The sequence below is a fragment of the Kribbella sp. NPDC026611 genome, from assembly GCF_040638345.1.
Lineage (GTDB): Bacteria > Actinomycetota > Actinomycetes > Propionibacteriales > Kribbellaceae > Kribbella.
The window spans coordinates 55,359-168,551 of record NZ_JBEZYC010000003.1 but is presented as its reverse complement, the minus strand read 5'-3'; the positions used below and the strand labels follow the sequence as shown (position 1 = coordinate 168,551).

The 113,193-nt window shown below is 69.1% G+C and carries 108 protein-coding genes, 2 tRNA genes, 2 pseudogenes and 1 riboswitch (2 of these 113 running past the window's edge); of the genes and pseudogenes, 50 read left to right on the top strand and 62 right to left on the bottom strand.

Annotated features, from left to right (window positions below; all coding sequences use genetic code 11):
• Positions 1–195, top strand: partial view of a PPOX class F420-dependent oxidoreductase gene (locus AB0E69_RS12655; protein WP_360143351.1) — the 3' portion only. 222 nt of this gene lie to the left of the window's left edge; only the last 195 of its 417 coding nucleotides appear in the window; the start codon falls outside the window, past its left edge; its stop codon occupies positions 193–195.
• Here the strand turns inward: AB0E69_RS12655 and AB0E69_RS12650 are convergent.
• Positions 152–406: a hypothetical protein gene (locus AB0E69_RS12650; protein WP_360143349.1), complete on the bottom strand. Its 255-nt coding sequence runs from the start codon at positions 404–406 to the stop codon at positions 152–154. The two genes, AB0E69_RS12655 and AB0E69_RS12650, sit on opposite strands and share 44 nt — an antisense overlap.
• Before the next feature lie 155 nt (positions 407–561).
• On the opposite strand from AB0E69_RS12650, the gene AB0E69_RS12645 reads away from it, so the two are divergent.
• A complete protein-coding gene (locus tag AB0E69_RS12645) occupies positions 562–1,446 on the top strand; it encodes an LLM class flavin-dependent oxidoreductase (protein ID WP_360143347.1) in 885 nt (294 codons plus the stop codon).
• Between the two features lie 193 nt (positions 1,447–1,639).
• On the opposite strand, the gene AB0E69_RS12640 is transcribed toward AB0E69_RS12645, so the two are convergent.
• A tRNA-Ser gene (locus AB0E69_RS12640) sits at positions 1,640–1,729 on the bottom strand.
• 273 nt (positions 1,730–2,002) lie between these two features.
• Here AB0E69_RS12640 and AB0E69_RS12635 point away from each other — a divergent pair.
• The 4 genes from AB0E69_RS12635 (at position 2,003) to AB0E69_RS12620 (ending at position 6,085) form a co-directional block, all read left to right on the top strand.
• Positions 2,003–3,571 carry an LCP family protein gene (locus tag AB0E69_RS12635; protein WP_360143345.1) on the top strand — a complete coding sequence of 523 codons (1,569 nt, stop codon included), beginning with the start codon at positions 2,003–2,005 and terminating at the stop codon, positions 3,569–3,571.
• A gap of 145 nt (positions 3,572–3,716) precedes the next feature.
• The gene (locus tag AB0E69_RS12630) at positions 3,717–4,616 is read left to right on the top strand and encodes a hypothetical protein (RefSeq protein ID WP_360143343.1); all 900 of its coding nucleotides are present in this window, start codon (positions 3,717–3,719) and stop codon (positions 4,614–4,616) included.
• 20 nt (positions 4,617–4,636) lie between these two features.
• Entirely contained in the window at positions 4,637–5,095 is a 459-nt protein-coding gene (locus AB0E69_RS12625) for a hypothetical protein (protein WP_360143341.1), read from the top strand.
• A 30-nt stretch (positions 5,096–5,125) separates the two neighbouring features.
• Positions 5,126–6,085, top strand: a complete 960-nt coding sequence (locus tag AB0E69_RS12620; protein WP_360143339.1) for an alpha/beta fold hydrolase — start codon at positions 5,126–5,128, stop codon at positions 6,083–6,085.
• Between the two features lie 445 nt (positions 6,086–6,530).
• Here AB0E69_RS12620 and AB0E69_RS12615 read toward each other — a convergent pair whose 3' ends face one another.
• Positions 6,531–6,938 (bottom strand): GNAT family N-acetyltransferase, encoded by a 408-nt coding sequence (locus tag AB0E69_RS12615; RefSeq protein WP_360143337.1) that lies wholly within the window; start codon positions 6,936–6,938, stop codon positions 6,531–6,533.
• Between the two features lie 129 nt (positions 6,939–7,067).
• Positions 7,068–7,934 carry a hypothetical protein gene (locus AB0E69_RS12610; RefSeq protein ID WP_360143335.1) on the bottom strand — a complete coding sequence of 289 codons (867 nt, stop codon included), beginning with the start codon at positions 7,932–7,934 and terminating at the stop codon, positions 7,068–7,070.
• Positions 7,935–8,167: 233 nt separating this feature from the next.
• On the opposite strand from AB0E69_RS12610, the gene ilvA reads away from it, so the two are divergent.
• Positions 8,168–9,451 (top strand): threonine ammonia-lyase IlvA, encoded by a 1,284-nt coding sequence (ilvA, locus tag AB0E69_RS12605; RefSeq protein WP_360143333.1) that lies wholly within the window; start codon positions 8,168–8,170, stop codon positions 9,449–9,451.
• Between the two features lie 50 nt (positions 9,452–9,501).
• Here the strand turns inward: ilvA and AB0E69_RS12600 are convergent, their stop codons facing one another.
• The 11 genes from AB0E69_RS12600 to AB0E69_RS12550 all read right to left on the bottom strand — a co-directional run bounded on the left by AB0E69_RS12600 (position 9,502) and on the right by AB0E69_RS12550 (position 21,325).
• On the bottom strand, positions 9,502–10,017 hold the full coding sequence (locus AB0E69_RS12600) for a hypothetical protein (protein WP_360143331.1): 516 nt from the start codon (positions 10,015–10,017) through the stop codon (positions 9,502–9,504).
• 62 nt (positions 10,018–10,079) lie between these two features.
• The gene (locus AB0E69_RS12595) at positions 10,080–10,322 is read right to left on the bottom strand and encodes a LuxR C-terminal-related transcriptional regulator (protein WP_360143329.1); all 243 of its coding nucleotides are present in this window, start codon (positions 10,320–10,322) and stop codon (positions 10,080–10,082) included.
• 5 nt (positions 10,323–10,327) lie between these two features.
• A complete protein-coding gene (locus tag AB0E69_RS12590) occupies positions 10,328–11,743 on the bottom strand; it encodes a rhamnulokinase family protein (RefSeq protein WP_360143327.1) in 1,416 nt (471 codons plus the stop codon).
• Entirely contained in the window at positions 11,740–13,200 is a 1,461-nt protein-coding gene (locus AB0E69_RS12585; protein ID WP_360143325.1) for an L-fucose/L-arabinose isomerase family protein, read from the bottom strand. Before AB0E69_RS12585 ends, AB0E69_RS12590 begins: the two co-directional genes overlap by 4 nt.
• Positions 13,201–13,208: 8 nt before the next feature.
• Entirely contained in the window at positions 13,209–15,236 is a 2,028-nt protein-coding gene (locus tag AB0E69_RS12580; RefSeq protein WP_360143323.1) for a bifunctional aldolase/short-chain dehydrogenase, read from the bottom strand.
• A 6-nt stretch (positions 15,237–15,242) separates the two neighbouring features.
• Entirely contained in the window at positions 15,243–16,406 is a 1,164-nt protein-coding gene (rhaI, locus tag AB0E69_RS12575; RefSeq protein ID WP_360143321.1) for an L-rhamnose isomerase, read from the bottom strand.
• Between the two features lie 13 nt (positions 16,407–16,419).
• Entirely contained in the window at positions 16,420–16,752 is a 333-nt protein-coding gene (locus tag AB0E69_RS12570; protein ID WP_360143319.1) for an L-rhamnose mutarotase, read from the bottom strand.
• A gap of 9 nt (positions 16,753–16,761) precedes the next feature.
• Entirely contained in the window at positions 16,762–17,829 is a 1,068-nt protein-coding gene (gene rhaS, locus AB0E69_RS12565) for a rhamnose ABC transporter substrate-binding protein (protein ID WP_360143317.1), read from the bottom strand.
• 22 nt (positions 17,830–17,851) lie between these two features.
• Entirely contained in the window at positions 17,852–18,817 is a 966-nt protein-coding gene (locus AB0E69_RS12560) for an ABC transporter permease (RefSeq protein WP_360143315.1), read from the bottom strand.
• Positions 18,804–19,823, bottom strand: a complete 1,020-nt coding sequence (locus tag AB0E69_RS12555; RefSeq protein WP_360143313.1) for an ABC transporter permease — start codon at positions 19,821–19,823, stop codon at positions 18,804–18,806. The genes AB0E69_RS12560 and AB0E69_RS12555 overlap by 14 nt, the downstream gene beginning before the upstream one ends.
• Positions 19,820–21,325, bottom strand: a complete 1,506-nt coding sequence (locus AB0E69_RS12550; protein ID WP_360143311.1) for a sugar ABC transporter ATP-binding protein — start codon at positions 21,323–21,325, stop codon at positions 19,820–19,822. Before AB0E69_RS12550 ends, AB0E69_RS12555 begins: the two co-directional genes overlap by 4 nt.
• 206 nt (positions 21,326–21,531) lie before the next feature.
• Here AB0E69_RS12550 and AB0E69_RS12545 point away from each other — a divergent pair, with 206 nt between their 5' ends.
• Positions 21,532–22,602: a LacI family DNA-binding transcriptional regulator gene (locus AB0E69_RS12545; RefSeq protein ID WP_360143309.1), complete on the top strand. Its 1,071-nt coding sequence runs from the start codon at positions 21,532–21,534 to the stop codon at positions 22,600–22,602.
• On the opposite strand, the gene AB0E69_RS12540 is transcribed toward AB0E69_RS12545, so the two are convergent.
• Positions 22,582–23,271 (bottom strand): TetR/AcrR family transcriptional regulator, encoded by a 690-nt coding sequence (locus AB0E69_RS12540; protein WP_360143307.1) that lies wholly within the window; start codon positions 23,269–23,271, stop codon positions 22,582–22,584. The two genes, AB0E69_RS12545 and AB0E69_RS12540, sit on opposite strands and share 21 nt — an antisense overlap.
• A 97-nt stretch (positions 23,272–23,368) precedes the next feature.
• Here AB0E69_RS12540 and AB0E69_RS12535 point away from each other — a divergent pair, with 97 nt between their 5' ends.
• Both AB0E69_RS12535 and AB0E69_RS12530 read left to right on the top strand, forming a co-directional pair.
• Entirely contained in the window at positions 23,369–24,175 is an 807-nt protein-coding gene (locus tag AB0E69_RS12535) for an alpha/beta hydrolase (protein ID WP_360143305.1), read from the top strand.
• Positions 24,176–24,214: 39 nt separating this feature from the next.
• Positions 24,215–24,772: a DUF4240 domain-containing protein gene (locus AB0E69_RS12530; protein ID WP_360143303.1), complete on the top strand. Its 558-nt coding sequence runs from the start codon at positions 24,215–24,217 to the stop codon at positions 24,770–24,772.
• Here AB0E69_RS12530 and AB0E69_RS12525 read toward each other — a convergent pair.
• From AB0E69_RS12525 to AB0E69_RS12515, 3 genes are read right to left on the bottom strand one after another with little or no spacing between them, the layout of a single operon-like run.
• Positions 24,769–25,437: a hypothetical protein gene (locus AB0E69_RS12525; RefSeq protein ID WP_360143301.1), complete on the bottom strand. Its 669-nt coding sequence runs from the start codon at positions 25,435–25,437 to the stop codon at positions 24,769–24,771. The genes AB0E69_RS12530 and AB0E69_RS12525 overlap by 4 nt on opposite strands.
• A gap of 37 nt (positions 25,438–25,474) precedes the next feature.
• Positions 25,475–26,713: an RNA polymerase sigma factor gene (locus AB0E69_RS12520; protein WP_360143299.1), complete on the bottom strand. Its 1,239-nt coding sequence runs from the start codon at positions 26,711–26,713 to the stop codon at positions 25,475–25,477.
• Positions 26,710–27,078 (bottom strand): YciI family protein, encoded by a 369-nt coding sequence (locus tag AB0E69_RS12515; protein ID WP_360143297.1) that lies wholly within the window; start codon positions 27,076–27,078, stop codon positions 26,710–26,712. Before AB0E69_RS12515 ends, AB0E69_RS12520 begins: the two co-directional genes overlap by 4 nt.
• 161 nt (positions 27,079–27,239) lie before the next feature.
• On the opposite strand from AB0E69_RS12515, the gene AB0E69_RS12510 reads away from it, so the two are divergent.
• The 3 genes from AB0E69_RS12510 to AB0E69_RS12500 all read left to right on the top strand — a co-directional run bounded on the left by AB0E69_RS12510 (position 27,240) and on the right by AB0E69_RS12500 (position 29,272).
• On the top strand, positions 27,240–28,670 hold the full coding sequence (locus AB0E69_RS12510) for an MFS transporter (RefSeq protein ID WP_360143295.1): 1,431 nt from the start codon (positions 27,240–27,242) through the stop codon (positions 28,668–28,670).
• 10 nt (positions 28,671–28,680) lie between these two features.
• Entirely contained in the window at positions 28,681–28,836 is a 156-nt protein-coding gene (locus AB0E69_RS12505) for a DUF6131 family protein (RefSeq protein ID WP_360143293.1), read from the top strand.
• Between the two features lie 73 nt (positions 28,837–28,909).
• Positions 28,910–29,272 carry a YciI family protein gene (locus AB0E69_RS12500; RefSeq protein WP_360143291.1) on the top strand — a complete coding sequence of 121 codons (363 nt, stop codon included), beginning with the start codon at positions 28,910–28,912 and terminating at the stop codon, positions 29,270–29,272.
• Here AB0E69_RS12500 and AB0E69_RS12495 read toward each other — a convergent pair whose 3' ends face one another.
• The 3 genes and pseudogenes from AB0E69_RS12495 to AB0E69_RS12485 all read right to left on the bottom strand — a co-directional run.
• Entirely contained in the window at positions 29,273–29,479 is a 207-nt protein-coding gene (locus tag AB0E69_RS12495) for a hypothetical protein (protein ID WP_360143289.1), read from the bottom strand. It abuts the gene before it with no gap.
• On the bottom strand, positions 29,446–29,829 hold the full coding sequence (locus AB0E69_RS12490; RefSeq protein ID WP_360145901.1) for an enoyl-CoA hydratase/isomerase family protein: 384 nt from the start codon (positions 29,827–29,829) through the stop codon (positions 29,446–29,448). Before AB0E69_RS12490 ends, AB0E69_RS12495 begins: the two co-directional genes overlap by 34 nt.
• A gap of 306 nt (positions 29,830–30,135) precedes the next feature.
• A pseudogene (locus AB0E69_RS12485) lies at positions 30,136–30,483 on the bottom strand (ester cyclase); the annotation flags it as partial.
• Between the two features lie 8 nt (positions 30,484–30,491).
• Between AB0E69_RS12485 and AB0E69_RS12480 the strand changes: the two are divergent.
• Positions 30,492–30,692: a hypothetical protein gene (locus AB0E69_RS12480; RefSeq protein WP_360143287.1), complete on the top strand. Its 201-nt coding sequence runs from the start codon at positions 30,492–30,494 to the stop codon at positions 30,690–30,692.
• Between the two features lie 244 nt (positions 30,693–30,936).
• Entirely contained in the window at positions 30,937–31,845 is a 909-nt protein-coding gene (locus AB0E69_RS12475; RefSeq protein ID WP_360145898.1) for an SH3 domain-containing protein, read from the top strand.
• A 48-nt stretch (positions 31,846–31,893) separates the two neighbouring features.
• Here AB0E69_RS12475 and AB0E69_RS12470 read toward each other — a convergent pair whose 3' ends face one another.
• Both AB0E69_RS12470 and sigJ read right to left on the bottom strand, forming a co-directional pair.
• On the bottom strand, positions 31,894–33,159 hold the full coding sequence (locus AB0E69_RS12470; RefSeq protein WP_360143285.1) for an FAD-binding oxidoreductase: 1,266 nt from the start codon (positions 33,157–33,159) through the stop codon (positions 31,894–31,896).
• A 108-nt stretch (positions 33,160–33,267) separates the two neighbouring features.
• Positions 33,268–34,140, bottom strand: coding sequence for an RNA polymerase sigma factor SigJ (gene sigJ / locus AB0E69_RS12465; protein WP_360143283.1), 873 nt, complete (start codon positions 34,138–34,140; stop codon positions 33,268–33,270).
• A gap of 55 nt (positions 34,141–34,195) precedes the next feature.
• On the opposite strand from sigJ, the gene AB0E69_RS12460 reads away from it, so the two are divergent.
• From AB0E69_RS12460 to AB0E69_RS12450, 3 genes are all read left to right on the top strand, one after another.
• Complete coding sequence (locus AB0E69_RS12460; RefSeq protein ID WP_360143281.1) at positions 34,196–34,966, top strand: glycoside hydrolase family 16 protein; 771 nt, start codon at positions 34,196–34,198, stop codon at positions 34,964–34,966.
• A gap of 139 nt (positions 34,967–35,105) precedes the next feature.
• Complete coding sequence (gene trpD, locus AB0E69_RS12455) at positions 35,106–35,771, top strand: anthranilate phosphoribosyltransferase (protein WP_360143279.1); 666 nt, start codon at positions 35,106–35,108, stop codon at positions 35,769–35,771.
• Positions 35,765–36,151 (top strand): hypothetical protein, encoded by a 387-nt coding sequence (locus AB0E69_RS12450; protein WP_360145895.1) that lies wholly within the window; start codon positions 35,765–35,767, stop codon positions 36,149–36,151. The genes trpD and AB0E69_RS12450 overlap by 7 nt, the downstream gene beginning before the upstream one ends.
• Here AB0E69_RS12450 and AB0E69_RS12445 read toward each other — a convergent pair.
• The 4 genes from AB0E69_RS12445 to AB0E69_RS12430 all read right to left on the bottom strand — a co-directional run bounded on the left by AB0E69_RS12445 (position 36,126) and on the right by AB0E69_RS12430 (position 38,668).
• Positions 36,126–36,878, bottom strand: a complete 753-nt coding sequence (locus tag AB0E69_RS12445) for an alpha/beta hydrolase (RefSeq protein WP_360143277.1) — start codon at positions 36,876–36,878, stop codon at positions 36,126–36,128. The genes AB0E69_RS12450 and AB0E69_RS12445 overlap by 26 nt on opposite strands.
• 4 nt (positions 36,879–36,882) lie before the next feature.
• Positions 36,883–37,722 carry an acyltransferase domain-containing protein gene (locus tag AB0E69_RS12440; protein ID WP_360143275.1) on the bottom strand — a complete coding sequence of 280 codons (840 nt, stop codon included), beginning with the start codon at positions 37,720–37,722 and terminating at the stop codon, positions 36,883–36,885.
• A 56-nt stretch (positions 37,723–37,778) separates the two neighbouring features.
• Complete coding sequence (locus AB0E69_RS12435) at positions 37,779–38,462, bottom strand: hypothetical protein (protein ID WP_360143273.1); 684 nt, start codon at positions 38,460–38,462, stop codon at positions 37,779–37,781.
• A 117-nt stretch (positions 38,463–38,579) separates the two neighbouring features.
• Positions 38,580–38,668 (bottom strand) — tRNA-Ser (locus AB0E69_RS12430).
• Positions 38,669–38,781: 113 nt separating this feature from the next.
• Here AB0E69_RS12430 and AB0E69_RS12425 point away from each other — a divergent pair.
• Both AB0E69_RS12425 and AB0E69_RS12420 read left to right on the top strand, forming a co-directional pair.
• Complete coding sequence (locus tag AB0E69_RS12425; protein ID WP_360143271.1) at positions 38,782–40,020, top strand: MFS transporter; 1,239 nt, start codon at positions 38,782–38,784, stop codon at positions 40,018–40,020.
• Positions 40,021–40,092: 72 nt separating this feature from the next.
• On the top strand, positions 40,093–41,310 hold the full coding sequence (locus tag AB0E69_RS12420; protein ID WP_360143269.1) for an MFS transporter: 1,218 nt from the start codon (positions 40,093–40,095) through the stop codon (positions 41,308–41,310).
• Positions 41,311–41,368: 58 nt separating this feature from the next.
• On the opposite strand, the pseudogene AB0E69_RS12415 reads toward AB0E69_RS12420, so the two are convergent.
• Positions 41,369–42,636, bottom strand: a pseudogene (locus tag AB0E69_RS12415) (IS481 family transposase).
• A 401-nt stretch (positions 42,637–43,037) separates the two neighbouring features.
• Between AB0E69_RS12415 and AB0E69_RS12410 the strand changes: the two are divergent.
• Positions 43,038–43,631: a gamma carbonic anhydrase family protein gene (locus AB0E69_RS12410; protein ID WP_360143267.1), complete on the top strand. Its 594-nt coding sequence runs from the start codon at positions 43,038–43,040 to the stop codon at positions 43,629–43,631.
• Here the strand turns inward: AB0E69_RS12410 and AB0E69_RS12405 are convergent, their stop codons facing one another.
• Positions 43,632–44,729, bottom strand: coding sequence for a sucrase ferredoxin (locus AB0E69_RS12405; protein WP_360143265.1), 1,098 nt, complete (start codon positions 44,727–44,729; stop codon positions 43,632–43,634).
• Positions 44,730–44,839: 110 nt separating this feature from the next.
• On the opposite strand from AB0E69_RS12405, the gene AB0E69_RS12400 reads away from it, so the two are divergent.
• Complete coding sequence (locus AB0E69_RS12400) at positions 44,840–45,379, top strand: GNAT family N-acetyltransferase (protein ID WP_360143263.1); 540 nt, start codon at positions 44,840–44,842, stop codon at positions 45,377–45,379.
• Here the strand turns inward: AB0E69_RS12400 and AB0E69_RS12395 are convergent.
• From AB0E69_RS12395 to AB0E69_RS12380, 4 genes are all read right to left on the bottom strand, one after another.
• A complete protein-coding gene (locus AB0E69_RS12395) occupies positions 45,376–46,509 on the bottom strand; it encodes a cupin domain-containing protein (protein ID WP_360143261.1) in 1,134 nt (377 codons plus the stop codon). The genes AB0E69_RS12400 and AB0E69_RS12395 overlap by 4 nt on opposite strands.
• A gap of 791 nt (positions 46,510–47,300) precedes the next feature.
• Positions 47,301–48,041 (bottom strand): hypothetical protein, encoded by a 741-nt coding sequence (locus AB0E69_RS12390; RefSeq protein WP_360143259.1) that lies wholly within the window; start codon positions 48,039–48,041, stop codon positions 47,301–47,303.
• Between the two features lie 133 nt (positions 48,042–48,174).
• On the bottom strand, positions 48,175–49,203 hold the full coding sequence (gene cobC / locus AB0E69_RS12385) for an Rv2231c family pyridoxal phosphate-dependent protein CobC (RefSeq protein WP_360143257.1): 1,029 nt from the start codon (positions 49,201–49,203) through the stop codon (positions 48,175–48,177).
• A 554-nt stretch (positions 49,204–49,757) separates the two neighbouring features.
• Positions 49,758–50,543 carry a carbon-nitrogen hydrolase family protein gene (locus tag AB0E69_RS12380; protein ID WP_360143255.1) on the bottom strand — a complete coding sequence of 262 codons (786 nt, stop codon included), beginning with the start codon at positions 50,541–50,543 and terminating at the stop codon, positions 49,758–49,760.
• 178 nt (positions 50,544–50,721) lie between these two features.
• On the opposite strand from AB0E69_RS12380, the gene AB0E69_RS12375 reads away from it, so the two are divergent.
• The 3 genes from AB0E69_RS12375 to AB0E69_RS12365 are packed head-to-tail and all read left to right on the top strand — an operon-like array spanning position 50,722 to position 53,127.
• Positions 50,722–51,261, top strand: coding sequence for an NTP transferase domain-containing protein (locus AB0E69_RS12375; RefSeq protein WP_360143253.1), 540 nt, complete (start codon positions 50,722–50,724; stop codon positions 51,259–51,261).
• A 29-nt stretch (positions 51,262–51,290) separates the two neighbouring features.
• Positions 51,291–52,139 carry an aminoglycoside phosphotransferase family protein gene (locus AB0E69_RS12370; RefSeq protein ID WP_360143251.1) on the top strand — a complete coding sequence of 283 codons (849 nt, stop codon included), beginning with the start codon at positions 51,291–51,293 and terminating at the stop codon, positions 52,137–52,139.
• Positions 52,140–52,149: 10 nt separating this feature from the next.
• Complete coding sequence (locus AB0E69_RS12365; protein ID WP_360143249.1) at positions 52,150–53,127, top strand: NAD(P)H-quinone oxidoreductase; 978 nt, start codon at positions 52,150–52,152, stop codon at positions 53,125–53,127.
• Here the strand turns inward: AB0E69_RS12365 and AB0E69_RS12360 are convergent.
• The gene (locus AB0E69_RS12360) at positions 53,101–53,517 is read right to left on the bottom strand and encodes a VOC family protein (RefSeq protein ID WP_360143247.1); all 417 of its coding nucleotides are present in this window, start codon (positions 53,515–53,517) and stop codon (positions 53,101–53,103) included. The two genes, AB0E69_RS12365 and AB0E69_RS12360, sit on opposite strands and share 27 nt — an antisense overlap.
• A gap of 65 nt (positions 53,518–53,582) precedes the next feature.
• Between AB0E69_RS12360 and AB0E69_RS12355 the strand changes: the two genes are divergently transcribed.
• The 6 genes from AB0E69_RS12355 to AB0E69_RS12330 all read left to right on the top strand — a co-directional run bounded on the left by AB0E69_RS12355 (position 53,583) and on the right by AB0E69_RS12330 (position 59,458).
• Complete coding sequence (locus AB0E69_RS12355; protein WP_360143245.1) at positions 53,583–54,140, top strand: TetR family transcriptional regulator; 558 nt, start codon at positions 53,583–53,585, stop codon at positions 54,138–54,140.
• 33 nt (positions 54,141–54,173) lie between these two features.
• Positions 54,174–54,743 carry a PadR family transcriptional regulator gene (locus tag AB0E69_RS12350; RefSeq protein ID WP_360143243.1) on the top strand — a complete coding sequence of 190 codons (570 nt, stop codon included), beginning with the start codon at positions 54,174–54,176 and terminating at the stop codon, positions 54,741–54,743.
• Positions 54,740–55,462 (top strand): ABC transporter ATP-binding protein, encoded by a 723-nt coding sequence (locus AB0E69_RS12345; RefSeq protein ID WP_360143241.1) that lies wholly within the window; start codon positions 54,740–54,742, stop codon positions 55,460–55,462. Before AB0E69_RS12350 ends, AB0E69_RS12345 begins: the two co-directional genes overlap by 4 nt.
• Positions 55,462–58,101, top strand: coding sequence for an FtsX-like permease family protein (locus AB0E69_RS12340; RefSeq protein ID WP_360143239.1), 2,640 nt, complete (start codon positions 55,462–55,464; stop codon positions 58,099–58,101). Before AB0E69_RS12345 ends, AB0E69_RS12340 begins: the two co-directional genes overlap by 1 nt.
• 177 nt (positions 58,102–58,278) lie before the next feature.
• Complete coding sequence (locus AB0E69_RS12335) at positions 58,279–58,809, top strand: CGNR zinc finger domain-containing protein (RefSeq protein WP_360143237.1); 531 nt, start codon at positions 58,279–58,281, stop codon at positions 58,807–58,809.
• 40 nt (positions 58,810–58,849) lie between these two features.
• Entirely contained in the window at positions 58,850–59,458 is a 609-nt protein-coding gene (locus tag AB0E69_RS12330; protein ID WP_360143235.1) for a bacterial proteasome activator family protein, read from the top strand.
• A 35-nt stretch (positions 59,459–59,493) separates the two neighbouring features.
• Here the strand turns inward: AB0E69_RS12330 and AB0E69_RS12325 are convergent, their stop codons facing one another.
• A complete protein-coding gene (locus tag AB0E69_RS12325) occupies positions 59,494–60,297 on the bottom strand; it encodes an HAD family hydrolase (protein WP_360143233.1) in 804 nt (267 codons plus the stop codon).
• 480 nt (positions 60,298–60,777) lie between these two features.
• Between AB0E69_RS12325 and AB0E69_RS12320 the strand changes: the two genes are divergently transcribed.
• Positions 60,778–61,410 (top strand): WhiB family transcriptional regulator, encoded by a 633-nt coding sequence (locus AB0E69_RS12320; protein WP_360143231.1) that lies wholly within the window; start codon positions 60,778–60,780, stop codon positions 61,408–61,410.
• A 197-nt stretch (positions 61,411–61,607) separates the two neighbouring features.
• On the opposite strand, the gene AB0E69_RS12315 is transcribed toward AB0E69_RS12320, so the two are convergent.
• Both AB0E69_RS12315 and serS read right to left on the bottom strand, forming a co-directional pair.
• On the bottom strand, positions 61,608–62,411 hold the full coding sequence (locus AB0E69_RS12315) for an HAD family hydrolase (protein ID WP_360143229.1): 804 nt from the start codon (positions 62,409–62,411) through the stop codon (positions 61,608–61,610).
• Complete coding sequence (gene serS / locus AB0E69_RS12310) at positions 62,408–63,682, bottom strand: serine--tRNA ligase (protein ID WP_360143227.1); 1,275 nt, start codon at positions 63,680–63,682, stop codon at positions 62,408–62,410. Before serS ends, AB0E69_RS12315 begins: the two co-directional genes overlap by 4 nt.
• 257 nt (positions 63,683–63,939) lie before the next feature.
• On the opposite strand from serS, the gene AB0E69_RS12305 reads away from it, so the two are divergent.
• Complete coding sequence (locus AB0E69_RS12305; RefSeq protein ID WP_360143225.1) at positions 63,940–65,532, top strand: diacylglycerol kinase family protein; 1,593 nt, start codon at positions 63,940–63,942, stop codon at positions 65,530–65,532.
• 363 nt (positions 65,533–65,895) lie between these two features.
• Here the strand turns inward: AB0E69_RS12305 and AB0E69_RS12300 are convergent, their stop codons facing one another.
• Positions 65,896–66,378, bottom strand: a complete 483-nt coding sequence (locus AB0E69_RS12300) for a DUF4446 family protein (RefSeq protein WP_360143223.1) — start codon at positions 66,376–66,378, stop codon at positions 65,896–65,898.
• 112 nt (positions 66,379–66,490) lie between these two features.
• Between AB0E69_RS12300 and larB the strand changes: the two genes are divergently transcribed.
• Both larB and larC read left to right on the top strand, forming a co-directional pair.
• Positions 66,491–67,210, top strand: coding sequence for a nickel pincer cofactor biosynthesis protein LarB (larB, locus tag AB0E69_RS12295; protein ID WP_360143221.1), 720 nt, complete (start codon positions 66,491–66,493; stop codon positions 67,208–67,210).
• A complete protein-coding gene (gene larC / locus AB0E69_RS12290; RefSeq protein WP_360143219.1) occupies positions 67,207–68,496 on the top strand; it encodes a nickel pincer cofactor biosynthesis protein LarC in 1,290 nt (429 codons plus the stop codon). The genes larB and larC overlap by 4 nt, the downstream gene beginning before the upstream one ends.
• Here the strand turns inward: larC and AB0E69_RS12285 are convergent.
• The 4 genes from AB0E69_RS12285 to AB0E69_RS12270 form a co-directional block, all read right to left on the bottom strand.
• Entirely contained in the window at positions 68,493–68,810 is a 318-nt protein-coding gene (locus AB0E69_RS12285; RefSeq protein ID WP_360143217.1) for a cupin domain-containing protein, read from the bottom strand. The two genes, larC and AB0E69_RS12285, sit on opposite strands and share 4 nt — an antisense overlap.
• The gene (gene mptB, locus AB0E69_RS12280) at positions 68,807–70,348 is read right to left on the bottom strand and encodes a polyprenol phosphomannose-dependent alpha 1,6 mannosyltransferase MptB (protein WP_360143215.1); all 1,542 of its coding nucleotides are present in this window, start codon (positions 70,346–70,348) and stop codon (positions 68,807–68,809) included. Before mptB ends, AB0E69_RS12285 begins: the two co-directional genes overlap by 4 nt.
• Positions 70,345–71,136, bottom strand: a complete 792-nt coding sequence (locus AB0E69_RS12275) for a glycosyltransferase (protein WP_360143213.1) — start codon at positions 71,134–71,136, stop codon at positions 70,345–70,347. Before AB0E69_RS12275 ends, mptB begins: the two co-directional genes overlap by 4 nt.
• An 83-nt stretch (positions 71,137–71,219) precedes the next feature.
• Positions 71,220–71,810, bottom strand: coding sequence for a dihydrofolate reductase family protein (locus AB0E69_RS12270; protein ID WP_360143211.1), 591 nt, complete (start codon positions 71,808–71,810; stop codon positions 71,220–71,222).
• A gap of 223 nt (positions 71,811–72,033) precedes the next feature.
• On the opposite strand from AB0E69_RS12270, the gene AB0E69_RS12265 reads away from it, so the two are divergent.
• Entirely contained in the window at positions 72,034–73,230 is a 1,197-nt protein-coding gene (locus tag AB0E69_RS12265; protein WP_360145892.1) for an arginine deiminase, read from the top strand.
• A 332-nt stretch (positions 73,231–73,562) separates the two neighbouring features.
• Here AB0E69_RS12265 and AB0E69_RS12260 read toward each other — a convergent pair whose 3' ends face one another.
• The 3 genes from AB0E69_RS12260 to AB0E69_RS12250 form a co-directional block, all read right to left on the bottom strand.
• Positions 73,563–74,531 (bottom strand): DUF5926 family protein, encoded by a 969-nt coding sequence (locus AB0E69_RS12260; RefSeq protein WP_360143209.1) that lies wholly within the window; start codon positions 74,529–74,531, stop codon positions 73,563–73,565.
• Between the two features lie 44 nt (positions 74,532–74,575).
• Positions 74,576–74,992, bottom strand: a complete 417-nt coding sequence (locus tag AB0E69_RS12255) for an ATP-binding protein (protein WP_360143207.1) — start codon at positions 74,990–74,992, stop codon at positions 74,576–74,578.
• A 336-nt stretch (positions 74,993–75,328) separates the two neighbouring features.
• Positions 75,329–76,186, bottom strand: coding sequence for a glycerophosphodiester phosphodiesterase family protein (locus AB0E69_RS12250; RefSeq protein ID WP_360143205.1), 858 nt, complete (start codon positions 76,184–76,186; stop codon positions 75,329–75,331).
• A gap of 39 nt (positions 76,187–76,225) precedes the next feature.
• Between AB0E69_RS12250 and AB0E69_RS12245 the strand changes: the two genes are divergently transcribed.
• The gene (locus AB0E69_RS12245; RefSeq protein ID WP_360143203.1) at positions 76,226–77,215 is read left to right on the top strand and encodes a zinc-binding alcohol dehydrogenase family protein; all 990 of its coding nucleotides are present in this window, start codon (positions 76,226–76,228) and stop codon (positions 77,213–77,215) included.
• A 16-nt stretch (positions 77,216–77,231) separates the two neighbouring features.
• Here the strand turns inward: AB0E69_RS12245 and AB0E69_RS12240 are convergent, their stop codons facing one another.
• From AB0E69_RS12240 to AB0E69_RS12220, 5 genes are read right to left on the bottom strand one after another with little or no spacing between them, the layout of a single operon-like run.
• The gene (locus AB0E69_RS12240; RefSeq protein ID WP_360143201.1) at positions 77,232–78,569 is read right to left on the bottom strand and encodes an LLM class flavin-dependent oxidoreductase; all 1,338 of its coding nucleotides are present in this window, start codon (positions 78,567–78,569) and stop codon (positions 77,232–77,234) included.
• Positions 78,566–79,279, bottom strand: a complete 714-nt coding sequence (locus tag AB0E69_RS12235) for an ABC transporter ATP-binding protein (RefSeq protein WP_360143199.1) — start codon at positions 79,277–79,279, stop codon at positions 78,566–78,568. Before AB0E69_RS12235 ends, AB0E69_RS12240 begins: the two co-directional genes overlap by 4 nt.
• Entirely contained in the window at positions 79,258–80,091 is an 834-nt protein-coding gene (locus AB0E69_RS12230; RefSeq protein ID WP_360143197.1) for an ABC transporter permease, read from the bottom strand. Before AB0E69_RS12230 ends, AB0E69_RS12235 begins: the two co-directional genes overlap by 22 nt.
• Positions 80,088–81,125 carry an ABC transporter substrate-binding protein gene (locus AB0E69_RS12225; RefSeq protein WP_360143195.1) on the bottom strand — a complete coding sequence of 346 codons (1,038 nt, stop codon included), beginning with the start codon at positions 81,123–81,125 and terminating at the stop codon, positions 80,088–80,090. The genes AB0E69_RS12230 and AB0E69_RS12225 overlap by 4 nt, the downstream gene beginning before the upstream one ends.
• Entirely contained in the window at positions 81,118–81,660 is a 543-nt protein-coding gene (locus AB0E69_RS12220) for a flavin reductase family protein (protein WP_360143193.1), read from the bottom strand. Before AB0E69_RS12220 ends, AB0E69_RS12225 begins: the two co-directional genes overlap by 8 nt.
• Positions 81,661–81,939: 279 nt before the next feature.
• On the opposite strand from AB0E69_RS12220, the gene AB0E69_RS12215 reads away from it, so the two are divergent.
• Both AB0E69_RS12215 and AB0E69_RS12210 read left to right on the top strand, forming a co-directional pair.
• Positions 81,940–82,431 (top strand): sigma-70 family RNA polymerase sigma factor, encoded by a 492-nt coding sequence (locus AB0E69_RS12215; RefSeq protein ID WP_360143191.1) that lies wholly within the window; start codon positions 81,940–81,942, stop codon positions 82,429–82,431.
• Complete coding sequence (locus tag AB0E69_RS12210) at positions 82,424–82,990, top strand: methylated-DNA--[protein]-cysteine S-methyltransferase (RefSeq protein ID WP_360143189.1); 567 nt, start codon at positions 82,424–82,426, stop codon at positions 82,988–82,990. The genes AB0E69_RS12215 and AB0E69_RS12210 overlap by 8 nt, the downstream gene beginning before the upstream one ends.
• Before the next feature lie 112 nt (positions 82,991–83,102).
• On the opposite strand, the gene AB0E69_RS12205 is transcribed toward AB0E69_RS12210, so the two are convergent.
• A complete protein-coding gene (locus AB0E69_RS12205; protein ID WP_360143187.1) occupies positions 83,103–83,786 on the bottom strand; it encodes a class I SAM-dependent methyltransferase in 684 nt (227 codons plus the stop codon).
• A 26-nt stretch (positions 83,787–83,812) separates the two neighbouring features.
• Entirely contained in the window at positions 83,813–84,433 is a 621-nt protein-coding gene (locus tag AB0E69_RS12200; protein WP_360143185.1) for a hypothetical protein, read from the bottom strand.
• 123 nt (positions 84,434–84,556) lie between these two features.
• Here AB0E69_RS12200 and AB0E69_RS12195 point away from each other — a divergent pair, with 123 nt between their 5' ends.
• From AB0E69_RS12195 to AB0E69_RS12185, 3 genes are read left to right on the top strand one after another with little or no spacing between them, the layout of a single operon-like run.
• Positions 84,557–86,485, top strand: coding sequence for a thiamine pyrophosphate-binding protein (locus AB0E69_RS12195; protein WP_360143183.1), 1,929 nt, complete (start codon positions 84,557–84,559; stop codon positions 86,483–86,485).
• An 11-nt stretch (positions 86,486–86,496) separates the two neighbouring features.
• Positions 86,497–87,201 carry a flavodoxin family protein gene (locus AB0E69_RS12190; RefSeq protein ID WP_360143181.1) on the top strand — a complete coding sequence of 235 codons (705 nt, stop codon included), beginning with the start codon at positions 86,497–86,499 and terminating at the stop codon, positions 87,199–87,201.
• 16 nt (positions 87,202–87,217) lie between these two features.
• On the top strand, positions 87,218–88,438 hold the full coding sequence (locus AB0E69_RS12185; RefSeq protein ID WP_360143179.1) for a cation:proton antiporter: 1,221 nt from the start codon (positions 87,218–87,220) through the stop codon (positions 88,436–88,438).
• Here AB0E69_RS12185 and AB0E69_RS12180 read toward each other — a convergent pair.
• The 4 genes from AB0E69_RS12180 to AB0E69_RS12165 form a co-directional block, all read right to left on the bottom strand.
• Positions 88,377–89,705 (bottom strand): cytosine permease, encoded by a 1,329-nt coding sequence (locus AB0E69_RS12180; protein WP_360143177.1) that lies wholly within the window; start codon positions 89,703–89,705, stop codon positions 88,377–88,379. The genes AB0E69_RS12185 and AB0E69_RS12180 overlap by 62 nt on opposite strands.
• A riboswitch (TPP riboswitch) is annotated at positions 89,701–89,818 on the bottom strand. It overlaps the preceding gene by 5 nt.
• 25 nt (positions 89,819–89,843) lie before the next feature.
• Positions 89,844–90,497, bottom strand: coding sequence for an alpha/beta hydrolase (locus tag AB0E69_RS12175; RefSeq protein WP_360143175.1), 654 nt, complete (start codon positions 90,495–90,497; stop codon positions 89,844–89,846).
• Positions 90,494–91,120: a hypothetical protein gene (locus tag AB0E69_RS12170; protein ID WP_360143173.1), complete on the bottom strand. Its 627-nt coding sequence runs from the start codon at positions 91,118–91,120 to the stop codon at positions 90,494–90,496. Before AB0E69_RS12170 ends, AB0E69_RS12175 begins: the two co-directional genes overlap by 4 nt.
• A 381-nt stretch (positions 91,121–91,501) precedes the next feature.
• A complete protein-coding gene (locus tag AB0E69_RS12165; protein ID WP_360143171.1) occupies positions 91,502–92,347 on the bottom strand; it encodes a DUF3152 domain-containing protein in 846 nt (281 codons plus the stop codon).
• Between the two features lie 259 nt (positions 92,348–92,606).
• Between AB0E69_RS12165 and AB0E69_RS12160 the strand changes: the two genes are divergently transcribed.
• Both AB0E69_RS12160 and AB0E69_RS12155 read left to right on the top strand, forming a co-directional pair.
• Complete coding sequence (locus AB0E69_RS12160; RefSeq protein WP_360143169.1) at positions 92,607–93,419, top strand: HipA family kinase; 813 nt, start codon at positions 92,607–92,609, stop codon at positions 93,417–93,419.
• Positions 93,420–93,430: 11 nt separating this feature from the next.
• Positions 93,431–94,288 carry a DUF3037 domain-containing protein gene (locus AB0E69_RS12155; RefSeq protein ID WP_360143167.1) on the top strand — a complete coding sequence of 286 codons (858 nt, stop codon included), beginning with the start codon at positions 93,431–93,433 and terminating at the stop codon, positions 94,286–94,288.
• A gap of 487 nt (positions 94,289–94,775) precedes the next feature.
• Here AB0E69_RS12155 and AB0E69_RS12150 read toward each other — a convergent pair whose 3' ends face one another.
• Entirely contained in the window at positions 94,776–95,969 is a 1,194-nt protein-coding gene (locus tag AB0E69_RS12150) for an ATP-binding protein (protein ID WP_360143165.1), read from the bottom strand.
• A 148-nt stretch (positions 95,970–96,117) separates the two neighbouring features.
• On the opposite strand from AB0E69_RS12150, the gene AB0E69_RS12145 reads away from it, so the two are divergent.
• Positions 96,118–97,134, top strand: coding sequence for a (p)ppGpp synthetase (locus AB0E69_RS12145; RefSeq protein ID WP_360143163.1), 1,017 nt, complete (start codon positions 96,118–96,120; stop codon positions 97,132–97,134).
• Between the two features lie 63 nt (positions 97,135–97,197).
• Here the strand turns inward: AB0E69_RS12145 and AB0E69_RS12140 are convergent, their stop codons facing one another.
• Complete coding sequence (locus AB0E69_RS12140) at positions 97,198–101,133, bottom strand: S8 family serine peptidase (protein WP_360143161.1); 3,936 nt, start codon at positions 101,131–101,133, stop codon at positions 97,198–97,200.
• Between the two features lie 115 nt (positions 101,134–101,248).
• On the opposite strand from AB0E69_RS12140, the gene AB0E69_RS12135 reads away from it, so the two are divergent.
• From AB0E69_RS12135 to AB0E69_RS12120, 4 genes are all read left to right on the top strand, one after another.
• Positions 101,249–102,190, top strand: coding sequence for a helix-turn-helix domain-containing protein (locus AB0E69_RS12135; RefSeq protein ID WP_360143159.1), 942 nt, complete (start codon positions 101,249–101,251; stop codon positions 102,188–102,190).
• A gap of 131 nt (positions 102,191–102,321) precedes the next feature.
• A complete protein-coding gene (locus tag AB0E69_RS12130) occupies positions 102,322–104,085 on the top strand; it encodes an ABC transporter ATP-binding protein (RefSeq protein WP_360143157.1) in 1,764 nt (587 codons plus the stop codon).
• Positions 104,082–105,860, top strand: coding sequence for an ABC transporter ATP-binding protein (locus AB0E69_RS12125; protein WP_360143155.1), 1,779 nt, complete (start codon positions 104,082–104,084; stop codon positions 105,858–105,860). The genes AB0E69_RS12130 and AB0E69_RS12125 overlap by 4 nt, the downstream gene beginning before the upstream one ends.
• 58 nt (positions 105,861–105,918) lie before the next feature.
• Positions 105,919–107,709, top strand: coding sequence for an alpha/beta fold hydrolase (locus AB0E69_RS12120; protein ID WP_360143153.1), 1,791 nt, complete (start codon positions 105,919–105,921; stop codon positions 107,707–107,709).
• Here the strand turns inward: AB0E69_RS12120 and AB0E69_RS12115 are convergent.
• From AB0E69_RS12115 to AB0E69_RS12105, 3 genes are all read right to left on the bottom strand, one after another.
• On the bottom strand, positions 107,681–108,589 hold the full coding sequence (locus tag AB0E69_RS12115) for an LD-carboxypeptidase (protein WP_360143151.1): 909 nt from the start codon (positions 108,587–108,589) through the stop codon (positions 107,681–107,683). The two genes, AB0E69_RS12120 and AB0E69_RS12115, sit on opposite strands and share 29 nt — an antisense overlap.
• A 10-nt stretch (positions 108,590–108,599) precedes the next feature.
• Positions 108,600–111,941 (bottom strand): phosphodiester glycosidase family protein, encoded by a 3,342-nt coding sequence (locus AB0E69_RS12110; protein ID WP_360143149.1) that lies wholly within the window; start codon positions 111,939–111,941, stop codon positions 108,600–108,602.
• 79 nt (positions 111,942–112,020) lie between these two features.
• Complete coding sequence (locus tag AB0E69_RS12105; RefSeq protein ID WP_360143147.1) at positions 112,021–112,665, bottom strand: response regulator transcription factor; 645 nt, start codon at positions 112,663–112,665, stop codon at positions 112,021–112,023.
• Positions 112,666–112,786: 121 nt separating this feature from the next.
• Here AB0E69_RS12105 and AB0E69_RS12100 point away from each other — a divergent pair, with 121 nt between their 5' ends.
• On the top strand, positions 112,787–113,193 hold the 5' portion of the coding sequence (locus tag AB0E69_RS12100; protein WP_360143145.1) for a hypothetical protein. 130 nt of this gene lie beyond the right edge of the window; 407 of the gene's 537 nt are visible here — the first part of the coding sequence; the start codon lies at positions 112,787–112,789; its stop codon lies beyond the right edge, outside the window.

The window sequence follows — 113,193 nt, the reverse complement described above, 5'->3', positions numbered from 1 at the left end:
GGGCTCGCGGAGTACCTCGTGATCACCGGGACGGCGCGGATCGTCGAGGGTGGCGCGGTCGACGTACTGCGGAAGCTCGCGAAGGTGTACGTCGGTCCGGACGCGGACTTCCTGCCCGGCGACGAGTATCCGCCGGGCTACCTCACGCGCATCACCGTCGACAAGATCGGTGGGGTCGGACCGTGGGCAGGCTGACACGGTCGGCAGGTATGCGTACCGTGCGTTCGTAGCCGGTGCTGTCGACGTACTGGATCAGGGCGATCCAGCCGTCGGCGCAGTGCAGGCGGCCGATCAGCCAGGCGGAGGTCCAGGCCTGGTCGAGCAGTACGTCGACATGTGCGGGCAGGCCGAGGCCGAGGATTGCGCGGGGGTCGAAAGCGCTCGCCGGTACGTCGAGGATCGTCATCGTCATCACCTTGGAGATGGAGGCCCGCTCCTCACCGTGACCGCGCACCCGGGCGTCTGGTCCATTACCCGGGAATGTCCCGGCCGCGTCTCGGACACGCCACCGCGGCGTCACAACTCGGACCCGATCCGCGCGGTTGTGGGTACGTTGAGCACATGAAGATCGGTGTGATGCTGCCGCTCGGCGGCGAGGACGGACCGGGCGGGACGATGCCGGGCTGGAAGGACGTCCGCGCGGTGGCCGAGGCCGCCGACCAGAGCGGGCTGGACTCGGTCTGGATGGCGGACCACTTCCTCTACCGCGACCCGGGCGGCCGGGTCTACGGCATGCACGACGGCTGGACGATGCTGAGCACGGTCGCCGCGGTCACCACCCGGGTCGAGCGCGGGAACATGGTGCTCTGCGCATCGTTCCGCGACCCCGGCCTGACGGCGAAGATGGCCGCAACGCTGGACGAGGTGTCCGGCGGACGGCTGATCCTCGGCGTCGGCGCCGGCTGGCACGACCCGGAGTACGAAGCCTTCGGCCTCCCCACCGACCACCGCGTCGGCCGCTTCGAGGAATGGCTGGAGATCGTCGCCCGAATGATCCGTGGCGAGTCGGTCACCTTCTCCGGCCAGTACTACACGACCCAAGACGCCTCCCTGGACCCAGCACCCCCACACCAGATCCCGATCCTGATCGCCGGCCACCGCCCCCGCATGATGCAACTGATCGCCCAGTACGCCGACCTCTGGAACACCGCCTGGTACGGCGCCCCCAACGAACGAGTCGAGGAACGCCTCGAATCCCTCCGCCAAGCAGTGGAGACCGCAGGCAGGCCGGCCGGGGCCGTCGCCCCCACGGTCGGCATCGTCGTACGGGACCCCGACCAGCCCCCCGTACCCGACCCACACCCGAACGCCATCCCGGTCGAACAACTCCCCAAGGCCCTAGAGGGCTACCAACAACTCGGCGTCCAGCACCTAATCGTCTCCCCCGAACCAATGACCCCACGCACAGTCGAACAAATCGCCAAAGCAAAGCAGCAACTGTCCTAACCCAAGCCCACCAGCGAGCGGGCCGCCCGGCCCGCAAAGCGACCCCGCAAGACAAACGGTGGGCGCACCCAGGCCGCGCGCCGGGGGGTCCGGGGGGCGGAGCCCCGCCGGGCGGGGTGTGGGGGTTGCACCCCCACAAGACACACCGGAGCTCCCTGGCCCGCGCACTTCGCGGGCAGGGAGCTCCCAGGAGCGGAGGCGGCGGGATTTGAACCCGCGAGAGGGGATTACCCTCAACCCGCTTAGCAGGCGGGCGCCATCGACCGGACTAGGCGACGCCTCCTCCGACGATCCCCGAACAGCGGGGACACGACGACGGCCAAGAGTATCTGCTGGAGCCGTCCACGAGCAAAGTGAGTCCCAGGGAGATTTCGGCACGCTACGTGGTGGAGTGGGGACCTTGGGTGTGTCGGCCTGTGGATGTGTAATCTGGCGGGCATCGACGGGGGTCGCCAGCACACGTCAACCAACCGGCTGTCGTGGGCGTCAGAGGTAGCGTGGGCCGCTGCGCGCGGCCCGGGCAGGGTCGCCACGTCGTCGATCAGGGAACGGAGCCATGTCGCGGAGCACACGCGCAGCCGGACGGAGGTCAGCGCCTCGAGCAACCCGGTCCCGGCAACGTTCGCTGCGGGCCCGGACCACCTCGAAGGCGATCGGCCTCACGCTGCTCAGCGCGCTCGTCCCCGGCTCCGGCCTGCTGATGGGCGGCCGGAAGAAGCTCGGCGCGTTCGTGCTGACGATCAGCATCGGCCTGCTGCTGATCGGTGGGTACTTCGGCCTGACCAAGCGTGACTCGATCCTCGCGTTCGCGGTCTCCCCGCGTCAGCTCCTGATCGCGACCGCGGCCGTCGTGCTGCTCGGAGTCGCCTGGATCTGGGTCGTCGTCGCGTCCCACAAGCTGCTCCGACCGGTGAGCATGACCTACACCGGACGGCTGGCCGGCTCGCTGTTCGTCGGGGTGCTGTGTTTCGCGATCGCCGTACCGACGACCGTCGCCGCGCAGACCGTGATGGCGCAGCGCGACCTGGTCGGCAGCGTGTTCCAGTCCGAGGGCAAGTCGAAGAGCGCGACCCGTCCGAAGGTGAACGCCAAGGACCCGTGGGCGAACACCCCCCGGCTGAACCTGCTGCTGCTCGGCGCCGACGACGGTGTCGGCCGGACCGGTGTGCGGACCGACACCGTGATCGTGGCCAGCATCGACACCAAGACCGGTGACACCGCGCTGATCTCGCTCAGCCGGAACTGGATGCGGATGCCGTTCCCGGAGGACTCGCCGCTGCACAAGATCTACCCGGACGGGTTCTACGACCCGAACGGCCCGGCCGAGCAGCCGGAGTACTACCTCGACTCGATGTACGACAACATCCCGAAGGCGCACCCGGGCGTCCTCGGCCAGACCGACAACATGGGAGCCGACGTGGTCAAGCTGGCCGCGGGCGCGGCCCTCGGCCTGGACATCGACTACTACATGCAGGTCAACCTGGCCGGCTTCCGGCAGATCATCGACGCGCTCGGCGGCATCACCGTGAACGTCAACTACCGGGTCCCGATCGGCGGCGACTACGGCGAGGGCCCGGGGTCGAACACCGAGAAGAAGCCCAGCGGGTACATCGAGCCGGGTCCGAACCAGAAGCTCGACGGGTATCACGCGCTGTGGTTCGCCCGCGGCCGGTACGGCCTGAGCGACCCGTCCCGCCAGGAGCGGCAGCGCTGCACGATCCACGCGCTGGTGAACAGCGCGAACCCGCAGGCGCTGGTGACGTCGTACCAGCAGATCGCGAAGGCCGGGAAGCAGCTGCTGCGCACCGACATCCCGCAGGAGATCCTGCCGGCGTTCATCCAGCTGGCGCTGAAGGTGAAGAACGCGAAGGTCAGCAACATCGACCTGGACAAGAGCAAGAACTTCCCGACCGGCCAGCACCCGAACTACCCCGCGATGCAGGAGATCATCCAGAACGCGATCGCGCCGAAGACGAAGTCGGTCGCGTCGACGCCGACCACCAAGCCGACCAAGAAGCCGGGCAGCGGGTCGACGAAGAAGCCGGTCAAGCCGGCCGTCACACCGGGCTCTGCACAGAACCTCGCCGACGCCTGCGCGTACAACCCGAGCCAGACAGGCAACTGACAACAACAGGACAACCAGGTCTGGATCACTCCGCGGGTGGAAAGTATCAACCCGGTAGCGAGTCGAGTCACACCTGGGGGTGGCTGTGCGCCGTTCGATGGCAGTGGTCGCGGTACTCGTCTGTGCTGGGTGCAGCAGCGACCCGGTGAGCGGCGATGCGCCGGCTCCTTCGAGTACGACTTCGAGTACGACGACGTCGACTGCGCCTCCGTCCAGCGCGCCGCCGGTGCAGCCGCCGGCGCCGGTGGCGTTGTCGGTCCCGATGTACCAGCGGGCGTTGACGAACGTCGACCGGGTCCTCAAGCCGTACGTCACCCGCGTGATGAACGCGAAGACCGTCGCGCAGTTCGACGCGTCGCGTGCGCTGCTCGCCGGCGCGGTCGACCTGGAGGCGAAGGCGCTGGCGAAGATCACGCCGCCGCGCGGTCTGGTCGCGGCGCACCCGGCCGTCCTCGACGCGTTCGACGGGTACGCCGGCGACGTCAGTACGAATCTGGCCACGGCCGGGGAGACCAAGACGAGCTGCGGGTTGCCGAAGCTGCAGGCGGTCCGGCTGTACGAGGCGAAGAACGGCGTACGGACTGCTTATGCGGGGCTCGTGGCGAGCGTGCAGAAGGCGATCGGGCGGGGTGTTCACTTCGGGGCGACCTCCGTACCGCCGAAGCTGATCGCGCCGGCGGTGATCGGTGGGCGGGGTGAGAACGGTGATGTGATCCAGCGGTCCGGGTCGCGCGGCCCGGGGACGTTGAAGATCTCGAACGCCGGTGAGGACGTGGTGATCGTCGTCACGAACAGCAGTCCGAAGCAGCCGCAGGCCTCTATCTATGTGCGGGCCAACAAGAGCGCGACGCTGAACGGGATCCGCGGCGACTACTGGGTCTACTTCAAGTCCGGGACGAACTGGGACGCGGCCGGGCGGCGGTTCACCGAGAACTGCTCGTACCAGAAGTACGACGACCGGTTCGACGGCTCGTACAACTGGACGATCAGCCTGACCAAGTCGCCGTTCGGCAACGCGTCGACGTCGGAGACCGACGAGTTCTGACGCCGTGACATCCTGGGGCGATGCGGACGACGTACCGGATGCGGGCAGGGCGGTTCCTGGGGATCCTGGCCGCCGGGCTGATCATTCTCGGGGTGGCCGCGGTGCTGTGGGCGTTCGGGCTGCCGGGGGTGGCGGTGTCGGTGTTCGTCACGCTCGGCGCGATGGTCGCGCTGGCCGGGGCGTGGATCCTGCTCCGGCCGCCGAAGGTCGCGAAGCTGCGAGACGGCGACCTCGAGGCGCGCGGCGTACGGACGCCGTGGACGGACGTGACCGAGGTGGGCCGGGTGGAGACGACGCACGGCGAGGCGATCGTGCTGCGGACCAAGCAGCCCGACCACCCGATCCTGCTGCCGGTCTCGTGGCTGCCGCCGAAGCAGGTACCGATGCTGGAGGCGGCGTTGCGGGACAAGCTGAACGCGGCGCACGGGTACCGGATTTGGGACGGTACCGCCGGCGAGGACAGCGATCGCTCAGAATGAGTCGTCGCTGACCAGTGTGAGGAGTTGCCGGTGCTGTCCTTCGAGATGTCTTATGACGAGCTGATCGCTTACCAGGGTACGAATCCGCGGCCGGGGGACTTCGACGCGTTCTGGGAGCGGTCGGTGGCGTCGCTCGATGCTGTGGACCCCTCGGTGGAGTTTGTGGATGCTACGGATTTTCCGCTGGGGTCGGGGGTTGCGCAGCACCTGTACTTCAACGGGACCGATGGGTACCGCGTGCACGCGAAGGTGGTGCGGCCGGCGGAACCTGCCGGTCCTGCGGTGCTGATGTTCCACGGGTACGGCGGGGAGCAGCCGAAGTGGGTGGAGCTGCTGCCGTACGCGGCGCGCGGGTTTACGGTGGCGGCGCTGGATGTGCGGGAACAGGTCGGGTTCCGTACGTCGTCGCAGGCGGCGAACAGCTTCTCGATGCACAACCACCTGGTCCACGGCCTCGACGACGGGCCGGACGGCCTGCTCTACAAGCACGTCTTCCTGGACACGCGCCGACTCACGGACATCATCGCCGGGCTGCCTGAGGTCGACGCCTCCCGCATCGCGACCACCGGCTGGAGCCAAGGCGGCGGGCTGTCGCTGGTCGCGGCTGCGCTCACGCCGTCGATCAAGTACACGGCGAGCGTCTTCCCGTTCCTCTGCGACTACCAGCGCACCTGGGACCTGAACCTGGAGACGGCCCCGTACGACGAAATCGTCACCTGGTTCAAGAAACGCGACCCCCAGCACCTCCGCCAGGACGAGGTCTTCACCACCCTCGGCTACATCGACGTCCAGCACCTGGCCCCCCGCATCCGCGCCGAAGTAGCCCTCTTCGTAGGCCTGGAAGACCAAACGTGTCCCCCCTCCACCCAGTTCGCCGCCTACAACAAACTCACCAGCCCCAAATCCACCCACCTCTACCCCGACTTCGGCCACGACGACCTCCCCGGCGCCCACGACACCATCTACCAACTAATCACCACCAACCTCTGACAAGGTGATGAGTGGTAGAGGTGATCACCCCACGCGCCCGCTACGCCCGCTCCTTCGTCGCGTGCTACGCAGCCGCTCCCACCCACCCGTACCTGCGTGCTACCGCACGCGTTTTCGCGGCTACCGCCGCGGGGTGAAAGCACGTGGTCATGCCGTCCCGCACAACCTGAGCACCAGGTGATCGGGGGCTGGCACGCCCGGGGAACGCGCAGATGTGGGCCGCTCGGCAGAGCCGGAGCCGGTAGAGCCGGAGTCGACCGAGCAGACGACCGGTGCCGAGTCCCTCGTTGAGCAGCGGCCGAGATGCTCGACCATCCGAGGGCCTGTGGCCGGGGTGTCCGGTCGACCGAGGTGGTCGTCGCCGACGGTCATCCGGCACCTCCCGGATCGGCAGAATCCTGCTGATATCGGCAGGGGAATGACGCAGGGTCGTAGCTGCTGAGCCTTACAGCAGGAACCAGTAGTTGACGGTGGGGCCTTGGGTCGCCGGACCGCCGCCCAAGGAGTCGTACAGGTGGCGGGCTGCGTGGTTGTTGGTTCCGGTGGTTAGGAACAGTTTGGTGGCGCCGGCCGTGCGGCCTGACTGCATGAAAGTGGTTAGGAGGGCGCGGCCAATGCCCAGGCCACGGTGGGGCTCCAGAACCTCCAGCTGGTGGAGGTAGAGCATCGACGTACCGTCCGGGCGGTGGAGGTGATAGCCCCAGCACCAGCCGACCACCTCGTCGGTATCGGTCGTGGCGACGTGCGTGAGGGTGCCGGGGACGTCGAGGTGGGTGGGTGCCGCGTTCGTGTTCATGAAGGTTTGGACAGCGCGCGACAGCAGCTCGGCGTCAGGGACAGAGATCTTGGTCATGTGGGTCCATGCCCGCCGCACCAGGTCGCGGAACGTGGTGGTTCGCGAGCTGGGTGCGGGGGCGAGGTGGAGTTGTTGAAGTAGCTCCGCGGTGCCGACCCATGGGCGGGGTCAGTACTGCGCAGCCGCCTAGTTGGCCTCTTTGGTGGCCCAGTAGTGCCATTGGGGGGACGCGACTGGGGAGCGGGTCAGGCCGTCCGGCCAGGTTGCCGGGAGGTCGTGACTTCGCGCCGCGTACAGGATCACCTCCGATGCGGTGCGGTCGCCGCGGACGGCGACGCGAGCGGCGGTCTCGGCGCGCATGTCGGTCAGGTAGTGGATCGCGGGCAGGAACTCGGCGCTCAGCCGCGGGCTCAGCCGGCCGACCGGTTCGTCGTCCAGCCGGACCTCGACCACGATCTGGTTCCGGTCCTGGAAGCTGTCCTCCTCCTCGACCGCATGCATGGTCGCGTACGCCCAGCACTCCCCCTCCGCACGGAAGAAGGGCGCCAGTACGTCGGGATGCACCTCACTGCCTGGTACGACGATGCCGCTGCCGGGCGGCAGCAACTGGTAGCTGCCCGGTGGCGGCAGGTTCACCGGGACGAGCATGTGCGGCTGCCCGAGCGCGACCGCGACGCTGGCGTGGAACTCGGTGCCCTGGGCGCCCTTGCCTTCCCAGTCGGCCGGCTCCCACTCGCTGACCCACAGGTGGCAGGGGACCTGCGGCTGCAGGCCTTGGGCCACCAGAGCGGACAGGACCGGGTGGTACCGGTGCGCGTCGTCCCTCGGCAGGTAACCGACCACCTTCCCCTGCACCCGGACGGCGATCGATCGGGGGTCGAAACGGATGTGCGGTTCCGGGACAAGGTCCGCGGTGGTGTCCAGATCTGCGCCGCGCGCTGGGATGGGGTCGGGAAACAGGCTGCGTATCGCCTGCTCGTGCGGAGCCTCCCGCACGACCTCCTGACCGCACCACAGGGCGTCTCCCCACAGACTGAACGGAATCAGTTCCATCTGTAGCCCTCCAGTCCTCACTGACCGGCTTTACTCGGCTCATCTGTTCCAGGGGCCTGGCCGTTACACCGAGTGAGCGTATGAAAACTAGACTGCCCAGTGAAGGCCCGTTTCACGCATCGTGCAAGAGTCTGAAACGCAAAAGGAATCCCGCGGTCCGGACTGTGGACGTGGATCGTCTTGTGCAGCGAGCGAATCGGCGAAGATCGTGCAGATGCACGGGAAGGAACGTCATGCAGGGCAGTAGTTCAGTCGCTCGACCCACCACTCCGGCAGCGGTCGACGCGGCCGCCGTCGAGGCCTCCGTCGAGCGCTTGGACGGCGTCGCGGTCCGGACGCCGTTGCAACGCAACCTCCGCCTGTCCGAGCGCACCGGAGCGCAGGTCTGGCTGAAACGCGAGGACCTGCAGATCGGCCGTTCCTACAAGCTTCGCGGCGCCTACAACCTGATCGCCCAGCTCGACGACGCGGCGAAGTCGGCCGGTGTGGTCTGCGCGAGCGCCGGCAATCATGGCCAAGGCCTGGCGTACTCGTGCCACATACTCGGTGTCCAGGGCAAGGTTTACGTACCGCGGACGACGCCGCGCCAGAAGCGGGACCGGATCGCGGCGCTCGGCGGCAAGCAGATCCAGGTGATCGTCACCGGCGACACGTACGACGACGCCGCGGCGGCCGCCCTCGCCGAGGGCACGGCGACCGGGGCAACGATGGTGCCGGCCTTCGACGACCCGAGAACCGTTGCGGGCCAAGGGACGGTGGCGGTCGAGCTCGTCGACCAGCTCGGTCACGCGCCGGACGTGCTCGTCGTACCCGTCGGTGGTGGCGGGCTCGTTGCTGGGGTCGCGACCTGGATCGCCGAGCGGCACCCCGGCGTACGCATCGTCGGTGTCGAGCCGGGTGGTGCGGCGAGTATGGCGGCGGCGTTCGAGGCCGGGTATCCGGTGACGTTGCCGCACCTGGACAGCTTCGTCGACGGCGCCGCGGTACGGCGGGTTGGTGAGGTCACGCTTCCGCTCGTCCAGCAGGCCGGCGTGGAGCTGATGTCCGTACCGGAAGGACTGGTGTGCTCGGAGATGCTCGAGCTGTACCAGACCGACGGACTGATCGCGGAGCCCGCGGGCGCTTTGTCGACAAGTGCCCTCGGCAACGGTCTCGACGTACGGCCGGGTGAGACCGTCGTCTGCCTGCTCTCGGGCGGGAACAACGACGTCAGCCGGTACGGCGAGATCCTTGAGCGGTCGCTGGTGTACGAAGGGCTGAAGCACTACTTCCTGGTGACGTTCCCGCAGGAGCCCGGCGCGCTCCGGACATTCCTGGACGAGGCGCTCGGGCCGGACGACGACATCGCGCTCTTCGAGTACGTGAAGCGCAACAACCGGGAGACCGGTGTCGCGCTGGTCGGCATCGAGATCGGCAACCGCAACGACCTCGACGGGTTGCTGGCGCGGATGGCGGCGGCGCCGCTCGACATCGAGCGGATCAACCCGAACTCGCCCGAGTTCCGCTACCTGATCTGAACAAGTACTGCTCCCGCCGACTCGTCCGGCGGGAGCAGTACGTCTGTCGGTCAGTGTGGTGAGTGCTTGGACCCGCGCGGATCGTTCGGGTGCGTACCGTCGTCCCAGTTCTGGTTCACCGGCTGCTGATCCCGGGCTCGCTCACCGGCGGTGTCGTCGGTGTCGTCGGTGTATTCGGTGGTTCCGGTGGCTCCGGCTGCGTTGATGTCGCCGTCCGGCCACAGGTTCTGGGCCTGGCTGCGGTGTTCCTCGGCCTCGACCTGTGCGTCGGCCGCGGCCTGGCGGCGCTCGCCGGCCCCGGCGGCCAGCCGGCGTGCCTCAGCTGCCTTCTCGTCCGCGATCGCCTGCGCCTTACGCGCCCGCGCCTCGACCTCATCGGCCGCAGCCTGCTGCTTCTCGGCGTGTGCCTCGGACGTCATCGCCTGATGCTGATGCTCGTATGCCTCCTGCCGCTCCTTCTCGGCCCGGCGCTTCGACGTCCGCGACGACGCTCCGGCGATCAGGGCGACCACGATGACCAGCACCGCAATACCCACGACGATCCACACAATGGTCATTCCGTCCATCACGCCTCCCTTGGCTCGATGTCCAGAACCACCGGTACCCGGACCGATGGGCGCCTAACGCGTCAGACCAGACCGCGCCGCGCGGCCCAGACGATCGCCTCGATCGCGGTGCTGAAGCCGAGACGGTCGCAGATCAAGCGCGTCCGGCGACGGACGGTCCGCTCGGACAGGTCCAGGCGGCGCGCCACCGAGTCGACCGGGAGGCCGGTGGCGAGCAGGCGAAGGAGCTGGAGGTCGTCGTGGCTGACCTCGCGCGGTGGCACGCGACGGGTCAGCGGTCGGAGTTCCTGGGGGAGGACGGTCATACGGATCACCTTGTTCCGAACACCCGGGACTCGGCGGCGTCCCAGTCGGCCGGTTTGCCCTGCGGCTCGTACCGCCGCAGCGAATGAGTGGCCCGGACCAGCGCGCGCATCGCGGCCAGGTCCGGGAGCGGCTCGCCGAGGGCGCGAGCCTGGACGAGTACGTTGCCGAGCGCGGACGCCTCGACCGGTCCGGCGAGCACCGGTACGCCGCACGCGTCGGCGGTCAACTGGCAGAGCAGTTCGTTCTGCGATCCGCCGCCGATGACGTGCAGTACGTCGACCTCGCGGTCGGCGATGGCCTGCGCGGCGTTGAGGGTACGGCGGTACGCGAGCGCGAGGCTCTCCAGGATGCAGCGCACCGCGGCGGCCCGGGAGCGCGGCGGCTCCTGGCCGGTGGCCCGGCACTGTTCGTCGATGCTTCGCGGCATGTTGCCTGGAGCAAGGAATTCTGGGGCGTCGGGGTCGATCAGTACGGCGAACGGCGGCGCACCGGCGGCGTCCTGCAATAACGTTTCAAGATCGTCGCCCCAGACCCGTAGGCATTCCTGCAGGATCCACAGGCCCATCACGTTGCGGAGGAAGCGGATCCGGCCGTCGACCCCGCCTTCGTTGGTGAAGTTGGCAACTCGCGCCTCCTCGGTGAGCACAGGCGCTTCGAGCTCGAGGCCGACCAACGACCACGTTCCTGAAGAGATGTACGCGAATCGGTCACCTTCCGCCGGCACCGCGACCACAGCCGAGGCCGTGTCATGCGACCCGACTGCGACGACCGGCGTACCGGCGCTCAGCCCAGTCTCGACCGCGAGCACGTGCCCAAGCACGTCCCCGGGCTCGAACAGCCGCGGCAGGACCCGCCTGGGGAGCCGCGCCCGCGCGACAACCTCGCCACTCCAGTCCCGGGCCAACACGTCGTACAGCTGAGTAGTGGATGCGTTGGTCCGCTCCACCCCGATCTCCCCCGTCAGCCAGTACGCGAGCAGGTCGGGGATCATCAGAAACGTTTCACCGGCGACCTCTTCGCCGGCCAGCTGGTACAGCGTGTTGAACGGCAACTGCTGCAGCCCGGTGATCGCGTACAACTCGTCGGCCGGTATTCGCTCCAGGACCCGGGCCATCACGCCGTCGGTCCGGGAGTCGCGGTAGTGAACGGGGTTGCTCAGCAGACGACCCGACTTGTCGAGCAGCCCGTAGTCGACAGCCCAGGAATCGATACCAATGCTGTCTACCGGGCCTGCCTGGTGGAGACCCTCCAGCATCGAGCGGTACAGGTGGAGGATGTCCCAGTGCAGCCGGCCATGGGTGCGGACGGGGCCGTTCCAGAACCGATGGATCTCGGCCAACTCCAGCGTGTGCGGGCCGACGTCCGCGCGCATGACGCGACCGCTCGACGCCCCCAGGTCTACCGCCGCGATCCGCTTCACAACGACACAACCGTCAGGTCGAGCTGGAGCAGATCGGCAACCGCCGCCAGGTCGGCCGCCCGATGCCCGGTCCCCAACGCCCAGTGGTGCGCGACGCCCGAAGCCGACCAGGCGTCCGTCCACTCGCCGGGGTCACACCCGAAGTCCACGCGCGACGTCGTGTTTCCGATCTGCAGCAAGGGACCCGGTACGACGGTGCCCTCGGAAGCGATCAGGTGAAACGTTCCATCGCGCCGCTGCCCCAACCCGCACAGCGTCACCGGCCCACGCCGTACGTCGAACTCCACGGACACGCCCCACCCGCGCTTCCCGTGGTAGACCCCCAACCCACGCAGCAACGGCTTCTCCGCGGAGATCCCCAGGTGCGCTGGACCGTCGTGGCCCATCTCGACCACGTTGTCCCGGAAGTTCAGCGCCTGCAGCTCGGTGAACGACCCGCCGGCCCCGAGCCTGTCCATCACGAGCATCGCCAGCGACGTCCGCAGCTCGTACTCCCCGGCCGCCGGCACACCCCTTGCCGTCAGCAACGAAGCGCCGAGGATCATCCCGGCCGCGACCCGCTCGTGCGCCTCTCCGTCGAGGCCGCGGTGGTAGTACGCCAGCGAGGTCAGTCCGAAGTCCTCGACCAGCCGATCGAGCGCCACCGACACCTGGGCGCCCCAGCGGAAGTCGTCCTCGTCCACCGAGTCGTCGAGCGTGAAGATCTCCCGCGCGAGCTTCATCCGCGCCGCGGTCTCGTCGGAGGTGACCTGCTCGACCCGCACCCGCAGGTCGTCGATCTCGAGGATCTCGACGTGTCCACCGAGCTGCGCCGAGACCAGCGTCGGGTCGGTGATCACGTCCATCATCCCCGGATACAGGTGCCCGAGCAGACCGTGCCGCCCGTGCCGGAGCGCCGCGCGGACGCCGGCCGCCCGGATCCAGCGCCCGATCCGCTCCCAGGCCCGCTCGTCCTCGAGGTACCCCGACACCGACCGGAAGTCGATCCCGCACCGCTCGAACGCGTTCGCCATCTCCGGCAGCGGGCACGCCCCGCAGTACGCGAGCCACGCGCCGGTGTCGAACGTCGCGTGATCCATCGCCTCGGTCGGCTGCAGGTTGAGCAGCAGCACCGGCGCGCCACTCCGCTGCGCGATCGGTACCAACATCGACGCAGTCATGTACGTCGTCAGGAACCCAACGATCAGGTCGCAATCACCCAGCCGGAGCTTCTCCGCGGCCGCGGCACCCTCCTGCGCGTCCGAGATGAACCCAACGTCGATCACCTCGCAATCGAGGTCGGCGAACCGCTCGGACACGCGCCGCGCCGACGCCTGCAACTGCGGGAGCAGATCCGGGAACTGCGGCCAGTAGGCACCCAGACCGCCCGCGACCAGGCCGATCCGAGTCTTCCGCGGCTCGGCCCAGGGCAGACCGCCGTGCCCATCGACCGAACGACCCGGATCAGCACTCCACATGGCAGCTCCTAACGCAGGAACGCGGCGGCGACGCCGGCATCGACGGGGACATGCAGACCGGTGGTGTGGGTCAGATCTCCGGCGGCGAGCGCGAAGACGGCAGCCGCCACGTTCTCCGGCAGCACCTCCCGCTTCAGCAGCGTCCGCTGCGCGTAGAACGCGCCCAGCTCCGACTCGGGTACGCCGTACACCGCCGCGCGCTGCGCACCCCACCCGCCGGCAAAGATCCCGGACCCGCGCACGACGCCGTCCGGGTTCACCCCGTTGACCCGCACGCCGAACTCGCCGAGCTCGGCCGCGAGCAGCCGGACCTGGTGCGCCTGGTCCGCCTTCGCGGCGCCGTACGCGACGTTGTTCGGGCCGGCGAAGACCGAGTTCTTGCTGGAGATGTAGATGATGTCGCCGCCGAGGCCCTGGTCGATCAGCACCTTCGCGGCCGCCCGCGAGATCAGGAACGAGCCCTTGGCCATCACGTCGTGCTGCAGGTCCCAGTCGCGTTCCGTTGTCTCCAGCAACGACTTGGAGATGGAGAGGCCGGCGTTGTTGACGATCAGGTCGACGCCGCCGAAGGCCAGTACGGCGTTCTGCAGCGCCTTCTCGACCGCCTCCGCCGAGGACACATCTGCGGCGACCGCGACCGCGACGTCGGTCGAGCCGATCTCCTTGGCGACCGCTTCGGCCGCGGCCTGGTCGAGGTCCGCGATCACCACGCAGGCACCCTCGGCCGCCAGCCGCTGCGCGATCGCCTTGCCGATGCCCGAACCGCCGCCGGTGACGAACGCGACCCGCGTCGCCAGCGGCTTCGGCTTCGGCATCCGCTGCAGCTTGGCCTCTTCGAGCGCCCAGTACTCGATCCGGAACTTCTCCCGCTCGTCGATCGGCGCGTACGTCGACACCGCCTCGGCGCCCCGCATCACGTTGATCGCGTTCACGTAGAACTCGCCGGCCACGCGCGCGGTCTGCTTGTCCTTCCCGAAACTGAACATCCCGACGCCCGGCACAAGCACCACGGCCGGATCCGCTCCACGCATCGCCGGACTGTCAGGCTCGGCGTACCGCTGGTAATAGGCCTCGTAGTCGGAGCGGTACTGGGTGTGCAGCTCCTTTAGTCGGGCAACTGCTTCGTCCACCGTGGCGGATGGAGGCAGGTCGAGGACGAGCGGCCGCACCTTCGTACGCAGGAAATGATCTGGGCACGAGGTCCCGAGTGCGGCCAGCGAATGCAGCTTCGAACGCGACAAGAACTCCAGCACGACGTCTGAATCGTTGAAATGCCCAACCTGTGGTTTGTCCGTTGATGCCAGCCCACGGATGAAAGGCGCCAGGGCCGCCGCCCGGGCCCGGCGTTCCTCCAGTGGGAGCGCCTCGAAGCCGGCCACCGTCGGGCCGAAGGGTTCCGCAACACCTCGGTCGGCGATGAAACGTTCCGCCGTGCGAATGATCTCCAGCGAGTTCGCCTCGCACTCCTCCGACGTGGCGCCCCACGCGGTGATGCCGTGCCCGCCGAGGATGCACCCGATCGCCTGTGGGTTGTTACGTTTCACCGCCGCAATGTCCAACCCCAGCTGGAATCCAGGCCGCCGCCACGGCACCCACACCACCCGGTCGCCGAAACACTCCGCGGTCAGCTTCTCCCCGTCGGCAGCGGTGGCCAGCGCGATCCCCGAGTCCGGGTGCAGGTGGTCGACGTGCGGAGCGTCGACCAGCCCGTGCATCGCAGTGTCGATCGACGGCGCCGCACTACCCTTGCCGTGCAGGCAGTAGTCGAACGCGGCCACCATCTCGTCCTCGCGGTCCACGCCCGGGTACACGTTCACCAGCGACTTCAGCCGGTCAAGACGCAGTACCGCGAGACCCGACGGCGTCAGCGTGCCGAGGTCACCGCCGGAGCCTTTCACCCAGAGCAGGTCGACCGGCTGCTGGGTGACCGGGTCGGTCTCGGTTCCCTTCGCCGAGGTGTTTCCGCCGGCGTAGTTCGTGTTCCGCGGGTCCGCGCCCAGGCGATTGCTCCGGGCAACGAGGTCGGAAACGGTCATCGGTGTTCAGGCTCCCCATCCGGCTTGCTGACCGCCCACGCGGTCCTTGACGATCTGGTCGAAGTACCCACTGCGCTTGTACGCCGCGACCGGGTCCGGGTCGAGGCCCTGCGACTCGCGCAGCTCCGCGAGCAGCGGCCGTACGTCGGTGTTGTACGCGTCCATCAGCGCCGCGTTCGCGCTCAGCACGTCACCCGAGGTCTGCGCCGCCCGGAGCGCGTCCCGGTCGACGAGCAACGCCTTCGCGGTCGCCTCCTGGACGTTCATCACCGAGCGGATGATCGCCGGGATCTTCTCCTCGATGTTGTGGCACTGGTCGAGCATGAACGCGATCCCGCGGTCCGGGTCGAGCGCGTCGCCGCGGACGATCTCGTTCATGATCCGGAACAGCTGGAACGGGTCCGCCGCCCCGACCATCAGGTCGTCGTCGGCGTAGAACCGGCTGTTGAAGTCGAACGCCCCTAGCTTCCCGGCCCGGAGCAGGAACGCGACGATGAACTCGATGTTCGTCCCCGGCGCGTGATGCCCGGTGTCGATGCAGACCGTTGCCTTCGGCCCCAGCTCGAGACAGTGCGCGTACGACGTACCCCAGTCCGGCACGTCGGTGGTGTAGAAGGCCGGCTCGAACAGCTTGTACTCGAGCAGCATCCGCTGGTCGTCGCCGAGCCGGTCGTACACCTCCTTCAGGGCCTCGGCCAGCCGGCCCTGCCGGTCCTGGATGTCGTCCTGGCCCGGGTAGTTGGTGCCGTCGGAGAACCATAGCTTCAGGTCCCGGGAACCGGTCGCGTCCATGATGTCGACACACTCGAGCAGGTGGTCGGTGGCCTTCCGCCGGACCCGCGGGTCCGGGTTGGTCACGCTGCCGAGCTTGTAGTCGTCGTCCTGGAACACATTGCTGTTGATCGCCCCGAGCCGGACGCCCTGCTCCTTCGCGTACGCCGACAGTGCCGCGTAGTCCTCCACTTTGTCCCACGGGATGTGCAGCGCAACGCTCGGCGCGACCCCGGTGAACCTGTGCACGACGGCCGCGTCGGCGATCTTCTCCTCAGGCGTGCGCGGCACACCGGGCTGAGTGAACACCTTGAACCGGGTGCCGGAGTTCCCGAACGCCCACGAGGGCAGCTCGATCTCCTGGCGGCTGAGGGCGGCCTTCGCGGCTTCGGTCGTCATCGTTCGGTCCCCTTCAAGAATCTGATGCAGTCAGGTGGAAGATCTCGGGCAGGAGCTGGAACGATTCATCCGGCGGCCTGCCGCCGGTCCCGGTGAAGTATTCGGCCATCTCCGCCTGCCAGCGGGTGTTGACCTCGGTGGCCGCCATCGCCTTCTGCGCGGCGTCCAGGTCCTCGGCCTCGACGTACCCGATGAGCAGGCCGTCGGCGCGGAGGAAGAGCGAGTAGTTATGCCAGCCGGAGTCCCGGAGCGCGGCCTGCATCTCCGGCCAGACGTTCCGGTGCCGCTCGACGTACGCATCGAGCCGGTCGGGCCGGACCTGGAGGCAGAAGCAGTAACGTTTCAAGACAGGCCCTCAGAAGTTGAACTGGTCGATGTTGGCGGCGGTGAACTCGGTCGGCGGGCCGAGCACGATCTCGCCGTCGGCGCCGATCGTGTACTCGCCGAGCTTCCCGGCCTTGAACTTCTCCCCCTGCGCGCCGGTGATCTGCCCCGAGCTCAGCGCGGCACCGGTGTACGCCGCCAGGTAGCCGATATCGGCCGGCTTCCAGAGCGCGAACTTCTTCACCGTGCCGTCCTTCACGTACTGCCGCATCTGGTTCGGCAGGCCGAGCCCGGTGATCTGCACCTTGCCCTTGTAGCTCGACGCGCTCACGTACCGGGAGGCGGCGGCGATCCCGACCGTGGTCGGCGACACGATCACCTTCAGGTTCGGGTACGACTGCAGCAGACCCTGCGCCTCCTGGAACGACTTCTGGTCGTCATCGTTGCCGTAGGCAATCTTCACCAGCTTGAGTTTGGCGTTCGCGGGCTTGGCCAGCTCGGTCTTCATCACCTGGATCCAGGAGTTCTGGTTCGTCGCGTTCGGCGTCGCGGAGAGGATCGCGATCTCGCCCGCGCCGCCGGCCAGCTCGCTCGCCATCTTCACCAGGCTCTCGCCGATCCCCTGCGTGGTGGCCTGGTTGATGAACGCGTCCCGGCAGGACTTGGAGGCGTCGGAGTCGAAGCTGACGACCTTGATACCGGCCTTGCGGGCCTGGTTCAGCGACGGGCAGACCGCGTTCGGGTCGTTGGCCGCGACCACGATCACGTTCTGCTGCTGCTGGATCAACGTGTTGATGTAGCTGACCTGCGAGGACGCGCTGGCGTCGTTCGGCCCGACGAGTTTGTACTCACCCTTCAGCTCGGCGACCGCGTCCTTGCCGCCGCCGACCTCGACGTCGGTGTACGGGTTGTTCAGCTGCTTGGGCAGGTAGGCGATCTTCAGCCCTTCCTTCAGCGGCGCATTCGGGTCGGCCTTACCGGCCGTGCTCGCCGGAGCCGCCGAGGTCTGCCCCGCGGTGCTGGACTTCGTCGTACCGCCGCAGGCAGTCAGCGCGAGAGCGACGACTGCCAGGACCGCCAGGTGCTTGCGTCGAGACATGCTGCGTCCTTTCAAGTACGGCTCAGGTACGGCGAAGCCGGTTGACGAGGTTGGGACCGAGGACCGAGGCGATCAGCAGGGCGCCGGTCACCACGTTGAGTGCCTCGTTGGACACATCGGACAGGCGCAGTGCGTTCTGCAGCGAGCCGAGCAGGACGACACCGGCGATCACGCCGGGCAGCGCGCCCTTGCCGCCGAAGATCGAGACACCACCGAGCAGGACGGCGGCCACCACGGCCAACTCGAGTCCGGCACCGTTGTCCGCCCGGGCGCTCGAGTAGCGCAGCGTCCACAGCACGCCGGCGAGGCCCGAGATCAGCCCGCCGGCGACGTACAGCCAGAACTTCAGCCGGCCCGGGCGGACGCCGGCGAAGCGCGCGGCCTGTTCGCTCGCGCCGACCGCGAACACCGCGCGCCCGACCGGCGTCGCGTGCAGAACCACCCCGAAGACGACGGCGAGGACGACGATCACGATCAGCACGTTCGGGATCGACGTACCCCCGATCGTGCCGGTGACCCAGTCGGTGTACGACGACGGGAAGTCGGCGACCGCGCTGTCGCCGAGGACCACGAAGGCGAGTCCGCGGTACAGCGCGAGCGTGCCGATCGTGACCGCGAGCGAGGGCAGACCGAGCACGGTGACGAAGAAGCCGTTGACGGCGCCTAGGACGGCGCCGAGCAGCAGGCAGAGCGGGATGATCGTTTCAATCGGCTGGTTCGCGTTCCACAGCGAGCCCATCACGGCGCTGGACAGGCCGAGCGTGCTCGCGACCGAGAGGTCGATCTCGCCGGTCACGATCACCAGCGTCATCGGCAGCGCGATGATCGCGATCGGCAGCACGTCGAGGACCAGGAAGCCGAAGTTCTGCGAGGTACCGAAGCTGTCGACGGTCGCGGCCGCGATCACCAGCCAGATCAGGGTGATCGCGATGATTGCAACGTTCCAGTTCAGCAGCCGGGCAGCTGGCGTGGCTTCAGCGACGGACATGCGAGCCTCGCTTCTTCAGGCTCGCGGTGACCCGCGCGGCGACCAGGCGGTCGGACCCGATCGCGAGCAGGATCAGCCCGCCGACGATCGCCTGCTGCCAGAACTGGTTGATCTCGAGTACGGCGAGCGCGCTGCCGATCGTGGTCAGCAGCAGCGCGCCGAGTGCCGCGCCCCAGACCGATCCGCTCCCGCCGAACACCGCGACACCGCCGACGACCACGGCCGCGACGACGTTGAGCTCGTAGCCGGTGCCGGCCGCGGCGTCGACGGTCCCGAAGCGTGCCGCGAACAACACTCCCGCGAGCCCTGCGAGACCGCCGCTCACGACGAACGCGCCGACGGTCCGTCGACCGACCGGGATACCGGCCAGGCGCGCGGCGTGCGGACTCGAGCCCATCGCGTACAGCTCTCGGCCCATCCGGTAGCTGCGCAGGACCACACCCGTGACGACGAGGATGAGCAAGGCCAGCAGGACGAGGTACGGGATGCCGAGGAGCCTCGCGTTGCCGAAGTTGAGAAAGCTCGCGGGCAGCTCGTCCGCGTTGATCTGACTGCCGCCGGCCCAGAAGTACGTCACGCCGCGGACGACGTAGAGGGTCCCGAGCGTGACGACCAGCGCTGGCACGTTGCCATAGCGGACGAGCACTCCATTGAGCCCACCGCACACGACGCCGACGGCCGCTCCGACCAGCAGGGCGAGCAGAACGGGCAGGCTGTTGTGCTGGAGCAGCGTGCCGACAGTGAAGGCACTGAGGCCGAGGACCGAGCCGACGGAGAGGTCGATGTTGCGGGTGATGACGACCACCGCTTGACCGACCGCGAGCACGGCCAGGATCGCGGTGTTGAGCAGGATGTCCCGGATGCTCTGCCCGGACAGGAACCGTGGGTTGGAGATCGCGGTCACCGCGACCAGGAGCGCCAGCGCGAGGACGATGCCGAGCTCGCGGACCTTGAGGACGACGTCCAGCGACGACCGGCGCGGGGCGGGCAGGCCGACGGCGGTCATACGCTCGCCTCCTGGCCGGTCGCGGCGAACATCACTGCCTCTTCGGTCGCCTCGGCCCGGGTGAGCTCCGCGACCAGACGCCCCTCGCGCATCACCAGCACGCGGTCGGCCATCCCCAGTACTTCGGGGAGCTCGGACGACACCATCAGTACGGCGACGCCGTCGGCGGCGAGCGACGACATCAACCGGTGGACCTCGGCCTTGGTGCCGACATCGATGCCGCGCGTCGGCTCGTCGACGATCAGCACCTGCGGCTTGGTCGCCAGCCACTTGGCCAGCACGACCTTCTGCTGGTTACCGCCGGACAGCGTCCCGACCTCGTCCGACAGCCTTCCGTACTTCGTCTTCAGCCGATCGGCCCACTCCTTCGCCGAGCGGCGCTCCCGGCTGCCGGTCAGGAAGCCGAGCTGCGACAGCGAGCGCGACCGGGGCAGCGTGACGTTGCGCTCGATCGACAGCTCCATCACCAGGCCCTGCTGGCGGCGGTCCTCGGGGACGAGCGCGATGCCGGCGGCCATCGCCTGCTTCGGCGAGCCAGGCTTCAGCGGTCGGCCGCCGACCTCGACCGTACCGGCGTCACGCGGGTCAACGCCGAAGATCGACTGCACGACCTCGGAGCGGCCGGAGCCGACCAGGCCGGCGAGTGCGACGATCTCGCCGGCGCGGACGTCGAACGACACGTCGGCGTACACCGGGTCGCGGGTCAGGTTGCGGACGCTGAGCTTGATGTCTCCGGGCGTCACGTCCTGCTTGGGGAACAGGGCGCCGAGGTCGCGGCCGACCATCTTGCGGACCATCTCGTCGACCGTGATCTCGCTGAGCAGCTCGGTAGCGACGTGCCGGCCGTCGCGCATGATCGTCACCCGCTGGCAGAGCGCGGTGATCTCCTCGAACCGGTGCGAGATGAACAGCAGGGCGGCGCCGTCGTCGCGGAGCGACCGGGCGACGGTGAACAGGCGCTCGACCTCGACGCCGGTCAGTGCGGCGGTCGGCTCGTCCATCACGACGACGCGGGCGTCGGCCGAGAGAGCCTTGGCGATCTCGACGAGTTGCTGGTCGGCGATGGAGAGCCCGCGGGCCGGGCGGTTCGGGTCGATCGACACGCCGAGGCGGGTGAAGAGCTGCCCGGCCTGGCGGACCATGGCGGCCCGGTCGACGGTTTTGAAACGACCCAGTGGTTGGCGGCCCATCGCGATGTTCTCCGCCACCGACAGGTCCGGGAAGAGCGTCGGCTCCTGGTAGATGACCGCGATCCCGGCGGCCTTCGCGGCGGCCGGGCTGCTCAGGTCGAGCGGCGTACCGGCCAGCTCGACGGTGCCGGCGTCCGGGCGGTGCACGCCGGCCAGCACGTTCACGATCGTTGACTTTCCGGCGCCGTTCTCGCCGACCAGGGCGTGCGCCTCGCCGGCGTACAGGTCGAAGGAGACGTCCCGGACGGCGGCGACCGCGCCGAAGGACTTCGACACCTCACGCACCCGCAGGGTGGGCGGACCGTCGGCCATGGGTCACCTCCCCCTCGGGGCGCGCGGAGTTGATGAAAGGTTTCAAAAGTGGTCGTCATGACGGTAAGCGCGGCCTGCCGGAGCCGTCAAGGGTTGCGACCGGGATCGACGGCCGATCCCGGACGTCTGGTGCGGCAAACCGCCGCGCTGCAGGTACGCTTCGAGCGCTAAGACGTTTCAAACTGGCCGAGCAGTGGGAGGTTCGGGTGTCGGTGGACGATGCGTTGCCCGAGCAGACCCGGCGCCGGCGGGCGGACAAGGGTCACACGGCCGGCGTGAAGGCGGTGGCGGCCGCCGCCGGGGTGTCGCTGGGCACCGTGTCGAACGTACTGAACCGGCCCGAGATGGTCAGTCCGCTGACTCGTGCGAAGGTCGAGGCGGCGATGGCCTCGCTGGGCTTCGTCCGGAACGAGTCTGCCCGGCAACTGCGGGCCGGGTCGAGCCGGATCCTCGCGTACCTGATGCTCGACGCGGGCAACCCGTTCTTCACCGACGTCGCGAAGGGCGTCGAGGAGGCGGCCCAAGCGGCCGGACTGTCGGTCTTCCTCTGCAACAGCAACGAGGACGTCGACCGGGAGGCCGACTACCTCGACCTGCTCGAGCAGCAGCGCGTTCAAGGCATCCTGATCACACCGGTCGACCAGAACTCGTCCCGCCTGCGCAAGCTCCCGTCCCGGGGTACGCCGGTGGTCGTGGTCGACCGCGCACTCGACGACGCGGAGCACTGCTCGGTCGCGGTGAACGACGTACTCGGCGGGGAGCTGGCCATCACGCACCTCCTCGAGCTCGGGCACGAGCTGATCGCGTTCGTCGGTGGACCGAACACGATCGGCCAGGTCGTCGACCGGCGCGACGGGGCCCGGAGCGCGTTGGAGAAGAACGAACGCTCGGCGAAGGCGCTGATCGAGCTGACCACCGGCGCGTTGACCGTCGCCGAAGGTAGGGGCGCAGGGCAACGACTTGCGGGATTGCCGGTGGACCGGCGGCCGAGTGCGGTGTTCTGCGCGAACGACCTGCTGGCGCTGGGTTTGCTGCAGCAGTGCGTGAGCATGGGCCTGCGCGTGCCGGAGGACGTCGCGATCGTCGGGTACGACGACATCGAGTTCGCCGCCGCGGCCGCCGTACCGCTGACGTCGGTTCGTCAGCCGCGGCAACTGCTCGGACGCACAGCCGCCGAGCTGCTGCTGGACGAGTCGTCGAACCCTGACCACGAGCACCAGCGAGTGACGTTCACCCCCGAGCTGGTGGTCCGCACGTCAACTCGCGGGGCGATCTAGCCCGTAGGCCGCGAGGAACACGTCGGCCGCGCGGGCGGCCAGCTGGTCGAGCTCGCCGGGCTCCGGGCGCTGCTGGGTGCCCGCGAACATGGCGCGGTTCATCGGCTTGTACATGACCAGGCCGGCGAACTGGTACGCGACGAGCGTCGGGTCCTCGAACTCCTTGAGCAGGCCGCGTTCGGTCAGCTTGGTCAGCGCAAGCCCGAGGGCCTCGAGAGATTTCTCGAAGCCGGTGGTGAACCACGCGCCGCACACGTCGGGGAAGCGGTCGGCTTCGGCGATCACGAGCCGGCGGAGCTGAAGGACGCTGTCCGCGGTCAGGCTCTCGAGCAGCCGGTGCGCAAGCGCCTCGAGCGCCTCGCGGGCATCGGTCGCTCCGGCGAGCGTGTCGACGTACGCCTGCAGGAGGCCGTCCATGAGCTGGTCGCTGGTGCCGAGGACGATCTCCGCGAACAGGCGTTCCTTGTTCTCGAACTGCTTGTAGACGGTCTGCTTGGAGACGCCGGCCTGCGCGGCGACCTCGTCCATGCTCGCCCCGAGGTACCCGTGCTGGAGGAACGCCTGGGTCGCGGCGGCCAGGATCGCGCGGCGTTTGCGCGGCGTGCGGCCCTCGCCCTCGATCTCCACGGCCTGACTCGGCTGCCAGACACCTGCGCGCGCTCGGTCCACGGGGTCCTCCTTCGGGTTCACGAAAAATCATACTAGACAGTCCAGTTCTCTTCTGAGTACTGTACGGTCTAGTTCCCAACAACGCGAGGAGAAGACCATGAGCACCGTGACATCGGCCGACGGCACGTCGATCGCCTTCGAGTCCTACGGGGAGGGCCGGCCGCTGATCCTGGTCGACGGCGCGACCGCCCACCGGGCCGTGAACCCGGCGAACGCCGAGCTGGCGAAGCTGCTGAGCGACGAGTTCAAGACGTACGTGTACGACCGCCGCGGCCGGGGCCAGAGCGGCGACACCGCGCCGTACGCCGTGGACCGCGAGATCGAGGACATCGCCGCCCTGATCGAGGACGCCGGCCGGCCGGCGGTTGTCTTCGGCTGGTCCTCGGGCAGCCTCCTCGCCCTGGACGCCGCTGCGGCCGGTCTACCGATCGCCGGCGTCGTCATGTTCGAGCCGCCGGTGGTCGTCGACGACATCCGCCCGCCCCTCCCCGCCGACTACGTCCAGCAGCTGGAGTCGTTCATCGCCGCCGGCCACCGCGACCAAGCAGCCGAACTCTTCATGACCGCCGCCGCAGGCCTCCCACCGGAAGCGGTCGCCGGCATGAAGCAGTCCCCCTTCTGGGCCCCAGTCGAGGAGATCGCCCACACCATCTCGTACGACGGCCGCATCATGTCCACCACCATGTCCGGCACCCCCCTCCCCACCGACCGCTGGTCCGCGGTCGACGTCCCCGTCCTCGTCCTCCACGGCGACCAGACCTGGCCCGCCCTCTCCGCCGGCGCCCAAGCCATGGCCACCCACCTGAAGACCCCCCTCCAGGTAGTCCCAGGCGAAAACCACTCCGCCGAACCCACAATCCTCGCCCCCGTCCTCCACGATTTCGCCACCAAGCTGTCGATTTGACCCTCCCGTTGGACCCGGGGTGGATGAGATGGTTTGGGGGTGGACAGGGATGGATTCTGGGGGTTGGTCGAGGGTGCGCGGGGCCAGGTGGATGACACGGTGGCCGATGCGGACGGGGTTGCCGACGCGTTGACGAAGGTGCTCGGTGGGATGGAGGCCGAGGAGATCGCGGGGTTCGGAGTGGAGCTCGCGCGGTTGCTGGTCGAGTCGTACCGGTGGGACCTGTGGGCGGCGGCGTACCTGATCAAGTCCGGTGCCTCGGAGGACGGGTTCGACTCGTTCCGGGGGTGGCTGGTCGCGCAGGGGCGTGAGGTGTGGGAGGCCGCGCTGGCGGTGCCGGACTCGCTGGCCGATGTGGTCGACGAGGACCAGCCGGACGGGTTCGAGGGCTTCGACGGCGAGGGGATGCTGCATGTCGGCAGTCACGCGTACAAGAACGTGACCGGCGACGAGGCGGCGTACTGGAAGGCTGTCGACGCCGAGGCGCCGGACACGCCGGACGTGCCGCTCGGTGAGGAGATCGACTTCGACGACGAGGACGATCTGGAGACTTACCTGCCCAGGTTGTGCGCGCTGTACCTGGACAGCCTGAGCTAGGCAGGCTCTCCGCTCAGGCGTTCGATGGCGTTACGCAGGCGGCGGCGCCAACTCGCCTGACCGACCTCCGCGTCGGCAGCGGCCAGGCTGACCAGGTGCTGGGCCATTTCGAAGCTCTCCGTGGCCTCGGCAGGCTCCGCCTCGATCAGTGCGCTCTGCGGCTCGTCGTACTCGAGCTCTATCTGCCGGCTGGTCCACCCGAACCCGTCCGGCACGAGCAGCTCCGGCACCAGGACCTCATGGCTGAGCGACGTCAGCTCCCGGTCGCCGTTGCCGATGCTGAAGATCGTCGTACCTCGTCGCCGTACGTCGCTGATCCGCTCCAGCAACGTGTCCGCCGGGTCCTGCTCTGCGACGACCAGGAGCGACTCGCCACGACCTGAGTCGCGCAGTCGATCCAGGCCGATCGCCAGGTGCGGCGGGGCGTCCGGCGGCGGCGTCCAGCGGACCAGCGAGGGCCGGATGTCCTCGATGCCGGCCCGGTGCAGCTCGTCGTCCAGGTGGGCGGTCAGGTGCCACGGCTCGTCGTCCACAGGCCCGAACAGCATCAGCCCGCTGCGTCGCGTGGTGAACCGGCGGAGCGAGTGCGCGAAGGCAGTAGTACGCGTGCCCAGCTCGGTCCCGATCAGCATCTCGCGGAGGAGCGACGCCCTGGTGAGGTCCACCCTTCCAACTTGACACATCCACCCGAGCGGCGCGACTTCACCCCAGCCGGTCTGCCTTCGACTGCAAGTAGTTCCGCTCCGGCACACTCGTCGTACGACGAGCTGCCAGCAGGTAGCTGTCCCGCGCAGCGGCCAGGTCCCCCGACATCTCCAGCAGGTGCGCCCGCACCGCCTCCAGCCGGTGGTGATCGGTCAGGCGATCGTCCGACTCCAGCGGCTCGAGTACTGCGAGCCCCTCCTTCGGCCCGACGGCCATAGCCACCGCCACTGCGTGGTTGAGCTTCACCATCGGGTTGTCGACCAACTGCTCGAGTACGTCGTACAGCGCGACGATCTGTCGCCAGTCCGTGTCCTCGGCCCGCTCAGCCGTGTCATGTACGGCGGCAATCGCCGCCTGCACCTGGTACGGCCCCAGCTGCGTCTGGCGCAGCGCCTCCGTCACCAGTGCCTCACCCTCGACGATCAACCGCCTGTCCCACTTCGACCGGTCCTGCTCGGCCAGTGGCACCAGCGACCCCTCTGGACCGGTCCGGGCCGGTCGGCGCGCGTCGGTGAGCAGCATGAGCGCCAGCAGCCCAGCCACCTCGCCATCGTCCGGTAGCAGCTTGCGCACACCCCGCACCAGCCGGATCGCCTCCGTGGTGAGCTCCGCACTGTGCAGCGACGCACCGGACGACGCCGTGTACCCCTCGTTGAAGATCAGGTACAGCACGTGCAGTACGGCGCCCAGTCGCTCGTCCCGCTCCGCCTCCGGCGGCATCTCGAAGGAGCTGCCGGCCTGCTTGATACTGCGCTTCGCCCGGCTGATCCGCTGCGCCATCGTTGCCTCTGGCACCAAAAACGCGGCGGCGATCTGGGCAGTGGTGAGACCGCCGACCGCCCGCAGCGTCAGCGCGATCTGCGAGGCCGGCGACAGCGCCGGGTGGCAGCACAGGAACAGCAGGGTGAGCGTGTCGTCCCGCCCACCTGGATCGTCGATCTCCGGGCCAGCGGCAACGAACTCCTCCGGTGCCGACAGCTGTGCGGCGTTCTCCTCGCGCCGTCGCCGAGCCGACTCGCTCCGCAACAGGTCGGTCAGCCGCCGCGAACCGACCCGGATCAGCCAGCCGCGTGGGTTGGTCGGTACCCCTTCGTCCGGCCACTGCTGAGCAGCCGCGAGCAACGCCTCCTGCACCGCTTCCTCGGCCAGGTCGAAGTGACCGTAGTGCCGCACCAGCGCGCTGAGGACCTGCGGCGCCTGCTCCCGCAGCAGCAACTCGAACCCGGTGTCTGTCACATCTCCAGCCCAGACATGTCCATCACAGGACGCACCTCCACTGCCACGTACTCCGCGTCCGGCAGCCGTGCCGCGTAGCCGATCGCTTGGTCGATGTTGTCGCACTCGACCAGGTAGAAGCCGGCCAGGTGCTCTTTCGCCTCAGCGTACGGCCCGTCGGTGGTCGTAGCGGTGTCGTCCTGCACCCGCACGGTCCTCGTGGTGATCGGGTCCGCCAGACCGGCTGCACTGACCAGCAGGCCCTGTTCACTCAGGTCGTTCGCCAGTGACTCATGCGCGCGGGTCAGACCCTCGCGCTGCTCGGCGGACAGGCTCTCCCAGCTCTCCGGGTTGCTGTAGATCAGCAGCATGTACTTCACAGGCACCATCCTGTCCCTCGCGGAGGCCGCCGCGACCCCCTGTCACCAGGTACGTCGAATCTACTGACCGGAATCTCGACAAAGATGTCGAGACGTCCCGTACCGGCCCCGACGTCCCCTGCGAGAGGCGCTCAGCCGGGGCGTCCCCGCCGTACTGGAGACTCCTGATGGTTCTGCAATCGAAGCGCTGGTTCGCACTGGCCCTGCTCTGCGTGGCCGGGTTCATGATCATTCTGGACGCGTCGATCGTGCTGGTCGCCGTCCCCTCCATCGAGCGTGAGCTGACCTTCTCGGCCGGCGGCGTGCAGTGGGTGCCGAGCGGGTACGCGCTGATGTTCGGCGGCCTCCTCCTGCTCGGTGGCCGCATCTCCGACCTGCTCGGTCGCAGGCGGGTGTTCATCACCGGACTGCTGCTGTTCGCCGGGGCCTCGCTGCTCTGCGGGTTCGCGTGGAGTGGTGACGCGCTGGTCCTCGCCCGCGGTCTGCAGGGCGCAGCGGCCGCCGTACTCGCACCGAGTGCGTTGTCGATCATCATGACCACCTTCCCGTCCGGTGCGGACCGCAACAAGGCGCTGGGCATCTGGGGAGCCACCAGCGGCGTGGGAGGTACGGCGGGCTCGCTCATCGGTGGCCCGGTCACCGACGGCCTCGGCTGGCAGTGGATCTTCTTCATCAACGTCCCGGTCTGCCTGCTGGTCGTCGTACTGGCCCCGATGCTCCTCCTGGACAGCCGTGGACCGGCCCGCCGCAGCTTCGACGTCGCCGGCGCGGCCACTGTCACCGCAGCCCTCATCGCCCTCGTGTACGCCGTGATCGAGGCACCGACGGCGCCAGTACTGCGCACTGTGCTCCTGGTGCTGTTGTCGGCCGCTCTGTTCGGACTGTTCGTCGCGGTGGAGAAGCGGTCGGCCGCTCCGCTCGTGCCGTTGCGCATCTTCCACTCGCGCACGCTGGTCGGCGGGAACCTCATCACGATCGCGTGGGGCTTGTCGGCGTTCGGCCTCAATTTCGTCTACACGCAGTACGCCCAGCTCGCCCTTGGTACGTCGGCGGTCCGCTACGGCCTCATGTCCGCCGTACTCGCGGCGACCGCGGTAGTGGGCTCCATGTTCGGCCAGAACCTGGTGACCCGAGTAGGACCGCGCCGCGTAGCCGTAGTCGCGCTGGCGACAGCTGCGGTCGGTACGACCCTGATGACTCGGCTCACCGTGGACTCCGGGTACTTCGAGCTCGCCTTCTGGGGCCTGACGATCTTCGGACTCGGGCTGGGCGCCGGATCGGTCGCCGGATCCATCGCGTCGCTGAGCGACGTTGCCGGCCCCGACTCCGGCGTCGCCTCGGGCCTCCAGAACGCCAGCTTCCAGATCGGCGGTGCCGTCGGCGTGGCCGTGGTCTCCGCGGTCGCGGCCGGCACCACGTCGGGCAGTACGCCGGACGCTCTGGTCCACGGCGACCGGATCGCCTTCGCCACGGTGTGGATCTTCCTGGCGGTCGGCCTGGCCGGGTCCGCGCTGGTCAAACGACCGTTGGAGGTTCGGGACGAAAACAGTGGGCACCTGAGTGCTGACGCCGCCACCTCCGCCAGGCGGCCGCAGTGAAGGAGGCTGCATGATTGTCCTCGGATTGATCCTGTTGATCCTCGGGTTCGTGCTCGGTATTTCGATCCTGTGGACCATCGGCATCATCCTGCTCCTGGTCGGAGCAGTGTTGTGGATTCTCGGTTCGACCGGCCGGGCGGTCGGTGGCCGACGACATTGGTACTGATCGGCCGCAGGAACGTACGGACAGAACCCCGCTCCGGCGGGGTTCTGTCCGTGGGCCCGGTTACGGTGAGGCCATGAAGTACGTCGTGATGATCTTCCGCAGCGTCGACCGGGTCTGGACCGACGACGACCAGCAGGCGCTCGAGCGCCTGATGCAGCTCGAGCGCGAGCTCGCGGAGTCCGGCGAGCTGGTCAGCTCGGAGGGCCTGCTGCCACCCGAGCACGGCCGGATCGTGCAGCTCCGCGAGGGTTCGCAGGTGGTCACGGACGGCCCGTTCGGCGAGGCCAAGGAACAGCTGGCCGGCTTCTTCCTGATCGACGTCGCCGACGACGATCGCGCACAGGCCGTCGCCGGGCTGGTGTCGGTTGCCGTCGACGACCGGGTCGAGCTCCGCGAGACCTTGATCTCCACCGAGATGCCGGCCGAGATGCAGTAATCAGCCGAAGTTCGGTGGACGTTTCTGGGTGAACGCGTCGATTCCCTCGGCCAGCTCGCCGGACGCGATCGTTTCGCGGTACCGGCGTACCGCCGTCGCCTCTGCGTCCGCGCCGGCCAGCAACGCGTTGACCGACTCCTTGGCCGAGCGGATCGTCAGCTGGGACCGCGAGATCAGCGTCGCGGCGAACTCCTCTGCCGCCCGCAAGGGTCATCGGTGAGCCGATCCACCAGGCCTCTCCGCTCGGCCACCTCCGCACTCAGCAGCTCACCGCTGAAGAGCAGGTACTTCGTCGTCGCCGGCCCGACCAGATCGAGCAGCACCTTGATCGCGGCCGGCGGATAGACCACGCCGATCCGCGCCGGCGTCACCCCGAAGCTGGCGTCCGGCGCCGCGAACCGGAAGTCGCAGTTCACCGCGAGCTCCAGCCCGCCGCCGATGCAGTGCCCGCGAACCACCGCGATCGTCGGCTTCGCGAACTCCCGCAACGCCGCCTGCGCCCGCAGGTTGAACGCCCGCAGCTCGGCCATCGGGTCGGCCGGGTCGGCGCCCGAGATCAGCTCGCGGATGTCCGCGCCGGCCGAGAAGCTCGGCCCGGCGCCGGGTGACGAGCAGCACCCTCACCTCGTCGGCGGCCGCGAGTTCGGCGAGCAGGCCGGGCAGGGCCTCCCACATCGCACGGGTCAGCGCGTTCCGCTTCGCGACGCGGTCGATCACCAGCCGGGCCACCGCCCCGCGCTCGACCTTGAACCCCAGCTCGTCCACAGGCGGCAGTCAACCAGCATCGGCACCGAGTCCGCCGCGCCCTGGATCACACCCCTCGCAGTGATCCAGGGCCTATGTGGATATAGAGCGTGGCGGGTTCAGGCCGCCCGCTTGGCCCGGGACTTGGCGCGGGCCATCCGGAACAGGTACGCCGGCGTCGGCGGCACCCAGCCGAGCTGCCTGGCCTGCCCGAGGTCGTCGCGGTTCGCCCAAAGCTCGAGGATCTTCCCGTCCTTCAGCCGGAACCAGTGCGACTGCGTGGCAGCGAACGTCTTCCCGGTCGGCGGGAACACCACGTCCAGCTCGCCGGACCCGGCGTACGTCACGAACGGCGCCACGTACCGTCCGCTCATCGTCGAGCTCACCGCCACGAAGTTGCCGTCGGCAATCACATGGTGAATCTCGTACGCCAGGTCCTCGAACGCGGCCCGCAGCCAGAGCGGTCTTCGACTTCGTGTGGGCCGGTGACGACGCCCCGGTCCCGATCGCGCAACGGCCTGAGGCGCTCGCCATCCAGGAGGAGCCCGACGTACGGCGGAAGCTCCGGCTGTACGTCGACGGCCTGGTCGGGCGGCAGGAACGCTCCGCGCGCGTGCAGATCCTGATCCGGGACGGCCGGCACGCCGATGAACACTCTGATCACGGCCTTGTGTGAGCCAAACGCTTGACCGGATCTGATCACGGCGCGATCACATCCGGATAGCGGGCAGATCACGGGGGTGGATGTTCGTAAAGCGTTAAGAACCGGGGCCGATTCGAACCGGCGCGGTGATGTGTGCTTGACTCCTCCGGTCGATAACGTTTTGGTCTCGGCAGATTGGGTCTGGAAAGTGACTGCAGGACGGCATAGACAGGCGCGGCACCGTCAATCGCGCCCGAAGGTGATCGCCCCCGGCTTGGTGAAGGTCGCGATCCCCGGAGCGGCAGTGGCCTTGGTTGCCACCGGTTCGGCGGCCGCGCTTCCCAGCCAGCACGTCAAGTTCGACACGTCGATCGCCAGCTCGTCCCTGCAGCTGGCGCGCGACACCACGATCAGCCGGGACGCCCTGCGTCCGCCGATCAGCACCACCTCGACGCCGTCCGCGGCTCCCAAGCCGAAGTCGACCCCGACGGCGAAGCACCTGAAGAAGCAGGCCCCGATCCCGAAGCCCAGCTCGGTGAAGACCCGGGCTGCCGCGGACGCCGCCGCCGGCATCAAGCCGCCGAAGATCACCGGCACGAAATACACCACCACCGACGTGAACCTGTGGTCGCTGCCGTTGACCGGCGTCCTGCTGGACGTGCTGCCGAAGGGCACCAAGGTCTCGGTCACCGGCGAGGTCAACGGTCTCTGGGCCGAGGTCGTCAGCGACGGCAAGTCCCGCTGGGTCAAGGCGCAGTACCTGTCCGCCACCAAGCCGGTCGCGAACGCCGTCGGCTCGATCTCGCAGGCAGCGTGCAAGTCCGGCTCCGCCATGGAGCAGGGTTTGACCCCGGACGCCATCCGGGTGCACCGGGCGATCTGCGCGATGTTCCCGGACATCTCGACGTACGGCGGGCTGCGGTCCGGCGACAGCGGCTCGGAGCACTCGACCGGCCGCGCGGTGGACATCATGATCAACAGCTCGTCGGAGGGCCAGCAGATCGCCGACTGGCTGAAGGCGAACTACAAGAAGCTCGGTGTCAGCCAGCTGATCTGGGAGCAGCACATCTGGACCGTGCAGCGCAGCAGCGAAGGCTGGCGCGCGATGGAGGACCGCGGTGGCGCCACCGCGAACCACATGGACCACGTCCACGTCTCCGTCTACGGGAACTCCGGCACGATCTGAGACCTCCTCAAAGCGGTCCGGTCCCTCGGTGGGGGCCGGACCGCTTTGTCATGGCCGGAGGTTGGCGTTGAGGTGGAAGAAGTTCGCCGGGTCGTAGGCGCGCTTGACCTGACGAAGCTTCTGCAGATCCTGCGGTGCGTAGGCGGTCTCGGCGCGGCTGGGGTCGCCGAGGAAGTTGACGAACGTACGGCCCGAGCTCGGCAGGCCGGCGACCTCGCGGTCGATGATCAGCGAGTACGTCGCCTCGCGGTGGCCGACCGGTCCGGCGCCGGCGCCCGGGTTCGCCATCGCGCCGGCCCAGTGCCGGAGCTCGACGGTGGCGTCCTCGAGCTCGGTCACGATGTCGATGACCTCGTCGGTCAGCGTGTCGAGGAAGTCCAGGTGACGGGCCGGCGTACCGCCCATCGCGGCGTCGGCGTACTCGATCGTCCTGAGCTCACCGGCGAGCCGTTGGCCGGCGGTTTCGAAGAGCGGCTTGAGCAGGTGCTCGGCGACGTCCTGCGGGCCGGCGTACATGACCTTGATCGCGACGGCGCGCTGCTCGGTGCCGGGGACCTTGGTGAGGACGACCGCGGTGCTCAGCTCGTTCGGGATCGTGGCGGTCCAGTCGCGGTACCGGCGGAGGATGGCGGCGGCTCGGTCGATGCCGTAGTACACGATGCCGGCGTGGACCTGGCGGACCGGGTAGAGGCGGAACTCGAGCGACGTGACGATGCCGAAGTTGCCTGTGCCGCCGCGGATCGCCCAGAACAGGTCCGGGTGGTGCTCGGCGCTTGCGGTGACGCAGCGGCCGTCGGCGGTGACTACCTCGGCGCGGATCACGCTGTCGGCGGCGAAGCCGTACTTGCGCGCCAGCCAGCCGACACCGCCGCCCAGCGTGTAGCCGGTGACGCCGACGTCGCGGTGCGACCCCGACAGCGGCGCCAGCCCGAACTGGCGGGCCGCGTCCAGCACAGCACCCCACCGCGCGCCCGGTCCGACCTTGGCGACCCGTCGCTCCGGGTCAACCAGCACGCTGGCCATCTGGGTCGTCTTGATGAGCACACCGCCGTCCGCCGGCACCCGTGTCCCGTGACCGGTCGCCTGCACAGCCACAGGTACGCCGTACTCCTTGGCGGCGCGTACTGCGGCCTGCACGTCGGTCCGGCTGTACGCCTCCGCGATGAGAGCCGGCCGCGAGTCCACGGTCGGAATGACCGACCGACGCTGCTCGTCGTACTCAACCTCGCCGGGAAGACGCACGGTCCCGTTGAACCCCGCCCCCAGCAACCCCGCAACCAGCCCCGTCTCCGGCCCGACAACCTGAGTAGACATTTCCAACTCCCTCGCCCGTACCTGCTCTTACCTGTACGTCGAGCGAGCCCCACCGAGATTGACACCCCCACCAAACTTTCCTGATCGAGTTGGAGGCGGCGTGGTTGGTCAGGTTGCTGGGAGGTTTCTGAGGCGGTCTACGTCGGCGAGGATGGTTAGTTCGGTGATCTTGCCGTTGGTCACGGTGAAGGCCATGACGCCCATCAGGCGGCCGTTGACGACCGTGATGACGCCGGGCTCGCCGTTGATGGTGGCGATCGAGTTGTACGGCGTCATCCGGCTGAACATCAGCGCCTGCTCGACCACAGCACGGGCGCCCCGGACCAGCTTGGACACCGCCGGGCCCGCGAAGTCCGCACTCGCCGCGCCCGCGTCGGCACGCAGTACGACGTCCGGATCCAGCAGCGCCAGCAGCGCCGCGAAGTCCCCACCGCGCGACGCCGCCATGAAGGCCTCGACGATCGCTCGCTGCCGACTCACGTCCCCGTCGCTGGCCGGCGCACCCTGCACCCGCCGCCGCGCCCGGCTCGCCAGCTGCCGGGTGGCCGCCGGCGACTTGTCCACGATCTGCGCGATCTCGTCGAACCCGACCCCGAACATGTCGTGCAGCACGAACGCCAACCGCTCCGCCGGCGACAGCGTCTCGAGTACGACGAGCAGCGCCAGCCCGACCGCGTCTGCCTGGACCGCCTCGTCCTCCGGCCCCTGGTGGACGATCGGATCCGGTACGTAGGTGTCCAGCGCGTCCTCTCGACGCGACTTGCGGCTGCGCAGCATGTCCAGGCAGAGCCGGGACACCACAGTGGTCAGCCAGCCGCCCAGATTGCCGACGTCGCTCACGTCGGTCCGGCTAAGCCGCAGCCAGGCCTCCTGTACGGCGTCCTCGGCCTCGGACAGCGACCCCAGCATCCGGTACGCGACTGCCCGCAGGTGCCCGCGGTTCTGCTCGAACTGCCGCGCCAGCTGCTCGTGGTCGTCCACAGATGCCTTCTCCTGTCTCTCACCGCTCTGACGAATGCGAGCACCATGATGTGACATGGCGGATCATGAGTTCATGTCAGACCAGGCGTTCCACGACGACTTCGACGCCCCGTCACTCGACGACTCCACCTGGTCGCCGTACTACCTCCCACAGTGGAGCTCGCGTGCGGCGTCGGCAGCGACGTACCAGCTCGCTGACTCCTGCCTGACGCTCAGCATCCCCACCAGCCAGGGCCTGTGGTGCGAGGGCGACCACCAACCGGACCTGCGGGTGTCTGGCATCCAGTCGGGCAACTACTCAGGCCCAGTGGGCAGCACGGTCGGTCAGCAGCCGTACCGCGACGGCCTGACCGTCCGCGAGCAGCAGGAGCCGTTCTGGGGCTGGACACCGGCCGGTGGGTACGTCGAGCTCCGAGCAAAGGCCGACCTGAGTCCACGGTCGATGGTGTCGCTCTGGATGGTCGGACTGGAGGACCAGCCGGACCGGTGCGGTGAGATCTGCGTGATGGAGGTCTTCGGTGACGCACTGGTGCCCGGAGAGTCCGCAGCGGTCGGCATGGGCCTCAAGACCATCCGCGACCCAGCTGTCCCGCAGGACTTCGAGGCGGTGCGGCTGCCGCTCGACCTGCGCGAGTTCCACACCTATGCGGTCCGGTGGGGCGACGGTACGGCGACGTTCTCGGTCGACGGGGTCGCGATCCGCAGCTGCCAGGGCGCACCGACGTACCCGATGCAGCTGATGCTGGCGGTCTTCGACTTCCCTTCGCTCGGCGGTGGTGACCACGTGCCGACCTTCGTCGTCGACTACGTCCGCGGCTCTGGGTAGGGTGGTGCCATGTTCCAGCGCGCGAGCATGTGGTGGGCCGTCGACCTGACGGCCTGATTCCGCGCGTACCCCACCCGGCCGTCTCCTTCGAGGCGGCCGTTCGTCATGTCTCCTCGAGGTCAATCTCGAGGATTTGCCAATGGCAACAACACTCCGGACCTGGTCCGGGCTCATCTCCGCACTCCTGGCCGGCTCCGACCTGTCGGCGACGGACACCGCCTGGGCCATGGACCAGCTGGTGCTCGGCCTGGTCTCCCCGGCGCAGATCTCCGGCTTCCTGATCGCCCTGCGGGCCAAGGGCGAGACCGCCGACGAGCTGGTCGGCCTGGCCGACGTACTGCGCTCGCACGCGACCCCGGTGCGGATCGCCGGACCGTTCGTGGACATCGTCGGTACCGGCGGCGACCGTACCGGTGCGGTCAACGTCTCGACGATGGCTGCGGTCGTGGCCGCGTCGACCGGGGTGACCGTGGTGAAGCACGGCGGACGAGCTGCGTCCTCTTCGGCCGGCGGCTCTGGTGACCTGGTCGAGCACCTCGGCGTACCGCTCGACCTGTCGGCCACCGAGGCCGCACGGGTCGCTACTGAGGTCGGCCTGACCTACCTGTTCGCACCACGCTTCAACCCGGCGCTCCGCCATGTGGCCGTGGTACGTCGTGAGCTCGCCGTCCCCACCGCCTTCAACGTACTGGCTCCCTTGCTCAACCCAGCCGACCCACAGCACCAACTGGTGGGCGTCGCCAACCCTCTGATGCTGCCTGTCCTGGCTGGTGCACTAGCCCAGCAAGGGAAACCGCCCTGGTAGCCCGCGGCGACGACGGCCTCGACAAGCTGACCACTACTGGCTACTCGCGCCTCTGGGTGGTCCACTCCGGCACAGCAACGGAGACAGTCTTCGACCCTCGCTCCCTAGGCCTGCGCCCCTCGTCCCTAGCCGACCTCCGTGGCGGTACCGCCGCCTACAACGCACAGCTCCTCCGCGCCCTGGTCCGAGGCGTCCACTCTCCAGTCCGAGACGTCGTACTCCTCAACGCAGCAGCCGCCCTGTCCACGCTGTCACTGCACTCCGGCCCACTACTCGACGTCATGGCCGACTGCCTCGAGCACTGCCGCACCGCCGTAGACAGCGGACGTACGGCGGACCTGCTGGACCGCTGGACTAGTACCTCAGGATCGTCTCGGTGACCTGTTGCGGGGTGCGCAGGCTGGGGAGGTGGTCGGCGCCGGGGAGCCAGATGAACTCGGCGTTGGGGATGCGGGCGACGATGGCGCCTGCTACGGCGGCGAGGATCGGGCGGTCCTTGTCGCCGACCATCACTGCGGTAGGTGCCTTGACCTCGGTCAGGCGGTCGTAGACGGGCGGATCGGGCTTCAGGAAAGCGTCCTGGTGCAGCCAGGCCGGCGCGGCGGCCTCCAACTGGGCTCTGGCGGCGGGGTCGTCTCCGGCGGCGGCCCAGATCTGCAAGCCGAGGCTGACCATGCCGTTGACGTCTCTCTTGGCGGCTAGCGCTTCGAACTGGGCATCCAGCTCGGGTTCCTCGGGCCAGGGGAAGCCAGGGAGGCCGGGGCAGAGCAGGACGAGGCTGTGCACCCGTTCGGGGTGAGTCAGCGCGAGGCTGAGCGCAGTACTGCCGCCCATGGAGCAGCCGACCAGCTGGACACGGTCCAGCGCGAGTTGGTCGAGCACGGTGACGAGGTCGTCGAGCAGGGAGAACTCGGTCGTCGGCGCAGACGACCGGCCGTAACCGCGGACGTCGTACCGGACCAGTCGCCGTCCGTCGAGTCCTGGCACCACCAGGTCCCAGACACGCGAGTCACCGATACCCGGGTGCAGCAGCACAATCGGCACGCCGTCACCAGCGAGATGCTCGGTCCACAACTCATCCGGCCCAACCGGAATCCTCAACTCCATCCCATCACCCTGCCAGACCGTGTCCCTTGAGCATCCCCGTGCGCTGATACCAGTGCCGCCCGCCGCGCAGGTGCGCCACGAACGCGCGCTGCAGAGTGGTGTCCTGGGGTATCTGAGCCAGATCGTCCTCCGTCAGCGGGTGGTCCGGCTCTTGTAGATGGAGACCGAGGCTCATGAGCTCACGGTCGCCGTCGCTGTGGTCGTCCGGTGGGAGCAGCGGCAAGAGGTCGAAGCGCTGCTGGAACCGGACGATGTTGGACTCTGGTCCCAGGTACTCGGCCAGCTGCGGGTCCAGCAACCAGGACGAGCAGACGAATCCGCTGATGGGCTCCTCCGGGTACCACTGCCTGAACGACGTGGCCGCTACCTGAATCGACTCCTCCGCCGCCCGCGCATCGAGCGATCCGCCCGGCGGGATGTGCACCATCAGCACGTACCCCGACACCCCGTCCCCGAGCCCCAGGTGCGCGCGACCGAACGCGAGCCGCCCGATCTCGTACTCCGCTCCCCGCATGCGCAGCGGCGGCGACCACAGCTCAAGCAGTCCAACGCCGGCGCGCCCAGTCACCTGCCGATGCGTCCCCATGACCCCACCGAGCATGCTGACGGTCGCTCGCGTCACCTCATCCGGCACACCCCTCCGAGCGTGCAGGTCCCTGAGCCGCGGCAGCCCGGCCAGCAACGCCCAGGCCCACGCGAACAACCCCACCTCAGACGACCACTCCGACCCCACCTCGGGCCGGGCGGCAAGCATGTCTCGTCGGTCCGCGTCACTGACCCCGCAGTACGTCAGCCACCCGTCGACATCATCCGGCAGGCCGTCGCCTACCCGTAGGCTCCGCAACCACTCCAGCGCAGGTCCAGAGAACCCGACGCGTTCGGCAGCAGCGCCGACGGTCCCTACGAGTCCAGCTCGAGCACTGCTGTCACCAGCGCCTGGAGCACGCCGGTCGCCTCGCCTGGGTCGGTGATCGTCCAGTACGCCCCCTCGAGGTCCCTGATCGACCGGTCCATCCCGAAACGCTCGTACCACTGCGAGAGGTACTTCGGAAACGGCGGGTAGTGCCCCTCGGCCAGGAACCACGCCATGTACGTCAGCTTGTGCAGCTCGACGGACAGGTTCGCGTGCAGCCACCGGTTGTCGCAGGCAGACGCCCGGTCGAGCTCCTTCAGGTACGTCGGCGTCGCCGTTTCGAGCTGTCGCCGTACCCCGTCGACGACCGCAGGTGCGGGCGTCCGGACCCGCTCGCGGTACTGCTCTCCGAGCCCGGTCGGATCGACCAGCAGCTTCGACTCGGCCAGCCCAGCAGCGACGTACACAGGTAGCGGCCACGCGTTGCCGGTGTAGCCGTTGCCCTGCTCGAGCTCGTCCAGCCACCCGTCGAGCACCCGCTTGGGCACATGCATCAGATCAACCGCATACCCACCGAGCTCGGACCGCTTCAGCGCCAGCTCGCCATGCGCAGTCAACTTGGACTGCTGCTCCAGCGTCGGCTCCCTGGGCACCCCCTCGTCCCAGACCAGGATCAGATCGAGATCCGAGTCGTCAGCCAGCCCAGTGATCACCGACCCCTGGCCGTACATCCAACCCAACCCGTCGGCCCGACCGCGATACCACCGGACCAACTCCTCCACAGCAGGCGGAAGCGGAGTATCAACCACCCCGCGAACCTAACACCACCCGGAGTCACCACCACTAAGCGGAGGGCGTGGGATTCGAACCCACGATGACGGTCACCCGCCATACCGGTTTTCAAGACCAGCGCACTCGGCCACTATGCGAGCCCTCCTGGTGTGCCGAGCGTCGAGGATAGCGCAGGTGGTGGTGGGGGAAACGGAGTGCGGGGGCCGGGGAGCGGCGATAGGGTCCGAGCTCGTCGGACTTGTCACCGGGGAGTGTCGGATGGCTGGGCTTGCTGGGTGGTTGGTTCCGGCGGGGCTGGGGCGCGACTTCCGACGGATCTGGCCGGCGACGATCATCTCCAATCTGGGCGACGGGGCCATGCTGGCGGCCGGGCCGCTGCTGGTCGCGTCCATGACGTCCGCGCCGGCAGCGGTGGGCGCTGCAGCGTTTGTCCAGCAGCTGCCCTGGTTGCTGTTCGCGCTGTTCAGCGGGGCGTTGGTGGACCGGCTCGATCGACGCGCGGTGATCGTTGCCGCTGACACCTTTCGTGGGTTGGTACTGGCCTCGCTCGGCGCAGTAGTGCTGTTTGGCATGCCGCCGCTCTGGGCCGTCTACCTGGCACTCTTCCTGCTCGGCACGGCGGAGACGTTGGCGGACAACGCGGCCGGCGCACTGCTGGTGAGCGCAGTACCCAAGGAGCACCTGGGGAAGGCCAATGCGCGTCTGTTCGCCAGCGGCACGGTGCTGCAGCAACTGGGCGGGCCTCCGCTGGGTGCGCTGCTGTTCGCTGTTGGAGCTGGTGTGCCGCTGGTATTCGACGCGGTCACGTTCCTCGCAGCGGCCGCGCTGATCGCACGTGTCGCCGTACGCCCGCCGCTGCCTGACGCTGCGACGCCTACGGCGCTCTGGAGCCAGGTGCGGGAAGGCGTGCATTGGTTGTGGCACCACGCGGGCGTACGGACGCTCGCTCTGTCCATCCTGGTCATGAACATCACCTTCTGCGCCGCCTTCGCTACCTGGGTGCTGTTTGCGCGGGAGCGGCTCGGTTTGACCGAGACACAGTTCGGCCTGCTCGTTTCCGTCGGCGCTGTCGGGGGTGTGCTCGGCATGCCGACGTACCACCTGCTGGAGCCGCGCGTGGGCTCGCTGACTCTGCTACGCGCCGGGCTGGTGATCGAAACGGCCGTGCACCTCGTCCTGGCGCTCACTCGGAGCCCGTGGGTCGCTGGAGCCACCATGGCCGTCTTCGGGGTACATGCGGTCGTGTGGGGCATCGTCTCGACCACTGCTCGTCAGCTGGCGACGCCGGAACCGCTGATGGGTCGAGTCAACAGCGTGTACCTGCTCGCATCGGTCGGCGGCGCGGCGATCGGCTCCGGGCTCGGCGGCGTACTGGCGCAGCGCTTCGGGCTGGCTGCTCCGTTTGCCATCGCGTGCGCTGCAATGGTGGTGGTCACCGCAGTCGCCTGGCGTCCGTTGCGCAACATCTCGGTACGGCGGGAGCCGGTGACCGACTGATATCCGCTGGCTGGCACGGCACGCGATTGCTATCGTCTGCCAGCCGCCGACGAACGATGGGAGCGAGGAGACATGCCCGCAGCCGCGTCCCTCGGCCTCCCGAACGTCCGCGGCCGCGTACCGCTGCTGGCGGCGCTGGCGATCGACTCGTTCGGCGGCGGGTGCGCCGGTCCGCTGCTGCTGCTCTTCTTCAACAAGGTTGCCGACATCCCGCTCGGCACGGCAGGTCTCATGCTGACGATCGCGACGCTGTTCTCGATCGCCGCGCCCGCAGCGGTCGGCGTGGTGATCGACCGGGTCGGGCCGCGGAACCTCGTGATGGCGGCGCAGTTCGCGCAGGGGGTTGCGTTCACCGGGTTCTTCTTCGGCCGGTCGCTGTGGCTGCTGTTCCTGTGCTCGCTGGTGACCACGACCGGACAGCGGGTGTTCTGGTCGGCGATCTTCAGCCTGCTCGCTGACGTCGCCGACGAGGGCGAGCGAGACAAGTGGTTCGGTCTGGGCGGGATGATGCAGGCCGGCGGGCTCGCGCTCGGCGCACTGCTGGCCGGCTGGCTGCTGGCCATCGGTGGGGACGCACCGTTCCTGTTCGCTATGGCGCTGAACGCGGTGACGTTCTACCTGGCCGGAGTGCTGCTGCTGCGGCTGCACCCGTCGCACCACCAGCGGACACACCAGGACAGTGGGCCGGCGCCGCTGCTGCGGAAAGACCGGACGTTCCTGGTGCTCATTGCGGCCAACACGCTCCTGGCTATGTGCACGATGATGCTGGGGGTCGGCGTACCGGTCTACGTGACCGAGGCGCTGACTGTGCCCAAGTGGTTGGTCGGGGTGCTGATCGCAGCGACCTCTGTGGTGCTGGCGACCGGCCAGACGCTCGTCGTACGGCACGCCGAGCGGCGACGGCGTACCGACGTCATGGTGGTCGCTGGTGTCACCTACGCGGCATGGGCGCTGCTGATGGCGTTGCAGGTGCACATCTCGGCAGGGTGGGTGGTGCCGGTGCTTGTGCTGGCGACGGCATGCTATGCGTTTGCCGACCTGCTGCATGCGGCGACGAACAACGCGTTGTCGGCTGCTGTCTCGCCGGTGGTCGGGCGGGGGAAGTACCTGTCGTACTGGCAGTACTCCTTTGCGTTCTCGAGCGTGCTGGCGCCGGGGTTCTTCGCGCTGCTGTTCGAGGTGCATCACGAGCTTCCTTGGGTGTTGCTCGCCGGGCTGGCGCTGATCGCGGCCGCGACCTTCCTGGTGGTGGCTCGGACGGCTCCACGGTTGAGCTCTGCGCGGATCTGAGCCGCTTTTGCTGAGGTGTCAGGATGTGATGTCTCAGGACATGGGTGACAGTTCTGCATCAGGACATCGGTGACAGTTGATGTCTCAGGACTTCGGTGACGTTCGCGGCTTGTCGGTGCGTGGTCCGGGTGGTCTGCCGTTGCCGACATAGGTGATGCCGGGTGCGGGCCGGATGTGTTCGATGAGGATCTCTCCTTGCAGGTCGGTGACGGTGATCTTGTCGCCGACCTTGTTGCCGGCGCTGATGACGAGGACCTGCTGGAAGCCGCGGCGCCCGTCGACCAGGTATTGGACCTTGTCTAGGTAGAACATGCCGGCGGGGGTCAGTTTCTTGACGACGGTGTCGTCGGGCAGGTCGTCGGGCAGGTCGGTGGGCAGGTCGGTGGGCGCCGGTGCGAGAGGTGGTCGGGGGCGGCTGGCGGGGCGGTTGGGGCGACGGGGAAGGTCGTGTGTGGGGCGTGGCGGCTCGGCCTTCGCGGTGGCTTCCCAGGCGGTCAGGGGTGTGACCCGGCCGGGCAGTCCTTGGTGGGGGCGTTGGGTGTTGTAGATGTGGTCGAAGGTGTCGACCTGGGCCTGCAGTTCGTCGAGCGTCGCGGCGAGCGGTTGTTTGTCGAGGTAGCGGAACAGCGTCTGGTGGAAGCGTTCGTTCTTGCCCTGGGTGGTCGGCTTGTAGGGCTTGCCGGTGATCGGCTCGACGCCCAGGGCCATCACGTGGACGACGAGCTGGCCCAGGAGCCCACGGCGCGACGGGTTGAGCGCGGACCCGTTGTCCGACAGCAGCCGTTGCGGCACGCCATGGGCGGCCACGGCCTTGTCGACCACGACGATCGCGGCCTCGGATGTTTCGCCCCACGCGACATGGGAGGCGACCGCGTAGCGGGAGTGGTCGTCGATGAGCTGGAAGACCACACACCTGCGCCCACCGGTGAGCACGTACTCGGTGGCGTCGAGTTGCCAGCAGGCGTTGGGTGCTGGGTAGACGAACCGCCGCCATGCCGCTCTCGGCTTCTTCCGCGGCTCCAGCCGCGCCACGCCTGCCTCGCGGAAGATCCTGGCCAGCGACGCGACCGACGGCACAACCTCCAGGCCCATCGCACGCATCTTGTCGTGCACGCTGACCGGCCCATGGTCCAGCCCGGAGGACTCCAGCGCCGCACGGACACCGAGGGATTGTTTCTTGACCTCGTCGCCGAGCTTGGCCGGGCTGGTGTTCGGTCGCCGGCTGCGAGGCTCCAGTGCCGCAGCCGCACCGTCGATACGGACCCTGGCGCGGATCGCATAGAACGTCTTGCGGGAGAGCTGATGCTCGGCGCAGAACGCCGTCACCGCCCCGCGCGGCGCGTCATCGGGCCACCGGACGATCGCGAGACGGACACGAGGATCAACAGGCTCATAAGCGGTCGGCACCGCTCAAAGAAGCCAGAAGTGTCACCACCAAGCACCCCGGATGTGTCACCGATGTCCTGACACAGAACCGTCACCGATGTCCTGCGACATGACACTGAGGTGTCAGGATGCGTTGCATCTGATCGAACATCTGTTCTAGTGTTCTCGCAGTTCGTGGTTCTCCACCCCGGATTGCTCGAGGGCCGAGCCTCCCACCTCGATGTGGACGGCCGCCGGGCACCGCCGCCCGGGTTGTGAGGGCCCGGGCTGTGGAGAATCCGCAAACATCGACCTGGTACAAGCTGGAAGCGAGGTGATCACGCGACGGAAGGACACAGCACATGCTCCTGGAACACCGCGGCCGCCGACCGGTCGTGCCCGAGTCCGCTTACGTAGCCCCATCGGCCGTGCTCTGCGGCGCCGTCGTCCTTGGCGAGGGCAGCAGAGTCCTGCACGGTGCGGTGCTGACCGCGGAGGACGGCGAGGTCCGGCTTGGTGAGAACAGTGTGGTGATGGAGAACGCCCTGGTGCGCGGCCGGGCCCGTCATCCCACGCTGATCGGCAACGCGGTCCTGGTAGGTCCCCATGCACACGTGAACGGCGCCACGGTCGAGGACGAAGTCTTCATCGCCACGGGCGCCGCGTTGTTCCCCGGTTCCGTTGCCGGCGCTGGCGCGGAGCTTCGGATCAACAGCGTGCTGCACGTCAACTCGCACCTGGACGCAGGCGCGGTCCTCCCGATCGGCTGGATCGCCGCCGGCAACCCGGCTCAGCTCTTCTCGCCCGACCGGCACGACGAGCTCTGGCAGGTCCAACGCGAGCTGGACTTTCCCGGCACGGTGTACGGCGTACCTCGGGACACACCCCTGCGCGAGATCATGGCGCGTCAGTCGCGGTACTTCGGCGCGCACGCTGACGACCGGCTGATCGACTGATCAGGTCGTGAGGGTGTGAAGCTCGAACCGCCGGATCTGCGACGGGGTCGAGCCTGCGCAGGTGAGGCGCGCGTCGACGCTGTCGAGGTGGGCTGATACCTCGACGGTGAGTTGCCCGTTGGTGGATGCGAGGACGATGCGCCAGTGGTGGTTGCGGAGTTCCTCGACGGATTGCGGAAGGAGGTTGCCGAGGGCTGGTGAGTGACCGGCCGCGCGGGCGAAGTGCTGGGCCGCTTGGACGGGCGGGATGAACGCACCTGATCCACGGAGGAGATCGGGTACGACGACACCCTGGTCGTACTGCTTGGCGAGCTCGACTGCGCGGGTTGGTGGGACGTGCCCGTAGAAGAGGCTGTGCGGGAGTACGACGATGTTCGCGGCGAAACGATCGCCGCCGATGTGGCTGCACTCCCAGGTCCGCTCGGGATACGCGGCCGCCAATGCTGCGGCGACGGGACGCCCGCGGACAGCACAACACGCGTCGTGACGCCCGTGGGTGCAGACGAGGTAGACCGGTTCATGGCTGACGGTCCCTGGGTCTCTGCCCGCGAGCACGTCGAGCAGGTGCTCGTCCGTGGGCAGTTCACCCCAGCGGATCGACTCATGCCCTGGCCGAGAGTCCACGATCCCCCACCGCCGCGGCCGCGTCCGATCCACCCGCCCGTACCGCCGAATCAGCACCGCCCGATACCCAAGCCGCCGACACAACCGCACAACCTCATCCCCAAGCCGCCCGGAAACACCCGCCGGCGCCGGAGCACCTGCCTGCGCGGGGACGCCTGCCTGCGCGGGGACGCCTGCCTGCGCGGGGGTGGCCGCCTGTGGGGCGGCTGTTTGGGGCTGCGCTGACGGTGGATCCTGCGCGGCTGTCGGTTGCTGGGGCGTTGCGGGGTGGGGCGGTGTGAGCTGGGGCAGTGTGAGCTGGGCCGGTGTGAGCTGAGGAGTCTCGCGGTGGAGGGCGGTGAGGGCTTGGCGGGGCCATGGGGTGTGGGACTCGATGAGAAGCCAGCGTTCGGCGGGTGGGGCGGACGCGATGAGGGAGTCGTGACGGAGGTCAGCCAGTGCCGCACAGCCAGTTTCTGGCCGATATCTGATCACAGGCCGCTCCACACCTCCCGAGAATACTGTTGCGAGCTTCAACTACAGCCGCGGTCTCACGCGCTTGAGTACCCAGCGCGCGACCGGAGTACCGACAGACAGGACGGTTGATGAGCTTTCCCCGAATCGAGGCGGAAGGATTGGTGCTGCGGGAGTGGACCGAGGACGACCTCGCAGCCATGCAAGCGCTGTTCGACGACGCCGAGGTTGCCTACCGCACACCACTACCATCACCGTTCGACGAATCGGCCGCCCGGAAGTACCTGGCAAGCGCTCGGGAAGCGCACGCGAACGGCAAGCGGCTCCACTGGGCGATCACAACAGATGGACAGCGGCCGCTCGGAGAGATCCTGTTGAACCAGGTGACCGGCGGGATCGGCTACATCGTCGGTGCACCCCATCGGGGACAGCGACTCGGAGTACGGGCGCTGACGGCGGTGACGCAGCACGCGCATGAGGTCGCCGGAGTACGTCGCCTGATCCTGGAGATCGAGCCGAACAACTTGCCAAGCATCGCGGTAGCACGCTCAGCCGGCTTCCACCCAACAGACCACCCCCTCGAAACAGTCACCGACAAAGCCCGCACGTACCCCCTCGCCATCTGGCAACACACCATCCCGCCGGTGCGTACCGGCCATGCTCGGGATTAGGGGACGGCGGTTAGGACTGCTTCGGTTAGGAGGCGGCGGACTAGGACTAGCTGGTCGGTGGGGGGTAGGCCGGGGAGGGTGCCTACCTTGCAGTCGGCGCCGGAGGTCAGGGCGGTGAGGGCTTCGGCGGTTGTGGAGGGGAACGTGATGGTTCGGTCGGGGAGCTGGAGGGTAAGCGGTTCGCCTGGGATCAGGCGGCAGCGGAGGCCGGTTCGAAGGCGGACTGTTGTGCCGACTGCCAGTGAGGCGATCGATGCCGCGTGGGCCAGCGGGGCCAGGGGCGCGGGGCGGTTGCCGGACCAGGTGCGTCGGCGGAGGCGGGCGGCCAACGCGTCGAGGTCGGTCGACTCGATTTCGGTCGTCAGGAGTCGGACGACCTCGGGGAGGATCTGGCGGAGGTCGTCCGGGTTGCCGGGGTCGAAGCCCAGGGGCAGAGCCGTGCGGAGGTTGGGCTGGTTCGCGGCTAGGGCGGCGAGTTCTTGGACGATCAGGTAGCGGGTGAGGGTGTGGAGGCCGATGGTGAGGTGCGCGCTGACTCCGCCTAGGGCCTTGGCGGAGTGGAGGAAGCCGCGGGGGACGTAGAGCGCGTCGCCTGGGCGGAGTACTTCGTCGATCACGGGGGCGTTGTCGCGGGCGGCCGCGGCGACCGCTTGGGCGTGGTCGTTCCAGGGCTGGTTGCGGAGGGGGTTTACGTGGACCGGTTCGCGGACGGTCCAGTGTTTTTCGCCGGCTACCTGGAGGACGAATACGTCGTGTACGTCGTAGTGCGCGGAGAAGCCTTGGGACTTGGGTGGGGTGATGTACGCGTTGATCTGTACCGGGTGGCCCGCGTCCACTGACAGCTGCGTGGAGAAGTCGACCAGTGCGGGCCAGGTGCGGTGCAGAGCTTGCAGTACGACGGTGTGGCCGCCGGCGAACAGCGCGGCCACCTTGTCGTCGCGGACCTGGTCGCCGATCTCCGCGCCCACTCCGGCGCCACCGGTGAACTGGTTGTCGCCGACGACAGAACCGTTCTTGGCGATCCGGATGAACGGTGTCCGAAGGCCACGGCGAGACAAGAGTTCGTCGACCGCGCCGAGGCTGAACAAGTCGTCGTACGGCGCCGGCAGCTCCGGCCCGCGCGAAAGCAAAGCCCGCGAACCCCAGTAAGACCTCGCAAACTCCCCCAAGTCCCCCGCCACACACCGCCGAAGCGCCGGCCGCTCACCCCCACCAAACCCACCCACCACCACACCAGCCGAGCCGGTTGAGTCGGTGGAGTTGGTTGCGTCGGTCGCCCGCGCCACGTCCGTTGCCACACCTGAGCCCGGATCCGTCGCGGCGCCGACGCCGGTGGCGTGGGCCGGGGTCGCACCAGCCGGGACGGCTGAGTTGGTTGGCCCTGTCGGGTCCGGTGCCGGACCTGTGCCCGAGACCGCCGCGGTGCCGACTTCGGCCGCGTGGGCCGAGCCGGGCGCACCACTCGCGGCGCTGGAGTTAGTTGGCCGACCCGGGCCTGGCGCCAGATCTGAGCCCAGGTCCGTCGCATTCCCGACGTCGCCTGCGTGGGGCGGCGCGGCCGCACCAGCCGCGCTGGAGTTGGCCGGCCTGGCTGCCTCCATGGCCAGACCTGAACCCGGGGCCGTCGCGGTGCCGAAGACGGTTGCGTGGGCTGGGTCGGTCGCGCCGGCCGGCGCGCTCGGACCAGCTGGACCGGTTGCGTTGGTGTGCCGGGCCGGGGTCGTTGAGGCTGTGTGCGGGGGCGTTGTGGTGGGGGCGTCGGTTGGGTGGGGTGGGGTGGTCGCGGGGGGTGGGGTGGGTGCGTCGGGGGTGGGGGTTGGCCGGTCCGGGCCCTCTGTCGTTGCCCTGTCCGTGGTTGTACCTGTGCCGGGGTTGGCTTTGGGTGCGGGGGGCGGGTGGGGCCCGGGGTCCGGCACGGAGGTCACCAGCTTCCGGAGTTTCCGCCGGCGCCGCCGTCTGCGCCGCCATCGGCGCCACCGTCCTGGCCGCTCTGGTTGGCGCCACCATCTGCGGTGCCTTCGCCGCTACTACCTGCGCCGCCGTCTGCTCCGCCGTCGTGGCCGCCGGTGTTCGCGCCACCGTCCGCTAGACCCTCGCCACCAGCCCCACCATCGGCACCGCCATCAGCGCCGGCGTCTGAGGTGCCGCCGTCGGCTACGCCTTCGCTGGAGCCGCCTGCTTGGGAGTCGTTGCCTTCGGTCGAGTAGCCGCCAGCGCCGCCGTCTGCTCCGCCGTCGTGGCCGCCGGTGTTCGCGCCACCGTCCGCTAGACCCTCGCCACCAGCACCACCATCGGCACCGCCATCAGCGCCCGCGTCCGACGTTCCACCGTCCGCTGGGCCCTCGCCGAGGCCGCCGCCAGTACCACCATCGGCACCGCCGTCAGCGCCCGCGTCTGACGTTCCTCCGTCGGCCAGGCCCTCGCCGGCACCGCCATCTGCGCCGCCGTCGTGGCCGCCCGTGTTTGCGCCGCCGTCCGCGAGGCCCTCGCCGCGAGCGCCTCCATCCGCACCGCCGTCAGCGCCGGCGTCTGAGGTACCGGCGTACCCGCCGGCGCCGCCGTCTGCGCCGCCGTCGTGGCCGCCTGTGTTGGTGCCGCCGTCGGCGAGGCCTTCGCCGCCCTCGGAGGAGGAGGTGTTCATGTCGTCGTCGCTGAGACCCATTGTGCTGCTCCCTTCGCGAATGCCAGAAGCGTGCCCAGGACAGTGACAACGGGCACCCTGGTCATCTTGTGCGCAAAGTGGTGCCCAGCTAAACCCCTCGAGCGTTACAGCGCCAACTCGATTCCCCGGCCGGTCACCGAACGAGGTCTCGCAGCACCTTCACGAAGCCGTCCGTGACGTCCGGCGACCGTACGGCGACCCGCAACCAGTCCGGTCCGAGGCCCGGGAACGTGTCGCCCCGCCGGACCGCGAATCCCTGCTCACGAAGGGATTCCCGCAGTACAGCGGCTCCCGCGAGCCGGACCAGCACGAAGGGCGCGCGCGCCACGCCGTACGTCGAAAGGCCATGCACCGTACCGAGTTTGTCCAGCAGATAGTCACGCTGCCGTTCGATGTCGAGTGCCGCGGCAGCTGCCTCCGTCACCGCCCGCTCGTTGCTGCAGGCAATGGCCGCCGCGAGTGCAGGAGTGGACACCGGCCAGTGCGGCTGAACCGCCGCCATTTGTTCGATCAAACTCGGGGCCGCGAGCACGTACCCGATCCGCAGGCCGGCCAGCCCCCACGTCTTGGTCAGGCTCCGGATGACGACGAGCCCCGGGATCGAGGCGGCGGCGAGCGACTCCGGTTCGCCGGGTACGGCGTCCATGAACGCCTCGTCGACCAGCAGGATCCGGCCGGGGCGGGCGAGTTCGCGGAGGTCGTCGGCCGGGTGCAGGACGGAGGTCGGGTTGGTCGGGTTGCCGATGACGACTAGGTCGGCCTCGGACGGTACGGCGGCGGGGTCGAGGACGAAGTTGTCCTCCGGTCGCAGGATCACCCGGTCGACGAGGTGCCCGGCCGACCGCAGCGCGACCTCGGGCTCGGTGAACTGTGGATGAACCACCACCGGGTGACGCGGGCGGAAGGCGCGCGCGGCTAGTACGAACGCCTCGGCGGCGCCGGCTGTCAGGAGCACGCGCGACGGCGTGATTCCGTGGCGCGCGGCGACGGCGGCCAGTGCTGCGTCTTGTCGCGGGTACGCCGCGAGGTCCGTCAGGCTCGACGCGATCGCGTCGACCAACCAGCCCGGCGGCGTCTCGGCCCGTACGTTGACGGCGAGATCGACCAGCCCGTCGCCGACCTCGAGGTCGCCGTGATGCTCCAGCTCATACCCATCCACCACGCCCAGGAGGCTAACCGCTCAACAACAATTTCGGACCCCCCGGTCCGCCCCCTGGTCAGCCAACCGAACCCAACCGAGGTGCCGCCGGGCCGGGAGGCGGGTGGGGAGCCGGGCCAGGAGGGTCCGGACCTGGACGGGGATGGTGGGTGGGGAGCCGGGCGGGACGGTGGCGGGCAGTGGGCGCGGAAGTGGGCGCGGAGGTGGGCGCGGCGCCGGGCGGAGACGTGGGCGGGAACGTAGCCGGAGTCTGGCGCGACGTGGGCGGGGAGGTAGCCGGGGACGTGACCTGGGAGCCGGGCGCGACGTGGGCGGGGGGAGGTCGGCGGGGAGCCACGTCGGGAACCGGGCGGGAGGTGGGCGGGACGTTGGGGCGGGACATGGACGGGAACGTGGGACGGGGAGCCGGGCGCGACATGGTCGGCAGGAGGTGGGCGGGGAGCCGCGTCGGGCTCCGCGTGGGAGGTGGGCCGGGACGTGGACGGGAACGTGGGCGGGGAGTCCGGAGGGACGTGGGCGCGGACGGTGGGCGCGGGGACGTGGGCGGGAGGGTGGAGTTAGCGGGGGGTGACTATGTAGCGGCGGTTTTGGAGGGAGGGGTTTTGGGTGCGGACCGTGGTTAGGCGGGTGGGGGAGAAGTCGGCTGTTGCGTGGCCGTCTGATTCGCCGGCGGAGGCTAGGGGGATGCCTTGGGGGTCGATGATTTGGCTGAGGCCGCAGTACTTCTTGCCGTTTTGGGCGGCGGCTGCGACGTAGCAGGTGTTCTCGATGGCTCGGGCCGTCAAGAGCGTGGTCCAGTGGTGTTCCTTCAGGGGGCCGCGGACCCAGGCGGCGGGGATGGCAAGGATCTCCGCGCCGGCGTCGATGAGGGCGCGGGACAGTTCGGGGAAGCGGAGGTCGTAGCAGGTCATCAGGCCGACGGCGTGGCCGGCAACCTGCACGACCACCGGCGCGACGTTTCCGGCGGTCAGCTGATCGGACTCCTTGTAGCCGAAGGCGTCGTACAGGTGGATCTTGCGGTACGCGCCGAGCAGCGAGCCGTCCGCACCGACAGCCAGCAGGGTGTTGTACGGCCGGTTCTGGTCGCAACTGCGTTCGAACATCCCGGCAACGATCGCCACACCGTGCTCGACAGCAGCTTTGCGTAGGGTCGCAACGAACTCCCCGTCCAGGGGTTCAGCCGCGTCCGCGACGCCCTCGACCGCGAAGTCCGACATCATCGCCTCCGGAAGCACGACGAGGTCCGGGCCGGAGGCGGCGGCGTCAGCAACAACCTCGGAGACCAGCGCACGGTTCGCAGCCTTGTCGTAGCTGCTGGCGGTCTGCACCACGGCGATCCTCATCTCCCCATCGTGCCCCAGAAGGACTTGATCCTCACGGTGAAGCAGAAGCTGCTCGGCGTCCTCGACGGCGCAGCAGCGCCGCGAGGCGGTCGCCGAGCTGTCGGTCGAGGAGCTCGAGGCGATGCGGCAACGCCGGGCGGAGTTGATGCCGAAGGAGTAACCCGGCGACACTTCAGCAGTGGAGTTCGACGCGCTGGTGCTCGCTGGGGGCGGGTCCACCCGATTCGGCGGGGTGGACAAGGCGATGCTGGTGCTCGACGGTGTGACGCTGCTGGACCGGGTGCTGACGGCGACGGCCGACGCGCAGTCAACCGTCGTCGTCGGCCCGGTCCGCACGACCTGCCGCGAGGTCGAGTGGACCGTGGAGGACCCACCAAAAGGCGGTCCGGTCGCCGGGATCGCGGCCGGCCTCCAGCACGGTACGGCGCCGATCGTGGTGCTGCTGAGCTGCGACCTCCCCTGGCTGACACAGGCCGACGTCAGCAAGCTGATCGACGGCCTCGGCGAGCACGACGGACACGGCCTGCGGGACCGCGACGGCCGGGAGCAGCAGCTCGCGGCGGCGTACCGGCGTACGGCGCTGGCCGAGGCGATCGCGCGCACCGGCGACCCGAGAGACAAAGCGGTACGGCGGACGCTCGCCGACCTGGACCTGGTATGGAGCAGCCCGACCCACGCCGGCGACGACGTCGACACCTGGGCCGATTTCGACGATTAACCGGTGGACACGGCTTCTAGCGTGAACCTGTGGATATCGCGGCAACGGTCGAAGCGGCCTGTGGCATCGAGGTCACCGAGCTCATCGAACGCACCGGCGGGCAACTCAGCGCTGTCTACGAGGTGCGTACCAGCGCAGATCCGCTGATCGTCAAGGTCTACGCACCGGAATGGCAGTGGAAACAGGCCAAAGAGGTGCACGTGTACAGCCTGCTCGACGGGCTGCCGGTCCCCGAGGTGCTGTACGTCGGGGACACCTTCACGATCCTCACGAAACTCGACGGGATGCCGTTGTCGGAGGTCGAGCCGGACGACCCGCGCGCGGTCTACACGCAGCTGGGCCGGCTCCTGCAACGCATCCACACCATCGAGCAGCCGGCGTACGGCTACCTGACCGACCGGATTCTCGATCCGCTGCCGGACAACGACCAGTACATGCGCCGCCAGTTCGCGAAGAAGCTCGACGAGTTCGCCGGCGATCCAGCGCTGAAGGCCAAGCTGGCAGCGCATGTCGACAAACATGCCCACTTGTTCGCGGCCAACAGCCAAGCGGTCCTGTGTCACAACGACTTCTACGAAGGCAACATCCTCGTGGATCCGGAGACCTGGCAGGTCACCGGCTTCATCGACGTCGAGAACGCGATCGCCGCCGATCCCCTGCTGGACCTCGCCAAGACCATCCAGTACTCGATCCGCGGCGACGCCGAGAAGCTCCAAGGCCTCAACGACGGGTACGGCGCCACGCCACCGGACCGGATCGACCTTTACCGCCTCTATCACTCGCTCGAACTATGGGACTGGTTCCACTCGATAGGCGAGACCGCTCACCTCGACAGCATCGCCGGAGACCTCGAGGAGCTGGTCAGCCGCGACGGGTAGGTTGGTCACCATGCGAGCTGTCGTGTGTGAGGGAGCCGGCGGGATCGATGTCCTGAAGATCGGCGAGATCCCCGACCCCGAACCGGCCGTCGACGAGGTCGTCATCGACGTTGTCGCCGCGGGCGTCAACCGGGCCGACCTGATGCAGCGCCAGGGGTTCTACCCGCCGCCGCCCGGCGCTCCCGGGACGATCGGGCTCGAGGTATCCGGCCGGATCAGCGCGGTCGGCTCCGAGGTCGAGGGCTGGTCGGTGGGTGACGAGTGCTGCGCGCTGCTCGCGGGTGGCGGGTACGCCGAGAAGGTCGCCGTACCCGTGCCGCAGGTGATGCCGGTCCCGGACGGTCTCGACCTGGTCAGTGCGGCCGCCCTGCCCGAGGTGGTCGCGACGGTCTGGTCGAACATCTTCATGACCGCTCATCTCAAGGACGGCGAGACCCTGCTCGTGCACGGCGGCTCGTCCGGGATCGGCTCGATGGCGATCCAGCTCGGCGTCGCGCACGGCGCGCGGGTGCTGACCACGGTCGGCAGCCCGGAGAAGATGGAGTTCTGCACCCGGCTCGGCGCCGATGTCGCGATCAACTACAAGGAAGCCGAGTGGGCCTCGGTAGTCCAGGAGGCGACCAAGGGCGCCGGCGCCGACGTGATCCTGGACATCGTCGGCGCGAAGTACCTGACCGACAACGTCAAGGCGCTCGCCTTCGACGGCCGGCTCGTGGTGATCGGGATGCAGGGCGGCGTGAAGGGTGAGGTCGACCTCGGCCGGCTGATGAGCCGTCGCGGCACGATCATCGCCGCCGGGCTGCGGTCCCGCTCGGTCGAGGACAAGGGCCGGATCCTCGCCGAGGTCGTCGGCCACGTCTGGCCGCTGATCGCGGAGAAGAAGGTCCGCCCGGTCGTGCACACCACGTTCCCGCTCGCCGAGGTCGCGCGAGCGCACGAGGCGATGGAAGCGTCGAGCCACCTAGGCAAGATTCTGCTGACTCTCTAACCAGTCCGGGTCCGGCGCCACCAGCTGGATCACGTCGATCCACGTCCCCTCGGGGTCGCGGACGAAGAAGTGCCGCTGCCCGAACACCTCGGTCACCACCGAGGTCTCCAGCGGTACGCCGCCCTCGGCCACTGCCGCCGCGACCTTGTCCACGTCGTCGACGATGAACCCGAAGACGTTCGTGCTGTCCGTGAGCGCCGACACGGCGGCGGGCACGGTCGCATGCCCGCGTTCGCAGATCGCCAACTCCCAGTCCGCCTCACCACGTCGCAGCGTGATGAACCACCCGAGATCGAGCACGATCTCCAGATCGAAGTACTGCGCGTAGAAGGCGGCCACCTCCGAAGTCCGCGCGGTCACCACCGTCGCGCCAAAAGCCGCGGGTTGCATACATTCTCCTAACTACTACAGCTGTCGTACGACAGTTGTAGTAGATACCTGCTAGAGTTGTCAATGTGCCCAGGAACACCGAACGCCGTACCCGGCTCGCCGACGCCGGTCTCGCCGTACTCGCGGAGGCCGGCGCCCGCGGCCTGACCCACCGCGCGGTCGACGCCGCCGCCGGGCTGCCCGCCGGGACGGCGTCCAACTACTTCAAGACCCGCGACGCCCTTCTCGGCGCGCTGGGCGAGCGGATCTTCGAGCGGCTGGCCCCGGACGAGGCGCCTCCGTCTGACAAAGAGCCCGGCCTCGAGCTGATGACCGACTACGTGCGCGACATCGTCAGGCGGCTGCTCGGTCGCCGGGAGCTCACGCTCGCCCTGCTCGAGCTGAGACTCGAGGCCGCGCGCCGCCCAGGTCTGCACGAGATCCTCTCCCGCACGATCCAGGAGGGCTTCGCAGCGGACGTCGCCTTCAACGCGAGCGCCGGTCTGCCCGGTGGCGCCGAGGAGATTCGCCTGCTGCACTTCGCGATCGACGGGCTGGCGCTCGACCAGCTCACCCCCGGGACAGGCGCGTACGACATCGATGCCATCACCACCACCTTGGTACGCCGCCTTGTCCAGTCTTGACCGCAGTATACCGGGTATGCATACTCGGTATCTATGTCGATCAAACACGGTTTGCTGGCGTTGCTGCGTGCGGAGCCGAAGTACGGGTACCAGTTGCGCGGTGAGTTCGAGGCGGCCACCGGCGCGACCTGGCCGTTGAACATCGGGCAGGTGTACACGACGCTCACGCGTCTGGAGCGGGACGGCCTGGTCAACGCGGCCTCGACCGAGGCCGACGGCCGGTCGATGTACGAGATCACCGACGCCGGCCGGGCCGAGCTGGCGAAGTGGTTCGAGACGCCGGTGACCCGGGAGTCGCGGCCGCGGGACGAGCTGGCGATCAAGCTCGCGCTCGCCCTCGCCGTACCCGGTGTGGACGTCAGCGCGGTCGTCCAGCGGCAGCGGATGTCGACGATGCAGTCGCTGCAGGAGCTGACCCGGCTGAAGCGCGGCGAGTCCGACGGCGAGATCTCGTGGCGGCTGGTGCTGGAGTCGATGATCTTCGCCGCCGAGGCCGAGATCCGCTGGCTCGACCACTGCGAGGCGATGCTGCTCCGCCACCGCCCGAAGCCGGCCACGCAGCAGACGTACGACATACCGGACGAATTGGGGGCCAACCAATGAGCGCGATTCTCGAGATCCGCACCCTGAGCCGAACCCACGGTCAGGGCGAGCAGGCCGTGCACGCGCTGCGCGACGTCGACCTGGCCGTGGCGCCGGGCGAGCTGGTCGCGGTGATGGGTCCGTCCGGCTCCGGGAAGTCGACGCTGCTCACCTGCGCCGGCGGCCTCGACCGACCGACCAGCGGTGAAGTGCTTGTCGACGGCAACGACCTGACCAAGCTCGGCCGAAACGCGGTGGCCGCACTGCGCCGGCGCCGGATCGGCTATGTGTTCCAGGACTTCAACCTGATCCCGGCCCTGACCGCGGCCGAGAACGTCGCGCTCCCGCTGGAGCTGGACGGCACCCGGACCCGGACCGCTCGCAAGTACGCCGTCGCAGCGCTGCAGGAGGTGGGTATCGATGAGCTCGCGGACCGTTTCCCCGACGACATGTCCGGTGGCCAACGGCAACGAGTCGCGATCGCCCGCGCGATCGTCGGCGAACGCCGGCTGCTGCTCGCCGACGAGCCCACCGGCGCCCTGGACTCCGACACCGGCGAAGCCGTCCTCCGGCTGCTCCGCGACCGCTGCGACCAGCACGGCATCGCCGGCGTGCTCGTCACCCACGACGCCCGGCACGCCGCCTGGGCCGACCGGGTCGTCTACCTACGCGATGGTGTCCTGGTAGGCCAGTCCGGTCCGCTGCCCGACGCCGACGCGTTGCTGCAGGAGAGTCACTGATGGGTCACTGGAGCCCGCCGCTGCGGATCGCCCGCCGGACCACGCGCCGCTCGCTCGGCCGGACGCTGTTGGTCGCGGCGCTGATTGGCCTGCCGGTGATGGCCGCGACCTTCGTCGGCGTGATCGAGAAGACCAGCAGCCCGTCCGGCGAGGCGCTCGCCACGGTCACCATCGGCCAGGCGAACGCGCGCCTCGACGTCACGCAGTACGGGAAGATCGAGGCCCAGCCGGCATCGCAGCAGGTGTACTCCGAAGGTCCGCCGGCGCAAGGCTTCGAGTCCCCGGTCCGTACGCCGGCCACGTTCGACCCGAGCTCGCTGCTTCCCCCGGGCACCACGCTGGCCCGGCAGTTCATCGAGGCCGGCACGGTCACGATCCACGGCGCGACCGCGAACACCTCCGTCGGCCTGATCACCGGTGACGGCAACAGCCCGTTGACCAAGGGCAGCGTCAAGCTCGACCAGGGCCGGTTCGGCACCAATCGCAAGGAGATCGCGATCTCGCCGAAGCTCGCCCACGAGCTCGGCATCACCGGCCCGTCCGGGACCGTGACCGCGACGGACGGCAAGACGTACGCCGTGGTCGGCATCGCGCGCGCCGTCCAGCGCCAGGGCGCCGGACTGATCTTCGCCACGCCGGACACCGATCTGCTCCCAGCGGATCCAACCAGTACGGTGCGCTACGTGGTCGGTCTGCCCGCCTCGGCCGACGTCGGCGCACTGGCTACCCAACTGCTCGGGCACGGCCTGCAGTTGGTGCCTAGAGCAACCATCGTGGACCCGCCGAGCGACGGGTACACCTCGTCGGGTGATCCGCGCGGGTACGCCGTGATGACGTTGCTGACCGGGTTCGGCATCCTCGAGGTCGTCCTGCTCGCGGGGACGGCGTTCGCCGTCGGCGCCCGGCGGCAGACGCGCGAGCTCGGCCTGATCACCGCGACCGGCGGTACGCCGACCGACGTCCGCCGGATCGTCCTGCTGCAAGGCGCTTTCGCCGGAGTCGTCGGCGCCCTGGGCGGCCTGGCCGTCGCGTTCGCCGCCGTCCTCGTGGGCCGGCCGCTGTGGGAACGGCTGACCGATACCGTCATCACGTCCTGGCAGGTGCCCTGGGTCGCGATCGTGCTGATAACGCTGCTCGGACTGGGCGCCGGGCTGGCGGCAGCCGTCGTACCCGCGATCGGAGCCGGCCGGCAGACGCCGATGGCCGCGCTGGCCGGGCGGTTCACCACGACGACGAAGATTGCCCGGGTGCACCTGGTCTCGGTGATCCTGCTGGTCGGTGGCGTGTTCTGCGCGGTGGTCGGCAGCGGGATGATCGCGGCGGCCCTCAAGACCGCGCAGCAGGACACGCCCGACGCGCCGGGGTATCAGTCGACGGTCACGCCGGAAGGCCCGATCGCGCTGGTGCTGATCGGGATCACCGCGACCATCGCGGCGCTGGTCTGGATGCTGCCCAGCGTCATCGCGAAGCTCGGAGCGGTGGCCCGGCTGCTGCCGCTGAACGCGCGGATGGCGCTCCGGGATGCCGCGCGGCACCGGCACCGCACCGGTCCGGCCACCGCCGCGATCATGATGGCGGTGGCCGGCACCGCGGCGATCGCCTTCGCCGCGTCGAACTCGATCGCCGCCTCCGCGAAGGAGTACATCCCGGCCGCCCACGACGGGGACGCGGTGCTCACGTTCCGCAGCGGCTACGAGGTGATGCAGACGCAGTACTCGCCGGGTCTGGTCGACAGCGTGGCGGCGGCGTTGCCGGTCAAGCAGCGCTGGGAGCTCGGCAGCATCTCGTTGCCCAACGCAAAGATCAACCAGTACGGCGAGCTACCGGTGCTCTACACCAACGCGCCGACAGCGGACTCGTCCACGACGACGGTCGACACCGTGCTCGCGGTCGATCCGGACTTCGTCGCGCGGTTCGGTGACTGGGGAAAGAAGGCCGCCGCCGAGCTACGGACCGGGCGGGTCCTGGTCACGGCAAGCAGCATGGTCGTGAACGGACAGGTCGCCGTGAGCAATCACGTCCAGGGTGCGGGCGCGTACAACGCCAAGCTGCCGGCGCGCTTCGTCGACGGCATGCCGTCGGTCCGATTCCTCCAGCAGAACGTGCTGATCAGCACGCAGGCGGCCCGGAAACTTGGCACGATCCGTCCCACCGAGGTGCACTTCGCGCTCACCCGCGAACCGACCAAGGCCGAGCTGGCCGCGGTCGCGCGGGTCACCGGCGACGAGAACGCGGTCAAGGTGGAGAACGGCTATCAGAGCCCGGCGCAGGCGTTCGTGATCGGGATCCTCACGGCGGCGACCGTGGTCACGCTGCTCGGCGTCGCGATCTCGGTGTCGCTGTCGGCCGCGGAGGGACGGGCCGACCTCGCGACCCTGGCCGCGATCGGTGCGCCGCCACGGCGGCGACGGTCGCTGGCGGCTGCGCAGGCGTGGGTCCTGGGTCAGCTGGGTTGCGTGCTGGGAGTTGGCGTCGGGGCGCTGTACGGCTACACCGCGCACGCGGCGTTCGGCTCACCACACTTCGAGATCCCGTGGATCGAGATCGGCGGCATCGTCCTCGCCGTACCCCTCTTCGCCGGCCTGTTGGCGTGGCTACTAACCCGGTCCCGGCTGCCTATGGTGGCCCGGATCGACTAGCCCACTCGCGCTATTGAGGGGTAGGCGACTGGGTAGGGCGGTGTGCTTGTGACCCGCCACTGGCCACAAGCACACCGCTGGTACACGACCAGACCTTCGCTGACCTGGTGGGACGAGACTGCGATCCAGCGGTGCCGGTGGGTTTCTGTCATGTCCCCATCGTGATGTAATGGCATTATGCATCTCAACCCTTACGGCGCGGACGCCGTGCTGCTCGCGGTCAACCTGGTCACGCGACCGGCCACGACGCCGGGCGAGCTGGCCGAGCGGTGCGAGGAGAGCGGCGTCGAGAGCCGCCTCGTTCGCGAGCGCCGAGTCACCGCTGCCGACCTCGCGGCCGTCCGTACGGCGCTTGACGAGTGGCTGGAGGTTGTCGACGCCGACGACGAGCAGACCCGGGTCGACCTGGTCAACGCGATGCTGGCGAAGTACACCGAGCACCCACGCCTCACCAACCACGCCGGCGACGGTTGGCACATGCACTACCGCCCGGACCACGTGCCCGTCGGTCGCTTGGTCGCCACCCTGATCAGCACGGGTACTGCGTTGCACCTGGCCGGGCGCGGGATCTCGCGGCTCGGCCGCTGCGCCACCGAGGGCTGCGACAACGTGTACGCCGACCTGTCCCGGACCGGCCGTCAGCGCTACTGCAGTCCGGCCTGCGCGAACCGGGACGCCGTCCGCCGGCACCGGGCCCGCGCATCGTAGGCCCCGATACGCCGCGAAGGCACCGATCTAGGATGGTGCAATGACGGAGAGCAGCAGCGAGGGCCAGGGAGTTCCGATGGCCGGGGCGCGGACCGAGGACGGCAAGGTGCTGATCGTCGGGCCCGACGGGATGGCCGTCGAGGGGCCGCCGCGCTCCGACAACGACGACGAGCACGACGACGAACCGCGTTCGGTGACCGAGCTGGTCGAGCAGCCGGCCAAGGTGATGCGGGTCGCGAACATGATCCGGCAGCTGCTCGAAGAGGTGAAGTCGGCACCGCTCGACGAGGCTTCCCGGCAGCGACTGCGCTCGATCCACGAGGCGTCGATCAAGGAGCTGGAGAGCGGCCTGGCTCCGGAGCTGGTCGAAGAGCTCGAGCGGCTCAGCCTCGACTTCACCGACGACAGCACGCCGACCGAGGCCGAGCTCCGGATCGCGCAGGCCCAGCTGGTGGGCTGGCTGGAGGGCTTGTTCCACGGCATCCAGACGGCGCTCTTCGCCCAGCAGATGGCCGCGCGTCAGCAGCTCGAGCAGATGCGCCGCGCCCTCCCGGGCGGCCAGCAGCTGCCCGCGGACGAGGCGCCACCCGGCTTCCCGGGCGGACCGCAGGCGACCGACGGGCCCGGCAGCGGCGGAATGTATTTGTAACCGCTGCTTTTCCGACCTATTCGTCATTCCTTATTTCACAGGCTGAACAACTCTTCGAGGACGGCGGCGACGCCGTCCTCGTCGTTTGTGGGACAGATCTTGTCCACTACCGCCAGCACCTCGGGGTGCGCGTTCGCGACGCCGTACGACGTGCCGGCCCAGGCGAGCATCGGCAGATCGTTGACCGAGTCCCCGAACGCGACCGTCTCGCCGGCCGAGATCCCTTGCTCAGCGGCGAAATCGGCCAGCATCGCGGCCTTCGAGACCCCGGACGCGGCGATCTCCACCAAACCGTGACCTCCGCTGTGGCTGGCCGTCACCCGGTCGCCGACCAGCGGCCCGACCTGTGCCAGCAGGTCGTCCGACGCCAAACTCGGATGGCGGACCAACAATTTCGCGGCCGGCTCGGAGAGCAGTACGTCCAGGGCGGCGACCAACGTGTTGTCCGGTCGTGGCCAGCGGTTCAGGTAGACCGGTTCCTGTCCGTAGCGGTCCGGTCGCTCGATGGCGAACTGCACGTCCGGGACCTCGGCGCGGATCGCCCGCGCGACGTCGAGCGCGACCGACGGATCGATCAGCCGGGTCCGGATCGCCTTGCGGCGCAGGACGTCGTACAGAATGGCGCCGTTGGCAACTATTGCGATTCCGTGATCGCCGACCAGGTCGGACAGGGCGTGCAGCCACCGAGGTGGCCGGGCGGTAACCATCACGAAAACACTTCCGGCGCGCTGGGCCGCGAGCACTGCGGAGCGCGTCCGCTCGGACACCGAACCGTTGGTGCGGACCAACGTTCCGTCGAGATCGGTGGCTATCAGGCGGGGGTACTGCGGAGCCGTCACGAGGCCACCGTATCCGGCCCGCTCATTACTCCTCCGAGCCCGTCCGGCGCAACCATTAGGCGAGCGGTTTCAGCCGAATCTGACTTATCTGATTGAGCTTTTGACATCGTCATCAGACCGTTACGGCAGCATGCTGCAAAGGCAGCAAGTTCCCCTGCGCGGCAGCGATTTCGCATGATTTCATGCGATGGTCTGGCGGGGAACCAGGGGCCGTTCGGCCGCGTCGTAGGCGTGTTCTGAATCAAGCGCGACTGCTGCAGCCCCACCGACCGGAAGCACACAGAAACGTCGAAGAACTGATGCGGAATTGGCTGCAACCAAAACCTCGTCAGCGGCGTCAACACTTATGGATCGGTGCGTCCCGCGCCCGGGACGACACGGTGGGGCGGCAACCTTCGCCGTTCCATCAGCTAGTGGATCCGCGTGGGCGGGTGTCGTTCACCAACCGTTTGCACGGGTCTTGATACTTGGGGAGCCTTGATGATCGTCAACAGCGCCAATGTAGCGGGGCCGGGGGGCAACACCTCCCGAGCGGCTGTCGACTCAGCCACCATCAGGGAAGGGGCGATCACCGGCTGCATCGCCCGTTCGGACATTTTCCAGCACCGCCTGATGGAAGAGCCACCGCCGGCGTCCGCCACTCGTCGCACCCGGGAGCGGTACGACCAGCTCGTGCGCGAGGCGAAGACCTTGTGCGCCTCGTGTCCGCTCTTCACCGACTGCCTGTACAGCGCGGTCGCGGAGCACGACGTGAGCGGGTTCGTCGCCGGAACCACTGCTGCACAACGGCGTTCGATCCGGAACCTGCTGGACGTCGAGGTCCAGGCCGACGACTTCGACCAGCTCGCCGGGGCCCGTGGGACCCGCCGGCCGGTCAGTCACGAAGAGGTGCTGCGACTGCGGACGCAGTACCCCAACGACAGCCTGGAATCCCTTGCCATGCGGCTGGGTTGCTCGCTGTCGACGGTCAAGCGCCACCTGCGCCGCGCTCGTCGCGGCCAGAGCCCGGCAGCCAAGACGCCGCGGCCGCGGCCCGAGGTCAGCGCCGTGCTGGACGCCTTCGACACCGTGGTGGACCAGCCGCGCCGCAGCGGCAGCTCGCGCGTCGCCTGATCCGATACTCGGCCCGCCAGCGGACTATCGGATTCGGCACAAGAGCAAAGAAGTAACGGTTCGGCCCCGGAATCCCTGCAGTTGCAGGGTTTCCGGGGCCTTCGGTTGCCTGGGGCAAGGTGATGGCCTGTCAAGCCTTTCGATCCTGGTCGAAAGGTCTAGCCGACGACGATCCGGACCGCGAAGATGGACGCGATTCAGAACCAGCGGTTGAGTACGGCGGCCACACCGTCGTCCTGGACCGTCTTCGTCACCTCGTCGGCCGCGGTCTTGACCTCGTCCGGCGCCGAGCCCATCGAGATGCCCCGACCGGCGTAGGTCAGCATCTCGATGTCGTTACGCCCATCGCCGATCGCCAGCAGGCCGCTCGGATCCAGGTCGTACTGCGCCAGTGCGACCTTCAGCCCGGTTGCCTTGTCCACGCCCTCCGGCGCGATGTCCAGCCACGCCGTCCAGCCGACGAAGTAGCTGACACCGTGCAGGCCGAGCCGTTCGGCCAGGTGGACGAAGTCGGCCTCGGACTGCTCCGGGTCCCGGATGATCAACCGGGTCACGGGTTCCGGTGCGAGCTCGTCGTCGCTGACCACACGGATCTTCGCGTCCCGGCCGAGGTCGCCGTCCGGGAACGGCTCGGTGACCAGGTAGCTGCCGTCGTACTCCTCGACCGCCATCCGCGCGTTCGGCGCGTACCTGCGCACCGACGCGATCACCGTGGTCGGGTCGAACGTGCGCTCGTCGATCACCGCGCCGTCCGGGTAGCGCAGCGTGCGCGCACCGTTGCTACAGACAACGAACCCGCCGGCCGGCAGGCCGAGCCGGGCGGCCACCGGTTTGGTGGTCGACCAGGCGCGGCCGGTGGCCAGGATGACGGGTACCTGCGCCGCGGTCCGGCGGACCGCGTCGACGACCGCGTCCGACAGGCCCTCGTCGTGATCGATCAGCGTGCCGTCGATGTCCAGGGCAACGGCCGTCGGCGGTGCCGACCAAGGGCCTGCCGTCATTTCTTGACCGGTTCCAGTACCTCACGGCCGCCGACGTACGGCTGCAGCGCGGTCGGCACCCGGACCGACCCGTCGGCCAGCTGGTGCGTCTCCAGGATGGCGACGATCCACCGGGTGGTGGCCAGCGTGCCGTTCAGCGTGGCGACGTGCTGGGTCTTGCCGTCGGCGTCCCGGTGCCGGATGTTCAGCCGGCGGGCCTGGAAGTCGGTCGTGTTCGACGTCGAGGTCAGCTCGCGGTACCGGCCCTGCGTCGGCACCCAGGCCTCGCAGTCGAACTTCCGGTACGCCGAGACGCCGAGGTCACCGGTCGCGGTGTCGATCACCCGGTAGCACAGCTCCATCTTGTCGAGCATCTCCTTCTCCCAGGCGAGCAGCCGCTGGTGCTCGTCGGCGGCCTCCTCGAGGGTGCAGTAGGAGAACATCTCGACCTTGTCGAACTGGTGGACGCGGATGATCCCGCGGGTGTCCTTCCCGTGCGAGCCGGCTTCCTTGCGGTAGCAGGACGACCAGCCGGCGTACCGGATCGGGCCGTTGGACAGGTCGAGGATCTCGTCCATGTGGTAGCCGGCCAGCGCGACCTCCGACGTACCGGTCAGGTAGAGCTCCGGGTCGTCGAGGCGGTAGACGTCGTCGTGCGCCGACAGGTAGCCGGTGCCGCCCATCACCTCGGGCTTGACCAGAGTCGGCGTGATCATCGGGGTGAAGCCGTTCTCCACCGCCTGCTGGATGGCCAGCTGGAGCATGCCGAGCTGGAGCAGCATGCCGGCGCCTTTGAGGAAGTAGAACCGACTGCCCGAGATCTTCGCGCCGCGCTCCATGTCGATCGCGCCGAGCAGCTCGCCCAGCTCGAGGTGGTCGCGGGGCTCGAAGCCCTCGGCGGCGAAGTCGCGCGGCTTGCCGACCTCCTCCACCACGACGTAGTCGTCCTCGCCACCGACCGGCGACTCGTCCGAGACCAGGTTCGGCAGGGCGCGGGCGAGCTCGTCGAAGCGGTGACCGGCCTCGTTCGCGGCGGCCTCGGTGGCCTTCACCTCGGCGGCCAGGGTCTTGGTGCGCTCCAGCAGCGCGGTCCGCTCGTCGCCCTTGGCCTGGGCGACCTGCTTGCCGAGCGACTTCTGCTCGGCCCGGAGCGCCTCGAAGGCGGAGATGGACGATCGACGCTCACTGTCGGCGACCAGGATCTGGTCGACCAGGTCCGTACTCTCGCCGCGCTTGGTCAGGGCCGCGCGGACGACATCAGGGTTCTCTCGGAGCAGTTTCGCGTCAATCACACCCTGAGGGTAATGCCCCTCACTGAATCGTGGGTGCGCAGCTCCGGTGTCCAGGTAGGTGCATCGCAAGGCGGAGGAGGGGAGCGGTGCGGAGCACCGTGACCCGACGACAACGCCGCGAGGTGCCTGCCTGGGCGCCGGAGCTGCGTGCCCAAGGTTCAGTGAGGGGCATTAAACGGGGCGTGTCACGGGCGGCGAAGTGTATTCGGGATGATGGGGTGTGGGTAGCCGATCGTGGAGGGGGATCTGAGCGGGCGATGAACCACCATCCACCCAGTGCGGTCGGCCGTGTGCTCACGGTCGTCCTGGGTGCGCTGCCGTTCACCGTGCTCACCCTGCTGGTCTTCGAGCACTGGGGTCCGCTGGCGCGCTGGGACCAGTCGGTCGCCGCGCGCGCTGCGTCGTACGGCGCCGGTCACGAGAGCGTCATCGACTTCTGGCAGGTGGCCGGCGCGGTCGTGCTGCCGTGGACGTCCCGGGCGGTCATCGTGGTCGTCGCGGCGTACCTCTGGCGTCGGCGGGCGCGGCTGCTGACAGTCTGGCTGCTGACGACGGCGGCGGCCGAGCTGGTGCTCGTCCAGGTGGTCAAGGCGATCTTCGAGCGGGACCGGCCGGTGCGGATGCTGGTCGAGAACGGTGGGTTCTCCTACGTTTCCGGGCACGCCGCCGCGGCGTTCGTGATGGCGGGCGCGCTGGGTGTCGTGCTGCCGTCGGTGCGCGGGTGGCGGCGGCGGTTCCGGCTGCTGGTGCTGCTGCCGGCGATCGCGGTGGTCTGGATCGCGTCCGCCGACCGGATCGCGCTGAACGTGCACTACGTCTCGGACGTGCTCGGCGGGTGGGCGCTCGGGCTGCTGATCCTGACCACGACGTCGATCAGCTTCGGGCTACGGCCGGGGTTGCGCCGGCGGCGTCGCCGTACCCCGTCCGACCGCGACGGTACGACGGCTCCGCCGCGGGCCGCGGTGATCGTGAACCCGATCAAGGTCGGCGACGGCGTGGCGTTCCGCCGGAAGGTGACGCGGGCGCTCGAGGTTCGCGGGTACGACGACCCGCTGTGGCTGGAGACGCGCGAGGACGACGCGGGGAACGCGATGGCGAAGCAAGCCATCGAGTACGAGTCGGACCTGGTGCTGGTCGCGGGCGGGGACGGGACGGTCCGTGTGGTCTGCTCGGCGCTGGCCTACACCGGGATCCCGGTCGGGGTGATCCCGGCCGGTACCGGCAACCTGCTGGCGCGGAATCTGCACATCCCGCTCGACTTCGACGACGCCCTCGAACGCATCCTCGACGGCCGCGACCGCCGGATCGACCTGGTCCGGGTGCACGGCGACGGGCTCGACACGGACCACTTCGCGGTGATGGCCGGGGTCGGGCTGGACGCCGCGATCATCTCGGACGCGCCGCCGCACCTGAAGAAGCAGATCGGCTGGACGGCGTACCTGGTCGGCGCCGCCAAGAACATCAACCACCCGTCGGTGCGGGTGCAGCTGACCATCGACGACTCCGAGCCGATCGAGCGCCGCGTCCGTACGGTCGTGATCGGCAACGTCGGCATGCTCCAGGCGAACATCCCGCTGCTACCGGACGCCCGGCCCGACGACGGCCTCCTGGACGTGGTCGTGATCGCCCCGCGCCGGGTCACGCAGTGGCCGATCGTCCTGTGGCGCCTGATGACCCGCACCAACCGCACCGACATGTACCTGGAACGCTTCACCGGCCGCAAGGTCGAGATCCACGCCGCGGTCGACGTCCAACGCCAGCTGGACGGCGACCCGATCGGCCCCGGCCAGTACCTGCACACCGAAATCCAGCCCGGCGCCCTGACCACCAGAGTCCCCAAACGCCGCTAGCCCCCCGCCCCCGGCCCGCCCCCGGCCCGGCCCGGCCTGGGACCATTTGAGCGGTTCACCCTTCAGGTGGTCCGTTCCTCCCCCTGCATGCAGGCTGCTGACGGACCAGCTGGGCGGTTAACCCCTCAAACGCACCCCGGCCCGCCCAGCCTCGCCCGCGTCGCCAGCCTCGCCCGCGTCACCTGCCTCGCCCCCGTCGGCTCAGCCCGGCTCGGCCTGGAGCCATTTGAGCGGTTCACCCTTCAGGTGGTCCGTTCCTCCCCCTGCATGCAGGCTGCCAACGGACCAGGTCCGCGGTTAACGCCTCAAATGCAGCTGGAGGTGTGGGCACGGGCGCGTGGGGGGCGTTGGGTTGGCTCGGGGTCAGGTGACTGTGGGGCCGGCTTCTTTGCGGAGGGTTTCCAGGGCCTCTTCTTCCTCGGGGGAGAGTTTGGCCTCGCTGGTGAAGGACTTGATTTCCTTGGCGTAGGTGCGGGCGTCGGCGCGGCTGTTGATCGAGGTGAGGATGACGCCGTCGCCGTTGTCGTCGAGCAGCGCGACCGACCAGGAGAGTTTGCCGCCGGTGTCGCCGAAGGCGTCGTACCGGACGATGGCGAGGTGTTGGAGGACGCCGCGGAGCTCGCCTCGGGCCGCGGTCAGATCCTTGCTGAGTTTGCGGAGCTCGGAGCGGACCGTGCCGGGTTTCACCTCGGGCTCCGGCTGGGGTTCCGGCTCGGGGAGCGGGGAGGTTGCGGCCTGGTCCGACGGGACGGTGCGGGCTCGCAACGCCTGGATCGCGAACACCAGGGCGAGCACCGCCACGAACAGAGCGGCGACCCCGAAGGCGCCGGCTAACGTCGAAGACACGCACGAGAGCCTAAGGCATCCGGTGGTGTGCCTGAGTATTCAGGCGGTTGCGGAGCGTACGCGCCCTGGACCGGACGCAGGGCCCCCGGCCCGGGCAACGTAGATTCGCGACGTGACACATTTGCCTGATCAGGGCCCACAACCGGGCGTTCACGACCTCGGGTACGCGCGCCTCGACACCGACCGGCTGGAGCGTACCGGCGACGCGGAAGTCGTCTACGGCGCGGGTAAGACACCGTCTCAGGTGGTGGAACTGCTGCTCACCCTGCACGCCACCCACCCGGGCCACGCCGTGCTCGCGACCCGGCTGACCCCCGAGGCCCAAGAGGCGGTCACGGCCGCGCTCCCGGAGGCCGTGGTGGATCCGGTCGGGCGTACGGCGGTGCTCGGCGAGCCGCCGGTACTGCGGGGCACGGTCGCGGTCGTGGCTGCTGGTACGTCGGACGCTCCGGTCGCGGCCGAGGCGGCGACGACTGCTCGGGTGTTCGGGGCCGGGGTCGAGCTGATCACGGATGTGGGTGTCGCCGGGCTGCACCGGATCCTCGGGGTCCGCGAGCGGCTCGACGCCGCGGACTGCCTGATCGTCGTCGCCGGGATGGAGGGCGCGCTGCCGAGCGTCGTCGGCGGTCTGGTCGGGGTGCCGCTGGTCGCCGTACCGACGTCCGTTGGGTACGGCGCTTCCTTCGGCGGACTGGCTGCGCTGCTGGGGATGCTGAACTCGTGCGCGCCTGGGGTCAGCGTGGTCAACATCGACAACGGGTTCGGCGCCGGTGTGTTCGCCGCGCGCGTCGCCCGCCGCTCGGCTCCGCGCGAGACGAAGGAGTCCGAGTGAAGACGGCCTGGCTCGACTGCTCTGCGGGCGCCTCGGGCGACATGCTCCTCGGCGCGTTCATCGCTGCCGGCGCTGACCTCGCCTACGTGAATGCAGCAGTCGCAGCAGTAGACCCGTCGTTGTCAGTCACGGTGGCCCAAACCTCCCGCCACCAAATAGCCGCTACGAAAGCCACCGTCGAGGTCCACGGAGTGCCTCACCCAGAACACGCACCGGACGCGGCGCAGGAGCACGAGGCTGCTGGTCACGGTCACGGTCACGGTCACGGACATGGGCACGAGGCAACCGCGGGCCATGGGCATGGGCATTCGGGGCCTACGCGGCCGTGGAGTGAGGTTCGGCGGTTGTTGGAGGAGGCTGCCTTGGAGGAGGCGGTCCGCGACATCGCGTTGGATGCGTTTGCGCGGCTCGCGAGGGCTGAGGGCAGCGCGCACGGGGTCGAGCCGGACGCGGTGCATTTCCACGAGGTGGGGGCGTTGGATGCGATCGCCGACATCGTCGGGGTTGCAGCCGCAGCGGTGAGTTTGGAGATCGACCGGGTGGTGGTTTCCACGATCGCGCTCGGGGGCGGGACCCAGGTGCGCGGTCAGCACGGAGGGATTCCGATTCCCGGCCCGGCGGTGCTGCACCTGGTGTCGGAAGCCGGTGCGCCGGTGGTCGGCGGGACCGCGCCGTACGAGATGACGACCCCGACCGGCGCCGCGCTGCTCACCAGCCTCGCCGACGAGTTCGGGATGATGCCGGCGATGCGGATCACGCACACCGGGGTCGGCGCCGGCGGGCGGGACCCGCACGAGGTGCCGAACGTGCTCCGCGTGATCGTCGGCGAGAGCGTCGAGCAGGCGGCGAGTGAGCTGGTCTACGAGACCAACGTCGACGACCTCGACCCGCGGATCTGGCCGCAGGTGCTGGCCCGGCTGATGGAGGCCGGTGCGGCCGACGCCTGGCTGACGCCGATCCTGATGAAGAAGGGCCGCCCGGCGCACACCCTCTCGGTCCTGGTCGGCAGCGCGAACGCCGAACTGGTCCGCTCGGTGATCCTGTCCGAGACCTCCGCGATCGGCCTCCGCGAGCACACGATCCGCAAGCACGCCGCGGACCGCGAGTTCGCCACGGTCGACGTCGACGGCCAGCGCATCCACGTGAAGATCGCGCGGTACGGTGGCCAGGTGGTCAACGTCCAGCCGGAGTACGACGACGTCGCGGCCGCGGCCGGCGTACTGCGGAAGCCGGTCAAGACCGTGCTGGCGAAGGCCGTCGCCGCCGGCCACGAGCTCTGGAGCTAACGCCCGCTGTACGGCGGAGCGAAGAACACCAGCAACGCGAGGTCCTCGGTGATCTCGACGAACCGGTGCTCCTCCTCCGCCGGCACGAACAAGACGTCCCCCGGACCAACGGGCCAACGGCCGTCCGGCGTCACCAAGGTCGCTCGTCCGGTCGTCACCACGTAGATCTCGTCCTCGTGGTGCGGGAGCTGATCGTCCACCCCACCCGCCGGGATCGAGTACGTCCCCACCGACATCGTCGAGGTCCGCAGCTGCTCGACCCAGTCGTTCGGCTCATTCCGGGCGAACACACCCGCCCCCACCAGCTTCTTCACCCGGGCGACACTACTTTCTCCGAGTCAGCCTTCTGCTTGCGCCGCGGCCAGTCGTACGGCCACCACTGCGCCCCGCTCCGCCGGGCCCACACGATCAGCCCGATCAGCACGGCCAGCTCGATCGCCGGGCACAACGTGTCCCGCAGCCGCGCGCTGAAGAACTCCAGCGAGTCCGACAGGCTCGCCGCCACCTGCCGCGCGTTCGGATCCCGCCCCGGCACATAGGCGATCGCGAGCATCGTCGTCCGGACCACCATCAGCCCGTCCACCTTCGACGCCGCCACCGCGGCCAGCGCCACCCAGGCGATCACGTCGTACCAGGGCAGCGAGTACATCGCGGTCAACACCCAGGCGATCGCGTAGATCGCGGTGTACCGGATCGCGGCCGGCGTCGGGTCGTCCGGATGCGTCTGCGGCACCAGCGACTTCGGGAACACCTGCGTGAGCAGGATCGCGACCACGATCAGCCCGACCCACGCGAGGATCGCCAGCACGGTCCGCACCAGGCCGTTCGGCAGGAACAACGTGAAGAAGCTGAGCAGCACCTTGTGCGGCGTGCCGGTCGAGATGAACGACGTCTGCGACCGCGCCTGCTGGAACGCCTGCAGCCCGACGATCGCGTACAGCCCGCCCATCGCGAGCGCACCGCCGCCGCAGAACCACAGGGCCTTCCGCCGGTCCGCACGAAGCGCCCACAGCATCGCCACGCCGACCAACCCGATCGACAGCTTGGTGCACCCCGCGACGCCGAGCATGATCCCGGCCAGGAACACGTGACGCCGGAACAGCACCAGCGCGATCACCGCGAACATCACCGCAATCGCGTCGTTGTGCGCACCGGCCAGCACCGACCAGAGGATCAGCGGGTTGGCCAGGCCGAGCATGATCACCCGGCGCCGGTTCGGCAGGTTCGGCCCGACCAGCTTGACCAGCAGCAGCCCGGTGACGACCAGGCTGATCGCGACCGACAGCTGCAGCATCCACACCGTCAGCTGGGCCGAGTCTCCGCCGATCAGCGAGGACAGCCACTGGATCCAGGTCGCGATCGGCCCGTACACGCTCCGCGCGCCCTGCCACGGCCGCTCGGTCGCGGTGATCACCGGGTCGTACCCGAGCCGGATCGTGTCCGCCGGCGACGCCGTGTACGGATCCCCGCCGAGCGCCATGATCCGCCCGTACGCCGCGTAGATCAGCACGTCCCCGGACGCCATCGGCGGCACCAGCGTGATCGCCGCCGTCGTACCGATGCCCAAGGCAATCAATCGGTCGACGCGCGGCGCCCAGCCGTGGTGCAGCGCCTTGGTCGCGAGGTAGACGCCGTACCCGCCGAGCAGGATCGCGACGTAGATCAGCACCGAGACGAGCCAGTCGCTCGGCTTGCTGTTGAACCAGTACGACGGCAGCCACGCGTGCCGGTTGGTCAGCGTCAGCACCACGACCGACGGCCCGAGCAACCCGACGGCGACGATCAGCGCCGTACAGGCCAGGTAGAGCGCAACCGCCCTGCGGCCGTACCTGAGTCCGAGCTCGGTGCTCATTGTGTCGACTTCCGCGGGAACAGACTCCGCAGCGACGGTCCACCACCGTCCGCGGGCAGCGCGCTCCGTGCCGCCAGGGCACGCCGGACGTGCAGGTACTGCTTCGCGCGGTGCAACTGTCCGCGCAGGTCCGTCCCGGTCGCCCGGTGCCGGACCTCGATCGGCACCTCGACGATCCGGAACCCCTTACGGCCCAGATCGATACTCAGCGCCGTCTCCACGCCGAAGCCGGACGCCAGCGGTACGGCGGCATCGAACGCGGCCCGCGTCAGGCAACGCTGCCCCGACAACGGCTGCTCCGGCGCCCAGCCGGTGGCCTCCTCGATCCCGGCCCGGGCGAGCCGTACGACGAACCCGTGCCCACCGGCCTTGGACCCGTCGGCCCGCACCTGCGCCGGCAACGTCCCGATCGTCATGTCCGCGCGCCCGGACTGCACCGGCTCGATCAGCGGCGCCGCAGCGAGGGCGGAATCGGTCAGGTCGGCGTCCAGGAACAGCAGGTGCCGCGCGCGGGCACCGTCGCGGGCTGCGATCGCCGCCGCGCCGGTCTCCATCGCGGCCGCCTTGCCCCGGTTCCGGTCGTGCCGGACGACGACAGCACCGGCCTGCTCGGCGGCGGCCGCCGTCCCGTCGCTGGAACCGTCGTCCACGACCACGACCAGGTCGACGCCGATGATCTTGTGCACCGCGTCGACCGTCGCCGCGATCCGCGCGACCTCGTCCTTCGCCGGGATCACACAGCCGACAGCGCGCTGATAAGGCTCGGGGGACGGATCATGACCGGACACAGCACCGCAGCTTAGTTCTTCCACAGCCGATCGACCTCGTCAGCGCCCATCGGCTGTGGATATTCGTCCTTTCGAAGGATCGCTCAGGACCGGACGCGGTCGTACAGCAGGCACAGCGCACCGGACTCCGTCGGCGTCGAGTCCGACAGCTTCCACGACGACACCGGCAACCCGTCCTCGAACAGCCGCGCACCGCCACCGACCACCTCCGGGTCGAGCGTGATGCTCAGGCAGTCGATCTCGTCGGCCGCGAGCAGCGCCTTGATCACGCTCGAACTGGCCAGCACGATGATGTCGCCGCCCTCCTCCGCCCGCAGCTGCTTGACCACGTCCGCCGGCTCGGCGTCGACGATTCGCGAGTTCTGCCACTGCGCCTCGATCAGGGTCGAGGAGAACACGACCTTGTCGACCTCGTTCAGCCAGCGGGAGAAGGCGCGGTCCTGCGGGGAGGCGTTCTCGTCGTCGGCGACGGCCGGCCAGAAGCCGCCGAAGCCCTGGTAGTTCTTCCGGCCCAGCAGCGCGGTGGTGGCCGGCTCGGTCACCCGGATCATGTGATCGCGGGCGCCCTCGGTGATCGCGTGCGGAACGATCCAGCTCATGTCGTAGTCGCCCCCGGCGCCGTTGGTCCGGCCGTCGAGCGAGAGCGAGATGTTCGCGGTCACCTTGCGTGTCATGTCAGTACCTCTTCCGTCTTGTCGGGCCGCCGGGGTGGCGTCCTCACACCTCATATCCTGCTGACGCCGCCGCCCCGGAACATCTGCCACCTGGCCGATATCGCCCGGCTGCCTGGCCGAGTTGGCACAACGAGCAAATTGTCGGACAATCAGACAGATTGACCGGCCTTCGACGGCAGGCTGCCGTAGCGTGGAGGGCACGACCGAGCGAAAGGGCATCCGGATGACCGAGGCGTACGGCGTCGACAGTGAGGTCGGGCCGCTCCGGACGGTGCTGCTGCACCGGCCGGGCAACGAGCTCCGCCGGCTGACCCCGCGGAACAACGACAAGCTGCTCTTCGACGGCATCCCGTGGGTCGGCCGCGCGCAGGATGAGCACGATGCGTTCGCCCAGGCGCTGCGGGATCGCGGCGTCGAGGTGCTGTACCTCGGCCAGCTGCTCACCGAGGCCCTCTCCGACCCGGCCGCGCGGGCCCAGGCGGTCGCCGGTGCGACCGAGGACCTCCGGCTCGGCGACACGCTCCGCGACTACCTGCGCGCGTCGCTCGGCGGCCTCGATCCGGCCACGCTCGCGGAAGCGCTGATGGCCGGCGTACGCAACGACGAGGTCCGCTCGGGCGGACTGGTCACCTCGCTGCTCGCGCACGAGGACTTCCTGATCGACCCGCTGCCGAACCTGCTCTTCACCCGCGACTCGAGCGTCTGGATCCGGGACTCGGTCGCGGTCACGTCGCTCGCGATGCCGGCCCGCGCTCGCGAGACGCAGCTGACTGAGCTCATCTACACGTTCCACCCGCGGTTCGCCGGTGCGGACAAGGTCTACGACCACCAGCTCGAGCACGTCGAGGGTGGCGACGTACTGGCGCTCGGTCCCGGCGTGCTCGCGGTAGGAGTCGGGGAGCGTACGACGCCTGCCGGTGTCGAGCGGCTCGCCCGGCGGGTGTTCACGAAGGGCCTCGCGCACACGGTGCTCGCCGTACCGATTGCTCAGCAGCGGGCGACGATGCACCTCGACACGGTGTGCACGATGGTCGACACGGACGCTGTGCTCATGTACCCGAACATGGCCGAGGAGATGCGGGCGCTCGCGGTCACCACCGACGGCGACCAGCTGCATGTCGCGGAGCCGGAGCCGTTCCTGGTCGCGGCGGCCAAGGCGCTGGGCATCGACACGCTCCGGCGGATCGACACCGGGCTCGACCCGGTCACCGCCGAACGCGAGCAGTGGGACGACGGGAACAACACCCTCGCGCTCGCACCGCGGGTCTGCATCGCCTACGAGCGGACCGTGGAGACGAACGCGCGACTGGAGGAGTCCGGGATCGAGGTCATCCGGATCTCCGGCTCCGAACTCGGCTCCGGCCGCGGCGGCCCGCGCTGTATGTCGTGCCCGGTACTGCGTGCACCGGTGGCCCGGTAAGCCCGACGACACGCGCAGTGAAATCGGGGCTTGTGGCCGACCCCCATCATGAGTACTCTTCATGCCTAGGCCCAGGCCCTGTTGCTCCCCCGTCAGCAGGACTTGGGCCGTCCACGTTCCACGGCTGGTTCCCAGGTCAAGGCCTAGACCACTGTGAGTGAACAGAGCAACGCCCGCCCGACCTCGGTCGAGCGGGCGTTCTGCATTCCCGGCCCCGGCTGCACCCCGAGGGGATAACCCCTCGTCGTGAGCCTTCTCCCCTGGTGTACGAGGGGAGAAGGCTCACGTGGAGGGGTTATCCCCTCGTGCGGGTGGTGTCCGTGCGGGTGGCCTCAGCGGATGGTGAGCTGGCGGCTGGCGAGGCCGGCGCGGGCGGCCCGCTCTTCCGTGGTGAGCGGCGCCTCGGTCGCGAGGGCCTTCTCCAGCGCGGTGCCGAACTCGGCGGCCGGCTTCTCGACGTCGGCGGCCTCGGTGCCGGCCGGGAGCTCCCAGACCGGTGCGAGGACGCCGAGCGCGCGGAACGAGCCGATCAGCCGGCTGCCCTCGATCAGCGTCGACGAACCGGCGGCGTGCAGCCGGGCGAGCGCGTCCAGCAGGGTGTCCTCGCTGTACGGCAGCACCCAGCGCAGGTAGGTCCGGTCGCCGATCTGCGTCCAGTACGCCGCCTCGACCGACTCCAGCCGCACGGTCGGAGCGGCCGCCGCGTTGGCGCGCTCCAGTCCGGCCGCGACCTCACCGGTCGGGTCCTCGACGTTCTCGCCGACCCAGTAGTCGAAGCCCTCGTGCACCTTGACCTCGATCGGCTTCGAGGTGTCGATCAGGTCCTGCAGCCGCGGCCCTTCGGTCATCAGGTCGCCGAGCTGGATCGGGTTGCCCGGCTCGGTCGCCAGCGCCGCCGTGATCGCGTGGCCGAGGTCGCGGCTCGGGTCGCCCGAGGACGCGTGCGTCTGCAGGCCGATCCAGATCGACTCGTCGTCGCGGACCAGACCGGGCATCGCCATCGGTAGCAGGGTGACCAGGTTGATCGTCTTGCCGGCGTTGTCGCCGACCAGCTCGACCTGCGCCGTACCGGACGGGACGATCTCGCGGAACGCGATCAGGTCGCACTCGGACGGCAGCCCCTCGAACGGGCGCACCACCCAGGTGTCGACGGCCTGCGCCCGGTCCTTGCCGTGGCACTGCTTGAACCGCTTGCCCGAACCGCACGGGCAGGGCTCCCGGAGCCCGACGTTCACCAGGTCGGCCGGGTCAAGTGTGACGGTCGTCGTGTTCTTCGCGCGCTGCCGCGACTTCTTTCCCATAACCCCGCAGTCTGGCAGCCGATAGCGCTGCCAGGCCAACCGCCTCAGCTGGGGATGATCGCGTGCACCGTCCGGTGGGTGGCGGCGGTGCGGACGTCCCAGCCCGAGGTGAGCACCTCGACGATCGCCAGGCCGCGGCCACCGATGGACTCCGGGTGGGTGTCGCTGATCCGCTGCGGCTCGGTGTCCCCGCGACCGTCGGTGACCTCGACGTGGATCCCGGCCTTGTCGATCCACCAGGCCGCGCGGACCTCACCGGCCGGCAGCGGGGGTGCGTACCGGATCGCGTTCGACAGCAGCTCGGAGAGCACGAGCTGCGCGTCGTCGCAGGCGGCGTCGGTGACCCGGTAGCGCTTCAGGTAGGCGGCCAGACGGCGCCGGGCGTCCGCTACCGCGGACACTTCGTGCGGCAGTACGACGTCCACGACGCTCACGTCGGCGGGCAGGGTCGCAGAGGACAAGCAGGGTCTCCTCGATCATCGGAACAGCCACACGGGCTGCCACAGGAACTTCTGCCCACGATCCGGCTCCGGAAAACACCCGCAGGTATTCCGTTACACAAGGCCGCGAAGCGCGCGCCTAAACCACAAGAAACCGTAACGAAATCGACGGAATTGAACGTTGCAATAACCGCCTGCATTCGCCGGACTACGTATCCGCACCACGTGACACATGACACACAAAATCGCCGTAACGTGTCACAACACAGCCCGCCGAACACGAACGTCTACACGCTGCTGGCCGGGGCCCGGACCACGAACCCCACCGATGAGCCACCCCAGATCGAGTCGTGACGGTCAGGGGTTCCGGTCCTGACGGCGCGGCGGGTAGGTGACGGTCGGCACCGGTGGGCGGGGAGGCTCGGCCATCACCTTCAGCGCGACGTCCGGGCGGTCAGTGATCACCGCATCGACGCCGAGGTCCCGGCAGCGCCGGAGGTCCTCCTCGGCGTTCACCGTCCAGACGTGGACCTGGTGCCCGTGCTTGTGCGCGCGGTCGACGTACTCCGGATGCGCGGCGACGAGCTCCAGGCTAGGGCCGGCGAATGAAACGCCCGTTGGAAGCGAGCCGTCGCGGAAGCGCAGCGGGACGCGGTCTATCAACAGGACCGTACGCAGGCCGGGCGCCAGCACGCGCATCCGGCGCAGCGACAGCCAGGAGAAGCTCATCACCCGGGCCGGCGACTCCGTGCCCACCTTCGGGTGCGCCCAGCCGTAGCGGTCCAGCGCCTCGATCAGGCGGCGTTCGACGAGTCCGGCGTACCGGGTCGGGTGCTTGGTCTCGATCGCCAGCTCGACCGGCCGGCCGGCGTCCCGCACGGTCGCGAGCAGGGTGTCCAGGCGGAGCACCGTGCGTACGTCGATACCGGGCAGCTCGGCCTCGTCGTCGAGGTCGGCCCACGGGTTCTTCCAGGAGCCCCAGTCGTACGACTCGAGCTCCTCGAGGCTCAGCGTGGAGAGCACGCCCCGCCCGTTCGACGTCCGCTCGATCCGGCGGTCGTGGACGCAGACCAGGTGCCCGTCGGCGGTCAGCCGGACGTCACACTCCAGTCCGTGCGCCCCCACCTCGATCGCCCGCCGGTACGCCGCCAGCGTGTGCTCAGGATCCTCGGCGCTGGCGCCACGATGGGCGACCACGCGGGGGAGTTTCGCCATGAAAGAAACTGTTTCACACCATCAGGGAAGATTGCCGCCATGGACATGCGAGCAATCGTGCTGGACGGCCCGGTGCCGCCGGAAGAAATGGTGGTCCGGCAGGTCGCCGTACCCGAACCGCCGGCCGGCTGGGTGCGGATCAAGGTGGAGGCGTTCGGTCTGAACCGGTCGGAGTACCACCTCCGGGCCGGGCTGGCGACCAACGCGCGGTTCCCGGTCATCCCCGGGATCGAGGCGGCCGGGACCATCGACCTCGCGCCGGGCGGCGAGTTCGCACCGGGGCAGCAGGTGGTGGCGATGATGGGCGGGATGGGCCGCGAGTTCGACGGCGGGTACGCCGAGTACACCGTGGTCCCGGCAGCGTCGGTGATCCCGGTGACGACCGACCTCGACTGGGCCACGCTGGGCGCACTGCCGGAGATGCTGCAGACCGCTCACGGCTCGCTGCACACCAGCCTGGCGATCGAGCCGGGGCAGTCGTTGCTGATCCGCGGCGGTACGTCGTCCGTCGGGGTGGCGGCCGCCGTGCTGGCGAAGGAGCAGGGGCTGACGGTCTTCTCGACCACGCGGAATCCGCAGCGCCTGGAGGTTTTGCGCGAGCTCGGCGTGGATCATCCGGTGGTTGACGACGGCAACGTTGCGGCGCAGGTCCGGGCCATTCTTCCCGACGGCGTCACTGCGGCCCTGGAACTGGTCGGCACGAATGTTCTTCCGGACACCCTGAAAGCGACCGCGATCCACGGCACGGTGTGTTTCACCGGAATGCTCAGCGACCACTGGACGATCCCGGACTTCTACCCGATCGGCTACCTCCCGAACGGCGTCCGGCTGGCCGCGTACGGCGGCGAGAGCTCGGACCTCCCGGCGGCCGCGTTCCAGCGGTACGTCGACCTCGTGGCCGCCGGCAAGCTCCCGGTCCGGATCGACCGGGTCTTCAGCATGGACGAGATCGGGCTCGCGCACCGGATCATGCAGGACGGCCAGGCGGTCGGGAAGCTGGTCGTGCGAGTTGGGGGTCCCGCCACCTGACAGGACCCCCAACGGCTCAGGCGGTTGCCGGCACCGCGGTCCGGGTGCGCCCGGCCGGGCGCGCGAGGCCGTAGTGCTCGCGGAGCGTCGTACCGGCGTACTCCGTGCGGAAGAGTCCGCGCGCCTGCAGGATCGGGATCACCTCGTCCACGAACGTCCGCAGGCCGGACGGAAGCACCGGCGGCATGATGTTGAAGCCGTCGGCCGCGTCCGCCTCGAACCAAAGCTGGATCGCGTCCGCGACCTGCTCCGGCGTCCCCGTGAAGGTGCGGTGGCCGCGACCGCCGCCGAGGCGGCCGATCAGCTCGCGGACGGTCAGCTTCTCCCGCCGGGCGAGCGTGACGATCAGCGTGTACCGGCTCTTCGCGCCCTCGATCTCGTCCTCGTCGGGCAGCTCGGCCGGCAACTGCTGGTCGAAGGGCAGGTCCTCGGGCTTGACCCGGAGCGTCTTCGCCAGCTGCAGCCGCGCGTACTCAGGCCGGATCAACGCGTCTAGCTGATGGTCCAGCCGCTCCGCCTCCTCGACCGTCGAGCCGATCACGGGCACGATGCCGGGCAGGATCTTGATCGTCGACGGGTCCCGGCCGAGGGCCGCCGTACGGGCCTTGAGGTCGGCGTAGAACGCCTGGGCGTCCTCGAGCGTCTGCTGCGCGGTGAAGACCGCCTCGGCGTACCGTGCGGCCAGGCCCTTGCCGTCCTCGGACGAGCCGGCCTGGACGATCAGCGGATGACCCTGCGGCGACCGCGGCAGGTTGAGCGGGCCGCGGACCTGGAAGTGCCGGCCGACGTGGTCGATCGGTACGACGCGCTCGTTGACCGCCCAGACGCCGGAGGCCTTGTCCGCGATCGCGGCGTCGTCCTGCCACGAGTCCCACAGCTTGTATGCGACCTCGAGGAACTCCGCCGCCCGGTCGTACCGCTCCGCGTGCGCCGGCTGATCGGCCAGGTTGAAGTTCTTCGCCGCCTCCGGACCGGCCGTCGTGACGACGTTCCACCCGGCCCGCCCGCCACTCACGTGGTCGACGCTGGCGAATCTGCGCGCCAGGTTGAAGGGATCGTTGTAGGTCGTCGACGCTGTGGCGATCAGACCGATCTTCTGGGTGGCGGCCGCGATCGCCGTCAGCAGGACGGTCGGCTCCAACGACCCGGCGGGCCGTCGTCCGACGTCGCCGAACAGCACCGGCGAGTCCGCGAAGAAGACCGAGTCGAAGAGCCCGCGCTCCGCGATCCGGGCCAGCTCCTGGTAGTGCGCGACGGACGTGTTGGCGAACGGGTCGCTCTCCGGCAGCCGCCAGGACGCCTCGTGGTGCCCGGTGCTCATCAGGAACGCGTTCAAATGCAGCTGTCTGGTCACAGCGTGACTCCTAGGGCGTCGAGAAGCCGCGTTCGGATCGCGGCGAATCCTGGGTCGGCCGAGCTGCGCGGTGCCGCCAGCCCGACCACTTCTTCGGCGACGATCCGCCCGGCGTCGAGCACGATCACCCGGTCGGCCAGCACGATCGCCTCGTCGACGTCGTGCGTCACCAGCAGTACGGCGGGCCGGTGCGCGGCGCACAGCTTCCGCAGCAGCACGTGCATCTTCAGCCGGGTCAACGCGTCCAGCGCGCCGAACGGCTCGTCGGCCAGCAACAGCTCGGGCTCCCGGACCAGCGACCGCGCCAAGGCCACCCGCTGCTGCTCACCACCGGACAGCTCGTTCGGCCAGGCATTCTCCCGCCCGGCCAGCCCGACCTCGTCGAGGCTCTGCCGACCGCGCTCGTCGGCGCCGCTCAGCCCGAGGACGACGTTGTCCAGAACCTTTGCCCACGGCAATAACCGCGAATCCTGGAACACGACGGAGACGTTCGCCGGGACCGTCAGCTCACCGGATCCCGCGATGTCGTGGTCCAGGCCGGCGAGGGCCCGGAGCAGCGTGCTCTTGCCGGATCCGCTCCTCCCCAGCAGGGCAACGAACTCGCCTGGGGCGATGTCCAAGTCGAGGTGGTCCAGCACCGCGCGGTCGTCGTACCGGCGGACCAGGTCGCGGACCTGGACTGTCGAGGTCAGGAGAGTGTTCGGCGCCATGACAGGGCCCTCCTCTGGATCAGGCGGACGGCTCCGTCGGAGAGCAGGCCCAGGACGCCGTACACGACCAGGCCGACGATGATGATGTCGGTCTGTCCGTACGTGCGGGCCAGCTCCATCATGTAGCCGATGCCGCTGGTGGCGTTGATCTGCTCGACCACGACGAGCGACAGCCAAGCGCCGGTGACCGCGAACCGCAGTCCGAGCAGGAAGCCGGGCAGAGCGCCCGGGAGTACGACCCGCCGGATGAACTCCCAGCGCGACAGGCCGACCGTCTGCGCGAGTTCGACGTACCGGCTGTCGATCGTGCGCAGGCCGTTGTGGGTGTGCAGGTAGATCGGGACGAACACCCCGAGCAGGATCGTGACGACCTTCATCGACTCGCCGATGCCGAGCCAGAGGATCAGCAGCGGCAGGAGGGCGAGCGACGGGATCGCACGCTTGATCTGGATCGGTCCGTCCAGGACAGCCTCGCCGAGGCGGGACAGGCCGGAGATGAGGGCGAGGACGACGCCCAGCACGATGCCGACCGCCAGTCCGATCAGGGCGCGTTGGGCGGAGGTCCACAGGTTCGACTGGAGGCGGCCGTCGGCGATCAGGTCGGCGGCCGTGGTGACCACGGTCCAGGGCGCGGACAGCACTCGTTGGTCGATCCAACCGGTGGCCGACCCGATGCTCCAGATCACCAGCAGTAGTACCGGCCCGATCGCCGCGCCGAACCTGATCGGCTTCCCCGGCCCAAGTCTCCTGCGCCGGACAACGGGGGTGCTGGCCTCCCTGGTTCTGAGCCCAGGCAGGGCGGTGGCACTCATTTGGCCGCTCCCTTGATCGCGTCGGCCGCAACTGTCTGGAACCGAAGGTCGTAGAGGTCCTTGGCCTGGATCACCGGGTTCTTCGTCTCCTTGGCGAGCAGCTCGATCGTCTCCTGCTGCCGCTGGATCGCATCACTCCAGTCCGCCGGGATGTCGGCGTGGCCGGCGTTCTGGACCAGCCACTCACCGTCGGCCGGGCTGAGCCCCTGGTCCTTCACGTAGTAGCCGGCGATCCACTCCTTCGGATGCTTGTCGATCCAGTCCTGGGCCACGCCCCAGGCCGCTACGTACGCGCGGATCGCCGCCGCCTTGGCCGGGTTCTCCAGCGACTCGGTCGGCACGTAGAGGTGTCCGGCGTCGTCGCGGATCCCGTGCTCGATCGTGCTCCCGCCGTCCTTGCCGTACTTCGTGAGATACCGCTTGATCTGCACCCCACCGATCGGTGCGACGTCGACCTGCTTGCCGGCCAGCGCGTTCGAGTACACGTCTCCGGTGCTCGGGAGCTCGATCAGCTTCACGTCGTCCTTGGTCAGGCCGGCCTTCTTCAGGACCTTGAGCACCAGCGCACCCTGCGCCTGCCCGGGGCTGAACGCGATCTTCTTCCCGCGCAGATCGGCCAGCGTCTTCACCGAGACGCCTGGTGCGATCCCGAGCTCGTAGATCGGGTGGTTCAGTGGGTCCTGGCGGAACTTCGAGGCGACGATCTTCACGTGCAGCCCGGTCCAGGTGGCGTGGATCGGCGGGATCTCCGCGACCGACCCGAGGTCGAGCGCGTGCGCCCGGAACGCCTCGGTGGTCTGCGGTCCACCGCTCAGGTTCGCGAACTGGACGTACTTCGAGACCTTGCCGTACTGCCCGGACAACTTCAGCGCGACCTCGGTGGCCGGATCGCCGACGACGATCTTGGTCCCGTCAGGGACGGTCGTGGGCAGGGCGGCGTCGAGCGAGAGGTCAGCTTTGGCATCGGCCTTGGTGCTGCACCCGGCGACCAGGGTCAGTAGGGCGAGGACGGCGTACAGACGTTTCTTAGACATGGTGGGCCTTTGCGTAGTGGCCGTCGTGGTAGAGCAGCGGCTCGTGCTCACGGCGTTCGGTGTGGGTGGCCAGGCGGGCGACGACCAGGTAGTGGTCGCCGACGGCGAAGCGGTGCTCGACCTGCGCGCGCAGGTAGCTCGGTGCGTCGTCGAGCGCTGGTTCGCCGGTGGTGAGGCGGGACCAGCGGGTCGGCTCGGCGAACCGGTCGATGCCGCTGGTGGCGAAGCGGCCGGCAATCGCGTGCTGGTCCGCGGACAGGAAGTTGATCACCACGCTGGTCGCCGTACTGACGGACGGCCAGCTGGACGCGCTCGTGGCGATCGCGAACGACACCAGCGGTGGCAGCAGGCTGACCGAGACCAGCGAGGTCGCGGTGAAGCCCACCGGGCCGTGGCCGGCGTCGGCGGTGATCACCACCACGCCGGCGGCGTGGCGGCGGAAGACGGTGCGGTAGACGTCGGCGTCGACGGCACGCTCCTCGGACCGGTCGGGGACCAGTGCCAGGGCAGGACGGGGCAAGGCGGGAACGGACATGACTCTCCCTCGGGAAGGGGGAAGCAAGAGGTACGGCGGAAGCCGCCGGGGCAGGACGAGGTACGACGTCACCGACAGGTGGCGCTCGCCGTCCGCAACAGATCGATGACGCGACGGCGCGTGAGGAAGGTCGTCGTCATGTCAGCAATCTTCCCACCAATGTCTACTGACCTACTACACAATCTCGTCATCCGGGACAGACCCGGCCCGCACGCCCGGTCTGGGGTTGGGGTGGGGTGGGCTCACAGGGTTGGGGGGTTGATGCGTTCTACTTGCGTGATGGCTCAGAAGGTCGACCTGCCGCCGTTTCAGGCGTTGATCGACGCGCACTGGCGGGACGTGGCTCGGCTGGCGCGGGCGATGGCCGGACCGGTGGACGGTGACGACGTGGCGCAGCGCGCCTGGGAGAAGGCGTATGCGGCGTACCCGGCGCTGAAGTCGGCCAAGAACCTCCGCAGTTGGCTGCTGACCATCACGGCCCGGTGCGCGACCGACGTGCACCGGGCCCGCAAACCGCAGCGCCCGCTCGAGGACGCACCGCCGATCGCGGTCGACGGCCCGGAGACCACGGACTTTCCGGACCCCGACCTGTGGCAGGCGGTCAACGCCCTGCCGGAGCGGCAACGGTTCGCGATCACGCTCAAGTACGTCGGCGACCTGGACCACCACGGCGTGGCCGCCGCTCTGGAGACCACGCCCGCGGCATCGCGCCGGCTCGTCAGCGACGCGCTGGCGACCCTGCGCAGCAAACTCGGAGTAGATGATGACTGACCTCGAAAGCCGGCTCGCCCGGCTGACCACCCCGGAACTGAAACCACCCGTCCTGCCCGACGCCGACGTCGCCTACACCCTGCACGACACCCCGATCGGCACGATGCTGCTCGCGGTCGCGCACGGCCAGGTCGTCGCCAGCTCGTTCGGCGACGAGGAAACCATGACCACCCGGCTCGCCCGGGCCGTGTCCCCGCGGGTACTGCGGCAGGCCCGCCCGCTGGACGACGTACGGCGGCAACTGGACGAATACCTCGCCGGACGGCGTCGTGCGTTCGACCTGTCCGTCGATCTCGCCCTGGCGACGCCCTTCCAGCGGTTGGTGCTGGAAGACCTACCGACCCACACGAGCTACGGGAAGACACGCTCGTACGGCGAAGTGGCCGGCGACATCGAACGGCCGAAGGCGGCCCGCGCGGTCGGTACGGCGCTGGGCGCGAACCCGGTCTGCGTCGTCCTGCCCTGCCACCGGGTCATCGGCGCGAACGGCGCGCTCACCGGCTACGCGGGCGGGCTGGAAGCAAAACGTTTCCTGCTGAATCTGGAAGCAAAAAGCTGACTTTTCCTGCCCCGGCCGGAATGCATTTACACTCGGAATCAACGGAGCAGATCCCCAATGTGGAGTGGGGATCTGCTCCTTTGACAACTGTCCGGATTTTCTTTGGCGGATGTCAAGAATTAGCCGGTGCGTGGATCTCCAGGATCAGCCGGCGGCGCCCGCCCCACTCGCGTTTGTAGACCTTGAAGTCGTCGATTCCGGCCGCCGCGCACAGCCGGCTGTAGCTCTTCTCGTCGTGGATGAAGTGCACGCTGCTGCGGTCGTCGTCGTGCTCGGTGGTGACGATCCGGTGCTCGGGTCCCTGCCGCATCCCGTTGGCGATCTCGGCCGCGGTCGCCGGTCCCCAGACCGGGCCCTCGATGATCGCGATCCCGCCCGGCTTCAGCACCCGGGAGATCTCGCAGATGGTCGAGATCTGCTCGTCCTCGCCGAACAGCTCGTGGAACGCGGTCCACAGGCAGATCACCGCGTCGAACGCGTCCCACTTGTACGGCAGGTCGGTCATCGAGCCGATCGCCCAGTCGATCGTGAGGTCCTGCTCGGCGGCCAGGGCCTTACCGGCCGCGACCAGGTTCGGCGAGATGTCCAGGCCGCGGACGACCTTGCCGGCCTTGCGCAGCGGCAGCGCGATCCGGCCGTACCCGCAACACAGGTCGAGGACCGTCTCGCGGCCGTCGAGCAGTTCTTCGACGGCCTGGACGATCGCCGCGTCCCGCTCGGGCGTGGTCCGCGCGATCAGTCCGTCGACGCCGAGTTCGGCGTACTCGGCCCGGCTGCGCAGTGCGGAGTTCAGCATTGCCTCAGTATCTCGGTCACTCCGGGTCAGTTGTCCAGCAGGGAGCGTCCAAGCGTGAAGAACTCATGGACGTCGCCCACGCCGGCCAGCTCGGCCATCGGCCGCACGGCGCCGAAGGGCGCGTTCCAGAAGTCACCGGTGCGCTGCTCCGGCGGCCCGACGTACGCGTAGGGCTCGGGCAGGTAGTCGTCACCGGGTGAGACGCCGTAGTTGGCCGCACCGATCCTGATCCCGACGTCGAAGTGCTCGGGCCACAGGATCGGCGTCTGCTGCGGGTCGAGCGCCCGGAGCGCGGCGTCGCCGCGGGTAAAGGCCTCGGCGAGCAGGCGGGCGGCCGCCGGGTCTACCTCGAGCCGCTCGTCCGGTGAGATCCCGGGTCCACCGGAGTACACGTCATCGAGCGGGCTGGCCTCGACGCCGGCCGCGGCGGCCAGCTCGGCGTAGCTACCGGTGAGCGGGAGCGAGCCACCCGGCGTGACCAGCTGGTCGGCGTCGACGCGCAGTACCGGCGAGGCGACCGTTGCGAAGCCTCCGGGTACGACGCGGAGCTTGATCCCGCCGCCCTGGCGGTACTGCGGTCCGGCGAGGACCAGCTCGGCGACGCCGTGCAGGGAGCGCCGGCTCGTGGTGAGTGAACGTTCGTCCATGCGGTCAAGCTTCCCCCATCCGGCGGGATTGCCGGATTACGGTCGGCGAACGTCCGGGCCAGGACGGGCCGGATGCTGCAACTCTTGGATCCTGCTTGTGCGGACGGAGAGGGGACAAGGGGTATGGCGCCGAACTGGCATCGGGTCGACGAGGTCGACGTACCGGCGGACGGGCGGGTCCGTAGCGTCGTGGTGGACGGCCGGAGCATCGCACTGAGTCGCTGTGGGGCGCGGCTGGGTGCGCTCGAGAACCATTGCCCGCACCAGGGCGGTCCGCTGGGTGAGGGCTCGATCGAGAAGGGCTTGCTGCGCTGCCCGTGGCACGGGTACGACTACGACCCGATCACCGGGCTGCCGCCGGAGGGGTTCTCCGACGGCGTGCCGTCGTACCCGGTCGACGAACGGCCGGACGGCGTGTACGTGCAGCTGCCCGAGATGCCCGCGCCGGTACGGACGGTCGCCGACCTGATGGTCGAGACGCTGGTTGCCCACGGCATCAGTCATGTGTTCGGCATGGTTGGTCACTCCAACCTTGGCTTCGCCGAGGCGATGCGGCGCGCGGAGGAGCGCGGCGAGCTGACGTACGTCGGGATCCGGCACGAGGGCGCGGCCGCTTTCGCCGCGAGCGCCTACGGCAAGCTGACCGGGCGCCCGGCGGCCTGTTTCGCGATCGCCGGCCCGGGATCGACCAACCTGCTCACCGGCCTGTACGACGCCCGGCTGGACGGCTCGCCGGTCCTCGCGATCTCCGGGCAGGTGCCCTCAAAGGTCCTCGGCCGCGGCGCGTTCCAGGACCTCGATCTGACCGCGGTCTTCAAGGATGTCGCGGTCTCGACCACCACTGTCACCGCGGGCAGCGACCACGCCGAGCTCGCGGCCCTGGCGGTCAAGCACGCGGTCGACGGCCGCGGTGTCGCCCACCTCGTGCTGCCCGACGAGGTGCAGACGATTCCCTCGGCGGCCAAGGCGAAGAACCCGACCGGTCGGTTGTCGCGGCGGTGCATCCGGCCGGACGACGACACCGTGTCCCGGGCCGCGGCCATGATCCGTGACGCCCGCAGGCCGGTGCTGATCGTCGGGCACGGTGCCCGCGGCGCAGAACCACAGGTCCTCGAGCTCGCCGAGCGGCTGAACGCTCCGGTGCTCACGACCTTCAAGGCCAAGGGCCTGGTCCCGGACACGCATCCACTGGGCGCAGGGGTGCTCGGTCGCAGCGGTACGCCGGTGGCGAGCTGGCTGATGAACGAGGCGGACCTCCTGGTCGTGGTCGGCGCCTCGTTCGCGAACCACACCGGCATCGCCAACTACAAGCCGATCGTGCAGATCGACGACGACCATCGGGCGATCGGGCGCTTCGACCCGGTGGCGGTGGACGTCCTCGGCGACGCAGCGTTGACGCTGACCGCGGTGACCGCGCTGCTGGCGGCGACCAAGGCCGAGGACCAGCGGCCGGACGTTGCCGAGCGGTGGGCCATCTGGCGCGCCGAGAAGGCCCGCCGGGTCGCCGATGACCGCGGTCGAGGCGTCTCCGCAGCCGCGGTCTTTGCCGCGCTGTCCGAACATCTGCCGGCCGACGCCGTCGTGGCCGTTGACGTCGGCAACCATGCCTACTCGCTCGGCCGGTACCTGGAGTCGAAGGGGCAGCCGGTGCTGATGTCCGGCTACCTCGGGTCCATCGGCTTCGGCTACCCGGCCGCACTCGGGGCCTGGGCCGCCGCGCCCGGCCGGCCGATCGTCGCGGTCACCGGCGACGGCGGGTTCGGCCAGTACTCGGCTGAGCTCACCACCGCGGTGAAGTACGGCATCCCGATCAAGCACGTGCTGCTGGACAACCACTCACTCGGCAAGATCAGCAAGGAGCAGCTGGCCGCCGACTACCCGGTCTGGCACACGTCGCTCCACAACCCCGACTGGGCGGCGTACGCCGAGCTGTGCGGCGCGACCGGCCTCCGGGTGACCGACCGCTCCGCCCTCGACGCCGCCATGACCGAACTGTTCGCCGCTACCGGCCCGGCCCTGCTCTGCATCGAGCAGGACCCAGAACTGCTCTGAGGAGACACACCATGCCCGAGTACGACGACCTTCGCGCGCTGTTCCTGAACTGCACGCTGAAACGGTCACCAGAGGTCAGCAACACCGAGGGCCTGATCGAAGTGAGCCGCAACATCATGGCCAAGCAGGGCGTCCAGGTCGACGTGGTCCGCGCGATCGACCACGACATCGCGACCGGTGTCTGGCCGGACATGACCGAGCACGGCTGGGCCACCGACGCCTGGCCGGCCATCCAGGAGCAGGTGATGGCCGCCGACATCCTGGTGATCGCCGGGCCGATCTGGCTGGGCGACAACAGCTCGGTCACCAAACGGGTGATCGAACGCCTCTACGGCAACTCCTCGATCCTCAACGAGCACGGGCAGTACGCGTACTACGGCCGCGTCGGCGGCTGCCTGATCACCGGCAACGAGGACGGCGTGAAGCACTGCGCGATGAACGTCCTCTACTCGCTGCAGCACCTCGGGTACACGGTCCCGCCGCAGGCCGACGCCGGCTGGATCGGCGCGGCCGGCCCGGGTCCGTCGTACCTGGACCAGGGATCGGGCGGTCCGGAGAACGACTTCACCAACCGGAACACGACCTTCATGACCTGGAACCTGCTGCACCTCGCCCGGATGCTCAAGGACGCCGGCGGTGTCCCGGCGCACGGCAACCAACGCTCCGAGTGGGACGCGGGCTGCCGCTTCGACTTCGAGAACCCCGAATACCGCTGAGGATCGGGAGGGGGAGATGCCGGACGTTGGGTTCACCAACCTGTTCGCGGTTGCCCTGATCGCGTTGCTGGCCCCGCTGCTGCTGGGGCTGGCTCCGCGGCTCCGGGTGCCCGCGGTGGTGCTGGAGATCGTGGCCGGCATCGTGGTTGGGCCGCACGGCCTCGGCCTGGTGGACGTGGACCTGGCGGTGCAGATCGTCGCGCTGCTGGGCCTGGCGTTCCTGCTCTTCCTGGCCGGGCTGGAGATCGACGTTCACCAGCTCCGCGGCCAGGTGCTGCGGCTCGCCGTCCTGGGCTACCTGGTGACTCTGGTGCTGGGCGGAGCGGCCGGGGCAGCGTTCTCGGCCGTCGGCTGGGTGCACAGCGCGCTGCTGGTCGCCGTCACGCTCTCCGCTACTTCACTGGGACTGGTCGTTCCGGTGCTCAAGGACGCGGGCCAAGTGGACGGGTCGGTAGGCCAGTTCACCATCGCGGCAGCGTCGGTAGCCGACTTCGCGGCGGTCCTGCTGCTCTCCCTGGTCTTCTCGACCGAGGGCGGTAGCGCGGGCGAGCGACTGATCATGGTCGGTCTCTTCGCGGTATTGGTCGTGGTGACCGGGGTCGTCGTGGCCACGGCCGGACGATCGCGCCGGATCGGCCTGGTGCTGCTGCGGCTCCAGGACACCACCGCCGAGATCCGGGTGCGCGCCGCGGTGCTGCTGCTCGTCGCTTTCGTGGCGTTGGCCGCGCAGTTCGGCCTGGAGACCATCCTCGGCGCCTTCCTGGCCGGGGCGGTCGTCGGACTGGTCGACCGCAGCGACGACTCGCATCCGCGCTTCCGGATCAAGCTGGAGGCGCTCGGCTACGGCTTCCTGATCCCGGTGTTCTTCGTCACGAGTGGCCTGCGGCTGGACCTGGGTGGATTGTTCGCCGACACCGCCGCTTTGCTGCGGGTACCGCTGTTCCTGGTCGCATTGCTGGTCGTTCGCGGCGTACCGGCGTACCTCTCAGTGCGCACGCTCGGCGTACGGTCGTCGACGGCGGCCGGACTGCTGCAGGCCACGTCGCTGCCGTTCATCGTGACCGCGACCCAGATCGGCGTGGCCACCGGCCTGATGAGCCCGGTGACCGCCGCCGCGCTGGTCTGCGCCGGGCTGCTGTCCGTCCTGCTGTTTCCGGCTGCCGCGCTCGCCTTGCTCAGGCGGCCGGACGACGCGGCCCGATCCGCCCCAGAAGCACCGCGGCCAGCATCGAAATGACGATCGAGGTGTACGTCGCACCGAGCCAGCCGGGCACCGGTTGGTGGTCGAAGAGGGCCTGCTGGATCTTCGTCCAGAACGGGGACCAGCCGGCGACGGTACCGGGGTTCACCAGCTGGTAGGCGATGAAGCCGATCAGCCACGCAAGCGTCGGCTGCCAGCGGAACTTCGCCGTACCGGACACGTCCCACTGCATCTTGCTGACCACGAAGAAGTCCGCGATCGCGACCGCGAACAACGGGACGAAGACCGAGCCGATCAGGTACAGGAACTGCGTGTAGTTGCCGAGGTCGACCAGCAGTGCGATGCCGGTGGCGATGATGCCGATGGCCACCGAGATCCAGCGCCGGTCGACGTGACCGATCAGGTTGTGGGCCGCCATCGTGGTCGAGTAGACGTTGGCGTACGCCTCGTCGACCTCGTCCACCAGCAGTACGAGCAGCGCGATCGCGCCGGCCGGCAGGGTGACCAGTGCGGTGATCACGTCCTCGCTGTTGGTCTGCAACGTCGCGACGGCGACCACACCGAGGGCGTAGTACCCGATGGCGGCCAGGCCGTAGCCGAGCGCGGAGCCGGCGAAGGCTGCCTTGTTGGTGCGCGAGTGGCGGGTGTAGTCGGCGGCCAGCGGTGCGAACGAGACCACCCCGGCGGCGGCCAGGTCCACCGCGGGCCAGAAGCCGAACACGCTGTCCTGCGGGAGGTCGTGCACGGGTTTGCCGAGCACCTGGACGAACAGGTAGACGGAGGCGGCCAGCACGAGCCAGACCATGAACTTCCGCAGTACCTTCACGCTGCCGAGCGGCCGGACCGCCATCGTGGTGGCGATGAGCCCGGCCAGCACCACGAACAGCCAGCGCCAGCGCTCGCTCGTCACGGCGACCGCGGCCTGCGAGATCACGATGATCTCCATCGTCGCCCAGCCGACGTTCTGCGCGATGTTGAGCACGGTCGGCACCGTCGAGCCGCCGCGACCGAACATGCCGCGGAGACTCGCCATCGCCGGTGCGCCGGTGTGGGAGCCGAAGACGGCCGCGCCGCCGAGCACCAGCGCACCGATGCCGCAGCCGACGACGACCGCGAGCAGGCCCTGCCAGAGCGAGCCGGTGTACGCCGCGACGAGCGCGCCGGTCACCGGTCCGAACAGCGAGATGCCGAAGTTGCCCCAGAGCGTGAACTGGTCGAGGAAGCCAAGGGTCCGCGGGGCGTCCGTGGTCAGGACGAGCGGCGCCTCGGTGCTGCCGGCAGGACGAACAGCGGTATCGGTCATCAGTGACCCCAATCCCTACGCCGGCATTACCCGGTCAGGTTCAGGCGGTCGGCGACCCAGCTGTCGCCCTCTCAGCCCGCGCATCCTCGGTGCGAGCTCCCGCAAAGGTTGTGCAGTCAATATAACTGCTGTCGCCCGCTAGGGGAGACTGGCTGCTCGTTCTATGAGCGCCGCGACCTCGGGGCCGTTGGTGGCGATCGGTACGTGCGAACCCGTCTCGAGCGTGCGGGCCTCGCCGTGGCTGAGCGTGGCCAGGCGCTCGACCCACTCCGCGGTCGACATCAGGTCATGCTTGCCGCGGATGATGACAACCGGCTGCCGCACCCGGGAGATGACCTCGGCGAGGTCGTGCTGCCGCGAAGCCTCACCCGCTCGGGCCATCGCGGGGAGGCCGGTGCGGGCGTACTGCGGGGTGACGCTGCGGATCAGCTTCGGTACGTCCGGGATCGCGGAGCCGACCAGGCGGACGGCGCGATCCACCCAGCTCGACATGGTGGCGTCACCGGCCGGTGCGACCAGGACGAGCGCGTGGACGAGCTCGGGATACCGGACGGCGGTCTCGACGATGATCTGGCAGCTGGCCGAGTGGCCGACCAGGACGGACTTCTCCCGGACCTTGTCGGCCAGCGCGACGGCGAGCGCCTTCGGGTGCAGGTCCTCGCGCGAACCGGCCGGTTCGCCGTACCCGGGGAGGGTGACCACGTGGTACGGCGTGATCAGGTGCTCGACCGTCCTGGCGTACGACTCGGGGCCGAGGCCCAGACCCGGCACCAGGATTACGGGTGCGCTCACTCCCAGGGCGCTTTGGTCGGCGGCCCCTGGACGACCGGGTTCGGTACGTCGGGCTTGAGCTCGCGGTACCCGAGGAAGAGGCCGGCGGCGAGGATCAGCAGCCCGATCCCACCCCAGCCGTACGCCGTCGGCAACCGGTGGATCGAGCCGTCGATCCCGCCGAGGCCGGTGGAGAGCACCATGATGATCCAGACCAGGATCGGGATCACCGACACGGCGACGAGCAGGATCCCGCCGAGTTCAACGGGGTCGGGTTGGCGGCCCGCCTTGCGCCGGGCGAGGATGTCGCGTCCCCACATCACCAGCGCGGCCGCGCCTACTACCACGAGCAGCAGCTGTCCGATGGTGTCGATCACGTCGGTCCGCAGCGGATGGTTGAGCGGCGAGCCGGGCGCTTGAGAGATCTCCCTCAGCGAGACTCGCTGGACGGTTGCTACCAGCAGGCCGTAGAAGCCGGCAACCACTGCGGCCAGCACTACTACCCTCGCGGCTCTAGGGTCGCGGGGAGCTGTCTGCTCGCGTCCGTAGGTCGGCAGCTCATGCTGCTGCGGGTGGGCCGGGGCGCCGTAGGGCGTCCCTTGGCGATAGACCGGGGGCTGGACGTAGGCCTGGCCCGGGCCCATCGGGCCTGGCCCTAACTGGCTTGGACCGAGCGCGTGCCCTGGTCCTACTGGCTGGCCTGGTTGCATCGGCTGACCATGTTGTATCGGCTGGCCTGCGGGCGGCGGGCTTGCGGGTGCCTGGGCCGGCGCTGGTGGCTGGCCTGAGACTGTCCAGCCCTGGCTGGAACACTGCCCGGGAGGGGTGCCGTAGGGCTGGGGCGGGGCGTACGGGAACTGCTCGTCGGGCGGATGCGGCCCCGAGTACGTACCACCGCCGTACGGTGCCGGCGGAGCGTAGTGATGGTCCTCAGTGGGCTCTGCTGCCCGTTCGGGCTCGTCGCGGCCGTACGTCGGGAAGTCCTGTGATGACATCGCGTCCTCCTCCCGTCGTACCCCAGTTTCTCAGGTCGCCTTGATCGTCGGCCAGGCATTCGGCAGGCAGCCGGCCAGCCCCTTCGTCTGCTGCATCATCACCGGTGCCGGGGTCTTCACCCGCGTACACGTCGAGTGCCCATGCCCAAGCGCGTGCCCGACCTCGTGGTTGACGAGGTAGCTGCGGTAGAGCTCGACCTGCCCGTGGTACGCCGGAATCGCGTACATCCACCGCTTGGCGTTCAGCACGACCCGGTTCTCGACCCGGCACGACACCTCACCACCAGTGTCGAGCGGCAGACACAGCTTGTCCGTCAACGTCGGCGTCGCCAAAATAATCCGGAGCTGCGCGTCGGCCCGATCCGTCCGCTCGAACCTGACCGGATGCACCGCCTGCCACCCACGCGGATCCGTCAACGTCTTGTGAATAGCCGCCGCCACCGCGGCCCCGTTCACCGACAACCCCTGCTCGATCTCCACCCGATAAGTCAGCTTCCCCCGCACCCCCGTGGCTTTGTTGCTCCCCGCCACCACAGCCAACTTCCCCGAAGAAACACTGAAATTAGGCCTAGCCGCCTTCGGCCCCCGAGCCAAGGTAGGAGCCGGCCGCAACGGAGTAGTAAACCGCTGCGTAGGCGCAGCCACAGTCGCAGGCCCCGGCGTCACGACCGGCGTAGGTGTCCCGACCGGCGCGCTGGACACCCGCGCACTCGGCACACCAGCCCCCGCCTCAGCCGCCAAACTGACCCGACGCGCCACCTCAGGGTGAGCCACTACCCCAGTCCCCACCACAGCCAACGCAGTGACCGCAACCCACTGCCCTCGGTAGGACTTCCGCCGCCCGTGCCGAGACCTCACACGCCGCCGCCTACCCATACCAAGACCCTATCGACTCCACCGACCCCACGAAAGGCCCCTCCCACCAACGATCCGTTGGCCACCACATACATCCACCACCGAAGCGCCGACTCCACCAGCACAGAGGCCAAGCAAGACCTTTACGGATTACCTGGCTCAGGGACCATCAACGCGAATGAGCTTCGCTTCTGCAGGACGGAGGTCTACGCTCCACACTTGTTCTGACCGGCCGCCGGAAGCGGTTCGGCAAGCGGAGCGGTGGCGATCAGGGAGCAATGTGGCGGCTGACGGGGGCGCATGGTCGGATGACGCTTTCATGCGCGCGCTGAGCAGCGCCGATCGTGGACCCGTGCACGAGTCAGCCCAGGTCATATTGAGGACAGCTCTGACCGGCGCGAAACCTGTTCTCGCAGCAACAACCAGCGGCCAAAACTATTGGATGAAGTGGCCTGGTAATCCCCACGGAAAGCTCTCGATGGTGCACGAAGTCGTCATCGGACGCCTGGGTACCCGCATTGGCGCGCCGGTGCGACCCGTCGCACTCATTGATGTCGATGCGGCTCTCGTCAGCGACCAGTACATCGATGGCTCGCGGCTACCGGCAGGTGTGTACGTCGGGTCTGAAGTACTGCGTGACGTTGAGGAACACACGAGGATCACTCGCGTCGGCCGAGACGGCAACGCGGCTCGGTTCGCCTTCTACCTCGCGCTCTGGGATCTCTGTCTCGGCAGTGACCTACAGCTCCTTTATCACCTCGCGGAGCACCACCAGGTCTGGTCGATCGACCATGGTCTGTGGTTCGACAGTCTCGAGGGCGACTGGACACCTGAGCACCTGGCGGGACGCGCCAACGAGCCATGGCCTTGGCCGCCGGACATCGACGTGCGGGCACTCGAGGCGCAGGCACTTCGGAGCGCGGCGGACGCGGTTGACGATCTGTCGTGTGCTGATCTGGCCGAGGTGATGAGGCACGTGCCGCTACAGTGGGGAGTTGCAGACGACGCCCTCCGCACGCTGGCCAAGTTCGTCCACGGACGTCGAGGTCTGGTAGCGCAGAGGTTGCGGGAAGCGGTTGGAGATCGCCCGTGAAAGGGGGCCACGTGCGCTACGACTACTGGGTCATCCGTTACGTGCCAGACCCGATTCGCGGTGAGTTCGTCAACATTGCCGTTATTGCCGGACGAGGCGAGGACTGGCGGTTCCGTCGGGTCGGGAATCTCGGGAGGGCGTCACGCCTCGGCGGGTCTGCAGTCATGACAGATTCGTTCATGAAGCGGATCGAAGACGCGATCAACCTCCGCCTCGATGCCGTCCAATCGTTGCTGCCGTCGGATCCGTCGCTGTTGGGCAAGGGCGACATCGAAGATCTCCGGGTTCGGATGAACAACATCGTTCAGCTGTCAGAGGCGCGGCCAGTGTTGGCGAGCTCAGCTGAAGAGGCGGCAAACCTGGCCTTCGAACTCATGATCGTGGACACGGACTCGGCAGTGAACCACCGCTCCAGAACCAAGGTGGTGAACACGCTGCGCAGTGCTTTCGAGCTGCGCCCGGACCTTGCACACCATGTGGCCAAGGCACAGCGTGCATACGTCGGCTCGCAAGGCACCAGCATCGACTTCGCAGTCAAGAACCAGCGCGTGTACCAGATGTCACAGGTATGGGCGTTCGACGTGAAGGACACCCTGCGACTCCAGACGAACATCCAAGCCTGGAACTACTTGCTCGGTCTGCTCCGGACCGACGGCGGTCGCCTCGCGGCAAAGGATGACCGGTCGGGCGTAGAGATTCCTTCCTCCGTCTCCATCAACGCCGTATTCACTCCTCCGGATACCACCGCTGGAGAGGAACAGTTCGAGATCGCGAGGGATGGATGGACACGCCTCGGCGTCGAGATCGTCCCGTCGTCACGGTCGGAGTCCATCGTTGACGAAGCCGAACGATTGATTCACGCGAGCTAGGACCACTTACCGGGAGTACGGCGCGGAGTCCGCCGGCCCGGTGCACTCACCGCGAGCGTCAGCGAGCAACTCCGCGGCGGCAGCCGCGAACAAGCGAGCACCAGCTCGCACCCCAGCGAGCGCAGCGAGCGAGCTCCCGGCGCCAGCCGGATGCACCGGGGCACTCGCCCCCGAACTAACAGGGTGGGTGGGGCGGCGCGTAGTGCGGCGACGAAGGAGCCGTGCGTAGCACCGCGATGGGACTACCAGCAGCAGCCGTAACAGCAGTACGACGAGTAGGCGCCGGGCCGGGGTGGTCGCCCGCGAGCGGTAGCGAGCAACCCGCGGCGGCAGCCGCGAACAAGCCAGCAGAAGCTGGCAGCAGGCCGGCGCTAGCCCGGCAGTAGGCCGGCGCTAAGCCGGAGGGTGGGTGGGAGCGCGCGTAGTGGCCGCGTAGGAGGAGCGGAGCGACGACGGAGTGGCTGCGTAGCGTGCGTGGGTCGGCTTGTCAGGCGGTTCTTGTGCGGAGGAATTTGCCGAAGTGGGGGACCGTGAAGGCGACGGTGCCGCGTTCGGCGGAGAAGACTAGGCCTTTTTTGATGAGGCCGTCCCGGGCCGGTGAGAGGGACTGGGGTTTGCGGTTGAGGGTGTTGGCTACCTCGGCCGTTGGCACGGCCCCGTCGTCGACGCCGATGCCTAGCTCGGCCATAGCCCGCATGTATTCGCGTTCGGCAGGCGTCGCCCGCTCGTACCGCGAGCCGAAGAAGCCGACCGTGAGTTCCGCGGAGGCTTCAGGGCCTGCGACAGCCACATCCTTGATGGTGATCGGGGAGGTCGGCGCGTGGTCCCACGTCGAGTGTGCGAAGGCTTGAACGAAGTACGGGTAGCCGTCGGTCTGGGCGTACAGCTCGTCCAGCGCCTCCTCGTCGTACGAGACGCCCTCGCTTTCGGCCGGGATCATCAGCGCGCGGTCGCAGGCCTCGCGGGCCAGGCGGTCGACGCGGACGTAGCGGAACAGTCGCTCGGAGTACGACTTCGACGCCGACAACACGGCCGGCAGATGAGGCAACCCAGCGCCTACGACGACCAATGGCGCCGACTGCTGCGAGATCTCATGGCACGCCGCACACAAAGCCGACAGATCGTCCGGACTGATGTCCTGCATCTCGTCGATGAACAGCCCCACCCCGACCGACAGGTCCCCGGCCAGATCGGCAGCGTCGGCGAAGAGCTCGATCAGGTCCATCTCGAGGTCACCGGAGTCGGCACGACCCTTGGCAGCGGCCACGTCGACCGGCGGATGCCACCGGATCCCCTTCCGGTCCGAGGCCGCCGTACGCAGAGCAAAAGCCTTCAGTACGGCGCTGAACTGATCGACCCGCTCATCGTCGCGATGCCGATGCCCCAGCTCGCGCATCGCCGTGTGCAGCGCCTGCGCGATCGGCAGCCGGATGCTCTGGTCCGGCCGGGCCTCGATCTTCCCCGTACCCCAGGCTCGCTTGATCGCCTGCGACCGCAGCGTGTTCAGCAGCACGGTCTTACCCACCCCGCGGAGCCCACTGAGCACGAGACTGCGCTCCGGCCTGCCTGCTGCGACTCGCTCGAGTACTACCTCGAACTGTCGTACCTCGGTGTCGCGTCCGGCCAGCTCAGGCGGCCGCTGACCGGCGCCGGGCGCGTAGGGATTCCGGATCGGATCCATGCTGTCACTGTATGAGCCCGTCTAGCGTTTTCCGTAGATTGACCATCAACGGCCAGAGCGTGTCGCGACAGGTCTCTACAACTCTCTAGCGAAAACACTAGAAACCGATAGACACCCCCAGCGACCCCGGGAGCACTATCGTTCCCGCATGGTGGAGTGGGCGCCGCAGGCGGGGGCGTTGTACGAGCGGGTGCACCAGCAGTACGTCGGCGGTGCGCGCAAGCTCGAGTCGCTGATCAACGAGCTGATCGGTGAAGAGGAAGGCATCAACTACCTCAGCGCGACCGCGCGGGCCAAGGACCCGGAGTCGTTCCTGACGAAGGCGGCCAAGCCGCACCCGGACGACCCGTCGAGACCGAAGTACGACGACCCGCTGAACCAGATCACCGACCTGGTGGCGGCGCGCGTCATCACGTTCCTGGTCGAGGCCGTGGACCGGGTGTGCGAGGTGATCGAGGCCGAGTTCGACATCGTCGAGCACACCGACATGGGCGCGCATACCAGAGCCCAGGGGGTGTTCGGCTACGCCAGCAAGCACTACCTGGTCCGGCTGAACGCACACCGCCGCGAGCTACCGGAGTACGCCGTCCTGAAGAACCTGGTGATGGAGATCCAGGTCCGTACGGCGGTCCAGCACGCGTGGGCCGAGTTCGAGCACGACATCCGGTACAAGCTGGACATCCCGCCGGATCGGAAGCCGGAGTTCGACCGGCGGTTCCTGCTGGCGGCCGCGCTGATGGAGCTTGCCGACAACGAGTTCACCGAGATCGACCGCCTGTACCGCGAGCTCGCCGCGGCGTCGCCGGACAAGACACCGCGCGACCTGACGACCGCCACGTTGACCAACTACCTGACCCGCCGCTACCCGGACGCCCCGCACGCCAAGACGACCCACTACGCCTGGATCCTGGGCATCCTGGCCCGGCTGGGCGTCACCACCGAGGAGCAGCTCACCGAGCTCCTCACCGGCATCGACAGCGAAGCAGTGCAGGCGGCCATGACCCACCGAGCCCCGGCCGGCACGGTACGCCGCCTCGACGACGACCTGCTCGCAGCAAAGGGACAGGCCTACCTGGACCTCTTCCCCACCGAAGAGCGCCGCCAGAAGATCCTCAAGGGCCGCTACAAGGCCCTGACCCGAGCCAGCCTCATCCAGCAGCCGTGACCCTCATCCAGCAGCCGTGAGTGACCACGCCGGCCCCGACAGGGGATGGAGCCGGCGTGGCGATCAGCGAACGCCCAGGAGGTCCTGGACGGTCTGGTCCACGGTGTTGCCGTTCCGGTCCTTCGCTTCGACCCGCAGCGAGACGGTCTTCGCACCACGAGGCGGCACGAGCAAGGCCTGGTAGGCGCTGAGGAGGTTCACCCCGGCCACGGGCTTCCAGGACGTCCCACCGTCGTAGCTGGCCGACACCGTGACCGAGGTGAACGCAGCGGAGCGCTGGTTCGTTGCCGTGCGCTCGTAGTACGGCCTGATCTGCAGCGGGACCAGGCCATGCACCTTGTTGTTTCCGTCCGTCGGGGCGGAGTACCGCAGGTAGAGCAGCTGCTGCGGCGCGCACGGCCCCGCCTCGGCCGGCTTGTACCAGGCCTGGTAGCAGGTCGTGTTGCCGACCTTCGGCGTACCGACATGCTCCGAGCCGAAGGTCCATTCCGTGTGCTGCTTGGCGCTGTACTTGTAGAGGTCGTAGGCCTTCAGCGGTCCGGTGGCCAGATCCGAGTCGACCACCAGCTTGTACCGCGCCGGGTCCGGCGGGAGCGTGAAGGCCCGGAAGTTGGCGCCGTACTTCGTCCCCGCGATTTCCTGTCCGTCGCGGTACAGCTTGGTCTGCGCACCGGAGATCGGCAGCGACGACACCACGAGCGGGTCGGGGTTCGCGTACGACGGTACGACCACCAGCCGGTCACCGTCCCGGCAGGCGAAGCAGAAGCCCATGTGCGTCTGGTTGGTCGCCTCCGGCGGTACGTCGGACGGCCCGATCCCCCGCGGTGCCGCGAGCCACTGCTCGTCCGGCATGCGCCCGGCCCGCAGCGTCGTACGGCGCTCCTCCACCGAGGCCAGGTTGAAGTCGGTACCGGCGGACCGCAGCCACTGCGCACCTGGTGTGATCGGCCCGAACAGCTCCTCCCGCTGCTGCGGGTAGGTGTCCATGTAGTTCGGCCAGGTCAACAACCCCGGCTCCAGTGCCGGGTCCAGCCGCTGGCCAACGCCCTCCTTGCCACTGAAGACGTTCGGTTGCCACTCCAGGCTGTAGCTGGTCCGGATCCGGGCCAGCTCCCGGTCGTGCACCCGGTACGTCGCGGAGTCCGGGAACCGGCCTTTGGTCAGGTGAGCCAGGTGGTAGACGACCGGGGAGTTCGGTACGCCGGTCAGGGTGACCGTCACCGGTCCGGTGGCCAGCAGCTCCCGCAGCTTCGCCCCCTCGACGCTGTCCACACCAGCGACCGGTAGCACGGCCGCATCGACCAGCTGGGGGTAGAGCTCACACGAGCCCGACTCCTGCAGGACTCCGATCGCCCCGGCGGCCTTCAGCGCCTCCAGATCGTCGGTGTGCAGCGTGCACTCGTACCCGCCGTGTCCCCAGGTGAAGGACATCAGCACCAGTTTGCCGCGGACCTTGGCCAGCTCCTCCGGCTCCAACGACCACCCGACGTCGACCAGCGGCAGCCTCTTGCGCGTGCCCTGGAACCGGATGCCGCCGCCCGCGTAGTCGGAGTAGTTCGGGATCAGTGACAGTCCGCGCCCGTTGGCGGAGTCGACCGACAACGTCACCCTGGGGAGCCCACGGGTCGCGTCGAACTTCACGGAGAAGTCTCCGACCGTGACCGGCTTGGTCGGCGCGAGGAAGAAGTCCCCGTCCGCGTACTGCGAGAAGCCCTGCGTGACCCCCAGGTAGTCCGTCCGGTCCGCGGTTGTGCGCCGGCTGATCACCCCGCCGCCCATCGACTGCGTCGGGGTGTCGGTGGCGACCCGGTAGGGGACCGCGTTGTGGTCGTCGAAGGACACCTGTGTGGATGCCTGCACGTTCAGCTCGGGTTCGGCGAACAGGACGTGCTCCAGCCGTTGGGTCGGTTGCAGCCGGTCGTGGCCGGCGAAGATCGCCCACCGCCCCGGTTCCAGGTCCAGCGTCACGGTGCCGCTCATCCGGTCCGGTGCGATCCGTGCGTACTTGTGCAGCTGCACCCCGGCCGTGTGGTCGTCCAGGTTGATCGCGTCGACCTCCGCCCCCGCGAACGTCGGCGCCGTGAACTGCAGGTCGATCTGCACCGGGAACGTCTGCCGCGCCTTGCGCAGCGCGATCGGCGTCCGTACCTGGATCCCGTCTGCCGTCGCCACGACCGCACCGGAGGCGAATCCGGTCTTCAGCACGCCGGCGTGCACGGTGACATCCACCGTGGCCGTCGAGTGCGCCGGTACGACGACCTGTGCGGGGACGGACACCGCCGCGCCGAGGTCTGTGCCGCTGGTGGCGCGCAGCCCGCTGGACAGGCTCAGGGTCACGTCTGTCGCACCGTCGTTGCGGTACCCGAGCTGCCGGACGACGTCGCCCTCTTCGGTGTCCAGGATGCGCCCGAAGTCGATCCCGCCGTTCGTGCTGACCACCTGCTGGGTCACGGCCCGGGCCACGTCGACCCGTCCGGCGCCCTGCTCGAAGGCGGAGTACTTGTCGTCCTTGCTGGTGCTCATCAGCGCAGCCTTCAGCTCCGCTGCCTTCCAGTCCGGGTGTTCCTGAGCGAGGATGGCGGCCGCTCCGGCGACATGTGGCGTGGCCATCGAGGTACCGGAGGCCGCGGTGTAGTTGTCGTCGACCGGGCTGCCCATCGACGTACCGGCGGCGCGGGCCGCGACGATGTCCGAGCCAGGGCCGGAGATGTCGGGCTTGGCGACCCGGTTCGGGTACAGCAGCGGGCCACGGCTCGAGTAGTAGGCGAGCTGGTCGGACTTGTCGACCGACGCCACGGTCAGCGCGGCCTGCGCGACACCGGGGCTGCCGACCGTCGACGCGCCGTACTGGCCGTTGTTACCGGCGGCGATCACGAACAGCGCGCCGGTGGACTCGGTGAGGTTGTCGACGGCCAGCGCGCCGGCGTCCTGGCTCTCGTCGCTCGGCGCCTCGCCGCCGAGGCTGAGGTTGATCACCCGGGCACCCTGCGCAGCGGCCCACTCCATGCCGGCGATGACGTCGGACTCCTCGCCGAGGCCGGTGTGGTCGAGCACCTTGCCCACCATCAGGTCGACCTTCGGTGCAACGCCCTTGTACTTGCCGCCGGAAGCGGCACCGGAGCCGGTGATGATCGACGCGACGTGGGTGCCGTGGCCGAAGCCGTCGGCGATGTCCGGGTCCCCGGTGAAGTTCTTCGACGCGGTGACCCGGCCCTGGAGGTCCGGGTGGTTCAGGTCGATGCCGGTGTCGAGTACTGCGACCTTGACGCCCTTCCCGTCGTACCCAGCGGCCCAGGCCTGCGGAGCACCGATCATCGGGACGCTCTTGTCCAGCGTGGCCTGCACTTTCCGGTCCAGCCAGACCCGGGCCACGCTGTGCCCGAAGGCCCGGACCGCGGTCTTGCCCACGGCCGGCGCAGTGCCCGCGGTGATCGACGCCCAGAACGCAGTTGCCTGCGACTTCGGTACGTCGGCCGCGGCAGCGTGCAGGCTGTTCAGCTGGACGGTCGGAGTGACTCCCGGTACTGCGTCCACCTGGCTGCGGACCTTGGCCGTCGGTACCGCGGACGTCACCTGAGTGATCAGCGGCAGCTGGCTGGTCGCGTTGTCGGCGTACCCGTTGGTGACCAGGTAGCTGACGTCGAACAGCGTCTCGTCGAGCACACCGGCGGCGAGGAACGGTACGGCGTCGTCAGGTACGGCGATGCGCCGGTCCTTCGTCTCGACCATCCGCATCAGCGGGCGGTACCCGTTCGGGCGGGTGACCGCCTCCATCGAGACCTGTGTGCTCCCGTCCGGCTCCGGCGCCAGCGTAACCTTGTCGCCGGTCACCAGGGTGACTGTGGTCCGTGTGGTCACCTGCGGCAGCGCCGGCGCGGCGGCTGGGCCGGACTGGGCGAGATGCGTGGTCCGGGTGGGCTCCGCAGCTGCGGTAGCGGTGGAGAGCAGACCGGCGAGCATGGCCGTTCCGAGCAGCACGGGCAGAGCTGGGCGGGACATGGGCGGCTCCTTGGGACCGATGGTGATAGGAGCGTCACCGAGCGAGACAAACGATGTAAAGGCATGTCCGCGGCCGGTCTAGGCCAATGACTGATATCGGTCATAGCCTGTGGCGATGCTGAAGAGCCTGGGGATCGACGCGGTGCAGGAGCAGGTGTACGAACGCGTGCTGGCGCACCCTGGCAGGACAGCCGACGAACTGACCGCCGGCCAGCCAGAGCTCCACGCTGCTCTGGACACCCTGGAGAAAGCGCAGATGGTACGCACCGCCGACGGGCGCTACACCGCCGTGCCGCCTGAGCTCGCGCTACAGCACCTGCTCGACGACCGGCGGCACGAGCTGGAGCGGACCGCCGCGCGGGTCCGTGAGCTGGAACGGTTGCACCGGGCAACACCGGGTCCACACCACGAGCTTCCGGTGCAGGCCGTCCCGGGTGACGAAGCGCCGGCGTACCTGACCGCGATCCACAACGCGACGCGGACCCAGGTGCGCGCGTTCGAGACCCCGCCGTACGGGAAGCGGATCCTGCCGGTCGACGCGGAGCCGGTCGCGGACGCCATCCGCAGCGGGGTCCGGCACCGAATCGTGTACAGCCGGGAGGCGGTGGACTGGCAAGGGCTCGACACCCTGCGGGTGACGCTGTCGGTCGGCGAGGAGGCTCGGGTCGTGGGTGCCGTGCCGATCCGGCTCGCGATCTACGACGACACAGTGGCGACATTGCCGGCCCGGAGCGGGCGGCCGGTCACCGAAGGAATCCTGGTGGTGCGTCCGGGTGCACTGCTCGACGGGTTGATCGCGCTGTTCGAGCAGGTCTGGGCCACCGCTCTGCCGCTGACGCCCGACGCCGACGACGAACTGGACCCCGAGGACGACCAGACGCTGATCGCCCTGCTCGCGGCTGGGATGGGTGATCAGGCGATCGCCCGTCAGCTCGGCATCAGCCTGCGGACGGTAGGCCGGCGGGTGCAGCGCGTGCAAACCGGACTGAACGCGGCGACCCGGTTCCAGGCCGGGTTCGCGCTCGGCCTCAGCCGGCCCACGGCACCGGAGTCCTGAGCGGCCGGGAAACGCTTCCGCCCGGATCCGTAAACGGTTTGACGGACTGTCGGAGGTGGCGCCTAGGCTTGATGCATTCGCCTGGTCAGGTGCCTTCTTTTCCACCCTTCTATGCCTCTTTGTGAGACGTCATGTCCCTGCGCCTCATCCCATTCGCCGACCCGGGTGTGCCGGACACCCGATCCGGCCTCCGACTCATTCTCTGGCTGGAGCACCAGCAGCTGCGGGGCCAAGCACTCGCGGTCTTCTGGGGCCTCATCTACTTCGGCGGCATCGCCGCCGCCCCGGTCGCGGTCGGTCTCGCCGTCCAGGCCGCCATCGACCTGTCCTGGTCCAAGCTGGTGTTCTCCGGCCTGCTGCTGCTCGCGTTCGGTGCGGCCAAGGCCGGCGCCGACTCGTTCTTCCACCAGGCCGTGGTCACCAACTGGATCAGCACTGCGTCGCGCCTGCAGCAGCTGCTGTTCCGCAAGGCCTCGGAGCTGGGCTCGCTGCTGACCCGCCAGATCGCCGCCGGCGAGGTGGTGACCGTCAGCAGCAGTGACGTGGAGAAGATCGGCTGGTTCGTCGAGGTGCTCGGCCGGTTCGCGGCCGCCCTGCTGACCTGCTTCGCCGTCGTCATCGGCCTACTGTTCTACGAGCCCCAGCTCGGTCTGGTGGTCGCCATCGCCGTGCCGGTGCTGGCGTTCTCGATCGTGCCGCTGATGGGTCCGGCCGAGCGCCGGGCCGACGTCCAGCGCGCCAAGGGCGGCCGGGCCACCGAGCTGGCGGCCGACACCGTCGCCGGTCTGCGCGTGCTGCGTGGCATCGGTGGCGAGCAGCTGTTCCTGGACCGGTACCGCGCGGCCTCGCAGGACTACCGCTCCAGCGCGGTCCGTAGCGCCCGCATGTGGTCGCTGATCGCCGCGCTGCAGGTGCTGCTGTTCGGCCTGTTCCTGGTGCTGATCGTCTGGATGGGCGTGCGGATGGTCACGTCCGGCCGGATCACGGTCGGCGAGCTGGTCACGACGTACGGCTTCGTGACGTTCCTGCTGGTGCCGCTGCAAACGTTCGAGGAGACGGCGAGCGCGTTCATCTTCTCGAAGGTGTCGGCGCGCCGAGCGGCCCGTGTGCTGGCGCTGCGGCGTACCGACGGGACCAAGGGCACTGGTGAGGCGCAGCTGCCCGAGGGTGACCTGCTGGACCCGGTGTCCGGTCTGCATGTCGCGGCCGGGAGCTTCACCGCGGTTGTCACGGGCGACCCGGATGCCGGTGGCCTGCTGGCGGACCGGTTGGGCGGTCACAGCCCGACCAGCACGGACGACGTGGCTTCGGTGTTGCTCGACGGCGTCGCGCTGGACGACCTCCCGCTGGACTCGGCGCGGACCGTCGTGCTGGTGCAGGACAAGGACCCAGTGCTGCTGTCGGGCACAGTCCGCGACCTGTTCGACGTACCGGCTAGTGGTGCGGTCTCTCCGGAGACGGCCCTGGACGCGGCGCAGTGCGCGGACATCCTGGACGTGCTGCGGCAGACGCTGCCGGCCGGCCAGACCGACGCGATGCAGGCGATGCTGACCGAGCGCGGCCGTTCCCTGTCCGGTGGACAGCGGCAGCGCGTCGCCCTGGCCCGCTCGCTGTACGTCGACCCGCAGGTGCTGGTGCTGGACGAGCCGACCAGCGCAGTCGACGCACACACCGAGGCTCGGATCGCCGACAGCCTGCGGTTGCTGCGGGCGGGGCGGACCACCGTGGTGTTCACGTCCAGCCCGCTGATGCTGGACCGCGCGGAGCAGGTGGTGTTCGTGCCGCAGGGCCGGGTGGCCGCGATCGGCACCCACCACGAGCTGCTGCACAACAACCCGCAGTACCGCGCAGTCGTGACCCGCGAAGAAGAACCAACCTACGAGGAGTCCGCGTGAAGCGGCCAACGTACGACCCGGCAGCCCCGCAAGAGATAGTGCGGCTGCCGGTGGCGGGCAGTGCGACCGTGCGCGCCTACCTGAAGACATTGTTCCGCCGGCACCGCCGTGCGTTCCTCTGGCTGACAGCGGTGAACGCAGTGGCGGCGCTGAGCGGCATGGTCGGCCCGTGGCTGCTCGGCAATGTGGTCGAGAAGCTGTCGCAGGGCAAGAGCGACGTGAACCTGCCGTACGTCGTGCTCGGCTTCGTGATCGCGCTGGTCGTGCAGACCGTGTTCGTCCGCATCACCCGGCTGAAGGGTGCTGTGCTGGGCGAGGAGATGCTCGCGGATCTGCGCGAGGACTTCCTGGTTCGCGCGGTCGGCCTGCCGCCGGGCGTGCTCGAGCGGGCCGGGACGGGTGACCTGCTGTCCCGGATCACCACCGACATCGACCGGCTCTCGCACGCGATGCGCGACGCCGTACCGCAGCTGACCATCGCGATCGTGTGGGCCTCGCTGCTCATCGGCGCGCTCGTCGTCACCTCGCCGCCGCTGGCCGTGGCGGTCGTGATCGCCACACCGATCCTGATCGTCGGCGGCAGCTGGTACTTCCGCCGCGCGCCCTCGGCGTACCGGTCGGAGGGTGCCGGGTACGCCGCGGTCGCGTCCGCGCTGGCCGAGACCGTCGACGCCGGCCGGACCGTGGAGTCGCACCGGCTCGGCGCCCGCCGGATCCAGACCGGTGACACCCGGATCGGTCAGTGGGTCGCCTGGGAGCGGTACACGCTGTTCCTGCGGATGGTCCTGTTCCCGGTGATCAACATGACCCACACGGTCGCGCTGGCCGCGGTGCTGGTCATCGGTGGCGGGTTCGCGATCCAGGGCTGGATCACCGTCGGCGCGCTGACTACCGGCGCGCTGTACATCCAGATGCTGGTCGAGCCGGTCAACATGATGATCCGCTGGTACGACGAGCTCCAGGTCGCGCAGGTGTCGCTTGCGCGGCTGGTCGGCGTCCGCGAGGTCGAGGAAGCCGCCAACACGAGCGACGCCGAGCCGGAGGGTCGGACCGTTCTGGCCGACGACGTCCGCTTCGGGTACCTCGAGGGCCGCGACGTGCTGCACGGTGTCACGCTCACCGTGGAGCCAGGTGCCCGCGTGGCGCTCGTAGGCCCTTCTGGTGCAGGGAAATCGACCCTGGGCCGGTTGCTGGCAGGCATCTACTCGCCGCGCGTCGGCGACATCACCTTGGGTGGTGCGGCGCTCGACCGGATGTCGGCGGAGCAGGTCCGCAGTCACGTTGCCCTGGTCAACCAGGAGCACCACGTGTTCGTCGGCAGCGTCCGGGACAACCTGCGGTTGGCCCGGACGGACGCCACCGACGCGGACCTGTGGGCGGCGCTGCGGTCGGTGGATGCCGACGGCTGGGTCGCTGGGTTCGACGACGGGCTGGACACCGAGGTGGGGTCCGGTGGCGTGTCGCTGACGCCGGCGCAGGCCCAGCAGGTCGCCCTGGCCCGGTTGGTGCTCGCCGACCCGCACACGCTGGTCCTGGACGAGGCGACCTCGCTGATGGACCCGCGGGCGGCCAGGCACCTCGAGCGCTCGCTGGCCGGCGTGCTGGAGGGCAGGACCGTGGTCGCGATCGCGCACCGGCTGCACACCGCGCACGACGCGGACGTGATCGCGGTCGTCGAGGACGGCAAGATCGTCGAGCTCGGCGGCCACGACGACCTGGTCAGTGCCGAAGGCCCGTACGCCGCGCTCTGGCACAGCTGGCACGGAGAACGCTGAACGCCGAGGGTGGGTGAATCGAGGACCGGTTCACCCACCCTCGTGTGAGGATGGCGGGGTGCTGCTGACAACGCTGTTCTCGCTGCCCACCGCCATGGCCTTGGACGTCAACGACGAAGGCCGCATGCTGGTGCTGTACGACGGCACCGGCACCCGTCAGGTCAACGAGGTCGCACCGGACGGCACCTGGCGGGCGCTCACCGAGACCGGCGACACCTGCCGGAACGCGAAGTTCGTCCCCGGCACGACGCAGGTGATCCTCGAGCACGACAACGGCGGCAACGAACGCGGCCAGCTGTCGCTCCTCGACCTCGCCGTACCAGGTCTGCCCACGCCGTCCCCGCTCGTCCACGACGACGACTACATCCACAGCCTGCTCGACGCGAACGCCGAGCGGGTGCTCTACACCACCAACCGCCGCAACGGCGTCGACTTCGACCTGATCGCTCGCGACCTGTCGTCAGGCGACGAGACCGTCCTGTACGACGCCGGCGGCTGGATCTTCGGCGTCACCGCCTCGCCCGACGACCGGTGGGCCGTCCTCCGCAAGGCCACCGACACCCCGAACTCCATGCAGCTCCTGCTCGTCGAGACCGCAACGCATGCCGTCACCGAGCTCACGCCGTACGACGCCCACAACGAGAACGCGGAAATCTCCTGGCTGCCGGACTCGTCCGGCTTCCTGGTCAGCACCGACGCCGACCGCGACCGGATGGCCCTCCGGCGCTACGACCTCGCCGAGGCGAGCTGGCGGGACGTGCTGGTGGACGAGGCGCGCGACCTGGCCGGATGGGCGTCGCCGGACGGCGAGCACCTGCTGGTCGGTGCAGTCGACGACGGTGAGGTGTCGCTGATCCTGCACCGGTTGAAGGACGCCGGTGTGGTTGCACCACTCGCCCTGCCCGCGGGCGGTTGTGCAGCGATGAGCATGACGACGCCGTCACCGATCTGGTCCCCGGACGGCTCGTTCGCGGCGATCACCTACAACTCGCCGATCGTGCCGCCGACAGTGTACCGGTACGTCCCGGACAGCGGCGAGCTGACGGAGGTCCGGCACCCCGACGCGGGCGAGGTCCCCGCCGAGCTGAAGCATCCCGAGAGCCTGCGGGTGCCGTCGTTCGACGGCGAGCAGGTGCCGGTCTTCGTCTTCCGGCCGACCGGACCGGACCTCGGCACCACCGTGCTGCACATCCACGGTGGCCCGGAGGGTGCGGCGATGAAGATCTGGAGCCCGGTGGTCTCCTCACTGGCCGCCGACGGCCACACAGTCGTCGTACCGAACGTGCGTGGGTCGGTCGGCTACGGCAAGCGCTGGTACTCCCTGGACGACCGCGAGCAGCGGCTCGACTCGGTGAAGGACCTGGCGGCCATCCACGCGTGGCTGCCGACGATCGGCGCCGACCCGGGCCGCGCCGCGCTGTGGGGCGGCTCGTACGGCGGCTACATGGTGCTGGCCGGTCTCGCGTTCCAGCCGGACCTGTGGGCTGCCGGCGTGGACATCGTCGGCATGGCCTCGCTGGTGACGTTCCTGGAGAACACGTCCGCATACCGGCGGGCGATGCGGGAGCGTGAGTACGGCTACCTGGCCACGGACCGCGAGTTCCTCGAGTCGGCCAGTCCGCTCAGCCGGGTCGACGACCTGCGGGCGCCGCTGTTCGTGATCCACGGCGCCAACGACCCGCGGGTCCCGCTGTCGGAGGCAGAGCAGATCACGGACGCGTTGACCGAGCGCGGCGTGCCCTGCAAGCTCCTCGTCTACGCAGACGAGGGCCACGGCCTGGCCAAGCTGGCGAACAAGCTGGACGCCTACCCGCAGGCCCTCAGCTTCCTCCGAGACCATCTGGCGTGAGCGTCGCGGCGGTCGCGTCCAGCCGGACCGGCAACCCCAGCGGTACGGCGAGGTTCAACGCCTCGTGGCCGACCGCCGCACCCACCACCATCGGTACGCCGAGCGGCTCGAGCCGCTCCAGGACCACGTCAACCGGGTCCTGCGTACCGCTGAAGTCGCCAACCACCACACCGGTCACCTGGTCGAACCAGCCGGCCCGCAGCAACTGCGTCAACATCCGGTCGATCCGGTAGCCCGCCTCGTCGACGTCTTCCAGTACGACGACACCTGCCGGCGGCGCGTAGAACGGCGTACCGACGCTCGTGGCCAGCAACGCCACGTTGCCTCCACGCAGTAGCCCGTCAGCGACCCCACCAACGACAGTGCGCGCACCAACCGGTGCCAGTAGGTCAGTCACGCTCGACGGCTCGAACAGCAAGGCCCGCAGCCGCTCTCGTCCCACGTCAACAGACAGCTGCTCGACTGCAGCAGCGACGGGCGCGTGCAGCGTCACCAGTCCGCGAGCGTTCAGCGGCTCGTGCAGCGCTGTGATGTCGCTGAACCCGACAAACCACTTCGGTACGGCGGCCAGCTCGTCGAAGTCGAGGTACTCCAGCATGCGCTGCACGCCGTACCCACCGCGCGCGCAGAACACCGCCGCGATACTCGGGTCGAGCCAGGCGTTCCGCAGGTCCGCAGCACGCGCCTTGTCATCAGCAGCGAGGTACGGCAACCGCTCGTACCCCGCGAGCACCGCCGGCATCACCTGTACGTCGAGACCCCACGACGTCAGCAGCTCGACACCGAACTGCAGCCGCGCCGCGTCCACCCGCCCGGACGGCGCCACCACAGCGACCTGATCTCTACTCCGCAGTCGCTGCGGCAGCACCACGTCAGTCACGCCAGAGACGCTACCAATCGACCCGGACGGTCGTGCTCTTGGAGACACCGTTCACGGTCACGCCCAGCTGAGCGGTGCCCGGACGGAGGGCGGTGAGTTGACCGGTGGCCGGGTCGTACGACGCCACAGCCCAGAACGGCGCGGTCTTCGCCGTACCGATGTGCAGGAACGACGAGCCCCACCAGTCCGACGACACCGGGAACGCCACAGGCACCGGCCGGCCATCCTGGACCACGGTCGCCGACGCTGCCGCCGTCTGCCCGCGCCGCAACGACGCGGGTGCCGCCAGCTCGAGCGAGTCGACATGCGGCCGCAGCTCGACCCGGAACCAGGACTGCTTCGCAGCTGCCGCCGGAGTCGGGTCGATGCCGACCAGTGCCCAGCCGGTGAACCCACCGGCGTCCGGTGCCGCTGCCGGGCTCTTGCCCGAGTTGCCGGTCAGCGGCAGCAGCACGCCGTCGGTGCGGGTCGCGGCGAACGTCCCGGCGTGCGCTGCCATGTACGCGGCGCCCTTGCCGGTCGAGGCGCGGAAGTCGGCCAGCCACTTCGCGACCATCGCGGCTTCCTTGCGGTCGCCGAGCTGCGAGTTCTGCGTCGGCGACGGGTCGTCGATCGGGTGGTGCGCCATCACCACCACACTGCGGATCGACTTGTCCCGAGCCGCCGCGTCGAGTTTCCTGCGCAGATCGAGGATCTGGTCGAACCCACCGGCCCGGAACGAGCCGAGCGACGAGTCGCGCAGGATGAACCGGGTCCCATTGTGGTCGAAGGTGCTGGTCGCGTCGCCGAAGACCTTCTTCCACTCGGACAGGTCGCCCGGACCATAGGTCTCGTGGTTGCCCGGCACGTAGTGCAGCGGCACCTTACCGGCGACCTCTTCGTCGATGATCTGCTTGGCCAGGGCGATGTCCGGCCCGAACGCCCGGTCGACGAAGTCGCCGTTGATCACCAGGAAATCGGGGTTGTGCGAGAGCGCCTCGCGGATCGTCCGCCGGGCCTGCTTCACGTAGTCCGAGTTCGGGTCGTCGGAGGTGAACTGCGCGTCCGACAGCACCGCGAACCGCCAGCGACCGCTCGTCTCCACCGTCCCGTCGGTGACCACCATCGGGTCGATCACCTTGGCCGGCGGCTGCACCGTCACCGGCGGTGCGCTGCGCACGGTCAGGTCGTCGACAACGATCCGGCCCGAGTACTGCCGGGTCGGCGAGGTCTCGACCACGTAGAGCCGCCAGAACCGCAGCGGCATCGCCAGTCCGGGCGGGATGTTCGCCTCGACGTACTTCCAGCCGGTCCAGTCGACCGTCGCCGCCAGGTTGAGCGTCTGCGCCGTACCACCCGCGGCGTCGTAGGCGTTGGCCCGCAGCCAGGCGCCCTTGCCGTCGCCGTAGATCCAGGCGCCGAGCTTCTGCGGCTGGCCGGGCAGCGTCTGCTGCGGAGTCTGGGAGAGGTACGCCGCTCGCGTCGCCGTGCTGCCGGTCAGCGAGTAGTCGAGCGCGATCGCCTGACCGCCGTCATGCCCCTCCGCAGCAGACCGGGACGCGGTCGCGGCGCCCACGGGTACGGCGTTCGCGGCCCACTTGGTCACGTCGTCGAGCTCGTCGACCACCGTGCTCGCGAGCCCGGCCGTCACGCTCAACTGGGTGCTCAGGGCACCGACCTTGGCGGTGATCACGGTCGAAACCGCCTCGTTCGTAAGCACGTTCACCTCGAAGCCATTGCCTTTAGCAACCACCTTGACGACGGCCGGGTCGTAGCTGAGCTGGACGTCGCGCGGCTCGATCCAGGTGGAGAACCCGTCGGCGTCGTACCCGTCGACCTCGAAGAAGCCCGCGGCGTTCGCGTCCGCGATCGACACCTGCCGGGTCGACGGGGCCAGGCGGGCCGGCGGACCCAGGACGGTCATCGGGAACCTTCCGTTCGCCGTACCGCGGGTCGCGGTGACGATCACGTCGCCGGCGCGGCGGCCGCTGACCACACCGTGCTGGTCGACGCGGACGTTGCTGCCGGCGTACCAGGACGGCGTACCGGACGCGGGTGCGTAGGTCTCGTCGTACCCGGTGGCGGTGAGGACGCGGCTGAGGCCGGTGAGGACGCGGGAGCTGCGGGAGACGTCGGCGTCCGGCCCGTCGTTGGCGGTGCCCGCGGCCTCGACGTCGAAGCCCTTGAGTCGGCCGGATCCCTTGACCGGCAGCAGGGCGAGACCGTTCGGGATCAGGCGCTCGTTGCCGTCGGACGGGTCGTTGACCACGCCCGGCGCGGCCTCGCCGGCGGTGCGGGCCAGCATGGTCGAGGAGCCGCCGCCGTCCAGGTTCAGCGCATCGTCAGCCCCGAGGCTGATCATCAGCTCGCCCATCTCCTTGAGCGAGAGCCCGCGCGAACCGGTCGCTCGGCCGTCGACGGTGAGCAGGATCATCCGGTCACCCGCGGCGTCGAACCCGACCGCGGTCCGCGGCGCGAGGTCGGCATCCGGTACGTCGGCCGGCACCTTCCCGTCCTTGGCCAGCTGCTGGTTGCCGCTGACACCGACCGCGACGTTCGCCGCGTCCGGCTTCAGGCCGTAGGAAACGCCGACCTTGTCGCCGACCTCGAACGCGGCCAGCGCGTCGGCGCCGGCCTCGCGGCCGATCAGCGCCTGCTCGTCGGCGGCCAGCGGGGTGGTGGCCGGAGTGGTGGCGGACGAGACGACCACACCGTCGCGAAGGATCACCTCGCGGACGGTCGGCAGGCCGTCCACGGTCCGGGTCCGGGCCGCGTCGCCCCACTCCGGGGTGTAGAGGCCGATGCCGCCGGCGTTGACGCCCGGCGAGTTGAGGTTGGTCAGCTCGAGCTTGGTGCCGTCGTCGTCGGTCGCGGTCCCCTGCAGGAACAGCTGCGCGATCCGGCCCAGTCCGTCCTTGCCGATCACCGCGGTGTCGTTGTGGCCGGCGGCCGGCGCGTTCAGCAGCTTGCCGTTGCGCTCGACGCCGACACCGAGCGGCGCGGTGGTGTCGTTGATGTCGAAGAAGTCGCCGTTGACGCCGGCGATCGCACCCTTGCGGGCGAGCTGCTGGCTGAGCGGCTGACCACCGGACACCTTGCCGCCGTTGGTGACCAGGTCGACGGTCACGCCGTGCTTGCTGAGGTTGGTGTCCAGGATGTCGCCGCGCTGCCAGCCCTTCGGGTCGAGGCGCTCGAACGACGTGTAGTTCACGCCGGGCGCCACCGGGCTGTCCGCGCGCGACGTGAGTACGCCGTCCTCCGCGATCGCGGCGTCGGAGATGCCGGCTGCTTGCCCGAAGGCGGGATGGACAAGCAGGCCGGCGAGGAGCCCGCCGACGCCTGCCGCTGTGGTCAAGGGACGGACGAGCGACACAGGAGCCTCCCCAACAGATGCGTTTGCGGTGACAAAGTAACCGCTCCATTATCCGTTTGGAAGGTCTTTCACCTGTTGTTCAGCGTCGGTGCACGAAGCCGGTCTCGTAGGCGACCACGACGGCCTGCACCCGGTCGCGGACGCCGAGCTTGGTCAGCAGCCGGGCGACGTGGGTCTTGACGGTTGTCTCGGCGACCGTGAGCTCCGCCGCGATCTCGGCGTTGGAGAGTCCGCGGGCGACGAGCCGCAGTACCTCGCGCTCGCGGTCGGTCAGCTCGGCCGGCAATCCCTTCGGTTGCGGGGCGTCGGCGAAGCGCTCGACCAGGCGGCGGGTGATGGCCGGCTCGATCAGCGAGTCGCCGGTCGCGGCCGCCCGGACGGCGGCGATCAGCCGGGTCGACGGCGAGTCCTTGAGCAGGAACCCGGCGGCGCCGGCGCGGAGGGCGCGGTAAACGTACTCGTTCTGGTCGAACGTGGTAAGGACGATGATCGTCGGCGGGTCCGGGTACCGGCGGATCTCCTCGGTCGCCGACAACCCGTCCATCTCAGGCATCCGGATGTCCATCAGGATCACGTCGGGCCGCACCAGCCGGGCCTGCCGGACGGCCGCCGTACCGGTATCGGCCTCGGCGACCACCTCGATATCGCCCTCGGCCTCCAGGATCACCCGGAAGCCGGTGCGCACCAGGGTCTGGTCGTCGGCGACGAGCACGCGGATGGGCACACGTCGATTATGTCGTCCTTGAGGAGGACCCGAACCATCCTTGCGGCAGACGTGGGCCACAACGGCCGAAACCTACCTTCGCTGCATGGGGGTCAACCGACCCGGAGCGAAAGGAAAGCCGATGAACATCTTCAAGGGAGTCCGGCCTCTCGACTACGTCCTCGCCGGCCTGCTCACGGCCGCCGGGGTCGCGCTGATGCTGGAGAACATGCGGTCCACCGCGACCGACCTGCCGCACCCGCTGTCCACCACCACGTGGGCGATGCTGCCCGCGTTCCTGCTGGTCACGCTGCCGATCCTGTGGCGGCGGAACGTGCTCGCGGCTGTCGGGGTCACCGCGATCACCACCGTCGCCCATGTGCTCGCGTTCGGGTGGATCACCCGCTGCGGCGTCCTCATCCCGCTCGGGTTCGCGCTCGCGTACGCCATCGCCAGGTTCGCCGGCCCGTGGCGCAACCACGCGCTCGGACTGGCCGGGTTGGTCGCGCTCCAGCTGGTCATGCTGTTCCGCGATGCGTCGATCGACTC

Coding starts and splice junctions, on each gene's coding strand:
- AB0E69_RS12170 (WP_360143173.1), bottom strand. CDS start 91,120: ATGGGCCCGGGCCAGGCCTACGTCCAGCCCCCGGTCTATCGCCAAGGG.
- AB0E69_RS12230 (WP_360143197.1), bottom strand. CDS start 80,091: ATGAGTGCCACCGCCCTGCCTGGGCTCAGAACCAGGGAGGCCAGCACC.
- AB0E69_RS12645 (WP_360143347.1), top strand. CDS start 562: ATGAAGATCGGTGTGATGCTGCCGCTCGGCGGCGAGGACGGACCGGGC.
- AB0E69_RS12470 (WP_360143285.1), bottom strand. CDS start 33,159: ATGTCTACTCAGGTTGTCGGGCCGGAGACGGGGCTGGTTGCGGGGTTG.
- AB0E69_RS12135 (WP_360143159.1), top strand. CDS start 101,249: ATGCTGAAGAGCCTGGGGATCGACGCGGTGCAGGAGCAGGTGTACGAA.
- AB0E69_RS12550 (WP_360143311.1), bottom strand. CDS start 21,325: ATGGCCGACGGTCCGCCCACCCTGCGGGTGCGTGAGGTGTCGAAGTCC.
- rhaS (WP_360143317.1), bottom strand. CDS start 17,829: ATGTCTCGACGCAAGCACCTGGCGGTCCTGGCAGTCGTCGCTCTCGCG.
- AB0E69_RS12435 (WP_360143273.1), bottom strand. CDS start 38,462: ATGTACGGCCAGGGGTCGGTGATCACTGGGCTGGCTGACGACTCGGAT.
- AB0E69_RS12215 (WP_360143191.1), top strand. CDS start 81,940: ATGGCTCAGAAGGTCGACCTGCCGCCGTTTCAGGCGTTGATCGACGCG.
- AB0E69_RS12410 (WP_360143267.1), top strand. CDS start 43,038: ATGCTCCTGGAACACCGCGGCCGCCGACCGGTCGTGCCCGAGTCCGCT.
- AB0E69_RS12315 (WP_360143229.1), bottom strand. CDS start 62,411: ATGACGGCAGGCCCTTGGTCGGCACCGCCGACGGCCGTTGCCCTGGAC.
- AB0E69_RS12365 (WP_360143249.1), top strand. CDS start 52,150: ATGCGAGCTGTCGTGTGTGAGGGAGCCGGCGGGATCGATGTCCTGAAG.
- AB0E69_RS12265 (WP_360145892.1), top strand. CDS start 72,034: ATGACCGAGGCGTACGGCGTCGACAGTGAGGTCGGGCCGCTCCGGACG.
- AB0E69_RS12205 (WP_360143187.1), bottom strand. CDS start 83,786: ATGCTGAACTCCGCACTGCGCAGCCGGGCCGAGTACGCCGAACTCGGC.
- AB0E69_RS12595 (WP_360143329.1), bottom strand. CDS start 10,322: ATGACCGTCCTCCCCCAGGAACTCCGACCGCTGACCCGTCGCGTGCCA.
- AB0E69_RS12250 (WP_360143205.1), bottom strand. CDS start 76,186: ATGGCGAAACTCCCCCGCGTGGTCGCCCATCGTGGCGCCAGCGCCGAG.
- trpD (WP_360143279.1), top strand. CDS start 35,106: ATGGCAACAACACTCCGGACCTGGTCCGGGCTCATCTCCGCACTCCTG.
- AB0E69_RS12535 (WP_360143305.1), top strand. CDS start 23,369: ATGAGCACCGTGACATCGGCCGACGGCACGTCGATCGCCTTCGAGTCC.
- AB0E69_RS12210 (WP_360143189.1), top strand. CDS start 82,424: ATGACTGACCTCGAAAGCCGGCTCGCCCGGCTGACCACCCCGGAACTG.
- AB0E69_RS12425 (WP_360143271.1), top strand. CDS start 38,782: ATGGCTGGGCTTGCTGGGTGGTTGGTTCCGGCGGGGCTGGGGCGCGAC.
- AB0E69_RS12260 (WP_360143209.1), bottom strand. CDS start 74,531: ATGGGAAAGAAGTCGCGGCAGCGCGCGAAGAACACGACGACCGTCACA.
- AB0E69_RS12145 (WP_360143163.1), top strand. CDS start 96,118: ATGGTGGAGTGGGCGCCGCAGGCGGGGGCGTTGTACGAGCGGGTGCAC.
- AB0E69_RS12390 (WP_360143259.1), bottom strand. CDS start 48,041: ATGGGTCTCAGCGACGACGACATGAACACCTCCTCCTCCGAGGGCGGC.
- AB0E69_RS12185 (WP_360143179.1), top strand. CDS start 87,218: ATGCCGGACGTTGGGTTCACCAACCTGTTCGCGGTTGCCCTGATCGCG.
- AB0E69_RS12330 (WP_360143235.1), top strand. CDS start 58,850: ATGACGGAGAGCAGCAGCGAGGGCCAGGGAGTTCCGATGGCCGGGGCG.
- AB0E69_RS12650 (WP_360143349.1), bottom strand. CDS start 406: ATGACGATCCTCGACGTACCGGCGAGCGCTTTCGACCCCCGCGCAATC.
- rhaI (WP_360143321.1), bottom strand. CDS start 16,406: ATGACGACCGAAGCCGCGAAGGCCGCCCTCAGCCGCCAGGAGATCGAG.
- AB0E69_RS12585 (WP_360143325.1), bottom strand. CDS start 13,200: ATGTGGAGTGCTGATCCGGGTCGTTCGGTCGATGGGCACGGCGGTCTG.
- AB0E69_RS12460 (WP_360143281.1), top strand. CDS start 34,196: ATGGCGGATCATGAGTTCATGTCAGACCAGGCGTTCCACGACGACTTC.
- ilvA (WP_360143333.1), top strand. CDS start 8,168: ATGCAGGGCAGTAGTTCAGTCGCTCGACCCACCACTCCGGCAGCGGTC.
- AB0E69_RS12400 (WP_360143263.1), top strand. CDS start 44,840: ATGAGCTTTCCCCGAATCGAGGCGGAAGGATTGGTGCTGCGGGAGTGG.
- AB0E69_RS12345 (WP_360143241.1), top strand. CDS start 54,740: ATGAGCGCGATTCTCGAGATCCGCACCCTGAGCCGAACCCACGGTCAG.
- AB0E69_RS12635 (WP_360143345.1), top strand. CDS start 2,003: ATGTCGCGGAGCACACGCGCAGCCGGACGGAGGTCAGCGCCTCGAGCA.
- AB0E69_RS12380 (WP_360143255.1), bottom strand. CDS start 50,543: ATGAGGATCGCCGTGGTGCAGACCGCCAGCAGCTACGACAAGGCTGCG.
- AB0E69_RS12445 (WP_360143277.1), bottom strand. CDS start 36,878: ATGGAGTTGAGGATTCCGGTTGGGCCGGATGAGTTGTGGACCGAGCAT.
- AB0E69_RS12600 (WP_360143331.1), bottom strand. CDS start 10,017: ATGGACGGAATGACCATTGTGTGGATCGTCGTGGGTATTGCGGTGCTG.
- mptB (WP_360143215.1), bottom strand. CDS start 70,348: ATGAGCACCGAGCTCGGACTCAGGTACGGCCGCAGGGCGGTTGCGCTC.
- AB0E69_RS12505 (WP_360143293.1), top strand. CDS start 28,681: ATGATTGTCCTCGGATTGATCCTGTTGATCCTCGGGTTCGTGCTCGGT.
- AB0E69_RS12615 (WP_360143337.1), bottom strand. CDS start 6,938: ATGACCAAGATCTCTGTCCCTGACGCCGAGCTGCTGTCGCGCGCTGTC.
- AB0E69_RS12190 (WP_360143181.1), top strand. CDS start 86,497: ATGCCCGAGTACGACGACCTTCGCGCGCTGTTCCTGAACTGCACGCTG.
- AB0E69_RS12360 (WP_360143247.1), bottom strand. CDS start 53,517: ATGCAACCCGCGGCTTTTGGCGCGACGGTGGTGACCGCGCGGACTTCG.
- AB0E69_RS12420 (WP_360143269.1), top strand. CDS start 40,093: ATGCCCGCAGCCGCGTCCCTCGGCCTCCCGAACGTCCGCGGCCGCGTA.
- AB0E69_RS12340 (WP_360143239.1), top strand. CDS start 55,462: ATGGGTCACTGGAGCCCGCCGCTGCGGATCGCCCGCCGGACCACGCGC.
- AB0E69_RS12220 (WP_360143193.1), bottom strand. CDS start 81,660: ATGTCCGTTCCCGCCTTGCCCCGTCCTGCCCTGGCACTGGTCCCCGAC.
- AB0E69_RS12350 (WP_360143243.1), top strand. CDS start 54,174: ATGTCGATCAAACACGGTTTGCTGGCGTTGCTGCGTGCGGAGCCGAAG.
- AB0E69_RS12270 (WP_360143211.1), bottom strand. CDS start 71,810: ATGACACGCAAGGTGACCGCGAACATCTCGCTCTCGCTCGACGGCCGG.
- AB0E69_RS12130 (WP_360143157.1), top strand. CDS start 102,322: ATGTCCCTGCGCCTCATCCCATTCGCCGACCCGGGTGTGCCGGACACC.
- AB0E69_RS12320 (WP_360143231.1), top strand. CDS start 60,778: ATGATCGTCAACAGCGCCAATGTAGCGGGGCCGGGGGGCAACACCTCC.
- AB0E69_RS12235 (WP_360143199.1), bottom strand. CDS start 79,279: ATGGCGCCGAACACTCTCCTGACCTCGACAGTCCAGGTCCGCGACCTG.
- AB0E69_RS12510 (WP_360143295.1), top strand. CDS start 27,240: ATGGTTCTGCAATCGAAGCGCTGGTTCGCACTGGCCCTGCTCTGCGTG.
- AB0E69_RS12555 (WP_360143313.1), bottom strand. CDS start 19,823: ATGACCGCCGTCGGCCTGCCCGCCCCGCGCCGGTCGTCGCTGGACGTC.
- AB0E69_RS12305 (WP_360143225.1), top strand. CDS start 63,940: ATGAACCACCATCCACCCAGTGCGGTCGGCCGTGTGCTCACGGTCGTC.
- AB0E69_RS12150 (WP_360143165.1), bottom strand. CDS start 95,969: ATGGATCCGATCCGGAATCCCTACGCGCCCGGCGCCGGTCAGCGGCCG.
- AB0E69_RS12560 (WP_360143315.1), bottom strand. CDS start 18,817: ATGTCCGTCGCTGAAGCCACGCCAGCTGCCCGGCTGCTGAACTGGAAC.
- AB0E69_RS12140 (WP_360143161.1), bottom strand. CDS start 101,133: ATGTCCCGCCCAGCTCTGCCCGTGCTGCTCGGAACGGCCATGCTCGCC.
- AB0E69_RS12580 (WP_360143323.1), bottom strand. CDS start 15,236: ATGACCGTTTCCGACCTCGTTGCCCGGAGCAATCGCCTGGGCGCGGAC.
- AB0E69_RS12245 (WP_360143203.1), top strand. CDS start 76,226: ATGGACATGCGAGCAATCGTGCTGGACGGCCCGGTGCCGCCGGAAGAA.
- AB0E69_RS12225 (WP_360143195.1), bottom strand. CDS start 81,125: ATGTCTAAGAAACGTCTGTACGCCGTCCTCGCCCTACTGACCCTGGTC.
- AB0E69_RS12165 (WP_360143171.1), bottom strand. CDS start 92,347: ATGGGTAGGCGGCGGCGTGTGAGGTCTCGGCACGGGCGGCGGAAGTCC.
- AB0E69_RS12335 (WP_360143237.1), top strand. CDS start 58,279: ATGCATCTCAACCCTTACGGCGCGGACGCCGTGCTGCTCGCGGTCAAC.
- AB0E69_RS12610 (WP_360143335.1), bottom strand. CDS start 7,934: ATGGAACTGATTCCGTTCAGTCTGTGGGGAGACGCCCTGTGGTGCGGT.
- AB0E69_RS12195 (WP_360143183.1), top strand. CDS start 84,557: ATGGCGCCGAACTGGCATCGGGTCGACGAGGTCGACGTACCGGCGGAC.
- AB0E69_RS12625 (WP_360143341.1), top strand. CDS start 4,637: ATGCGGACGACGTACCGGATGCGGGCAGGGCGGTTCCTGGGGATCCTG.
- AB0E69_RS12500 (WP_360143291.1), top strand. CDS start 28,910: ATGAAGTACGTCGTGATGATCTTCCGCAGCGTCGACCGGGTCTGGACC.
- AB0E69_RS12200 (WP_360143185.1), bottom strand. CDS start 84,433: ATGGACGAACGTTCACTCACCACGAGCCGGCGCTCCCTGCACGGCGTC.
- AB0E69_RS12180 (WP_360143177.1), bottom strand. CDS start 89,705: ATGACCGATACCGCTGTTCGTCCTGCCGGCAGCACCGAGGCGCCGCTC.